Annotated in this window: 99 protein-coding genes and 1 pseudogene (1 of these 100 only partly in view); 58 read left to right on the top strand and 42 right to left on the bottom strand. The window is 51.7% G+C overall.

Translation table 11 applies throughout. The features are described 5' to 3' along the window. Window positions 1–104 precede the first annotated feature (104 nt). Both IMY23_RS19205 and IMY23_RS19200 read right to left on the bottom strand, forming a co-directional pair. Window positions 105–1,040: a bifunctional UDP-sugar hydrolase/5'-nucleotidase gene (locus IMY23_RS19205; protein WP_192823632.1), complete on the bottom strand. Its 936-nt coding sequence runs from the start codon at window positions 1,038–1,040 to the stop codon at window positions 105–107. An 82-nt stretch (window positions 1,041–1,122) separates the two neighbouring features. Beyond that, entirely contained in the window at window positions 1,123–1,842 is a 720-nt protein-coding gene (locus IMY23_RS19200; RefSeq protein WP_225986558.1) for a 5'-nucleotidase C-terminal domain-containing protein, read from the bottom strand. Window positions 1,843–2,520: 678 nt separating this feature from the next. Here IMY23_RS19200 and IMY23_RS19195 point away from each other — a divergent pair. Then, window positions 2,521–2,769 carry a hypothetical protein gene (locus tag IMY23_RS19195; protein WP_192823630.1) on the top strand — a complete coding sequence of 83 codons (249 nt, stop codon included), beginning with the start codon at window positions 2,521–2,523 and terminating at the stop codon, window positions 2,767–2,769. Window positions 2,770–3,050: 281 nt separating this feature from the next. Beyond that, entirely contained in the window at window positions 3,051–3,938 is an 888-nt protein-coding gene (gene ctlX, locus IMY23_RS19190; RefSeq protein WP_370589897.1) for a citrulline utilization hydrolase CtlX, read from the top strand. A gap of 47 nt (window positions 3,939–3,985) precedes the next feature. Here the strand turns inward: ctlX and IMY23_RS19180 are convergent. Next, a pseudogene (locus IMY23_RS19180) lies at window positions 3,986–4,635 on the bottom strand (DUF72 domain-containing protein). 999 nt (window positions 4,636–5,634) lie between these two features. Between IMY23_RS19180 and IMY23_RS19175 the strand changes: the two are divergent. The 3 genes from IMY23_RS19175 to scpA all read left to right on the top strand — a co-directional run bounded on the left by IMY23_RS19175 (window position 5,635) and on the right by scpA (window position 10,416). Then, on the top strand, window positions 5,635–7,470 hold the full coding sequence (locus tag IMY23_RS19175; protein WP_192823626.1) for a methylmalonyl-CoA mutase subunit beta: 1,836 nt from the start codon (window positions 5,635–5,637) through the stop codon (window positions 7,468–7,470). A gap of 98 nt (window positions 7,471–7,568) precedes the next feature. Further along, entirely contained in the window at window positions 7,569–7,988 is a 420-nt protein-coding gene (locus IMY23_RS19170; RefSeq protein ID WP_192823625.1) for a DUF4440 domain-containing protein, read from the top strand. Window positions 7,989–8,283: 295 nt separating this feature from the next. Beyond that, window positions 8,284–10,416 carry a methylmalonyl-CoA mutase gene (gene scpA, locus IMY23_RS19165; RefSeq protein WP_192823624.1) on the top strand — a complete coding sequence of 711 codons (2,133 nt, stop codon included), beginning with the start codon at window positions 8,284–8,286 and terminating at the stop codon, window positions 10,414–10,416. A 42-nt stretch (window positions 10,417–10,458) separates the two neighbouring features. Here the strand turns inward: scpA and IMY23_RS19160 are convergent, their stop codons facing one another. Then, window positions 10,459–10,881: an STAS/SEC14 domain-containing protein gene (locus IMY23_RS19160; RefSeq protein WP_192823623.1), complete on the bottom strand. Its 423-nt coding sequence runs from the start codon at window positions 10,879–10,881 to the stop codon at window positions 10,459–10,461. Between the two features lie 280 nt (window positions 10,882–11,161). On the opposite strand from IMY23_RS19160, the gene IMY23_RS19155 reads away from it, so the two are divergent. The 4 genes from IMY23_RS19155 to IMY23_RS19140 all read left to right on the top strand — a co-directional run bounded on the left by IMY23_RS19155 (window position 11,162) and on the right by IMY23_RS19140 (window position 19,841). Then, window positions 11,162–12,334, top strand: a complete 1,173-nt coding sequence (locus IMY23_RS19155; RefSeq protein WP_192823622.1) for a YncE family protein — start codon at window positions 11,162–11,164, stop codon at window positions 12,332–12,334. Between the two features lie 456 nt (window positions 12,335–12,790). Beyond that, complete coding sequence (gene meaB, locus IMY23_RS19150; RefSeq protein ID WP_192823621.1) at window positions 12,791–13,771, top strand: methylmalonyl Co-A mutase-associated GTPase MeaB; 981 nt, start codon at window positions 12,791–12,793, stop codon at window positions 13,769–13,771. A 415-nt stretch (window positions 13,772–14,186) separates the two neighbouring features. Further along, a complete protein-coding gene (locus IMY23_RS19145; RefSeq protein ID WP_192823620.1) occupies window positions 14,187–15,878 on the top strand; it encodes a T9SS type A sorting domain-containing protein in 1,692 nt (563 codons plus the stop codon). 183 nt (window positions 15,879–16,061) lie between these two features. Beyond that, entirely contained in the window at window positions 16,062–19,841 is a 3,780-nt protein-coding gene (locus tag IMY23_RS19140) for a DUF3857 domain-containing protein (protein ID WP_192823619.1), read from the top strand. 332 nt (window positions 19,842–20,173) lie between these two features. Here the strand turns inward: IMY23_RS19140 and xerD are convergent, their stop codons facing one another. After that, on the bottom strand, window positions 20,174–21,073 hold the full coding sequence (gene xerD / locus IMY23_RS19135) for a site-specific tyrosine recombinase XerD (RefSeq protein ID WP_192823618.1): 900 nt from the start codon (window positions 21,071–21,073) through the stop codon (window positions 20,174–20,176). 393 nt (window positions 21,074–21,466) lie between these two features. Here xerD and IMY23_RS19130 point away from each other — a divergent pair, with 393 nt between their 5' ends. From IMY23_RS19130 to IMY23_RS19105, 6 genes are all read left to right on the top strand, one after another. Beyond that, window positions 21,467–21,925 (top strand): type II 3-dehydroquinate dehydratase, encoded by a 459-nt coding sequence (locus IMY23_RS19130; RefSeq protein WP_192823617.1) that lies wholly within the window; start codon window positions 21,467–21,469, stop codon window positions 21,923–21,925. A gap of 134 nt (window positions 21,926–22,059) precedes the next feature. Continuing rightward, window positions 22,060–23,121 carry an aminotransferase class V-fold PLP-dependent enzyme gene (locus IMY23_RS19125; RefSeq protein WP_192823616.1) on the top strand — a complete coding sequence of 354 codons (1,062 nt, stop codon included), beginning with the start codon at window positions 22,060–22,062 and terminating at the stop codon, window positions 23,119–23,121. A gap of 29 nt (window positions 23,122–23,150) precedes the next feature. After that, the gene (locus IMY23_RS19120) at window positions 23,151–23,723 is read left to right on the top strand and encodes a MarC family protein (protein WP_192823615.1); all 573 of its coding nucleotides are present in this window, start codon (window positions 23,151–23,153) and stop codon (window positions 23,721–23,723) included. A gap of 98 nt (window positions 23,724–23,821) precedes the next feature. After that, window positions 23,822–25,039: a glycosyltransferase family 87 protein gene (locus IMY23_RS19115; RefSeq protein ID WP_225986557.1), complete on the top strand. Its 1,218-nt coding sequence runs from the start codon at window positions 23,822–23,824 to the stop codon at window positions 25,037–25,039. 255 nt (window positions 25,040–25,294) lie between these two features. Beyond that, window positions 25,295–25,747 carry a ribonuclease HI gene (gene rnhA, locus IMY23_RS19110; RefSeq protein WP_192823838.1) on the top strand — a complete coding sequence of 151 codons (453 nt, stop codon included), beginning with the start codon at window positions 25,295–25,297 and terminating at the stop codon, window positions 25,745–25,747. A 131-nt stretch (window positions 25,748–25,878) separates the two neighbouring features. Continuing rightward, window positions 25,879–26,595 (top strand): methyltransferase, encoded by a 717-nt coding sequence (locus IMY23_RS19105; protein WP_192823614.1) that lies wholly within the window; start codon window positions 25,879–25,881, stop codon window positions 26,593–26,595. Here IMY23_RS19105 and IMY23_RS19100 read toward each other — a convergent pair. The 3 genes from IMY23_RS19100 to IMY23_RS19090 form a co-directional block, all read right to left on the bottom strand. Further along, the gene (locus IMY23_RS19100) at window positions 26,584–28,023 is read right to left on the bottom strand and encodes a DUF5723 family protein (protein ID WP_192823613.1); all 1,440 of its coding nucleotides are present in this window, start codon (window positions 28,021–28,023) and stop codon (window positions 26,584–26,586) included. The genes IMY23_RS19105 and IMY23_RS19100 overlap by 12 nt on opposite strands. 4 nt (window positions 28,024–28,027) lie before the next feature. After that, entirely contained in the window at window positions 28,028–29,122 is a 1,095-nt protein-coding gene (locus tag IMY23_RS19095) for a hypothetical protein (RefSeq protein WP_192823612.1), read from the bottom strand. Window positions 29,123–29,518: 396 nt separating this feature from the next. Continuing rightward, window positions 29,519–30,868: a saccharopine dehydrogenase family protein gene (locus IMY23_RS19090; RefSeq protein WP_192823611.1), complete on the bottom strand. Its 1,350-nt coding sequence runs from the start codon at window positions 30,866–30,868 to the stop codon at window positions 29,519–29,521. 124 nt (window positions 30,869–30,992) lie between these two features. Here IMY23_RS19090 and cdd point away from each other — a divergent pair, with 124 nt between their 5' ends. The 3 genes from cdd (at window position 30,993) to IMY23_RS19075 (ending at window position 33,346) form a co-directional block, all read left to right on the top strand. Beyond that, window positions 30,993–31,478 carry a cytidine deaminase gene (gene cdd, locus IMY23_RS19085; RefSeq protein WP_192823610.1) on the top strand — a complete coding sequence of 162 codons (486 nt, stop codon included), beginning with the start codon at window positions 30,993–30,995 and terminating at the stop codon, window positions 31,476–31,478. Window position 31,479: 1 nt separating this feature from the next. Beyond that, window positions 31,480–32,127: an alpha/beta hydrolase gene (locus tag IMY23_RS19080; protein ID WP_192823609.1), complete on the top strand. Its 648-nt coding sequence runs from the start codon at window positions 31,480–31,482 to the stop codon at window positions 32,125–32,127. Between the two features lie 115 nt (window positions 32,128–32,242). Further along, the gene (locus IMY23_RS19075; RefSeq protein WP_192823608.1) at window positions 32,243–33,346 is read left to right on the top strand and encodes a hypothetical protein; all 1,104 of its coding nucleotides are present in this window, start codon (window positions 32,243–32,245) and stop codon (window positions 33,344–33,346) included. A gap of 48 nt (window positions 33,347–33,394) precedes the next feature. Here IMY23_RS19075 and IMY23_RS19070 read toward each other — a convergent pair whose 3' ends face one another. The 5 genes from IMY23_RS19070 to IMY23_RS19050 form a co-directional block, all read right to left on the bottom strand. After that, the gene (locus IMY23_RS19070; RefSeq protein WP_192823607.1) at window positions 33,395–33,790 is read right to left on the bottom strand and encodes a VOC family protein; all 396 of its coding nucleotides are present in this window, start codon (window positions 33,788–33,790) and stop codon (window positions 33,395–33,397) included. A 548-nt stretch (window positions 33,791–34,338) separates the two neighbouring features. Further along, the gene (locus IMY23_RS19065) at window positions 34,339–35,091 is read right to left on the bottom strand and encodes an SDR family NAD(P)-dependent oxidoreductase (RefSeq protein WP_192823606.1); all 753 of its coding nucleotides are present in this window, start codon (window positions 35,089–35,091) and stop codon (window positions 34,339–34,341) included. A 7-nt stretch (window positions 35,092–35,098) separates the two neighbouring features. Beyond that, complete coding sequence (locus IMY23_RS19060; RefSeq protein WP_192823605.1) at window positions 35,099–35,845, bottom strand: porin family protein; 747 nt, start codon at window positions 35,843–35,845, stop codon at window positions 35,099–35,101. Beyond that, complete coding sequence (gene ubiE / locus IMY23_RS19055) at window positions 35,794–36,516, bottom strand: bifunctional demethylmenaquinone methyltransferase/2-methoxy-6-polyprenyl-1,4-benzoquinol methylase UbiE (protein WP_192823604.1); 723 nt, start codon at window positions 36,514–36,516, stop codon at window positions 35,794–35,796. The genes IMY23_RS19060 and ubiE overlap by 52 nt, the downstream gene beginning before the upstream one ends. A gap of 172 nt (window positions 36,517–36,688) precedes the next feature. Further along, entirely contained in the window at window positions 36,689–38,629 is a 1,941-nt protein-coding gene (locus IMY23_RS19050; protein ID WP_225986556.1) for an OmpA family protein, read from the bottom strand. Window positions 38,630–39,022: 393 nt separating this feature from the next. Between IMY23_RS19050 and yihA the strand changes: the two genes are divergently transcribed. Genes yihA through IMY23_RS19035 form a run of 3 tightly spaced genes read left to right on the top strand, consistent with a single transcriptional unit; the run spans window position 39,023 to window position 40,600 of the window. Then, entirely contained in the window at window positions 39,023–39,646 is a 624-nt protein-coding gene (gene yihA / locus IMY23_RS19045) for a ribosome biogenesis GTP-binding protein YihA/YsxC (protein WP_192823603.1), read from the top strand. A 26-nt stretch (window positions 39,647–39,672) separates the two neighbouring features. Then, a complete protein-coding gene (locus tag IMY23_RS19040; RefSeq protein ID WP_192823602.1) occupies window positions 39,673–40,062 on the top strand; it encodes an energy transducer TonB in 390 nt (129 codons plus the stop codon). A 25-nt stretch (window positions 40,063–40,087) separates the two neighbouring features. After that, window positions 40,088–40,600: a DUF5606 domain-containing protein gene (locus IMY23_RS19035; RefSeq protein ID WP_192823601.1), complete on the top strand. Its 513-nt coding sequence runs from the start codon at window positions 40,088–40,090 to the stop codon at window positions 40,598–40,600. Window positions 40,601–40,727: 127 nt separating this feature from the next. On the opposite strand, the gene fbp is transcribed toward IMY23_RS19035, so the two are convergent. After that, window positions 40,728–41,756, bottom strand: coding sequence for a class 1 fructose-bisphosphatase (gene fbp / locus IMY23_RS19030; protein WP_192823600.1), 1,029 nt, complete (start codon window positions 41,754–41,756; stop codon window positions 40,728–40,730). A 104-nt stretch (window positions 41,757–41,860) separates the two neighbouring features. On the opposite strand from fbp, the gene IMY23_RS19025 reads away from it, so the two are divergent. The 6 genes from IMY23_RS19025 (at window position 41,861) to IMY23_RS19000 (ending at window position 48,434) form a co-directional block, all read left to right on the top strand. Beyond that, window positions 41,861–43,141: an aspartate kinase gene (locus tag IMY23_RS19025; protein WP_192823599.1), complete on the top strand. Its 1,281-nt coding sequence runs from the start codon at window positions 41,861–41,863 to the stop codon at window positions 43,139–43,141. Window positions 43,142–43,185: 44 nt separating this feature from the next. Further along, window positions 43,186–43,959, top strand: coding sequence for an enoyl-CoA hydratase-related protein (locus tag IMY23_RS19020; protein WP_192823598.1), 774 nt, complete (start codon window positions 43,186–43,188; stop codon window positions 43,957–43,959). A gap of 436 nt (window positions 43,960–44,395) precedes the next feature. After that, entirely contained in the window at window positions 44,396–45,025 is a 630-nt protein-coding gene (locus tag IMY23_RS19015) for a peroxiredoxin (RefSeq protein ID WP_192823597.1), read from the top strand. 265 nt (window positions 45,026–45,290) lie between these two features. Further along, window positions 45,291–46,556, top strand: a complete 1,266-nt coding sequence (locus tag IMY23_RS19010) for a 3-deoxy-D-manno-octulosonic acid transferase (RefSeq protein WP_192823596.1) — start codon at window positions 45,291–45,293, stop codon at window positions 46,554–46,556. Beyond that, window positions 46,553–47,476: a ribosome small subunit-dependent GTPase A gene (gene rsgA, locus IMY23_RS19005; protein WP_192823595.1), complete on the top strand. Its 924-nt coding sequence runs from the start codon at window positions 46,553–46,555 to the stop codon at window positions 47,474–47,476. The genes IMY23_RS19010 and rsgA overlap by 4 nt, the downstream gene beginning before the upstream one ends. Window positions 47,477–47,975: 499 nt before the next feature. Further along, window positions 47,976–48,434 (top strand): peptidylprolyl isomerase, encoded by a 459-nt coding sequence (locus tag IMY23_RS19000; protein ID WP_192823594.1) that lies wholly within the window; start codon window positions 47,976–47,978, stop codon window positions 48,432–48,434. A gap of 336 nt (window positions 48,435–48,770) precedes the next feature. On the opposite strand, the gene IMY23_RS18995 is transcribed toward IMY23_RS19000, so the two are convergent. Beyond that, window positions 48,771–50,309, bottom strand: a complete 1,539-nt coding sequence (locus IMY23_RS18995; RefSeq protein WP_192823593.1) for a sigma 54-interacting transcriptional regulator — start codon at window positions 50,307–50,309, stop codon at window positions 48,771–48,773. A gap of 5 nt (window positions 50,310–50,314) precedes the next feature. Between IMY23_RS18995 and IMY23_RS18990 the strand changes: the two genes are divergently transcribed. Next, window positions 50,315–50,602 carry a hypothetical protein gene (locus tag IMY23_RS18990; RefSeq protein WP_192823592.1) on the top strand — a complete coding sequence of 96 codons (288 nt, stop codon included), beginning with the start codon at window positions 50,315–50,317 and terminating at the stop codon, window positions 50,600–50,602. 250 nt (window positions 50,603–50,852) lie between these two features. On the opposite strand, the gene IMY23_RS18985 is transcribed toward IMY23_RS18990, so the two are convergent. Next, window positions 50,853–51,953: a VWA domain-containing protein gene (locus IMY23_RS18985; RefSeq protein ID WP_192823591.1), complete on the bottom strand. Its 1,101-nt coding sequence runs from the start codon at window positions 51,951–51,953 to the stop codon at window positions 50,853–50,855. Window positions 51,954–52,093: 140 nt separating this feature from the next. Between IMY23_RS18985 and IMY23_RS18980 the strand changes: the two genes are divergently transcribed. Continuing rightward, a complete protein-coding gene (locus tag IMY23_RS18980; RefSeq protein ID WP_192823590.1) occupies window positions 52,094–52,378 on the top strand; it encodes a DUF427 domain-containing protein in 285 nt (94 codons plus the stop codon). A 200-nt stretch (window positions 52,379–52,578) separates the two neighbouring features. Here IMY23_RS18980 and IMY23_RS18975 read toward each other — a convergent pair whose 3' ends face one another. The 7 genes from IMY23_RS18975 to IMY23_RS18945 all read right to left on the bottom strand — a co-directional run bounded on the left by IMY23_RS18975 (window position 52,579) and on the right by IMY23_RS18945 (window position 59,830). Beyond that, window positions 52,579–52,830, bottom strand: a complete 252-nt coding sequence (locus IMY23_RS18975) for a hypothetical protein (protein WP_192823589.1) — start codon at window positions 52,828–52,830, stop codon at window positions 52,579–52,581. A gap of 264 nt (window positions 52,831–53,094) precedes the next feature. Then, window positions 53,095–54,078, bottom strand: a complete 984-nt coding sequence (locus tag IMY23_RS18970; RefSeq protein ID WP_192823588.1) for an acyl-ACP desaturase — start codon at window positions 54,076–54,078, stop codon at window positions 53,095–53,097. 340 nt (window positions 54,079–54,418) lie between these two features. Further along, entirely contained in the window at window positions 54,419–55,375 is a 957-nt protein-coding gene (locus IMY23_RS18965) for a glycosyltransferase (protein WP_192823587.1), read from the bottom strand. After that, window positions 55,375–56,616: a hypothetical protein gene (locus IMY23_RS18960; RefSeq protein ID WP_192823586.1), complete on the bottom strand. Its 1,242-nt coding sequence runs from the start codon at window positions 56,614–56,616 to the stop codon at window positions 55,375–55,377. The genes IMY23_RS18965 and IMY23_RS18960 overlap by 1 nt, the downstream gene beginning before the upstream one ends. A 238-nt stretch (window positions 56,617–56,854) precedes the next feature. After that, on the bottom strand, window positions 56,855–57,964 hold the full coding sequence (locus tag IMY23_RS18955; protein WP_192823585.1) for a DegT/DnrJ/EryC1/StrS aminotransferase family protein: 1,110 nt from the start codon (window positions 57,962–57,964) through the stop codon (window positions 56,855–56,857). 482 nt (window positions 57,965–58,446) lie between these two features. Then, window positions 58,447–59,421 carry a hypothetical protein gene (locus IMY23_RS18950; protein ID WP_192823584.1) on the bottom strand — a complete coding sequence of 325 codons (975 nt, stop codon included), beginning with the start codon at window positions 59,419–59,421 and terminating at the stop codon, window positions 58,447–58,449. A gap of 4 nt (window positions 59,422–59,425) precedes the next feature. Continuing rightward, entirely contained in the window at window positions 59,426–59,830 is a 405-nt protein-coding gene (locus IMY23_RS18945; protein WP_192823583.1) for an FdtA/QdtA family cupin domain-containing protein, read from the bottom strand. 218 nt (window positions 59,831–60,048) lie between these two features. Between IMY23_RS18945 and IMY23_RS18940 the strand changes: the two genes are divergently transcribed. The 4 genes from IMY23_RS18940 (at window position 60,049) to corA (ending at window position 64,013) form a co-directional block, all read left to right on the top strand. Further along, window positions 60,049–60,975, top strand: coding sequence for a sulfotransferase (locus tag IMY23_RS18940; protein ID WP_192823582.1), 927 nt, complete (start codon window positions 60,049–60,051; stop codon window positions 60,973–60,975). A gap of 126 nt (window positions 60,976–61,101) precedes the next feature. Beyond that, the gene (locus tag IMY23_RS18935) at window positions 61,102–62,004 is read left to right on the top strand and encodes a hypothetical protein (protein ID WP_225986555.1); all 903 of its coding nucleotides are present in this window, start codon (window positions 61,102–61,104) and stop codon (window positions 62,002–62,004) included. A gap of 82 nt (window positions 62,005–62,086) precedes the next feature. Beyond that, window positions 62,087–62,680: a YigZ family protein gene (locus tag IMY23_RS18930; protein WP_192823581.1), complete on the top strand. Its 594-nt coding sequence runs from the start codon at window positions 62,087–62,089 to the stop codon at window positions 62,678–62,680. Window positions 62,681–62,888: 208 nt separating this feature from the next. Next, complete coding sequence (gene corA / locus IMY23_RS18925) at window positions 62,889–64,013, top strand: magnesium/cobalt transporter CorA (protein ID WP_192823580.1); 1,125 nt, start codon at window positions 62,889–62,891, stop codon at window positions 64,011–64,013. A 162-nt stretch (window positions 64,014–64,175) separates the two neighbouring features. Here the strand turns inward: corA and IMY23_RS18920 are convergent, their stop codons facing one another. Together IMY23_RS18920 and IMY23_RS18915 are read right to left on the bottom strand one after the other, a co-directional pair. Then, window positions 64,176–64,769 carry a YceI family protein gene (locus IMY23_RS18920; protein ID WP_192823579.1) on the bottom strand — a complete coding sequence of 198 codons (594 nt, stop codon included), beginning with the start codon at window positions 64,767–64,769 and terminating at the stop codon, window positions 64,176–64,178. 409 nt (window positions 64,770–65,178) lie between these two features. After that, window positions 65,179–67,884, bottom strand: coding sequence for a hypothetical protein (locus IMY23_RS18915; protein WP_192823578.1), 2,706 nt, complete (start codon window positions 67,882–67,884; stop codon window positions 65,179–65,181). Between the two features lie 173 nt (window positions 67,885–68,057). Between IMY23_RS18915 and dtd the strand changes: the two genes are divergently transcribed. Together dtd and IMY23_RS18905 are read left to right on the top strand one after the other, a co-directional pair. Continuing rightward, window positions 68,058–68,510 (top strand): D-aminoacyl-tRNA deacylase, encoded by a 453-nt coding sequence (gene dtd / locus IMY23_RS18910; protein WP_192823577.1) that lies wholly within the window; start codon window positions 68,058–68,060, stop codon window positions 68,508–68,510. A gap of 197 nt (window positions 68,511–68,707) precedes the next feature. Further along, window positions 68,708–69,037, top strand: a complete 330-nt coding sequence (locus IMY23_RS18905) for a nucleotide pyrophosphohydrolase (RefSeq protein WP_192823576.1) — start codon at window positions 68,708–68,710, stop codon at window positions 69,035–69,037. A gap of 199 nt (window positions 69,038–69,236) precedes the next feature. On the opposite strand, the gene IMY23_RS18900 is transcribed toward IMY23_RS18905, so the two are convergent. Continuing rightward, window positions 69,237–69,947: a 2-phosphosulfolactate phosphatase gene (locus IMY23_RS18900; protein WP_192823575.1), complete on the bottom strand. Its 711-nt coding sequence runs from the start codon at window positions 69,945–69,947 to the stop codon at window positions 69,237–69,239. A gap of 225 nt (window positions 69,948–70,172) precedes the next feature. After that, entirely contained in the window at window positions 70,173–71,267 is a 1,095-nt protein-coding gene (gcvT, locus tag IMY23_RS18895; protein WP_192823574.1) for a glycine cleavage system aminomethyltransferase GcvT, read from the bottom strand. Window positions 71,268–71,690: 423 nt separating this feature from the next. Between gcvT and IMY23_RS18890 the strand changes: the two genes are divergently transcribed. The 3 genes from IMY23_RS18890 (at window position 71,691) to IMY23_RS18880 (ending at window position 74,397) form a co-directional block, all read left to right on the top strand. Further along, window positions 71,691–72,305, top strand: a complete 615-nt coding sequence (locus tag IMY23_RS18890) for a TetR/AcrR family transcriptional regulator (protein ID WP_192823573.1) — start codon at window positions 71,691–71,693, stop codon at window positions 72,303–72,305. A gap of 115 nt (window positions 72,306–72,420) precedes the next feature. Next, window positions 72,421–73,911, top strand: coding sequence for an ATP-binding protein (locus IMY23_RS18885; RefSeq protein WP_192823572.1), 1,491 nt, complete (start codon window positions 72,421–72,423; stop codon window positions 73,909–73,911). A gap of 42 nt (window positions 73,912–73,953) precedes the next feature. Next, on the top strand, window positions 73,954–74,397 hold the full coding sequence (locus tag IMY23_RS18880) for a response regulator (protein ID WP_192823571.1): 444 nt from the start codon (window positions 73,954–73,956) through the stop codon (window positions 74,395–74,397). A gap of 229 nt (window positions 74,398–74,626) precedes the next feature. Here the strand turns inward: IMY23_RS18880 and IMY23_RS18875 are convergent, their stop codons facing one another. Next, the gene (locus IMY23_RS18875; protein ID WP_192823570.1) at window positions 74,627–75,238 is read right to left on the bottom strand and encodes a ribonuclease HII; all 612 of its coding nucleotides are present in this window, start codon (window positions 75,236–75,238) and stop codon (window positions 74,627–74,629) included. Between the two features lie 288 nt (window positions 75,239–75,526). Here IMY23_RS18875 and IMY23_RS18870 point away from each other — a divergent pair, with 288 nt between their 5' ends. The 4 genes from IMY23_RS18870 (at window position 75,527) to IMY23_RS18855 (ending at window position 80,117) form a co-directional block, all read left to right on the top strand. Further along, on the top strand, window positions 75,527–75,889 hold the full coding sequence (locus tag IMY23_RS18870; RefSeq protein ID WP_225986554.1) for a DUF485 domain-containing protein: 363 nt from the start codon (window positions 75,527–75,529) through the stop codon (window positions 75,887–75,889). A 36-nt stretch (window positions 75,890–75,925) separates the two neighbouring features. Beyond that, window positions 75,926–77,500 (top strand): sodium/solute symporter, encoded by a 1,575-nt coding sequence (locus IMY23_RS18865; RefSeq protein ID WP_192823569.1) that lies wholly within the window; start codon window positions 75,926–75,928, stop codon window positions 77,498–77,500. Between the two features lie 201 nt (window positions 77,501–77,701). After that, the gene (acs, locus tag IMY23_RS18860; RefSeq protein ID WP_192823568.1) at window positions 77,702–79,600 is read left to right on the top strand and encodes an acetate--CoA ligase; all 1,899 of its coding nucleotides are present in this window, start codon (window positions 77,702–77,704) and stop codon (window positions 79,598–79,600) included. A gap of 253 nt (window positions 79,601–79,853) precedes the next feature. Further along, window positions 79,854–80,117 carry a GNAT family N-acetyltransferase gene (locus IMY23_RS18855; RefSeq protein WP_192823567.1) on the top strand — a complete coding sequence of 88 codons (264 nt, stop codon included), beginning with the start codon at window positions 79,854–79,856 and terminating at the stop codon, window positions 80,115–80,117. Between the two features lie 244 nt (window positions 80,118–80,361). Here the strand turns inward: IMY23_RS18855 and IMY23_RS18850 are convergent, their stop codons facing one another. Further along, window positions 80,362–80,628: a LysM peptidoglycan-binding domain-containing protein gene (locus tag IMY23_RS18850; RefSeq protein WP_192823566.1), complete on the bottom strand. Its 267-nt coding sequence runs from the start codon at window positions 80,626–80,628 to the stop codon at window positions 80,362–80,364. Between the two features lie 188 nt (window positions 80,629–80,816). Here IMY23_RS18850 and IMY23_RS18845 point away from each other — a divergent pair, with 188 nt between their 5' ends. From IMY23_RS18845 to IMY23_RS18835, 3 genes are all read left to right on the top strand, one after another. After that, window positions 80,817–81,239 (top strand): lipocalin family protein, encoded by a 423-nt coding sequence (locus IMY23_RS18845; RefSeq protein ID WP_192823565.1) that lies wholly within the window; start codon window positions 80,817–80,819, stop codon window positions 81,237–81,239. 281 nt (window positions 81,240–81,520) lie between these two features. After that, window positions 81,521–82,318, top strand: a complete 798-nt coding sequence (locus IMY23_RS18840; protein WP_192823564.1) for a class I SAM-dependent methyltransferase — start codon at window positions 81,521–81,523, stop codon at window positions 82,316–82,318. After that, window positions 82,315–83,205 carry a UbiA family prenyltransferase gene (locus IMY23_RS18835; RefSeq protein ID WP_192823563.1) on the top strand — a complete coding sequence of 297 codons (891 nt, stop codon included), beginning with the start codon at window positions 82,315–82,317 and terminating at the stop codon, window positions 83,203–83,205. The genes IMY23_RS18840 and IMY23_RS18835 overlap by 4 nt, the downstream gene beginning before the upstream one ends. A 108-nt stretch (window positions 83,206–83,313) precedes the next feature. On the opposite strand, the gene IMY23_RS18830 is transcribed toward IMY23_RS18835, so the two are convergent. Then, window positions 83,314–84,174 (bottom strand): HAEPLYID family protein, encoded by an 861-nt coding sequence (locus IMY23_RS18830; RefSeq protein ID WP_192823562.1) that lies wholly within the window; start codon window positions 84,172–84,174, stop codon window positions 83,314–83,316. Between the two features lie 78 nt (window positions 84,175–84,252). Further along, complete coding sequence (locus tag IMY23_RS18825) at window positions 84,253–84,639, bottom strand: hypothetical protein (protein WP_192823561.1); 387 nt, start codon at window positions 84,637–84,639, stop codon at window positions 84,253–84,255. Between the two features lie 224 nt (window positions 84,640–84,863). Between IMY23_RS18825 and IMY23_RS18820 the strand changes: the two genes are divergently transcribed. Next, window positions 84,864–85,457 carry a hypothetical protein gene (locus IMY23_RS18820; protein ID WP_192823560.1) on the top strand — a complete coding sequence of 198 codons (594 nt, stop codon included), beginning with the start codon at window positions 84,864–84,866 and terminating at the stop codon, window positions 85,455–85,457. Between the two features lie 51 nt (window positions 85,458–85,508). Here IMY23_RS18820 and IMY23_RS18815 read toward each other — a convergent pair whose 3' ends face one another. From IMY23_RS18815 to rho, 5 genes are all read right to left on the bottom strand, one after another. Further along, window positions 85,509–85,961 (bottom strand): hypothetical protein, encoded by a 453-nt coding sequence (locus IMY23_RS18815; RefSeq protein WP_192823559.1) that lies wholly within the window; start codon window positions 85,959–85,961, stop codon window positions 85,509–85,511. Window positions 85,962–86,080: 119 nt separating this feature from the next. Further along, entirely contained in the window at window positions 86,081–86,584 is a 504-nt protein-coding gene (locus tag IMY23_RS18810) for a MepB family protein (protein WP_192823558.1), read from the bottom strand. A gap of 301 nt (window positions 86,585–86,885) precedes the next feature. After that, complete coding sequence (locus IMY23_RS18805) at window positions 86,886–87,833, bottom strand: AraC family transcriptional regulator (RefSeq protein ID WP_192823557.1); 948 nt, start codon at window positions 87,831–87,833, stop codon at window positions 86,886–86,888. A gap of 44 nt (window positions 87,834–87,877) precedes the next feature. Further along, complete coding sequence (locus IMY23_RS18800; RefSeq protein WP_192823556.1) at window positions 87,878–88,711, bottom strand: oxidoreductase; 834 nt, start codon at window positions 88,709–88,711, stop codon at window positions 87,878–87,880. A gap of 333 nt (window positions 88,712–89,044) precedes the next feature. After that, on the bottom strand, window positions 89,045–90,970 hold the full coding sequence (gene rho / locus IMY23_RS18795) for a transcription termination factor Rho (RefSeq protein ID WP_192823555.1): 1,926 nt from the start codon (window positions 90,968–90,970) through the stop codon (window positions 89,045–89,047). Window positions 90,971–91,247: 277 nt separating this feature from the next. Here rho and serS point away from each other — a divergent pair, with 277 nt between their 5' ends. Beyond that, window positions 91,248–92,525 (top strand): serine--tRNA ligase, encoded by a 1,278-nt coding sequence (gene serS / locus IMY23_RS18790; protein WP_192823554.1) that lies wholly within the window; start codon window positions 91,248–91,250, stop codon window positions 92,523–92,525. Window positions 92,526–93,404: 879 nt separating this feature from the next. On the opposite strand, the gene IMY23_RS18785 is transcribed toward serS, so the two are convergent. The 4 genes from IMY23_RS18785 to IMY23_RS18770 all read right to left on the bottom strand — a co-directional run bounded on the left by IMY23_RS18785 (window position 93,405) and on the right by IMY23_RS18770 (window position 96,996). Further along, window positions 93,405–93,653: a glutaredoxin domain-containing protein gene (locus tag IMY23_RS18785; RefSeq protein WP_192823553.1), complete on the bottom strand. Its 249-nt coding sequence runs from the start codon at window positions 93,651–93,653 to the stop codon at window positions 93,405–93,407. A 76-nt stretch (window positions 93,654–93,729) separates the two neighbouring features. Further along, on the bottom strand, window positions 93,730–94,749 hold the full coding sequence (locus IMY23_RS18780; RefSeq protein WP_192823552.1) for a glycosyltransferase family 9 protein: 1,020 nt from the start codon (window positions 94,747–94,749) through the stop codon (window positions 93,730–93,732). Window positions 94,750–94,910: 161 nt separating this feature from the next. Continuing rightward, on the bottom strand, window positions 94,911–95,498 hold the full coding sequence (locus tag IMY23_RS18775) for a hypothetical protein (RefSeq protein ID WP_192823551.1): 588 nt from the start codon (window positions 95,496–95,498) through the stop codon (window positions 94,911–94,913). Between the two features lie 112 nt (window positions 95,499–95,610). Next, window positions 95,611–96,996, bottom strand: a complete 1,386-nt coding sequence (locus IMY23_RS18770; RefSeq protein ID WP_192823550.1) for a M28 family peptidase — start codon at window positions 96,994–96,996, stop codon at window positions 95,611–95,613. Window positions 96,997–97,282: 286 nt separating this feature from the next. Here IMY23_RS18770 and IMY23_RS18765 point away from each other — a divergent pair, with 286 nt between their 5' ends. The 9 genes from IMY23_RS18765 to IMY23_RS18725 all read left to right on the top strand — a co-directional run bounded on the left by IMY23_RS18765 (window position 97,283) and on the right by IMY23_RS18725 (window position 108,134). Then, window positions 97,283–97,771 carry a hypothetical protein gene (locus tag IMY23_RS18765; RefSeq protein WP_192823549.1) on the top strand — a complete coding sequence of 163 codons (489 nt, stop codon included), beginning with the start codon at window positions 97,283–97,285 and terminating at the stop codon, window positions 97,769–97,771. Between the two features lie 65 nt (window positions 97,772–97,836). Further along, on the top strand, window positions 97,837–98,853 hold the full coding sequence (gene rhuM, locus IMY23_RS18760) for a virulence protein RhuM/Fic/DOC family protein (protein WP_225986553.1): 1,017 nt from the start codon (window positions 97,837–97,839) through the stop codon (window positions 98,851–98,853). 16 nt (window positions 98,854–98,869) lie between these two features. Next, the gene (locus tag IMY23_RS18755; protein ID WP_192823548.1) at window positions 98,870–99,397 is read left to right on the top strand and encodes a hypothetical protein; all 528 of its coding nucleotides are present in this window, start codon (window positions 98,870–98,872) and stop codon (window positions 99,395–99,397) included. A 171-nt stretch (window positions 99,398–99,568) separates the two neighbouring features. After that, on the top strand, window positions 99,569–99,811 hold the full coding sequence (locus tag IMY23_RS18750; RefSeq protein ID WP_192823547.1) for a hypothetical protein: 243 nt from the start codon (window positions 99,569–99,571) through the stop codon (window positions 99,809–99,811). Beyond that, window positions 99,802–100,113 carry a type II toxin-antitoxin system RelE/ParE family toxin gene (locus IMY23_RS18745; RefSeq protein WP_192823546.1) on the top strand — a complete coding sequence of 104 codons (312 nt, stop codon included), beginning with the start codon at window positions 99,802–99,804 and terminating at the stop codon, window positions 100,111–100,113. Before IMY23_RS18750 ends, IMY23_RS18745 begins: the two co-directional genes overlap by 10 nt. A 155-nt stretch (window positions 100,114–100,268) precedes the next feature. Then, complete coding sequence (locus tag IMY23_RS18740; RefSeq protein ID WP_192823545.1) at window positions 100,269–103,571, top strand: hypothetical protein; 3,303 nt, start codon at window positions 100,269–100,271, stop codon at window positions 103,569–103,571. Between the two features lie 132 nt (window positions 103,572–103,703). Continuing rightward, on the top strand, window positions 103,704–104,195 hold the full coding sequence (locus IMY23_RS18735) for a hypothetical protein (protein ID WP_192823544.1): 492 nt from the start codon (window positions 103,704–103,706) through the stop codon (window positions 104,193–104,195). A gap of 220 nt (window positions 104,196–104,415) precedes the next feature. Further along, entirely contained in the window at window positions 104,416–104,712 is a 297-nt protein-coding gene (locus IMY23_RS18730) for a hypothetical protein (RefSeq protein ID WP_192823543.1), read from the top strand. A 692-nt stretch (window positions 104,713–105,404) separates the two neighbouring features. Then, window positions 105,405–108,134 (top strand): pectinesterase family protein, encoded by a 2,730-nt coding sequence (locus IMY23_RS18725; RefSeq protein WP_192823542.1) that lies wholly within the window; start codon window positions 105,405–105,407, stop codon window positions 108,132–108,134. A gap of 109 nt (window positions 108,135–108,243) precedes the next feature. Here the strand turns inward: IMY23_RS18725 and surE are convergent, their stop codons facing one another. Beyond that, a complete protein-coding gene (surE, locus tag IMY23_RS18720) occupies window positions 108,244–109,077 on the bottom strand; it encodes a 5'/3'-nucleotidase SurE (protein WP_192823541.1) in 834 nt (277 codons plus the stop codon). Between the two features lie 132 nt (window positions 109,078–109,209). On the opposite strand from surE, the gene IMY23_RS18715 reads away from it, so the two are divergent. After that, window positions 109,210–109,923 (top strand): hypothetical protein, encoded by a 714-nt coding sequence (locus IMY23_RS18715; protein ID WP_192823540.1) that lies wholly within the window; start codon window positions 109,210–109,212, stop codon window positions 109,921–109,923. A gap of 231 nt (window positions 109,924–110,154) precedes the next feature. Here the strand turns inward: IMY23_RS18715 and IMY23_RS18710 are convergent, their stop codons facing one another. Beyond that, window positions 110,155–110,967: a pentapeptide repeat-containing protein gene (locus tag IMY23_RS18710; RefSeq protein ID WP_192823539.1), complete on the bottom strand. Its 813-nt coding sequence runs from the start codon at window positions 110,965–110,967 to the stop codon at window positions 110,155–110,157. A 470-nt stretch (window positions 110,968–111,437) separates the two neighbouring features. Here IMY23_RS18710 and IMY23_RS18705 point away from each other — a divergent pair, with 470 nt between their 5' ends. After that, window positions 111,438–113,907: the 5' portion of a TonB-dependent receptor domain-containing protein gene (locus IMY23_RS18705; protein ID WP_192823538.1), read on the top strand. Its footprint extends 86 nt past the window's final position; the window shows 2,470 of its 2,556 coding nt (coding positions 1–2,470); it begins with the start codon at window positions 111,438–111,440; its stop codon lies off the right edge, out of view.

Here is a 113,907-nt window from a genome sequence, read left to right as displayed (position 1 = left end):
TTTACCATTAACATCGCTTCTTCCAATCCCGCGTTTATTTGTGTTCCGAATTCTTCAGGGGGTTACAAAAATGAAAAAAAACTCTTGAACAAAAAACTTGAACCTTATGAAATTCTGACACTGTCATTCAAAGGCAGCACATAGGCGGTAGTAGCCGTTTTTTCTTTTTTCTTTCTGTCAAAGCTGAAGTCAATGCGTCCCAAATTTATCCCCGACCAGCCTACTTGGTTCACCAACGTGACGTGGCCATTGGCGTGCGTGATTTTTTCGGGCTCGTCCAGGAACGTGTGCGTGTGGCCGCCAATAATCAGGTCAATGCCGCTCACCTGCCTGGCCAGCTTTCTATCATCAATCTTAGCCGATTCATAAGAATACCCCAAATGGCTGAGGCAGATGACTAAATCCACTTTCTCGTCTTCGCGCAGCGTTTTCACTAGGCGTTCAGCGGTGGCCACGGGGTCCAAATACTTAGTGCCGCCAATGTTATTGTCTGCTACCAAGCCATTCAATTGAATGCCCAACCCGAACACCCCTACCCGCACGCCTTCCTTCACAAATACTTTATAGGGTTTAAACTGGCCTTTGAGAATGGTGTCTGAAAAATCATAGTTGGCAATCACGAACGGAAAGCCCGCGTGCGGCAACTGTTTCTGCAAACCGGCCAGGCCGTTGTCAAAATCATGGTTGCCCAGCGTGGCCGCGTCATAGCCCATTTGGGTCATTAACTTATACTCTACCTCACCCCCGAAGAAGTTGAAATACGGCGTTCCCTGCCAAATATCTCCGGCGTCCAACAACAACACATTGGGTTCCTGTGCTCTAATTTGCTTCACTAAACTCGCCCGACGCGCCATGCCGCCCATGCCGCCGTTCTTTCGCCCGTCATTAGGGAACGGGTCAATGCGCGAGTGCATGTCATTGGTGTGCAGAATAGTTAGTTTTATGGGTGCAGCCGCAGCGTGTCCAAGGTTTGGCAACCCCAGAAGTGCCAGCCCAGCCGCGCCGGCCGCGGTATGTTTTATGAATTCTCTGCGTTTCATGATTTTTTGGTATCACGTAGCAAGTAGCAGGTATCAAGACAAGAACATGGACGTCTTGCTACGTGATACCTGCTACCTGCTACTAATTCAACACTTTCACCCGTCCGTCAAGGCTTCCCGTGACCGGTTTGCCTTGGGCGGTGATGGCTTTGATTTCTTTCAAGATGGCGTCGCGGGCCAGGAGGCCGGTTTGCTCTACTTTCAGGGCTTTTTTCAGGAAACCCATGTTGTCTCCGCCGTTGGCCAGGTAATCTGAGATAGCCAGCGTATAGGTTTTGTTGATGTCAAACGGTTGGCCGCCAATGAAGATGCTTTCAATCTTGCCGTTGCGCATGGAATACGTGGCGTTGGCCACAGATAGGTTCTGGACCCGCGCGGCGTAATCAAATAGCTCTTTGACTGTTTCGCTAGAGAGCGTGAGCACCAGCATTTCGTTTTCAAAGGGCATCAGTTCAAACACATCTCCCACGGTGATGGGGCCTTTGTCAATGGGGTTTCTGAGGCCGCCGCTGGTCATGCCGCCCAGGTCAATGGGTTTTCCGTACACGGCGCTGGTCTGGGTCCTGGTTAAATCGGCTACAAAATTACCCAGGGAAGATTCTACAGAACCTTTCTCCAGGGCCACGGGCGCCTGACCGATGACCTCGTTCATGGTCTGGTCCACGCGGGCGCGGTAAGGGGCAATGGTGGCCTCAGCAGTAGGGTCTGGCGCGAGTTGCGTGTTAACGGGTATATCTGTCGGTGTGCTCAGGCTGGCCGTGGGCACAAAGGCTTTCTGGCACCCAGCCAAAGATAAAACCAAGCCCAGGCCGAGGGTTAAAACGCGGGGAAACGGAGAAAAAACGAGGCGCATGTAGAAATACGTATTTTCTCAAAGATACAGCGCCCCTAGCTAAAAACCCAAAGCCGCTTGAGAGAGTTTTAAGCAAGATTTCGGGGTAAACATAGGGTTTTTGCTATACGTTTGGGTGTAATTTTTCAGGCTAACCGCTTGACTTATAACTAGTTTTTTCTTAAACTTGTCTTCATCTGGTGGCTGGCCCGCCGCTAGGCGTTCACCTTTTCTGTACACCTATGTTACCGGTTCCATGGAAGCTTTTCTATCAACTACGGTACTGGGTTCCGGCTCTACAACGGAACCTGTCTTGGGTGTGGGCCCTTCGCCCGGCGCCGCGTCACTGGCGCGCACGGGTCACCCAAAAGTGGCGACGGTTTTTGCACCCGAGCTCCCTTTCAAACTCTCTGTCCACTCTATTTCGCCCGCAGGTTACAGCCTGGGCGGCCAGCGGAAACGTCCTCTCCTCTGCCCGTACCGTGCGGCCCTGGCTGTACCTGCTTTTCCGGCGACTCCTTACGTAGCGGCCTGAGCATTTCTTTTCAGTTTTCTGGTTCTCCGTTACCGGCCTGGCCTATGCCAGCGGCTGTTTCTTTGTCAGCTCCCTACACCACCAATCAGCATCCCACACAACCATTAGCACCCATGAGCAATTCTTACCTACAGTACAGCAAATGCATACTTTTAAAAGTGAGTTTTGACGTGACCCTGTTTGAGAAAGAACTCCGGAAATGTTTAAAATTGCTCCTCACCGAAGAAATACGTGAACTGAAACGCTGGTGCCGCGCCACCTTCCCCAAAAGTTTCCGGCGTATTATGGGCCGTTGTTTTAGGTACTTTAAACGGTTCAAGACCGGCGGCAAAACCTCTAACGCCCCCGTAGCCTTGGCGTAGAGCCTTGGTTTGACTTTAGCATCGGCGCAAAAAAGAAAACCCGTTTTTGGCTTCATTTCTGGAAATGAGCCCGAAAACGGGTTTTTTTTGCGATTATATCTTGGAGTATAAAATCAGGAATGCGCTGGGCGAAAGCGTTCCGGCCCCGACGGTTGCAAAATATCACGGCGGTTTTCCTGAATTGGCGTAACTTGCTTTGCCTTTTTTACGGGCCCAACTTCATGGAAACGCCACAACTCCCCACGCATCCAAATTTCCCTTTAGCTACCAAAGTTTTACTTGTGCGTCCTGCCAACTTCGGGGCCAACCCAGAGACGGCCGCCACCAACGCGTTTCAGCAGGAAGTGCCCGTCGGCTCAGAGGCCAAAGTGCAGCAGAAAGCCCTGGACGAATTCAACCAGTTCCTGCTAAAGCTTTGGGCCGCCCGCATTGACGTGGTGGTGCTGGATGACCTGCCAGATCCCAAAACCCCCGATGCCGTTTTCCCCAACAACTGGATTTCGTTTCACCCCGGCGGCAAGGTGGTGCTCTACCCCATGTTCTCCCCTACCCGCCGCCTGGAGCGCCACCCAGATTTGCTCCAACAGCTGCAGGAGGAGCACAATCTTCCGTTTACCCAGGTCCTTGACCTCACCCACTTTGAGAACGAAGGCAAATTCTTGGAAGGCACCGGCAGCCTGGTCTTAGACCGCAAGCATAAAATAGCCTACGCCTGCCTGTCTGAGCGCACGCACCTGGAGCCCCTGCAGGCTTTCTGCGAGGCACTTGATTACCGACCGGTGACTTTTTCCGCCACAGATGAGAACGGCCTGCCCTTTTACCACACCAACGTGATGATGAGCCTTGGCGCAGATTTCGCGCTGGTGTGTTTGGAGTCTATTAAAGACGAAGAGGAACAAGGGCTGCTGCTGGAGGCGCTGGTAGACACCGCCAAAGAAATCATTGACCTGAGCTTGGCGCAGGTGAAGAAAATGGCCGGCAACATGCTGCAGGTGCGCAACAAAGCCGGAGAGCCCGTGCTGGTCATGTCTGAGAAAGGCTACAAAGCGCTGCGCAAAGACCAGTTTGAGACATTGAACAGCCTTACCAAAATGACCCGCGCCGACCTCAGAACCATTGAAGCCCACGGCGGCGGAAGCGCAAGATGTATGTTGGCGGAGATTTTTTAATCTTCCGGTTTCGGCTTCATTTCTGGAAATGAGCCCGAAAACGCCTGCTACAGATTCATAATCACTTGCCTTAGTTTCTGCGCGTCTTGGGTGGCGTTGCCGCCGATGGTGTTGTTGAAGAAGGCCCACACGGTTTTACCATCCAGCAGGAAATCTTGGGCCATGTACCCTAAGCGCTCCAGTTCCTCCTCGGGATAAGAGCCACGGTAGAGTTGTGGCCGTGCAGGCGCAGGTACACGGTGTCTGTGGTGGCGGCAGCCAATCCGGGCCATTTCTTTCCGGCGCTTACCACCACCAGAGAGATTTGATATTCCTCCAGCAGTTCCAGCACTTCCTCTGTGTGCCAAGAGGCATGCCGAACCTCCAGCGCGAAGACCGTTTCTGGATATAAATTCCGGAGCAAGGTAAAAAAGTGCTTGGCGATGAGTTCATTGTAATGGAAAGAACCCGGCAACTGCACCAGCACCGGCCCCAGGCGCTCTTTCATGAGAAGGAAACGGTCCATCCATTTGCGCAGCGGTTCTTCCACGTTCTGCAGTCGGCTTTCATGCGTGATGGAGCGGTGCAGCTTGGGCGCGAACTTGAAATGCGGCGGTGTGATGTCCAGCCACTTGAGAATGGTTTTCTCCATGGTGAAATGGTAGAAGCTGCTGTTGACCTCGGTGCAGTTGAAGTGCTGCGCGTAAAAAGGCAACATCTCCGCCGATTTAATATCTTCAGGGTAGAAAATGCCGCGCCAGGCGTAACTGTACCCCGAGGTGCCGATGTAGAGTGAGTCTTGGGCTATGTCCATGGAAGTAAGAGACGGAGAAAGCGGTTTTGGGTTTGGCAGTAGGGACTTTTTATCTTTCTTATTTCGGCTGAGGGAATAGTTGTGCGTGCCATTTGCGTTCCTTTCAAGCTTCAGATGCATGCTGATGGATTATTTGTGCACGCAGTTTGCTTTCCTTTCAAAGTTCAGATGCATTCTGACGGATTAGTTGTGCACGAAGGTTGCTTTCGTTTCAAAGGTCTGCTTCATCCTAAGTTCTACAAGACGGCCTTTTCCATTGCAGGGCTCCGAGCGCTCACGGCCGCGAGGCCCCGCCTTCCCCTCTCACGCTGTACCAGCTTCCTGGCGCCTTCGTCACCCGCCTGGCGGCGACGAAACCTGCTTAGGCGCTCGATGGAAAGGCTGGAAAAGGTGAGGGTTAGTAAGCAGTCTGCGTTTTTGGCATCAGCGGTGCCGCCTGCTCAAAAGACCTCACAGTTTTGGAAACCTGTGAGGTCTGCGCCAATTGCGTTTTCGGGCTCTGGATTGTAAATGGAAGCAAAACTGAGAAATAACCTTTCCTAGGAAACATTCATATCGCAAGTTTAGCGACAGCGTAACTTGTGGTTAAACACGTTGTAAGTTTACAAACTTACGTGAGTTGATAAACTCACAACATGGAAAGCCACAAGTTACGCTGTCGCTAAACTTGCGGCAGATTACATTGTAGAGACCAGGCACCGCCTTGTCTCTACGTTGGAGGTCCCGACAGACGCTCACTCAAAAGACCTCGTAGCGTGCGCAGCTCCTACGAGTGTCTCCGGTAATTCCGTTTTTGGCTCCGTTTCCAGAAATGAGCCCGAAAACAGATGGCGGTATTCTGGGTTATGCCGTAGAACAGTTCAGGCAAAAAGTTATCTTTACCCACGCAATTGCCCATTTTTTATGACCAACCCAACCTCCGCAGAGCCTTTGTTCTCACAGTTTTCGCCGGTGACGGCAGAACAGTGGGCAGCCAAACTACAGCAAGATTTGAAAGGCGCAGACCCGCAGGACCTGCATTGGCAGAGTTATGAAGGCATAAATGTGGCGCCTTTCTATACCAAAGATGACCTTCCGCAGGAACCGGCCTTCACTACGGTACCCGGCCAATTCCCATACTTGCGCAGCCCCAAGACTCAGAAGAACAGCTGGCTCAACTACCAGCCGGTGCACGCCACCGGCAAAGGGCACGCCGCCATTGACAAGGCAGTAGACGCGCTCACCCGCGGGGCAGACGGCATCCATTTCATCATGGAGAGCGGCGCTGCCTTTGACGCTGATTACCTCCTCGCCCAGATAGACCTGGCCAAAGTGCCGGTGGCTTACTCCGTTTCAACTGAGGCCGCCACGTTTCTCCACCACCTGCTCACGGGCCTCCAGCGCGCCAAAATCAACTTAGACCAGTTGCAGGGGTTTCTGAAATGTTCGCCTATACTGTCGTCTGAGAGTTACAAGCAGCTGGACATGGAGCACGCCAAACATTTGCTGGAACAGACTATAGACGCCAAGAATTTTTACGCGCTCACCATCAACGGAAGCCATTTCAGCAACAAAGGCGCCACGTTGGTGCAGGAAATCGCCATCACGTTGGCCATTGCGGTCTGCTACACCAACGGGATACGACAGGAGATTTTGCCCGAGGAGCGAATTTTCAGGGACATGCAGTTTCACCTCACGGCAGGCACCAATTATTTCTTTGAGATTGCCAAGCTAAGAGCCGTTAGGTTATTGTGGGCCAACATTGTAGACGCCTACGGTGCGCCCAAAGAGGCCGCCAGTGCCTTACGCATACATGTGTCTACGTCACGGTGGCACCAGGCCACGCTGGACCCGCACACCAATTTGTTGCGCCACACCACGCAGATGATGAGCGCCATCATCGGCGGAGCCGATTCTGTGGAAGTGGAACCGTTTGACAGCACGTACAAAGAGCCGAATGCGTTCAGTGAGCGAATTGCCCGCAACATTCCCATTATTCTGAAAGAGGAAGCGTACCTGGACCAAGCCATTGACCCAGCCGCCGGCTCCTATTACCTGGAGTACCTCACCAAGGAGATTGCTGAGAAAGCCTGGGCCTTGTTCCAGGACATTGAGGCGCGCGGCGGGTTCATGAAAGCCTCTGGCACCGGGTTCATACAGGATATTATCAAAGACACCAGCACGCAGAAATTCAAAGACATAGCCACCGGCAAGGAAGTGATTCTGGGCACGAACAAATACCCCAACAACAACGAGCAACACGCCTTTGACCCTGAGCAACTAATCCAAAGCAAGCAGTTTGACAATACCCGCGCCGCGTACAGCTATGAGGTTATGCGCCTGGCCACTGAGCTCCATTTCAGAAAGAAAAACCGCCGTCCGCACGCCTTGGTGCTGCACATGGGCAACGCCATTCAGGAACACATTCATGCCTCGTTTGCGCGCGAATTCTTCACGTGCTCCGGTTTCACCACCCAGGTCTTGAAGTTTGACACCGTAAGCGCCGGCCTGGCCGCCGTGAAGGAGATGGACGTGCAGGTAATTGTGATGGCTGCCCCCGAAAAGCAGTATAAAGACTTCGCCGAGACCTTTGCCAAGGGCATGCGTTCGCAGCACCGCCAGGGACCGGCCCTGATTTTAGCCGATGACCCCATGCACTTGAAAGACGAACTGCGCGCCCACTGTTTTGACGAGTTCCTGTTCCAGGGCTGTGACACCGCCGAAATCATCACCCGCATTCAGGAACGTCTGGGCGTATAGCGATTCGGGATGAGGCCTGAGTTTTTTCCGTTTTCGGGCTTGTTTTCAGAAATGAGCCCGAAAACGGAAAACTGCCACCATATAACAACCATTTCACCATGACCCAACAGACTGACACATCTTCGGAAAACCAATTGGACTCCACCACTGACCACGTCCTGCAAGCGGCCAAACAAGGCCTGGACGGACAGGTGGACGCCTGGAACGCCGGTGACTTGCGCGCCGCCATGGACTTCTACTGGAACTCCCCAGACATGCTCTGGATCAGCAAAAACGGCGTGGACAAAGGCTGGCAACCGGTGCTGGACATGTTTGAGCAAGACTTTGCAGATCGTAGCACTATGGGCACGTACACCTATGAACCGCTGCATCTGGAAAACCTGGGCCCGGCAGCCGCGCTGTATGTGATTCAATGGAAAATTGAGCTGGATGGTAAACGCCTGATGGGCGGTATTTCGTCACAAGTCTGGAAAAAGATGGATAGTCGCTGGGTAATTACCTCTGAGCATGCTAGTTAAGGAGTTCCCAATTTTGAGTTCTGAGTCTTGGGTTCTGAGTTCTGAGATTTCCTGCTTCCTCACTTTGTCATCCTGAAAGGACCTTGTGGGCCAACTAGACAGGCAGAAGCGATGAAACCTCCACTTAGTGTAATGTGCAGAGTGATAAAAAGGAATGACTCTATAAAATTTTTCGTACTTACCCACAAGGTCCTTTCAGGATGACAAAAATAGAAGGGAAAACCGGAGCTTAACACGATAGAAACACCCGCGGGCGTCTTGCTACCTGATTCCTGCTACTTGATACCAACACACCATGAAACCAGATTTCACCAAAATACCGTTCACGTTTTCGGGCTCTGTTTCTGAAACGAAGCCAAAACCAGCACCTAAAACCTGGAAGACCGCTGAGCGCTTGCCTTTGCAAAACTTCTACACCAAGGAAGACACGCAGGCCTTTGAGCACTTAGACTTCGCCGCCGGGCTGCCGCCATATCTGCGCGGGCCGTACAGCACCATGTACGTCAAGAATCCCTGGACCATCAGGCAGTACGCCGGTTTCAGCACCGCCGAGGAATCCAACGCTTTCTACCGCCGTAACCTGGCCGCTGGGCAGAAAGGTTTGTCGGTAGCGTTTGACTTGGCCACGCACCGGGGCTATGACTCAGACCACCCGCGGGTGGTAGGTGATGTGGGCAAGGCCGGCGTAGCCATCGACTCTATTCTGGATATGAAGATCCTGTTCGACCAGATTCCGCTGGACCAGATGAGCGTTTCCATGACCATGAACGGCGCGGTGTTGCCTATCCTGGCCTTCTATATTGTGGCCGCCGAGGAACAGGGCGTAAAGCCGGAGCAATTGAGCGGCACCATCCAAAACGATATTCTCAAGGAGTTTATGGTGCGCAACACCTACATTTATCCGCCGGAACCCAGCATGAAGATCATCGCTGATATTTTCGCGTACACCTCGCGGCACATGCCCAAGTTCAACTCTATCTCCATCTCGGGCTACCACATGCAGGAAGCCGGGGCGACGGCTGATTTGGAGCTTGCCTATACCTTGGCGGACGGCCTAGAATACGTTCGCACCGGTTTGGCCGCGGGCATGGACATTGACACCTTCGCGCCGCGGTTATCGTTTTTCTGGGCCATCGGCATGAACCACTTCATGGAAATTGCCAAGATGCGTGCCGCCCGTATGCTCTGGGCAAAAATCATCAAACAATTCAACCCGAAGAGCGATAAATCCCTGGCTTTGCGCACGCACTGCCAAACCAGTGGCTGGAGTTTGACCGAACAGGACCCGTTCAACAACGTGGCCCGCACCACCGTGGAAGCCATGGCCGCTGCCCTGGGCGGAACCCAGAGTCTGCATACCAACGCCCTGGACGAAGCCATTGCCTTACCTACCGATTTCTCGGCGCGCATTGCCCGTAACACCCAGATTTACCTGCAGCAGGAAACGCACATCACCAAGACCGTAGACCCGTGGGGCGGCTCGTATTACGTAGAGGCTCTCACCCATGAACTCGCCCATAAAGCCTGGGATTTGATTCAGGAAGTAGAGCGCCTGGGTGGCATGTCCAAAGCCATAGAAACCGGTTTGCCTAAAATGCGAATTGAAGAAGCCGCCGCCCGCAAGCAGGCGCGCATTGATGCCGGCAAAGACGTGATTGTAGGTGTCAACAAGTTTAAGCCGGAGTCTGAGCAGCCCCTGGAGATTCTGGACATTGACAACACCGCCGTGCGCGAAGCCCAATTGGCCCGTTTAGCCCACCTGCGTGAAAACCGCGATGATGCCGCCGTCTTTGCGGCCATGGACGCGCTCACTAACGCCGCAGAAACCGGGGAAGGCAACTTGCTGGAATTAGCAGTGCAGGCCGCCCGCGTGCGGTGCAGTTTAGGGGAGATTTCGTATGCCTTAGAAAAAGTATTCGGCCGCCACAGGGCCACCATCAGATCCATATCCGGCGTGTACAGTTCAGAGATTTCAGACGACGAGAACTTCGGCAAGGCCCAGGCTTTAGCTGATCAATTTGCTGCCCAGGAAGGCCGCAGACCAAGAATCATGGTCGCCAAAATGGGCCAGGACGGCCATGACCGCGGCTCCAAAGTCATCGCCACCTCCTTCGCGGATTTAGGCTTTGACGTGGACCTGGGACCGCTGTTCCAAACCCCAGAGGAAGTTGCCCTGCAAGCCGCCGAAAACGACGTGCACGTGGTAGGAGTCAGCAGCCTGGCCGCCGGTCACAAAACCTTGATTCCTTCGTTGATTGCCGAATTGAAAAAGCTGGGCCGCGAGGACATTATGGTGATTGCCGGTGGCGTGATTCCGGCGCAGGATTACCAGTTTCTGTTTGATGCAGGCGTGTCTGGGGTATTTGGGCCGGGCACTGTGATCAGCGTGGCCGCGCAGGAGATTCTAGAGAAGTTATTGAAGGGGTAGTCTGCTCTGGCGTGAGCCTCCAGACTCGCGCTAGAAGTAATCCTACGCCTGCATTTGCGCAGCCGCACTCACCTGCAACCATTTCCGGGCTTCTTCTATTTCCCCGAAAATCTGCATCTGAAAACCGGAAACCGACTGTTGCATTTCTTCGCTTGAAATCCCAGCCAAAGAATCTGGGTGGACCACGTGGGCAAAACAGCGGAGACCATTGGCAATGGCGCGGGGCGTCCAGTCAGTGGCAATCCATTCAACGGCGTGGTTCCACGGGCCAGATACCTGCCGGTTATCATTGAGCAGTTTGGGGCAATTGAACTGCCCCAATACCTGGGCACATTCATTGGCCCCAGCCACCACACTTTCAAAGGTTTGGTATCCTACCCAATTGTTGGTCACAGTGTGGGTCTGGGCATCATACTCAATGGAGAGGTATGTGCGGCCCAATGCGTTTTTAAGTTCTTTCTTCATAGGAACCTGTATCTACAGACAGCGTAAATGCTCATTAAGAGCCAAACCTACCTAACAGCGCTACCGGAATGAAACACCATTTCATCAGTTAAAACGGCTAAGATGGGCTAAGGTAAGATTTCTAGACAGCAACTCCTATTCTTTCGCCTTCAGGCTATCATCCTTACTTATAAGAGGTTATTCACAGCGTCAGAAACCCTTCCTTGCCTGAAAGTACCGTATTAATCAGATTTTGGCCCAATCTTTGAATTCTGACCGGCATCCATTTGTTCTGACAAAGATGAAGAAGACGACTCTACTTTTGTTCCTGCTTTCTTTCAGCCTCTGGGCGGTGCCCGCGTGGGCGCAGAAAGAAGCGTCTATCTGGTATTTTGGCGGCGGCGCGGGCGTTTCGTTTGCCAACCCACAGGAGCCGCAGGCGCTCAAAGACAGCAAGATGTTCTCAGAAGAAGGTAGCGCGGTGCTCTCAGATGCGCAGGGCAACCTGCTGTTCTACACCAACGGCATGCAAATCTGGAACCGGGACCGACAGCTGATGGCCAACGGCTCTGAGCTGAAAGGGCACGAGTCGTCCACGCAGTCGTCGCTGATTCTTCCCAAGCCGGGTTCTTCCCATCTCTATTACCTCTTCACCACAGATTTTCAGGGCCAGAGCCACGGCTTGCAGTACCATCTTATTGACCTGAGCAAAAACAACGGTCTGGGCGAAGTAACCTCTAAAAACAACCTCATCTTCGCGCCGGTCACGGAGAAACTGACCGCGGTGCGCCACCAGAACGGCCGCGATTTTTGGGTGATCACGCATCGCTGGAACAGCAGCACTTTTTACGCCTATCTTATTTCCCCGCAGGGCATCACGTTCAAACCCGTGGAAAGCACCATTGGCGCCATGCACACCGGCGACAACGGCGGCACCATTGGCTACATGAAAGCCTCAGCGGCGGGTAACAAACTGGCCGTGGCTTCCTGGGCGCCGTTGAACAAAATTGAAGTATTTGACTTTGACAATGCCACCGGCCAAGTGAGCAACCTGGTGGATCTGGGCAAGTTTGACGAAGCCTACGGCCTGGAATTTTCCCAAGACGGCAGCAAACTCTACGGTGGCAAAAACGGTTTGAACGGAGGCGAGGCCCGCATTTTTCAGTTCGATTTACGGGCTGGTTCTACTGATGCCATCATCCATTCCGGCAAACAGATAGGCAAAAGCACCAGCCGAAAAATAGGCGCACTGCAACTGGCCCCAGACGGTCGCATTTACGTGGCCCGCAACGCCAGCAACTGGCTGGGCGTGATCAGAAACCCCAACGCTTTGGGAATGGACTCAGACTACAAAGACGCCGGCCTGTCACTGGGCACCCAGAAAAGCGAGTTCGGGTTGCCCAATTTCCCCGGTTTCTACTTCCAGAACATTCCCGCGCCTACCGGCTTTGTGGTGCAACAACAGCAGAAGTAATTTCCGTTTTCGGGCTCATTTCTGAAAATGAAGCTGAAAACAGGGATTCATATAGCAGTTCCAGAATGCGTTTCACTATTATGGGAAGGGTTGAATGCCAGGAAATTCCCTACGCATTGCGTCCCCCTTCGAAGGGGGTAGGGGGATGATGTACTCTTGCAGATTTTGCATTCCAGATAATCAATTTCTTATTCCTGTTTCACTAGGCGGTGGTTCTTCAGCTCTCTTTGTCATCCCCCTACCCCCTTCAAAGGGGGACGATATGCGTAACAAATAACCCGCCTTCAATTCCAGTTTCAGCTTCATTTGCAAAACAGAGCTCAAAAACGGGAGTTATAGTTAGCTTTTGCCTTCGCTTTATTTCTGCTGTAACCCATTTCCAATTGCGCTTTCCCGCACCGCCAATCAAACAATAATTCGTACTTTTCGCGGACCATCAGAGAAACCCTGAACTAAGTGCTTAAAAGATTTTCGCCCGCTGCCTACGCTGAAGGAGTTTTATCCGGGAACCGGGTATTGCTGAGCCGTGCCATCACGTTGGTGGAAAGCACCTTGGCCTCTGACCAGGAACTGGCGCACCAGGTCATGGAGTTAATTCTGCCGCACGCGGGAAAGTCAGTCCGGGTGGGCATAACGGGCGTGCCGGGCGTGGGCAAGAGCACGTTTATTGAGGCCTTCGGGAGCCATATTCTCGCGGAGCACGGCAAAAAGCTGGCGGTGCTGGCCATTGACCCTACCAGCCAACGCACCGGAGGCAGCATTCTGGGCGACAAAACCCGCATGGAAACCCTGGCCGCCAACCCAAATGCGTACATCAGGCCATCGCCGGCCGGCAAAACCCTGGGTGGCGTGGCCCGCAGCACCCGTGAAAGCATGCTCCTCTGCGAAGCCGCCGGTTTCAACGTCATTTTTGTGGAGACTGTGGGCGTGGGCCAATCTGAGACGGCCGTACACGAAATGGTGGATTTTTTTCTGCTTTTAATGCTGGCCGGGGCCGGCGATGAACTGCAGGGCATCAAAAAAGGCATCATGGAAATGGCAGACGCCATCGCCATCACCAAAGCAGACGGCGCTAACCAGTTGGCGGCCACCAGCGCCCAGGCTGAATACCGTAGCGCTCTGCATTTATTTCCGGCCAGCGCTTCGGGTTGGACGCCGCAAGTGAGCGTCTGTTCAGCCTATGAAAAAGCGGGGCTGGCACCCATCTGGCAATGGGTGGAAGAGTACGCACAACTCACCCAGACGAACGGCTATTTCCAGCAGCGTCGGCAAGACCAGAACCTGCACTGGCTCAAACAGAGCATAAGGCAGAGCCTGGAAGAGCGCTTTTACCAAAACTCTGCCATTCAGCGTGAGTGGGAAACGGTGGCCCAACAGGTGTCAGGGGGAGAGAAATCACCTTTCGCGGCGGCGGCGCATTTGCTTCGGCTTACCTAGTTATTTCTTCAATTCTTAAGATGGTGTTAGTTGTCTGACATCAGCTCCAAATTACGTAAAAGGCGTTTTCCTGATTTAATTTCCTATTAAATCCAACGCATTCTCCCTTCACCTCAACCTACCGATAAAAGTATTTTTAAATATTTTTATTAACCGCGTAGGGGAATATTATCCTATTCCTGTCCAAGAAGATAGAATCTAAGATTTAGCTAATAAAAATCCAGCAGCACACCATATTTGAGTATTTATGAAAATCGGTGCGATTAACTTTAAATTTTTGGCATCTATTTTATAAAATCTTAGACTTTCTAAACAGAGCTCACTTTTGGAGTTAAAGAGCGCACGCTACTATAGAATTACCAGGATAAAGATATTATACAATTCCACAAAACCTTAACCTTTCTTTCCCACTAACATGACACGTTTAGTAGCCTTTCTTTTCACTTTTATGCTCTGCAGCAGAGCCGCAGATGCACAGCATGCAAATCCAACCTCAGCCTCTGAAGTTTTACAGAAATACAACCAGAAGAAACAGCGTACCTCTTTTACGTCGGCCAGCTCGTTCTTCTCTCCTGAAACCATAGCCAGACTCCTCAAGGAGAAAAAGAAATCTGGGGCAAAACGCAATGCGCGCACTGCGCCGGAATGGTGCTATGAAACGGGAACCATTCAGTCTTTAGAAGGTGGCGTGGAGCGTTTCTTTGAGGAGCGGCTCACCTATTCCACCCCAGACGCTTACCAAATGGTAGTGCGTGAACTGGATGCCAATGGCATTTTTCTGCAGACGGTGGGCAGCGGGTCGGCGAGCGTAGGTACAGATGACACCTTGCGGTATGAACTGAAAGAGAAGGTGCAAGATGGCAGCATGCAGCCCAAGCGCGTGTATAAAGCAGTCTACGACGCCCCCAGTGATTCATTCAAACCAGTGTTCACGAAGGAATACACCCGGCACTCCTCCGCCTCGTCCGCTGGCCTTGATGTGACTACTTACAAATACCATTACAACCACCTGCAGGGCCTGCAGTATGAAATTCTGTCGGAAGATGAAGGCACCCAAGGCGGTCAAGCGTATTATGACGGCGTAAAAATCCTCCACTATGAAAACGGCAGCTATGAGGCATTTAGGTCTGTCAACAAAGGCCAATGGATCAATGATGAAAAAGCGGTGGTGCAAAAGACTGGAAACAAAACCTATGTGCGGCAATTCGCCAACCTGGGCACGGGGTCCTGGGTGCTGTACAACACCATCACGTACACCTACAATACGGCCAACGTGCTTATAGAGGAACTGCACCAAGACCTCACCGGCGAGTCACTGAAAAAAGTGTACACGTACCAAAACGGCAACCTCATATCAGTGGACCAATTTATCACGCATCCAGAAAATGCCGCGCTGTGGTACGCCACTGTGAGCGAGCTCAGAACCTACAACGCCGCCAACCAGTTAGAGGAAAAAAGACACGTCAATATTATCAACGGTGATCCAGGCAACACCTTCAACGGCGACCGATTCACCTACACATACTATCCTGCGGGCCATGCGGCAGCCGGAAAACTGCACGTTGAAAGCAAATTCATGGCCGGCGGGCCAGACGGCTGGCAACCTGCCTCCCGCATTACTTATAGCTACACCCCAGACGGCAAATACACTTCCTATTCCGTGGAAAGCATGAACCGCGGCGCCACAGAACTCAGCCACGTGGTGTATTATGAAACCGATGACCGGAACCTGTTGGTGAAGGAAGAAACCATTGAGTATGGCTTTGGCACTCCCATTGCCTACCACAAAAAAGCCATGACTTATTTGGAGTGCTCCACCATTTTGAGCACCCATGATGAGGTAGCCGCGAGCGCCAAGATTCTGTCGACCTTTCCTAACCCGGCGCAGGAAAACATCTCCATGGCCTTCAACCTTTCAAAGGCTTCTGCCGTAACTGTCACGGTTCTCAGCCAGACCGGCCAGAAGGTGCGGTCACTGCAGGAGAAGCATTTGGCCGGTGGCGCGCAGGTACTTACCCTGCCGGTGCAGGACTTGGCCGCCGGTCTTTACCTGGTGCAGGTGCAAACCGCAGACGGGACCAAGACCACCCGTTTTATCAAGAATTAGCAGTGTTCCCCAATATGAATAGAAGCCGGCCCAAAAGGCCGGCTTTCTGTTTTCGGGCTCATTTCTGGAAATGAGCCCGAAAACAGAAAATTTTCCAGCATAAATACGGTAAAATAACGCCGGTACTTGGTTAGGTGTCAGATTCTGCGGTACTTATGGCATAGAATATTTTAACCTTTCTGTATGCGTCCGCATCTTTCCCTTTCCCGTCGGCTGGTAGCGTTCCTGTTGCTGTTGGTGTTTTTGCTGCCGTCTGTGCCAACCATGGCGGCGGCCCCAGCCCCGCTTGAGGCGGCCTGGCTAAAGTTTCATGAGAACAAGCGCGCTGAGGCCCGCGAGCTCTTTAAAAAAGCCACCGCAGACCCCGCGCTCAAAGCCGAAGCCCACTTAGGACTCTCGTTTTTGGCCACCTTAGACCGCACGGCTCCAGAGGCATTCTCTGAGTTTATGCAGTTTTTTAAGGCTTCTGAGAACCCATACCCGTATGTGTATGCCCTCTGGACCTCCCCGTCTGTGACTGGCGGCAACGGCAAGAAATCTGCGGAGCAACTGGCGTTCCTGAAACAACTCACCACAGACCCCAAAGCCGACGGCACCCTGAAAGCCATGGCGAACTCCATGCTGGGCAGCCATTTTGAGGCCAGCAACCAGTTGGCCACCGCCCACCAGCACTACAACGCCATTGGCGCCTTAGACAAATGGCAGATGGTGGGCGAGTTCGAGAACATGTCGGGCAGCGGGTTCAACAAAGACTTCGGGCCCTTGGGTAAGCCCGAGAGTACTGCCACGTTTGTGAACAAGCACGGCGCCACCGTTTCGTGGTTCACGCCGCCGGCCAGCCGAAATGACAAATGGATTGACTTCACCTACCACTTCTATTCCAGTGATGCGTCAATCTACGCCCAGACGTTTGTCACCAGCCCCAAAGACCAACAGGTGCAATTGCGTCTGGGGGTTTCCGGCTCCTTGAAAGCGTGGGTGAATGATCGCCTGGTGTTTGCCGATGACGTGGAACGTAACAATGACCTGGACACGTATTTGACTTCGGTGAACCTAAAAAAAGGCGTAAACCGAATTCTGGTGCAGGTAGGTGAAAGCTACGCCGGCCGGTCAAACTTCCTGGCGCGCCTCACCAATGAGCAGGGCCAACCTGTTGCAGGCCTCACCTCTACCGCTGCTACCCAGGCCTATGCCAAAGAAACCGGCCCAATTCCGGCCACGCTGCCTTTGCCGTATGAACAGTTCTTTTTGAGCCAGACCAAGAAAGACAGCAAGCAACTTCTTCCGCAGATCATGCTGGCGCAAACGTACCTTCGCAATGACAAAACCTCAGACGCCCGCCGGGTGATCAAAGAAACCAAGAAACTGATTCCCAACAGCAGCTACCTGGTCATGCGCCAGCTGGAGGCCTACCAACGGGAAGAAAACCGCACCTCGCTCACTACTTCTTTGGAATGGCTGAAAGAACATGACCCCGAACTGCCATTTGCCTTAGACCTTCGGTTTGACGAGGAACTGGAAAAAGAGAACTACACCCAAGCCCTGGAATTGCTGGATAAAATGGAGAGCCAACTAGGCGCAGACGAGTCCATCATGGAAAAGCGCATAAAGGTGCTTTCTAAGAAAGAGCAGTACAATGAAGTGATTAAACTGGCAGAGAAAGGCTACGCCAGCTACCCGGGCAACGCCACGTTCATGGAACTTAAATACATGATTGAGAAGAACGTGAACAAAAACCAGACGGGCGCGGCCAACGTGCTCAAAAAATACCTGAAAGACAACCGTTCCTACCCTATCTCGCAGCGCCTGGCCTCCATCTATTTTGACAAAGGCGACATGAACAACGGCCTGAAACTGTACAACCAGTATCTGCAGGAAGAACCCGTGGCCGTGGGCATTCAGCATACGTTGGCCAATATTTACGCCCAGGCCCAGAACCACAAACTAGCCGAGGAAGCCTACCGCAAAACGTTGCAGATTTCGCCCTACATTGGCAAATACTGGGCAGACCTAGCCAAGACCCTCAAAGCGCAGGACAAAACCGACGAGGCCTTAACCGCCTACCGCAAAGCCCTGCACCTGAGCCCGACGGATTATACCAGCTTGAAAGAACTTCGGCAGTTGGAGAACAAGAAAGACGTGTTTTCTTACTTCCCGCAGAATGACGTGTATGCCGTGATCAAAGCCGCGCCCAAAGCCGCCACCTACCCAGAACACCACAGCGTGATTTTGTTGGATGACGTGCAGAAAGTGGTGTACAAAGGCGGCGCCTCAGAGGAAAGACGCACCATGGTGGTGAAAATTTTCAATCCGCAGGGCGTGGAGTTCTGGAAAGAATACGGCGTGGGCTACCACAACATGCAGCGCTACCTTATGGAGAAAGGCGAAGTGGTGAAGCAGAACGGCAGCAAAGTGCCCGCTGAAAGCAATGACGGCCAACTGGTGTTCACCAACCTGGAACCCGGCGATGCCATTCACGTGACCTATAAATTAGAGAACCACCTGTTAGGAAAACTGGCCCCGCATTTCTGGGACCGCCATTTCTTCACGCACTTCTTCCCGTCCAAGACCACGCGTTACAGTCTATTGGTTGACCCCGAGACCAAGTTCCAGTACAAAGTGACTCAGAAAGCCCTGGAGCCTAAAATCTCCACCGCTGACGAGTTCAAGTTGTATGTGTGGGAGCAGCAGGACCAGCCCGCGCTCAAGAGCGAAGACAAAATGCCCGTGTTGGCTGACATTGGGCAAACGCTCTACATCTCCTCTTTCCCGGACTGGAAATTCATCTCCAACTGGTACGCAGACCTGGCCGCCGCCAAAGCCAGACCAGATTTTGAGGTAAAACAGGCCGTGGAGGATGTGTTCACAGGTAAACCCAACCTGAACCCCGTGCAGAAGGCGCAGGCCATCTATGAATACATCACCACCAACATCACGTACAGTTCCATTCCGTTCCGGCAGAGCGGCATTGTGCCGCAGCGCCCCGCAGACGTGCTGAGCACCAAGATAGGCGATTGCAAAGACGTGTCTACCCTGTTTGTGGCCATGTGCCGCGAGGCAGGCGTGTCGGCGCAGTTGGTGCTGGTGAACACCCGTGACAACGGCTATGATGACCTGGTGCTGCCTTCCATTGACTTTAACCACTGCATAGCCAAAGTAAACCTGCCAGACGGCAAAGAGCTGTTTGTGGAGTTGACGTCTAATTTCCTGCCTTTCGGGAGTTTGTACCAGGGCATGTTGCAAAGTGGTATTCTGGAGATTGACGATGAGCAGAGCCAGGCCAACCGTACGCTGGCCCACCTGAACCCCAAAACACGCCCCATGAACCAGATTGAGCGCAAAGTGCAGGTGAAACTGGTAGACAATGACCTGAGCGTGGTGGAAGAAAACGTGAAGACCGGGGCCATGGCCGCCGACGCCAAACAACGGTACCGTGATGCCGGCCAGCAGGAGCGCGAGCGCATTGTGCAGCAGGCCATCTCAGACCAACTGCCCAGCGTAAAAGTAACCTCGCTCACGTTCAAAGGCTTAGATGGCCCGCAAGACTCGGTGAGTTGCCGCATTGCCTACCAGGCCAATGACGTGGTGACGCAGGTAGGCGGCATGTCTCTGTTTGCCTTGCCCTGGACCAACCGCGCCACCGCCCGTGACTTCACCTTCAGTGATGAAACCCGCATTGCGGCCCTGGACCTCTCCCAGATGCTCTACGCCGACCGTGACCGCGAAACCATCACCATGACCTTGCCCACCAAGAAACTCCTGGCCGAGCTTCCCACGCCGGTGAAACTCTCCTGCACCGTGGCCGAGTACAGCCTCACGTTCAAGAAAGTAAACGACCAACTGGTTTTCACCCGTGAACTGAAGTTTACCAAAGACATCATTCAACCCCAGGAAATGGCCGCATTCCAGGCCTTCTACAAAAAAGTGATTGCCGCCGATGCCCGGCAACTTGCCTTGAAATAATAGTGGAGGTATTCATTCACAGAAAAGCCCGAAGCTGATGCAGCTTCGGGCTTTTCTGTTTTCGGGCTCATTTCTGGAAATGAAGCCGAAAACGGAAGTGTGAGCAAGAAATTCCTATAGGGACAGGTCGCGACCTGTCCGGGGCGGTGGCGGAAGTAGGTTATTCACTCCGCAGCACCAAGCAGATAATTAGCCAGGAATGCGTGGATCAGGAATGCGTTGGGAGTATTGCATACGCCCCTACAAAATCAGAAATGCATGGATCAGGAATGCGTAGGACAGGTCGCGACCTGTCCCTACAAATCAACACTATGTACTTTTTAAAAGCTTACCTAACTCCTGGGGTGGAAATCCTGGATAATCTGTTTGAGGTAATCTCTATCCAGGTGCGTGTAAATCTCAGTGGTGGTAATGGACTCATGGCCCAGCATTTCCTGCACGGCGCGTAAATCAGCGCCGCCTTCAATTAAGTGCGTGGCGAAAGAATGCCGGAACGTGTGCGGGCTGATGCTTTTCTGCAAACCTACTTTGGCAGCCAGGTCTTTGATAATGTTAAAGATCATGACGCGCGTGAGACCAGAACCGCGGCGGTTGAGGAACACAAAATCCTCCTGTCCTTTTTTGATGGTCTGGTGGCGGCGCACGCTGTCTAAGTAAATGCGCATGTATTTGAGGGCGTCGCGGCCAATGGGCACCAGGCGTTCTTTGTTGCCTTTGCCGGTCACCCGCAGAAAACCCAGGTCTTCGTAGACATTGCTCAGCTTAAGTTCAATCAGTTCAGAGACGCGCAGGCCGGAGCTGTAAAGGGTTTCCAGCATGGCTTTGTTGCGGGTGCCCTCAGGGGTGCTCACGTCAATGGCCTCAAACAAGTGCACAATCTCGTCATAGCTGAGCGTGTCTGGGAGTTTGCGTTGCAGCTTGGGGCCTTCAATGGTTTCAGTGGGGTCAGCGTCCAGCAGGTCTTCCATGATTAAGAAGCGGTAAAAGGCGCGTATGCCCGAGATGGTGCGGGCCTGGGAATGGGCGGTCATGCCCAGGGTGTTGATCCATTCCAGAAAGCCTTGCAGGTGCGTTACGGTCACGGCCAAGGGAAGCACGGTTTGGGCAGTCACCTCAAAGTAGTGCTCCAGTTTGCGCACGTCGCGCACATAGGCCTCAACAGAATTGGCAGACAAAGATTTCTCCAGCTGCAGGTATCCTTGGAATTGCTTTAAGCTACTTGACCAATTCATGGGGGAGGTGAACGGTAAAAAAAGGAAAGAATGTGAGAGTACCCATATGCAGCAAGGCCAGATGAATGGTGGGGTGCAGGCAGACGGCCAAGGCCACCTATGTACTTACAACGGTAAAATAAGTCAAAAAATATAATGTTCGCCGAAGGCTACAAAATATTAAATCAATTTTACAACAGATTACACCGGTTGTTATGAATTCCACAACCAGGCCACCGCATCACGTATCTTCCTAGGCAATTGCCTTTTAAGTCCTTTGTGCTCCTGTAATAAAGGCACTACCTGCTGCGCAGAAAATGCTGGCAAAATTTCACCGCCTAAGTGCAGGAATACAGGTTCTCTATTTCGTTTGTCGCGTTTCTATTTGTAAACTTACAGCCTGACCCCACCGCTATGAAAATATTATTACTCAACGGCCCCAACCTGAACCTGCTGGGCCGCCGCGAAAAGTCCATTTATGGGTCCCGTTCCTTTGAAGACTACCTGGAGAAAGACCTGCTGCCCGCCTTCCCAGACCTGGAACTGGAGTACTACCAATCTAATATGGAGGGCGAACTCATCAACAAACTGCACGAGGTGGGTTTTCATTACCAGGGCATTGTGTTCAACGCCGGTGCCTACACGCACACCTCTTTGGCCTTGGCAGACGCCATTGCCGCCATTGAGACGCCCGTTGTGGAAGTGCATATCTCCAACGTGTACGCCCGCGAGGCCACCCGCCACGCCACCTTTATTGGCGGCCGCTGCGTGGGCAGCATCTCTGGGTTTGGGCTGGAAAGTTATCGGCTTGCCTTGCAGTACTTTGAGCGCCTGAAGCCGTCTAAAGTGGGATTTAATTACAAGAAAGCGTAACCCAAATCCGTTTTCCACGTGTAGCACGAGTTCTGACCCGGCCCGCTGTTTTGGGGCTCATTTCTGGAAATGAGGCCAAAAACGCCGCCCAATAGATTTTCCCTGAAGAACAATACCCAACCCCCACCACACCCATGTTCAACTTTTACCCCGGCCCGTCCAAAGTTTACCCAGAGGTTAGAGACTTTATGGGCATGGCGTATGATGAAGGCATTCTGAGTATTCCTCACCGCAGCGAGCGCTTTGTGCAGATGATGCGGGAGTTGGTGGGGTTGCTGCGCACCAAGCTGAACATTCCACAGGATTACTACATTTTCTTCCCGTCGTCGGCTACGGAGTGCTGGGAGATGATTGCCCAGAGCCTCACGCCGCACAAAAGCCTGCACGTGTACAACGGTTCCTTCGGCGAGAAATGGTACCAGTATGCCAAAAAGCTGAGACCAGATGCTTACGGCCAGGCCTTTGACGTGCAGCATGAACTGGATGCGCCCAATCTGCCCCTGGAAGAAGACACCGATGTGATCTGCGTGACCCAAAACGAAACCTCCAACGGCACGCAGGTGAGCATGAACACCTTGCTCAAGCTGCAGAACCAGTTCAAAGACCCACTGCTGGCCGTTGACGCCACTTCCAGCATGGCGGGCCTCAACCTCAAATTCATACGCGCCGATATCTGGTTTGCCTCGGTACAGAAATGTTTCGGGTTACCAGCGGGCATGGCGGTGCTGGTGTGTTCGCCACGCACCATACAACGGGCCAAAGCGCTCAATGATAGAAAGCACTACAACAGCCTGGTGTTTCTGCATGAGAAAATGCTCAATTACCAGACCGGCCACACGCCCAACGTGCTCAATCTCTACCTCATGCGCCGCATGCTGGAGAAACTGCCGCTCATTAAAACCATAGACCAGCAACTGGTGAAACGCTCTAAGGACCTGTACAGCTTCTTTGAGGAATACACGCAGGTAAAACTGTTGGTGGAAAACCCCGAGGTGCGGTCTCAGACGGTGCTCACGCTACAGGGCAAAGACAAGCAGATTCTGGAGATCAAGAAACACGCGGCGGCGCAGAATCTGCTGCTGGGCAACGGTTACGGGGCGCTGGCCAAAAGCACGTTCAGAATCGCTAATTTCCCGGCTATCATAGATGAGGAGTACGTGGCGCTGCAGGACTTCTTCTCTAAAAATTATCATTAGTTTTGCAGCGGTAACCAACCCCGCCGCCCATGTTTGACTTCAGCCTTAAGGAGATTGTCTCTGTAAGCCTTATTCTGTTCGCCATCATTGACATTCTGGGGTCCATTCCCATTATTATTGAACTGCGCCGCCGCGAAGGCGTGATTCAGTCTGAGAAAGCCACACTGGTGGCAGGCATACTTATGTTTGTGTTCCTGTTTGTAGGCGACGGTATTTTAAAACTCTTCGGGATTGATTTTGCCTCTTTTGCGCTGGCAGGTGCCATTATTATTTTTCTGATGGGCATGGAGATGGTGTTAGGTATTCATTTGTTCCATTCCAACCCAGAGGTGAAAACCGGGTCCATTGTGCCGTTGGCGTTCCCGCTCATTGTAGGGGCGGGCACCATGACCACGCTGCTTTCCTTGCGCGCCGCGTATGCCTTGCCAAATGTGCTGGTGGGCATTCTTTTGAACTTGGTGTTTGTGTACATTGTGCTCAAAAGCTCCAATTGGCTGGAACGCAAGCTGGGCCAGAACGGCACCGAAGTGCTCCGGAAGGTCTTTGGCGTGATTCTGCTGGCCATTGCCATCAAGCTGTTCAAGACGCACGTTTCCATCTAAACGCGTTTTTTTCGCTGAGTTCTTCTGATGTTTGTGGTTGCAACCTGTTTCTTTACTTTGGGCCTTCCCTTTCCTTCTCACTGAAACGCCATGTGTCTATGTCCTCTATAACTACTAGCAAGTTAGGTGCAGTGCTTACGTTCCTGAGTCGGGGCCGGGTGGTGCTGGCGGTCTGGGTGTTGCTGGCCGTTATTGCCACCTCCAAGCAAATCCTGAAGGGGAATTACAACAACTACCTCATTTTCAAGAACTCCTTCTGGCACGCCTGGGAACAGAAAAACCTCTACGCGGCCTACCCCGCTGAGTATTTCGACCTGTTCTATTACGGCCCCATTTTTCCGGTGCTCATGGCGCCCTTTGCCGTGCTGCCCGATTTTCTGGGCGGCTTGTTGTGGCAACTGGCCAACAATCTGTTCTTATTTTATGCCATAAGCCGGTTGCCGCTCAAGCACAGCAGAACTATTGCCGTGCTCTGGCTGGTAGCGCATGAGGCCCTCACGGCCATGTTCAATTTCCAGATCAATGCCGGCATTGCGGCCCTGGTGATCATGAGTTTGTGCCTGATCAGGGAAAAGAAAGATTTTTGGGCCGCGTGCCTGATTATGCTGGGTACGTTCATTAAACTGTATGGCATTGTGGGCGTGGCTTTCTTCTTTTTCTCCCGGCAGAAACCTACCTTGGTTTTAAGTTGCATTTTCTGGGCGATGGTGTTCTTTGGCTTGCCCATGCTACTATTCACCCCAGATTTCGTGCTTCAATCTTACCAGGATTGGTACACGGCCCTTGCGGCCAAAAACCAGTTGAACAGCACCAGCATTATGCAAGACATAAGCGTGATGGGCATGGCCCGAAGGATTCTTCAGGACCCCACCCTTCCCAACTTGCCCTTTTTGGCGGCGGGCCTGGTACTGTTCTTTCTGCCGTACCTGCGCATTTCACAGTACAGACATGCGGCGTTCCAGATGATGTTGCTGGCGTCTGTGTTGCTGTTTGTGGTCTTGTTCAGTTCGGGGTCAGAGTCTCCTACCTACGTGATTGCCTTTACCGGCGTGGCGCTTTGGTTTATGCTGCAAGGCAGACCCATTAAGCCGCTGTACGTGGGGCTCATGGTGTTTGCCTTTCTCCTCACCAGCTTGTCGCCGTCTGACCTGTTTCCCAAAGTGGTGCGCGAAGAGTTTATCAAACCTTTTTCCTTAAAGGCCTTGCCGTGTCTGTTGGTGTGGCTGGCGGTGACGTATGATCTGCTGAAAACCAATTTCGCGCAGGCTTCTGCCGTTGCCCCAGACCAAGAACCGGCCACCGCGCTGCCTGAGTAATTATTGATAAAAATTCCGATGAAGGATTTTGGATTTCCGTTTTCGGGCTCATTTCCAGAAACGAAGCCGAAAACGGAAAATCATCACTCCGCTACTCTTAAAATTAAAATCCTGTTTTAGGGCTCGTTTCCGGAAATGAGCCCTAAAACAGGATTTTTGCTTGTATCTGGACTTCCTCAGAAATAATATTGGAAAGCAACAGGGAAACCTAGCCGGGCAATGGGTATTTTTGCGCCAGACTTAGAACCCCAGATTTTGATAGAGATTTACACAGATGGCGCCTCGCGCGGAAACCCCGGCCCCGGCGGCTACGGCGTTATTTTGCGCTACGGCCCGCATGTGAAGGAATTGAGCGAAGGCTTCCGGAAGACCACCAATAACCGCATGGAGCTTCTGGCCGTGATTGCGGGGCTGGAGGCCATCACCAAACCCGGCATTCCCGTCACCGTTTTCTCAGACTCCAAATACGTGGTAGATGCCGTGGAGAAACGCTGGGTGTTTGGCTGGGAAAAGAAAGGCTTCACGGGCAAGGCCAACCCAGATCTCTGGCAGCGGTTCCTGCAGATTTATAGAAAACACCAGGTGAAATTTGTCTGGGTACGCGGCCACGCCGGCCACGCCGAAAACGAACGCTGCGATGAACTGGCCGTAGCCGCCGCCCTGCAACCCAACCTGCTCCCAGACCGCGGCTTTGAAGCGAGTAAGTAACTAATGTGCTAATTTTTGAATGTGCTAAGGTGCTATTTTAGATTAGGCCGTTGCTGTCTTACTAACCTAACCACGTACATAATCTGGTATATCTGATCATCAGCACATTAACACATTAGCACATCACCCAAGTGGCCAACTCCTTTTTCCAGTTTAAGCATTTTCTGATCAGGCAAGACCAGTGTGCCATGAAAGTGTGTACTGATTCCTGTGTGTTTGGGGCATATGTGCCGGTGGCGAAGGCGCAGCGTATTCTGGATATTGGTGCCGGCACCGGCCTGTTGAGTTTGATGGTGGCGCAACGGGCGCCGCACGCTAAGATAAAAGCTGTGGAGATTGACGCCGCCGCCGCCCGACAGGCGCAGGAGAATGTGGCCCAGAGCCCGTGGCCAGGTAGAATAGAAGTGCTGGGAACAAGTCTGCAGGAATTTGCCGCCACCCAGCCCGCTCCGTTTGACACCATCATCTGCAACCCGCCGTTTTTTCAGGCATCGTTGAAATCACCCAATGCGGCCAGAAACACCGCCAAGCATACCGGTCAGTTATCTTTCGGGGAAATTCTGGCGTTTGCAGATCGTTTTCTTTCCGCTGAGGGCCAACTGCACATTTTATTGCCGCCGCATGAGGCCAACGTATTCAGGCAGGAAGCTGCCTTGCACGGCTTTTACCCGCATGATATTCTTTGGCTGGAGGCCTCGCCCGGCGGAAAGTTGTTGCGCGCCATTCATGCCTATGCCAGAGCAAAGACAGAACCCACTGAACACACCTTGGCGGTGAAGGAACAAGACCATAAAACGTACACACAACCGTTCCAAGAACTTCTCAAGCCCTATTACTTACACCTTTGACACCACCGGGGCTTCTGCCTTTTCGGTTTTCTCCTTTTTAGGTTTTTTCTCCTTCTTAACAGCTTTCTCAGAGCTATTGCCAACCACAAAGTTCAACCCAAATCTCAGGTCAGTGCCGCGCGTGTCTGCCAGTTTAAGTGCCCCAAATACGTTATCTGAGGCCACATAAAGCTGCGCGCCGCCTAGCGTAAGGGCCGTGCCCAGACCCAGGCCAATGATTTGTTGCGGTTGCTTCACGGCGTTCACGGAGAGCGCCAGCACTTTGCCAAACGTTCTGGTGTAACCCAAAGCATAGGAACTGCGCATTTCGCGGCCGTCCAGCACAGAAAAGTAGGTGGCGTTGAACGCATCATTTTTTGTGAGTTGGTACTTGCCAGACAACAAGAGTTTAGAGGCCAGCGCCACGCGTTTGTCGCCCACCACCCTGTTCTTGGCGTCAAAATATTTTTCCAAAGAGTCGGCAAGGCTAGCGTCATTCTCCTCCAGGTCCACGCCAGAAAAAGTGAAGGTCTTGTCTTCCACGTAATCCTGAGACACGTTTTTCCAGGTGATGGCGCCAAGGTCTGTGACGGCCACAGATAGGTCCAGTTTCTCCAATAGCTTATAAGTGGCTCCCAAGTCTACCGCAAAACCGGTGTGCTGCGTGGGGCTGAAATTGCTTTCCCAGCTTTCCTGGTCAGACAAGGGCACGCCCGGTTTGCCCACGGGCAAGGCGTAATCCCAGGAAATGTCATTGGTTCTGAACGTCATCTCATAGGTGTTGGGGTCTGTGGTCACGCTCAGCCGTAGGTTTTGGTCAGACTGCATGTAGGCCACGCCCATCAAGTATTTCACGTTGGCACCCACTTTGAGTTTTCCGCCCATCAACACTTTCTGCACGCCCACGCCGGCGTCCAGGTACGTCATGGAAGAAAGCTGCGCCTTGTCCAAGACCAGTTCACGGCCAATGGATTGGGCGGTGCCGTCCAGAAGCAATTGGAACAGGCCTTTGGAATAAAACAGCTGGTTAGCCGATGACAGATTGGAGAAAACGGTGAATCCCCAGCCAGATTGAGGCAGATTGAACCCTACCTGCAGCAAGGTCATTTTGTCAATCTCCAGCCCCAGAAAACCGTTGTCTTCTACCCGCTCATACAGCGCATCATTGAGCAAATGGTACCTGCCCGGCCCGGTTTTCTCAAACACGTCATTAAACGAGAACGCGTTGCTCACGCTGTAACTCTGCTTAGAAATGAATGGCAAGGCCAAATGGAAATTGCTTTCTACCTGCTGCGCCGGGTTGAATTGGTTTACCTGAATGGTTCTGTTGCCCAAATGGTACAAAGACACGCCAGATTGCGCCTGCGCCTGCGAGGAAGTGAATACGGACCCGGCCACCAAAGCCAGCCCAGCCGCCAGGGCTCTATAATTATTGTGAAAAGATGCCATGTTCTTAAGCGCCCGGCGTGATTTTAAGTGGAACCAATAAACCAATGGAGACTTTTATGCGGCTGTCCTTCGTCACGAAATTAGGGACCGGCGCGCCCGTGCCAGGGTTGGCGTTCACGTCTATGTCAAACAGAATCTCCTTGGTGTCTGCCGATAGGAACTGCGATATGTTGGAGTTGCTAGAGTTCAGTTCAAAATACGTGGTGGTGGGTGAAATTGTGTTCCCCGAAATAGCGCCCGCTTTAATGATTTTGTTGCCCGTATAGGCCAGGGACACGCTGGTGTTGTTTTTGGTAAGAGCTTTCACCTCACTAAGGTCCAGTTCAAACGGTACGCCCACGGTATTCTCCACGGCAATCTTGAGCACTGAGCCCGACGTACCGATGCCCACGGTCCCCGACAATTGGTCTTCCACGGACACGGTTTCTGCGCCCAGGTCAAACTCCTTCTTCCCGAAATAGCCTTTAATGCTGCTGAACTCCAGGGCCGCCAGTTTCACCGTGGGGTCAATGTTAATGGTCCTGGCCACGTCGCCGGGGGCTATGGTCACCTTGCCGCTGGTGATAACCCTTATTTTCTTATTAATGGGCCGCACGCTGTACCCTTGCAAGTCTAAACTGACCACATGGGGCGTGGTGGAAAAATTCTGATTCTTCGCCAACTGAATACTGCGTTTGAACGGCTGCCCGGCGGCATCTCTGATGTAGGGCAGTTCCAGGTCCAGTTGGGTTTGGCTGGGCAGGTTGTACCGGAGTTCCAGGGAAAGCGTTCCGCTGGACACCACCGCCTCGTCCAACACCACGTCCGGGGCATCATTCAGGGTGAGTTCCACATCGGTTTGGTAAGCGGGTATGTCCACCACCACGGCCACCGGCGAAGGCGGCCCAGTGCGCGCCGCCACCGTGACCGTCGGAATGGTGGTTTGAAACGACTTCACCAGAATATACTCGGTGATGTTGTCAAACGTGATATACCCCAGGGGCGCGGCCGTGGGAATTTCATCTATCTGCAGCTTGTCTGCCTCAAAATCTGGCAACCCGCACGAATAGAGACTGCCCGCCAGCATGGCCGTGAACAGCAAATTAGAAAGACGTTTCATAGGAACGGTGGTGGGCGGCAACTCTCAAAGCCGGGGGAGCTTTCTTTGCCTTTTCTATAGAGACGGTAAAGGTAGGCAATTCCAATCAAATTTTAAATCACCTCTGATTTTCAAGGTTTTGGCTAACGTATAATTAGGGCGATATGTTGTAGTTGCTGTCTGAAGGAAGAATTGGAATTGATTTCTGTTTTCGGGCTCATTTCTGGAAATGAACCCGAAAACAGAATTTTTGCCAGCGTATTTAGGAGAAATTTGGGAGCCTTGAAAATTTGAAAAAATGCTTGCCCCAATAATTTACCTGCCATTCGTGAGGTTTTATCTGGGCTCGAATAAAATATTGGCGGGTTTTATCAAATGAGGAAAACCCGTTTTAAGGCTCATTTCCAGAAATGAGCCCTAAAACGCCATGTCGGTTTCGCGTTCTACAAAGTCAATGCCCAGATCTTTGAGTTCGGCCAGCACGGGGGTGTAGAGGTCTGCCTGCAGGGGCACCACCACGCCGCGTTGGGTAAGTTTGCCTTGGAGCAACAGTTTGGTGGCAATGCCAATGGGCAGGCCCACGGTTTTGGCCATGGCGGTGTGTACCTCGTCATCGCCGAGCACCACCAATGAGGCCGACAGTTGCTTTTCCTGGCCTTTTAAGGTATAACTGAACTGGTGCAGCATCACAATCATGTCTTTGTCGCCGGGGCTCAGTTTCCATTTCTGCACCAACAGGTGTTCCAGGGCCTGGGCGGGCGTGGCCTGTTTTAAACCAATGGGTATTTCGTCAAACAAGCCGGTCCATTTCACCAGGTTCAAGGCGTCTGCATCGGCAGGCAGGCCCACGTAGTCTGCCACGCGGTCTTGCAGGCTTTGGTCATTGCCTGTGGCGGCGGCCGGCAGAAAACTCTCCACCAGTTCACGGTAGGTCATTTGGGAGGCGTCTTCCAGTTGGTAAGAATCATCGGTGAGGCCCAGTTGCACCAGCACTTGCCAAGCCTGACAGTAGCCCGGCCGCCGAAGCGTGCCGCGCAGCATGGTAGGAATGTTCTGGAGGCCGTACGGTTCACGGTAACTCATGGAGTCACGGTTGGCGTAGCCGTCAAAATATCCGAAGCCGTCTACCAGGAAAGATTCAGTGCGTTGGTAGAGTTTGGGGTACGGAATGTATTTGTAGGTGCCGTTCTCAATGAATTTGGCGGTGCCTTGCCCGGCCAGTACCACGTTTCTTGGGTTCCAGCTGAATTTGTAGTGCCAGGGGTTGTTGTCAGATTCCGGGGCCACCAAACCGCCCGTGAACGATTTGAAACACGTGATCTCGCCGCCCTCTTGCTGTATGCGGTGAATAATCTGCATAGCCGACATGTGGTCAATGCCCGGGTCCAGGCCGCATTCCATCAGAAAGGTGATGCCTTTGGCCTGGGCGGCTTCATGCATGGCTTTGATCTCCGGGGGCACGTAGGAAGCGGTCACCAAATGCTTGCCCAGGGCCAGGCAGGTTTGGGCCACCACCGGGTGAAACAGCGCGGGCAGCATGGAAATCACCACATCGGCCTGGCTTACTTCGCGTTCACGCTGGGTTTGGTCATGCACGTTGAAGACAAAGGGCCGCGAGTAGGAGCTCAGGTGCACCGCGTTAGACAGATGATTAACATGCACATCGCCAATGGCCACTTCCCAATTCTCTTTGGGGGCATGGTCTAACAGGTATTCAATGAGGACAGACGCAGACCGGCCGGCGCCCAGCAGTAATATCTTTTTCATAGAGGTATGACAGAAGCAGCGCCCAAAATGGGCAAAATATGGCTCAGAGACAACCTATTCTTGCAATTTCAGGCTAACTTATTAACTTTGACTCCCGTACGCTGCCGTGCGGAACCCGCATGATATGACCGAGAAAGTACAACTGAACATCTCCTATGAGGTGGTTTCTTCCATAGCCGCCCTCACTGACCAAGAACAACAGGTGATGCACCTGGCTCAGCAAGCCACCCAAAACGCCTACGCCCCTTATTCTAACTACCTGGTGGGCGCGGCCTTAATGCTCTCAGACGGAAGCCTGCACCAGGGCACCAACCAGGAGAATGCGGCTTACCCATCAGGGCTCTGTGCCGAAAGGACTTTGCTGTTTGGCGTGGGTTCCAATTTTCCAGACCAGACCATGGACCTGCTGGCCGTGACCGTCCGGCGAAGACATGAAACGCATTTCCTGCCCGCCTGCCCCTGCGGTGCTTGCCGCCAGGTACTGGCCGAGTACCAGAACCGCCAGGGAAAGCCCATGAAACTCTTGATGCAGGCTGAAGGCGGAAAAATCATTCGATTACAGCAAGTGGAGGATCTGTTGCCGTTCATGTTCACCAAAGACCAGCTGTAGCTTGGCCGCCACGCACCGCACCCTGCAAGTTCCGCGCACGGCGCACCTCCACCAGTGGGGCGATTTATCCTCAGACACGCGCCATCTCTGGATTGTCTGCCACGGCTATGGCCAGCTGGCCAAATACTTCATCCGGCATTTTGAGGGACTGCATGATCCTGAAACCGTAGTCATTGCCCCGGAGGCTTTGTCCAGGTTCTACCTGAAAGACTTCAACGGACGCGTGGGCGCCACCTGGATGACCAAGGAAGAACGCCTGCTGGAGATTGAGGACTACATCCGGTACCTGAACCTGGTTCGGGAACAAGCCATGGCCTTGGCGCCCAATGCCCAACTGCACGTGCTGGGTTTCTCCCAGGGCGCGGCCACTGTCTGCCGTTGGCTGGCCCAGGCCCAGTGGCCCGTGGCGCAGTTAATTTTGTGGGCTGGCGTGTTCCCAGAGGACATGGAAATGGCGCAGGCCAAATCTGCCTTAGGCAACGCCAAGATCACTTACGTCTACGGCCTGCAAGACCAGTTTGTCTCTGATGAAAAAGTACAGGCCCAACTAACCCGCGTGCGCGAAGCCGGCCTGGAGCCGTCCATCCTCACCTTTACCGGCAAGCATGAACTGAACGCAGACATCCTGCTCCAACTGAAAACGCTGTAAACTTCCGTTTTCAGGCTCATTTTCAGAAATGAGCCTGAAAACAGGAAGTCGGCTCTCGCTTTGTACCGGCTTCTTTTACCCTAGGAGTTAGCTGCCAAACCTTTATATTGGCGACATGAAAAATTGGTTCAAAGGACTAGCCGCCCTGGGTTTGTGGCTCACCGTGGCAGGCCATCTGGCGTTAGGGCAAACCTACCGAAACGGGCAAAACAATTCCCCTGAAAAATCTGACCTCTATGACACGCAAAAGCGAATGGTGGTGTACACGGCGCGCTTTCCGGAGTCTAAAGCCTTACTCACTTCGTTTCTGAAGCAATATGCCGTCAGGATCAACAAGAAGGAGGAAACCACTGAGTACCTGGAAGTAGACTTCACCGTGGCCCCTGAACATCTGGGCAAGCTGGACTCGCTCAGTACGCTGCTGGGCTGGCTTGAATCTAACAGCATGACCACCGTGGACAAATCTGCCCGGCTGGCCAGAACCACCTATGACCTGGAAGACGAGCAGATACGCATGGACAGCCTGCAGGCGGCAGTGCGCAAGGCCAACCAATCACCAGAGGCCCTGGCCACGCTGGAGAAAGGCATTGCGCGCACAGAGGCCACGCTCCGCACCCTGCGCCGTGAGCTCAGGTCCATTGGCAACCGCGATAGCCTGGCCCTGGTCTCCATTAAACTGCATGACGAAATCAGCGTGCCCACCACCTCTGGCAAGATTTCCTTCGTGAACATGCCGGGCGTGGAATACGGCTTTCTGTTTATTGAGAATCCCAAACCGGGCATCAGCGCCAAGACTTATCAGAGCTACGCCATTAAATACATGTTCACGCGCGGCAAAAGTTATTTCACGGTGGGCGTGCTCAAGGAAGTAAATACCGGCGTCACCAACCCAGAGCCGGAGAAAAACGACTCCACGCGGTACGGTGAAATGTTCGCCTTTGGGTTTGGGCAGGATTTTTACCCCAAGCACTTCGGCCGGGGCAAGCGCAAGTTTTTCAACCTGTACACCGGCTACCAACTGGGCCTGGCCATTCTCACCCAAAAAGACGAGGAAGACAGCCGCGCCATGCCCACCGCCAACTTGAGCATGGGCCTGGAACTGATCAAAACCAAACACATATTGCTGGACAACAAGGTGAGTTACTTCTTGCCCCTGCATGACCTCAACCGAAACCTGCGCGGCATCATGTACAACGCCTCGTTCAACTTTGTCTTTTAGCCAGGCCGTTTTCGGGCTAATTTCCATAAATGAGCCCGAAAACGGAAACTAGGTTCCCTCCCAAATGCCGGGCATCACAATCTCCACCAAATGCTGGTCTGGGTCTCTGAAATAAAAGGATTTGCGTTGGTGCGGCCAGGTCTGTTCGTGCTCAATGGGTACGTTTGCCTGCCTGAGCTTTGCTTTCCAGCGGGCGTATTCCTCGGTTTTACACTCCAGCGCAAAGTGTAACTGGCCCTGGCCAAAATGCGGTGGCAACTCTTTGTTCTCCCTGGTTTTCTGGGCGTTGAAACACAACAGCACACTGGTGCCCGCTTTAAAAAACACAAACCGGTCTGGGGCCTCGCCTATCACGGGCAAGCCCAGCGTGCCATTGTAAAACGAAGTGGTTTTGGCTAGGTCCTGCACGTACAGGCAGGTTTCTTTGATCTGCGTGAATTCCATGGCGGCCGGTTTTCTTTTTCACAACGAGGCAGGGCGTCAGAAGGATTTCCCAGATTTGGCTTCGTTTTCAAAATTGAGCCCGAAAACAGAAAATCCCGCCAGCGCTTGACAGTACGAGCGGGATTTTCAGGTATTTCGTCCTCATTTGAAAAGAGTTGGGAATGGTTTCTTTTGGAGAGCAAGCGCGCAGTGAAAAGTATTTTAAAGGTCATCCTGAGCATTCTTGAGGTGAGAGCCGAAGAGAGCGAGCGAAGCGACCGAAGAATCTACCGAAGAGGACTTGATTAAGTTATCTTCTGATGTCATCATCCCCCTACCCCCTTCAAAGGGAGACGAAATGCGCGCGAATTATTGGGAGAAATAAGACAATAGGATTTGGTCTGTCAGGGGAAAGACCAAGAAGTGTGGATAGACTAAGGATGCGGTAGAAATTTTTACTGAAGTAGGGTTTTCCGTTTTCAGGCTCATTTCTGAAAATGAGCCCGAAAACGGAAAATCCCGGCGGCACGTGACAGCACCAGCGGGATTTCCAGGTATTTCTATTAGACTTACTGCTTATTTATAATGGTGGCCGAGGCTTGGGCGGCGGGGAGAATTAGGACTTCGGCTATGTTCACGTGCTTGGGCCGGGTGACCATGAACACCAGAAGGTCGGCTATGTCTTCGGCCCGTAGCGGCTCAAAGCCTTTGTACACGTTGGCGGCACGCTCTGTGTCGCCTTTGAAACGAACCTCAGAAAACTCAGTCTCCACGGCGCCGGGGTTTATTTCAGACACTTTCACACCCTCGTGTACCAGGTCAATGCGCATGGCTTTGGAGAGCGCGTCTATGGCAAATTTACTGGCGCAGTATACGTTGCCGTTGGCGTAGGCCTCTTTGCCGGCAATGGACCCAATATTGATCACGTGGCCGCTTTTGCGCTCCACCATCACGGGCAGCACCTCGCGGGTCACGTACAGCAAACCTTTTACGTTAATGTCCAGCATGGCGTCCCAGTCGGCTATATCTCCGGTTTGAATGGGTGAAAGGCCGTGCGCGTTGCCGGCGTTGTTGATGAGCACGTCAATGGTTTTCCAAGCGGCGGGCAGGCTGGCAATGGCGGCTTGCACGGCGGCGTGGTCACGCACGTCAAAGGCCAGGGGCAGCACTTGGTCTGGGCCAAACTGGTCAACCAGTTCCTGCAGGCGCTCGGTGCGTCGTCCGGCGGCAATGATCTTGAAACCCTGTTGCGCCAGGGCCACGGCGGCGGCCCGCCCAATGCCCGAAGAGGCTCCGGTCACTAATGCAATTTTCTTGGGCATGGACTGCTTATTCAAAGTTAAGGTACAAAGTGATGGTGTTGGTGGTGAGGCTCTTGATGCTGTTGTTGTACACAGAATCATAGGGCTTGTGCACATTGGTGATGCCGCGGGCGTAGCGCAGTTCTGGGGAGAATTTGAAGAACGGGTAGAACATGTCCAGCCCCACGCCATACTCAATGGTGAAATCAGCGGTGCCCACCTGCAAGACCTCGGGGTTGCCTTTTTTCTGGCCGCCCACCACTACAGACGGTTTCACGCCCGCAATAAAATACATCTGTGAATTTTTCCGCCGCAGCGATTCATACTTCACCAGCAAGGGCACTTCTATGTTAAAGGTGTTGAGTTCCTGCAAAACAGTCTTGTCCTCGCCGGTGCCATCTACCATGCCCTTGTATTCCACGGTGCGGCCATAATAGCCCACGCCGGGCTGCAGGCGTATCTGAAAATCCTGAGAAAGCCGGTAGGTGGCAATAAAGTTCACGTTGAAGCCCGGGGCCACTTTGTCATTCACAGAATAACCGCCAGCGCCCAGTTGGTCTACGTAGGTCTGTGAATGCTGCAGTTGGTACCAAGACGCGTTCATGCCCAGAGAGAAACCCCACCTAATCTTGCGGTATTCATAGCCGGGCAGGTTTTCGCCCAGAATCTTCTGGGCCTGCGCCTGCTGGGGTGCCTGGGCCAAGGCCACGCACAGGAAAGCGATTATTTTAAACCGGTGTAAATGGAGCTGATGCCAAACGTGAGTGAGTGCCATTCTGTGTTTTTAAAACCTACTTTCTTGAAAATCGCCAAAAAATCTGGACCGTCTGGAAACGCCTGCACAGATTCTGGCAGGTACGTGTAGGCGGCGTTGTCTTTGGAGATCAATTTCCCGAAAACCGGCAATATGTGTTTGAAATAAAAATTATACCCCTGTTTCATGGGGAACGTCTGCGGTTTGGAGAATTCCAGCACCACGGCCTTGCCACCCGGTTTCAAGACCCTGAACATCTCAGAAAGGCCTTTCTCCAGGTTCTCAAAGTTGCGCACGCCAAAAGCCACAGTAATGGCGTCAAAGTGGTTGTCTGGGTACTGAATGTTCTCAGAATCTCCTAAGTACAGTTGAATGACGTTCTCCAGGCCTTTCTTCTGAATTTTCTCGCGGCCCACGGCCAGCATGCCCTCAGAGATGTCAATGCCCACAATCTGCCGGGGTTTCAGGCGCATGGTCTCCAGCGCGAAGTCTCCCGTACCGGTGGCAATGTCCAGAATGACCTGAGGGTTGTGTTTCTCCAGCAGTTTGACCGCCCGCTTGCGCCAGTAAATGTCCACGCCGGCGCTCAGGAAATGGTTCAGGAAGTCATAGCGTTTGGCTATGCTGTTGAACATGTTGGCCACCTGGGTTTTCTTTCCTTCGTCCTGGTCTTTATACGGTACTACTGACATGTACGGGTCTTGGTTATGAAGGGCAAAGCTACTATGCTTTAACTATATTTCCTGCAATATGTTGTACAACCAGCCCTATGAAAACACGCAGCCCCGACCAAAATTGGCCGGGGCTGCGTGTTCTTGGCGTTTTTGGCCTCATTTCTGAAAACGAAGCCGAAAACGGAATTGCTTATTGCTCGTTGCCTCTGATCACGTTGAACTCAGTGCGGCGGTTCAGCTGCATGTTCTCCGGCGAGTCATTTGGGGCAGCCGGTCTGCGCTCACCGTAGCTTACGGTAATCATGCGGTTGCTAGGAATACCGGCTTTGATCAGGTAGTTATAGGCGGCCATGGCTCTGTTCTCACCCAACAAGATGTTGTAAGAATCTGAGGCACGTGCGTCACAGTGACCGTCAATAGAGATACGCAGGCTTGGGTTGGCTTTCAACACGTTCACCAGGTTGTCTAGTTCTGAGATAGACTCTGGCCGCAGGTTGTACCTGTCTGTGTCAAAGTAAATGCGCTTGAACGCATAAGACTGTGCGCCAATGCCGGTAGTTCCGCCAAAGTCAATGTAGAAATCTTTCTCCACCACGGTGGTGTCATTGGTGGAAAGCGGAACCTCAAATTGCTCAGTGGCCAGGTTTTTCCCGTCTTTGCTCAAGGTCACCTGGTAAGGTCTGGCAGATAAAACGGTCACCTGGTAATTGCCTAGGTCTGGTTTGGTCACGTCTCTGTATTCCAGCGGCGTGTTGTTACCGGCTTTTCCGGTGAACACCAATTCAACTCCAGGTATAATGGTGCTGTCACGCAGGCTGTACACATGGCCCCGCACAATGGCGCTCTTGATGTAGTTGATGGTGTAGATGTCCTTCTCGCCGTAACCACCCATGCGGTAAGACGAAAGGTACGCCAAACGGCCATCGGCGCTCAGGCGGTAATAGGTGTCATCATCTGGGGTGTTGATGGGGTACCCTACGTTCACAGGGCGGCTCCAGCGGCGGGCCACGGTGTCAAACTTTATGGTGAAGATGTCATACCCGCCCATGGTGCTGTGGCCACGTGAGCTGAAATACATGGTCAAACCATCTGGCGTGAAATACGGGCTGTCTTCATCATACTGCGTGTTCACACCGTTCCCGAAGTTCTTAGGCGCTCCCCACTCGCCGTTGGGCTGGCGCTTGGCATAGTAGATATCCAGGTCACCGTTCTCAGAGCGGCTGTTGGTGGAGAAATACATGGTGTTGCCGTCTGCGGTGATGAAGGCGTCACTTTCAAAGTCACGGGTGTTGATGTTGGCGTTCAGCTTTACTGGCGGAGACCAGTCCCCGCCTGAGCGGTCGGCTACAAAAAGGTCACCGTTCTGGTCCTGGCGGTACATCAATAACTTGTTGTCATTGTCAAACAACTGAATAGAGGCATCATGGCCGGTACCGTTCAAACGGCCGCTCAGGGAGCGTGGCGTTTCCCAGGTTTCCGGACCTAAACGGCGGGATTCAAAGATATCTTCATAGTACTCACCGTCTACGGCTTCTTTGCCACCGGTCACGTTCTGCGCCCGGGAGGTGAACAACAGGTATGAGTCATCTTTGGAGATCACGGGGCTGTGCTCAGAGAAAGCGGTGTTGATCACTGGCCCCAGGTTCTTCACGAACACGTCTTTGGGGTTGGCTACTTCTTTCTTGGCGTTACGGGCATGCTGAATTAACAACGCGGCCTGCTCTTTGCCTTCCACGTCACGCTTGCCCAGGCCTTTCTGGTAATTGGTGCCATGCTGAATGGCGCGGTCAAACTCATAGTTCACCAGGTCCACGCGGCCCAGCCAGTAGAGAATGTCGTCTTCTACCTTCGGTTTAAGTTTATAGGCTTTGTAGATGTACTCGCTGGCTTTCTCCTTGTCAAACGCAATCAAGCTGATACCAGCCCGGTACAGGGCTTTGGCGTTGTCTGGATCGCGCTCCAGGGCGCGCTCATAGTAGGGCAGCGCAGTTCTGAAGTTGGCCATGTTGAACAACTTGTCGCCACTCCGCACCAATTTGCGCGTGCTCTGGGCCATGGCGGTGGAGGCCATGAAGCAAAGCATTAACAAAAATAGGAATGATTTAAATAACCGCTTGTCTAAGTGATCCATAGGTAAAAGTTTAAATAAGGCAATGTTGTGTTCTTCCAAAAGCAAAGACGCAGATGGGCAGTGGGGTTTGCTTCCCGGCCGCCTACAGACTGCGCGCGCGCAAGAGAAGTACAATGATATTCAAAATTTCAGATATTTTGTTTCTAAAGACAGAATTACTTGTCATTTTCTTGCATACGTAAAAACCGCGCTTCCGGTCTTAGGCTTGGCACCTGGGCGGCTGGTTACGCGTTCTTTCGCCATACGATACTGCAAAAACCTTTAAATGGTTGTTGAAAAAGAGCACAAACCCAAGTTTTAGGGCTGCGTAGGCATACGGCAACGCCAATGCGCATTAATTTGGTACCTTTGTGCGTTCCCGTTTGGGCGGGCCAGTATTTACAGCAGTGACGTATGGTAATCAAAGAGGCAAAATTCATTAGTAGCAACACCCGCGCAGAGCAGTGCCCGCAGACAGAACTGCCGGAGTACGCATTCATCGGTCGGTCTAACGTGGGCAAGTCATCGTTGATCAACATGCTCACCAACCGGCTCAAGCTGGCCAAGACGTCTTCGTTCCCCGGCAAGACCCAGCTCATCAACCACTTCCTCATCAATGACACCTGGTACCTGGTAGATTTACCGGGCTACGGCTGGGCCAAAGTGAGCAAAGACTCCCGAGAGGACTGGCGCAAGATGATCAAGTACTACCTGCAGCACCGCAACAACCTGGCCTGCGTATTTGTATTGATAGACTCCCGCCTGCCCCCGCAGAAGCCAGATTTGGAATTTATGGAGCAGCTTGGAACCATGGGCATCCCTTTTGTGCTTATCTTCACAAAGATAGACAAGCAGTCCAGCGTAAAGACAGACGCCAACATTGCCTTCTTTATGAAATCTTTGGAGGACACCTGGGAAGAGATGCCCCGGTACATGAAAAGCTCCTCGGTGTCAAAAGACGGGCGTGATGAGATTCTGGCCTTTATTGAAGACGTGAACAAGCGTTACAAAGACATGCTGAAATCTGAGAAACAGTAAGTATTTTAGCCTTTAATTACCCAACCATGAACGTAAAACACACCCTCATCGCCCTGTTGGTTTCTGCCTCTACCATGGCCGTGGCTTCTTCGTTTACCCCTCCTGCAACACCGGCAGCGGTGGCTCAGGCCGGTAAGCTGCCCGTGGCCGTGCATTACCCCGGCGGACAGGACTCTTTGGTGGCACACCTTAACCGCAGCATACAGTACCCGGCCATGGCCAAGCGCAACCGCGTAATGGGCCAGTGCATTGTGGGCTTTGTGCTGAACGAAGACGGCTCCATCTCCAACCTAAAACTTCTGAAGGAAGTGGGCGGCGGACTGGGCCAGGAAGCGCTGCGCGTGGTACAACTGCTTAAATTCAACGCGCCCGGCTACAGCCAGCAATACAGCGTTCCCGTTAACTTTAAACTATAACCTACCTTAACCAACCTTTTCTTTTATGCCATTTGACCTGAAAGAGATTGCCTCCATTTCCGGCATGCCCGGCCTGTACAAGATCATTGCCCCAACCCGCAATGGCATCATTGTAGAAAGCCTGGCCGAAAAACCGGTGCGCAGCGTGGCCCAGGCCCGCAACCGGGTTTCCATTCTGCAGGAGATCTCCATGTACACCAATGACGCGGAGGCCACCGTGCCCTTAGCTGATATCTTTGACAGAATCAAGGAGAAATACGGCACCAACCTACCGGTGAACGCCAAGTCCAGCACGCAGGAACTTTCAGACTTTATGGAATCTGTGCTGCCAGACTATGACCAGGAGCGGGTGTATGCCTCAGACATGAAAAAACTGGTGCAGTGGTACCAGGCGGTAAGCCAGTTCCTTCCCTATGCAGAGGAAAAAGCAACCGACGCGCCTGCTCCTGAGGCGGCCCCGGCGGAAACAACTTCTGCAGAAGATTCTGACAACCAGGAAGACGTAAAAGAAAAGAAAGCCGCCAAGAAAAAAGCCTAACGGTATTCTTTATAAAACAGGAAAGCCCTTGCCAATAGCAAGGGCTTTCCTGTTTTAACATGGTTTTGATTTTCCGTTTTCGGGCTCATTTCTGGAAATGAGCCCGAAAACAGAAAATTTTAAAGTATTACGCCACAGGCGTTCTTTCTCTTACTTCGCGGGCTACCAGCAAAGATTCTACTTCTTCCACCATCTCTGTGGAGCCAATGTAGAACGGGCAGCGCTGGTGCAACTCAAACGGCTCAATGTCCAGAATGCGGCGCATGCCGTCTGAGGCTTTGCCCCCGGCCTGCTCCACTAGAAAGGCCAAGGCGTTGCACTCATACAACAGACGCAATTTGCCTAGCGGCGATTTCTGGGTGTTAGGGTACAAATAGATACCGCCTTTCAATAGATTCCGGTGGAAGTCTGCCACCAAAGAACCAATGTAACGGGCAGAGTAGTTGCGCACGCGGCACAGCTCCACGTATTTCTTCACGCCTTCGGGGAAGTGGTTGTACCCGCCTTCATTGACAGAGTAAATCTCGCCTTTGGCAGGAATGGTGATGTTGGGGTGTGACAAGAAGAATTCACCCAGAGAAGTTTCATAAGTGAAACCGTTCACGCCGTTGCCCGTGGTGTACACCAGCATGGTGCTGGAACCATAGATGATATACCCGGCGGCTACCTGCTCGGTCCCTTTCTGGAAACAGTCGGCCAGGGTGCCGTCTCCGCCCATTTCAGACACGCGGCGGTAAATGGAGAAAATAGTGCCGATAGACACGTTCACGTCAATGTTAGAGGAACCATCCAACGGGTCAATGGCCACAATGTAGCGGCCTTTCTGGTTGCCGGTCTGTATAATCTCCTCTTCTTCCTCAGAAATAATGGCACACACCTCGCCGCCGTTGCGCAGGGCGCGTATGAACCGGATGTTGGCTACCACGTCCAGCTTCTGCTGGTCCTCGCCCTGCACGTTCTGTTTGCCGTACGCGCCGCCAATATCTGTTAAACCTGCGTGGTTAATGGCGCGGTTCACTATTTTTGCCGCTAGGGCTATGTCACGAAGCAATTGGGAAAGCTCACCGGTGGCAAACGGGAAATCTTCCTGCTTCCGCATGATGAACCTGTCAAGGGTAGTACCCACCGGAAGTGCCAGATTTTCTTTGATAGTCATATGGTTGAGTAGTAATGTGAACGAATAGGCAATTACAAATTTACTAATTTAGACGAAAATCTTGCCAGCCAAATTGACAAAGTATCAAATAATAACTTTTAAGAATGTTAGTTTACAAATTTGGGGGCGCCTCTGTGAAAGACGCCGGTGCGTTCCGGAACATAGCCAGGCTGCTTTCTGCCTTGCCACAAACGGGGCAATTGGTAGTGGTGGTGTCTGCTATGGGCAAGACCACCAATGCGTTAGAAGAAATGTATCAACAGGCCTTCAGGCAGCAGGATTTTTCTGAGGGCTGGCAGCGCTGCCGGCAGTACCATCTGGGCATTGTGCAGGCGCTGTTTCCAGATAAAGGTGCCTCTGTCTACGGAATAATAGAAAATCAGTTTCAGGCCCTGCAACAATTACTGGAGCGCGTTGAACCTCAGGAATTTGACTTCCAGTATGACCAGATCATCAGCGTGGGCGAACTGCTCTCCAGCCAGATTCTGCACCATTTCCTGCACCAGCAGGGCCTGGCCACCCACTGGCTGGACTGCCGCACCTGCCTGCGCACCAATGCCACCTGGCGCGAGGCCCAGGTAAACTGGACCCAGACCGAAACCTTGATTCAGGAAACACTACCGTCGTTGCTGAAAAATAATATAGTAGTGACCCAAGGCTTTATTGGCGGCACTGGCCAAGGCCACACCACCACGCTGGGCCGCGAAGGCTCTGATTTCAGCGCCGCTATTTTTGCCTATTGCCTTTCTGCGGAAAGCATGACCATCTGGAAAGACGTGCCCGGCCTGCTCAACGCCGACCCCAAACTGTTCCCCACCACTATCTGTTACGAAGAAATTGCTTACCAGGAAGCCATTGAGATGGCCTATTACGGAGCGTCTGTGATTCACCCCAAGACGGTGGCACCGCTGGCCAAGAAAGGGATTCCGCTGTATGTAAAATCGTTTTTGAATCCGCAGGAGGCGGGTACGGTCATAAAAAACTGCCGGCATGACCGCATTGCGCCCGCGTTTATTGTGAAGCAGAACCAGTGCCTGCTGTCATTCCATTCCAAAGATTACGGCTTTGTGACCGAGCAGAACCTGAGCACCATTTTTCAGGCATTGAGCGAACATCGTTTGAAAATAAACGTCATGCAGAATTCGGCCATCTCCTTTTCTGTGTGTACAGATTATGACGCCGCCCGTGTGCAGGCTTTAGTTGAAAACTTGCAACCCGAGTTCCAGATTCTCTACAACCAACCCTTGCACCTGTACACCGTCAAGAATTATGACCAGGCCAGCTTAGACGCTATCTCAGAAGGCAAGGAAATTCTGCTGGAGCAGCGCAGCCGCCAAACGTACCAACTGGTCTGCCGCCCGGCCCCTTTGCCGTCTGAGTCCTGATTTTTATCTACTTTTAACCTTCATCCACAACCCGTATTTTACCCATGGAATATATTCTGGTCACCGAACAAGCCCGTCCGCACGTGGCGCTCATCCAACTCAACCGCCCCAAGGAACTCAACGCGCTCAACCTGCAACTCATGGGCGAGCTGCGCGATGCCCTCAAAGACCTGGACGACAATGACAACGTGCGCGCCATTGTGCTCACCGGTAATGAGCGCGCCTTTGCCGCCGGCGCTGATATTAAGCAGATGGCCGGAAAAACCGCCATTGACATGCTCACCATTGACCAGTTCAGCACCTGGGACCAGATCAAGAAAACCAAGAAACCCATTATTGCAGCCGTGAGTGGTTTTGCCCTGGGCGGCGGCTGCGAGCTGGCCATGACCTGTGACATGATCATCGCGTCAGAAACCGCGCAGTTCGGGCAGCCCGAAATAAAGATTGGCGTAATGCCCGGCGCCGGCGGAACCCAACGTTTGACCAAAGCCCTGGGCAAAGCCAAAGCCATGGAGATGGTGCTCACCGGCAAGTTCATCTCCGCGCAAGAAGCAGACCGCCACGGCCTCATCAACCGCGTGGTGCCCGTAGAGCTTTATTTAGAGGAAGCCTTTAAACTGGCCACTGAGATCGCGCAATTGTCGCCGGTGGCGGTGAAGTTGGCCAAGGAATCTGTGAACCGCAGCTTTGAAACCCACCTGGACGAAGGCCTCCATTTTGAGCGCAAAAACTTCTACCTCACCTTCGCCTCAGAAGACCAGACCGAAGGCATGAACGCCTTTGTAGAGAAACGCAAAGCCAATTTTACCGGGAAGTGATTTCCTGTTTTGGGGCTCATTTCTGGAAATGAGCCCCAAAACAGGAAAGTTAAACCAAACTTCTACTACAAATCCGTTCGTTTCCAATTAGAAAAGCCCAGTCCCTTCTCCCTCTGGGAGAAGGTTAGGATGAGGGTCAATTTTTTTTTTTAAAAGTGAATAGCTTTTACTATGAAATTACTCCCTCACCCTAGCCCTCTCCCAGAGGGAGAGGGGATTCCTTGGCCTCCGTTTTAGGCTCCATTTCCAGAAATGAGCCCGAAAACAGAAATTTTCAAACCAGACAAAGCCCGCAGCCGGTAACCTTTTGCACACTGCCATGTTTAGGTGGTGGGTTGCAGCTTACAGCTTGGGGTTGTACCTTTGCACCCGCAAACGGGACGGTCCTTTCGGCTGACACCCATACAGTTTAACTTACAATTTAACACATAGCAACATGGCAGTTTTAGTTGGCAAAAAAGCACCGTCGTTTAAAGCGACCGCCGTAGTAGACGGTGAATTTGTAGAAGATTTCTCTTTGGACCAGTACGTAGGCAAGCAGCACGTGCTGTTCTATTTCTACCCCATGGACTTCACATTTGTGTGCCCTACGGAGATCATTGCGTTCCAAGACCGCATGGAAGATTTCAAGCGCAAGAACGTGGCCGTGGTAGGCTGCTCCGTTGACACGCATTTCTCACACTGGGCCTGGTTGAACACCCCGCGTGACAAAGGCGGCATTGAAGGCGTGGCGTACCCGCTGGTAGCTGATGCCACCAAAACCATCGCCAAGAACTTTGATGTGCTGGCCGGTGACTATGACTATAACGAAGAAGGCGAACTGGTATTCATTGGCGAGCCCGTGGCGTACCGTGGCCTGTTCCTGATTGACAAAGCCGGTATTGTGCGCCACCAAGTGGTGAATGACATGCCCCTGGGCCGTAGCATTGACGAAGCCCTGCGCATGATTGACGCCCTCCAGTATTTTGAGGAGAAAGGCGAAGTTTGCCCTGCCAACTGGGAAGAAGGCAAAGAAGGCATGCAAGCCACCCATGAAGGTGTTTCTAACTACCTGGCCTCACACTAAGCCACCCGTTTAGGATAATTTTACAGAAGAAGCCTCTGCCAACGCAGAGGCTTCTTTCATTTCATGCTAATTTAAAGCTACTTTGCATTGAAAATCAGGACATAAGGCATTCATAATTTTATTACAGCACACGCATACTAGACAAGTAGTATACCAGCCAAAACCGCTAACCAGACAGTAAAAACAAAACAACTGTAGTATCTTTGCAGAGACAATGCTAGAAATGCGGCACGGTGGCTAGAACAGATAAAATAGAAGGAAAGAAATGTCAAAGATTTTATACGAAGTAGGGATAAGCGCATACAAATGGGGTGTCCGGCTGGCCTCGCCGTTCCATGACAAGGCCGCCAAATTCATTAAAGGCCGCGAGAACGTCTTCCAGGAAATGGAAACCCAGCTGGCCACCAACACCGCCCCCCTGGTCTGGTTCCATTGCGCCAGCCTGGGCGAGTTTGAGCAAGGCCGCCCGTTGATAGAAGGGTTCAGGGTCAAATTTCCGCAGTTTAAAATCCTGCTCACGTTTTTCTCGCCCAGCGGCTACGAGGTGCGCAAAAACTATTCCGGCGCAGACTTCATCTTTTACCTTCCCCTGGACACCGAGGCAAACGCCAGCCGGTTTGTGAAACTAGTCAAGCCCAAGATGGCCATTTTTGTAAAGTATGAATTCTGGCACCACTATACCAAGGCGCTCCGTAAACGCGGTATTCCGTTGATTTCTATTTCGGCCATCTTTAGGAAAAACCAGATATACTTCAGAAAACAAGGCGCTTTTTACCGAAGAATCTTGGAGCGTTTCTCGCACATCTACACCCAGAACCAGGAATCTGCTCAACTGCTGGCCAGCCTGAACTTCACCAAGGTGAGCAACGCCGGTGACACCCGCGCCGACCGTGTGCTGCAGACCGCCAAGACCGCAGTGCCCATTGCGTTGGCCGCCGCGTTCAAAGCAAATGCCCCCGTAATGGTGATTGGCAGCAGCTGGCCCGAGGACATGAAGATTCTATTGCCGTTCATGCAAAAGCACCTGCCCACGCTCAAGTTCATTCTGGCCCCGCATGAAATCAAAGAGAAAGACCTGCGCGAGGTGGAGACCCAGTTCCCCGGCCAGACGGCCAGGTTCTCGCAGGCTGCAGAAGATACCGTGGCCGCCAAACGCATTCTGTTGATTGATAACATTGGCATACTCTCGCAACTCTACCAGTACGCCGACTACGCCTACGTGGGCGGCGCCTTCGGCAAAGGGTTGCACAACACCCTGGAACCAGCCGCGTTTGGCCCTGCCCTGTTCTTTGGCCCCAAGTATGACAAGTTCCAGGAAGCCGTGGATTTGATTGGGTTGGGTGTGGCGTTCCCGGTGCGTGCCTTCAAGGAGCTGGACAAAATTTTCACCGCTTTGCACCAAGACCCCGCCAAGCGCGCCCACATCAAACAAGCCGCCCAAACCTACATTGAAAAACAGGCCGGTGCCACCCACCGCATTCTCACGGCATTGGAATATTGGCTACCTTCGGGCAGTAAGAAGAACGCATGATTGGAACCGTCATAAAGTCAACCGGCTCTTGGTATTTGGTGCGCGCCCACGCTGACGGGCTGCTGTACAAGTGCCGCCTGCGCGGGAAATTCAAGATTAAAGGCCTGAAAGTAAGCAACCCGCTGGCCGTAGGCGATGAAGTGACCATGGAACTGGAAGGCGGTGCCCAACAAGCCGTCATCACCGAGATTGCCACGCGCCGCAACTACATCATCAGAAAATCCACGCACAAGGCGCACCACGCGCACATTGTGGCCTCCAATTTAGATATTGCTTTTCTGGTGGTCACGCTGGTCTCGCCTAGAACGTCCTTCGGGTTTATTGACCGTTTTCTGGTGACCGCTGAAGCGTACAGCATTCCGGCGGTGCTGCTCTTCAACAAGATTGATTTGTATGACGAGGAAGCCATGGCCTACCTGCAGCAGGTGGTGCAACTGTACGAGCAGATTGGCTACCAATGCCTCACCTGCTCGGCACACACCGGCGAAGGCCTGGAACCCATCCGGGAAATGCTGCAGGGCAAGACTTCACTCTTTTCGGGCCACTCTGGCGTAGGCAAAAGCACCCTGGTCAACGCGCTGGTGCCAGATCTGGACATTAAAACCTCTGAGATTTCGGCGTTCTCAGACAAAGGCGTACACACTACCACCTTTGCCGAGATGTTTGAAGTGGGCCAGGACACCTACCTGATTGACACGCCGGGCATCAAAGAACTGGGCGTGGTGGAGATGAAAAAAGAGGAAATCAGCCACTACTACCCAGAGATGCGCGCCCGTCTGAACAAGTGCAAATACAACAACTGCGTGCACCTCAATGAACCCGGCTGCGCCGTGCAGGAAGCCGTGAAAAAAGGCAAAATCGCCCTTCCCCGCTATGAAAGCTACCTCAGCCTGCTTCAGGACGATGACTCACACCGGTAGAAATGAGTCCTGAGTCCTGAGTCTTTAGTTTTCACGCACTTCGTCCCCTATTGAAGGGGGTTGGGATGATATGTTTCGCTGATTCAATCGTTATTTTAAATGTAGGGGCGTATTGCATACGCCCTTTGCGTTAACAGCCGTATTGGCTTTTGCCACCATAGAAAACCGGCCAGACTCACAACCATCATTTACCAGGAATGCGTGAGGGCGTATGCAATACGCCCCTACATGATCAGAAATGCGGTGCTCAGGAGGCGATGTCCCTAATCCTATCAAAGGGCGACGAATTGTGTAAGCCAAACCACTATAGGTAACCTAAACCTTCGGCAAGTTTCCGTTTTCGGGCTCCATTCTTGAAACGGGGCCGAAAACGGATGGAGGCGGCAGAGTAAGACGAACAAAGCAAATTTACGTACCTTTGCAAAGACATGGAGGAGGCGCATTTGGCGTCATCCTTCAAATAGCATATTAGCAAATTCACCCATTAGCACCTTTACTTATGACTACTGCTGAAATCCACACCGCCAAAGGCGTAATGAAAGTTGAATTCTACGACCAAGACGCGCCTAACACGGTGGCCAACTTCACCAAACTGGCCAAAGAAGGCTTTTATGACGGTCTTTCGTTTCACCGCGTATTGCCAGACTTCGTGATACAGGGCGGTTGCCCTAACTCCCGCGAAGGCGCGAAAGGGATGGCCGGCACCGGCGGACCGGGCTACAAAATTGACTGCGAAGTAACCGGCGGCAACCAGTACCACGACCGTGGCGTGCTGTCTATGGCGCATGCGGGCCGCAACACCGGCGGTTCTCAGTTCTTCATCTGCCACAGCCGCAACAACACCGCACACCTGGACCGCAACCACACCTGCTTCGGGAAAGTAGTGGAAGGCCTGGACGTGATTGACCAAATCAAAGCCAACGACCGTATTGAGAAAATTGTAGTGAACGAAGCGTAATTGAATTGTTGATTGTCAAGTGTTGATAGTTCTTTTTGAGCGATTGAAAAATCAGCAATGAACCATAAAAACGCCGAAGTGCAGTGCTGCGCTTCGGCGTTTTTGTTTTTAGAGCAGTGAAGATGAACCTACCCCTCCCAGGAGGGGAATTGCAATGCGTGTTTAATAATTCAGAAAACTACTCGTGCAGGTACTCCCCTCCTTGGAGGGGTAGGGGTGGGTTCAATTATCCAAGAAAAAATATGCCATACTTAAACAGCAACGCCGATGAGCATATCTGCGCTTCGGCGTTTTTGTTTTTGGCCCCGTTTCTGGAATTGAGCCCGAAAACGGGAGTTAGCGGTTGTCGTCTTCCTCGTCTTCGTCTTCTTCTTCCAGGTTGAATCCGCCGCCCGAGAACATGCTGCTCAACAGGTCTTTGAACTGCAGGCCAGCCGCTAGGCGGTTGCGGGAGATCAAGCTGTATTCGGCCAGGCCGTGGAGGCAGAATTCCATGAAGAACAGGTGCTCGGCTTCGTCTTTGGCTTTGGGCTGGAAATGGGTCACAATTTCTGACAAATCTGGCACTGCGTTCAGCGCGGCTTTGTATTCGTCATCAGACGCATCATTGAGCAAGTCAAGCGTATGACCGTCTGAGAACCAGGCCGTCACTTTGTTGTAGGGGTTCTTGTCTTTCTGCTTTTTGAACTTGTCGGGGTCAGGGAAATAGTTCAGGAATTGCGTTCTGAGCGCCTTGCCCATCAACCGGTACGCCACGCCGCCGGCTCCCTCCTGCTCGCCTTCATACACCAATTCCACCTTGCCGGTGACCGCTGGTACCGCCGCCAGAAAATCTGCCACGCGCACGTGGGTCTTCGCTTCGCCGTTCACCAGCGCCCGGCGCTCGGCGGCACTGATCACGTTTTCAAACGCTGAGATGGTCAAGCGGGCAGAGACACCGCTTTTGGCATCTACGTACTCACTTTCGCGGGCTTCAAAGGCAATTTGTTCCACCAAATCATGGATGAGTTCATGGCCTTGCACGCGCTCGTTCTGGGCAGTGGTAATACGCGCTTCCTGCTTGGTGATGCGCTTACCAATTTCCAGGGTTTTGGGGTAATGGGTGATAATCTGGGAGTCAATGCGGTCTTTGAGTGGCGTCACAATAGAACCCCGGTTGGTGTAATCCTCTGGGTTTGCCGTGAACACAAACTGGATGTCCAGCGGTAATCTAATCTTGAAACCTCTGATCTGAATATCGCCTTCCTGCAAGATGTTGAACAGAGAAACTTGAATACGCGCCTGCAAATCTGGTAATTCATTGATCACAAAGATGCCGCGGTGCGCCCTCGGGATCAGCCCGAAATGGATCACGCGTTCATCTGAGTACGGCAATTTCAATGTAGCGGCTTTGATAGGGTCTGCGTCACCAATTAAATCAGCCACAGACACGTCTGGCGTGGCGAGTTTTTCGGTGTAGCGTTCGTCGCGGTGCAGCCAGGAAATAGCAGTGTCATCGCCGTGCTGGGCTACCTGGTCTTTCGCGAAGCGGGACAAGGGCTGCAGCGGGTCATCGTTGAGTTCTGAACTAGCCACTACGGGAATGTATTCGTCCAGGAGTTGCACCAACAGACGCGCAATTCTGGTTTTGGCCTGGCCGCGCAGGCCCAAGAGGTTGATGTGGTGACGGCTCAAAATAGCGCGTTGCAAGTCTGGAATCACGGTTTCCTCGTAGCCGTAGATGCCGGGGAAGACTTCCTGGCCGCTGCTCAGTTTCTGGATGAGGTTGGCACGCAGTTCTTCTTTCACGCTGCGCGGCTCGTAGCCGGCGGCTTTCAGTTGGCCGAGGGTCTTGATCTTTTGCAGCTGGGCCGCAGGTATTTCTGTATAACGCATGTTTCTTGGTTGCTGGTGAGTACTGGTTAGGTGTTGCTCCGTTTTTGGCTTCGTTTCTGAAAATGAGCCCGAAAACGGAAATTTTAGTTAGATTTATTTTTTCAATTCTACTGTTGATGAAAATCTACAATATTGTTAATGCCTTGGCCATTGTCATGCTGGTGGTAGGTACGGGTCTGCGAATTTTTCATGTGATAGATAAAAACGTTTTCTATCTGTTAATAGGGATTGTGATTGCCTTGAGTTTTTTGTCTAGTTATTTACGCAAACGCTCTATGCCGCCACAAGATTAAATTCCGTTTTTGGCCTCGTTTCTGGAAATGAAGCCGAAAACGGAAGCCGCACCCCCGGCCCCTCTCCCGTTGAGAGGGGAGTTTAATGCCGTAGAATTCTGCTTGTGTAAACATCCCCCTTCGCCCCCTTCAAAGGGGGAATCTGCGTTGAAGTCACGTTAATTGCTCAATTCTCACATCTTCACATTTGCAAATCTCCACATCTTCCAATTAAAGAAATAGCACATCAGTACATTTCCCAAGTAGCACATTACATCCGTTTCTTGCGGCCTCGGCCGTAGTCTCTGAACACCAAATCGCCTAAGCCTTGCAGACCGCTGTAGTAGGCTTGGCCGTTGTTGACTTGAGTGAATTCTTCTACAAACTGCTGCAGGTACGGGTCTGAGGCAATCATGAAGGTGGTGATGGGAATGTTCAGGCGGCGGCATTGCGCGGCCAGATTCAGCGTTTTGTTCACTACTTTCCTGTCTAGCCCGAAGCTGTTTTTGTAGTACCGCAGTCCTTCTTTCAGGCAGGTGGGTTTGCCGTCGGTGATCATGAAGATTTGCTTGTTGCTGGTTTTTCTTCGGCGCAGCAAATCCATAGCCAGTTCCAGGCCGGCGACCGTGTTAGTGTGGTACGGGCCCACCATCAGGTACGGTAAGTCTTTGACGGTTATTTGCCATGCGTCATTTCCGAACACGATGATGTCCAGGTTGTCTTTGGGATATTTCTGCTTCACCAGTTCGGCGAGGGCCATGGCTACTTTCTTGGCGGGCGTAATGCGGTCTTCGCCGTAGAGAATCATGGAGTGTGAAATGTCAATCATCAGCACCGTGCTGGTCTGGGTCTTGTGCTCACGTTCGGTGATTTCAAGGTCATTTTCTGTGAGGAAAAAATCATCTGAGATGCCGTGGGCAATCTGCGCGTTCCTGATGGACTCGGTGAGTTCAATCTGCTCAGGCGCGTCTCCGAACCGGAACTCACGGCGGTCAGCGGTGGGCTCGTCGCCGATGCCGGTTTTGGGCGTGGTGTGGTTCCCGCGTCCTCCGCGTTTTAGCTTCCCGAAGATTTCCTCCAGCGCGCTTTTCCTGATTTTCTGCTCGCCTTTGGCTTGTAGGTTGAATTTTCCGTCAGGGCCTTTGTCATCAATGTAGCCTTGTTTCTTGAGGTCTTCAAAGAAGTCGCCCAGGCCGTAAGAGTCATCGGTGAGGTTGTATTTCTTGTCCAGCTCACTCATCCAGGACATGGTTTCGGCCACATCACCGGCGGTGAGCGTGATTAATTGCAGGAAAATCTGGAGCAGCGGCTCAAAGCCCTTCTGGGTGGTTTCCTCTGGAACGTATTGGGTGAATCTATATCCGGCAGCCATATTCTACACTTATCTTTCTAAACACTTCTTACTAACAACGCAAAAGCATGAATGTTCTTACGAAAGTAAACCTTCTGCCGCCGGTATAGTAAAACATATCATTAGCGTTCTATCTTTTTCTTACTAAAATACTACTAAATATGCGTGCCATTTGGAAAAATACGATTCTGGCAGAGAGCGACAGCACGGTGGAACTGGAGGGGAATCACTACTTTCCGGCCGATACCCTGAACTGGGACTACTTCAAGCCCAGCGACCGCCACTCTACCTGCCCCTGGAAGGGCGAGGCAAATTACTACAACATTCAGATTGGGAACTTCGAGAACAAAGACGCCGCCTGGACCTACCCGCAAGCCAAAGAGAAAGCCAAACCCATTGAAGGCTACGTGGCTTTCTGGAAAGGCGTGCAGGTGGTAAATGTGTGATGTAAAGATTTTGAGGTGAGTAAATGTGGAGATGCCTAGCTAGAAATGGCTGGGCGTTTTTGTGCCCGTTTTGGGAAATGAGGCTAGAAACGGGAGTAAAATACTTTTTAAATTTTCAGATTGGAGTCTTCTGCAGGGCGATTTCAAAAAGCTGGGCAACCTAAACTAAGGGAATTTTTCATTTATAATTTATCAACTATTCAGTCAGTAGAATTATTGTTATAGTACATTAATGGCAAACAAATAATGGCTAACTGTTGTAAAAGTCTTCTATAATCAATAAATTCTATCCTGTCAAATGATAAAAGTGCATAAGCTTTAAAGGGGTCATAATTATATAACCCTACATAGCCTAATGTTGTATCGCTCTTAAGATGAGACATATCATATGGAACTAAAATAACTGAAAGTATTAATCCAATAACACTGACTGTTTTTAAAAACTTTTCCATTCTATTTCTATGATAAATTGAAATTACAATACTACTTCCACATTTAACTAAGAACCTGTTTAGTAAAAGAAATTCAAGTACCCGAACCCTTGTTGGTGTTTTCACCAACAAGCAAAACTCCCGATGCAATAAGGTTTTTAAGTTAGAATATTCATTATAACAATGAACATACGATTTAAAAAATACAAACCAAAAACGCCTCGCAATTTCTTGCGAGGCGTTTTTGGCTTCATTTCAAATCTAGAGCCCGAAAACGGGAATTTCCTAGCTGTCAATCCATTTGAATTTGTACTGCAGTTCTGGCACGCGCAGGCGGTCGGCTACGCGTTTGAGGCGGTTAGGTAGCGCCATGATATAGTCACGGGCTTTCTCACCGGCAGAGTTGAGACCAGTCATGCTGGAGATTTTCCACTCTCTGATAAGGGTTTCCATGATCTCCACGTAGTCACTAGAGGTGTACACGCCAATGCGCTGGGCGGCGTCTGTGAAATGCCCGAAGGTCTGGCCCTGGTCAATGCCCAGTTCACGCAGGTAATGCGCGGGCATCACAATTTTCTTGCGCATCATGTCTTCAAAGGCCAGCATCATCTCAGACGGGTCAACCTCAAAGATTTTCTTCACGAAGGTTTTATAGGCCTTCGCATGGCGTCCTTCATCGGCGGCGATGAAATTACAGATACGGGACAGAGTTGTCTCGCCGGCTTGTTTGGCCAGCGCGCCAACGCGACGGTGAGATACGTTCGTGGCGGTTTCCTGGAAAGAGGTATAAACAAAGCTGCGGTACGGGTCATCATCGGTTTTAATGTCCATGCCGTCGGCAATCAGGTATTGGGTAGAAGCTTCCATCTGGCGCATGTCAATGCGACCGGTCAGATACAGGTAGCGGTTGAGCAGGTCGCCGTGGCGGTTTTCCTCAGAAGTCCAGCCGCGGTTCCACTTCATCCAGCTAGAGTCTGGGTTGCGGTTCACGTCATGAATGCTCATGATCCAGCTTTCATAGGTGGGCAGGGCTTCCTCCGTGATGGTGTCGCCAATAAGCACGGCCAACAGGTCATAAGACAGTTCACGGGCGCGCTCTTTCAGGTCTCTGATTTCGTCAAAGAAAGATTCATTACGGGCATCTGGCAGAAAATCAGCGGGTTGCCAACTATCTTCTACAGACTTCAGGAATTCAGGCAAGGCTCCATCTAAAAAGCCCTCTAAATGTGTCATCACCTCTGAACGCGAGGCCGGAATGTTAGCGATCATATTTTCACGGGAAATGGAGTGACAAATGTATATATATAAACGCATAAAGCTGCCAATGGCAACGCGTGGGCTTAATACCCTTTCTCTATAGCGCTATAGATTATCTAGTGCATACGTAAAAATACCTAGAAAGATGACCACCTTATGATAAATAGCGAACTCTATCACATTGTCTGCCTTTTTCAAATATTAGCCGAGGCAACAATTAAAAAAAGCAGTAGAAATGGTCTTCATTCTGCGTAGCACCCCAAAAGTAGCAAAGCGTGGCCTTATAAAAAAACCTAGGCGCCAATTCACCCAAGGGTGCAAGCCTGTACCAGAAATCTTCTACCTTTTCTCTCTATTTTTGGTACCAAAGACGCTGGTACCACCTTCTCACAAACCCCAGCGGTATTTTCTGTTCTGTTAACCAGGCCAAGGCTTTATATCTGGCGGTGAGGCCGTGTTGTTTTTCAAGCAGCTGCAGGAGTTGGGCTGCCTCAGGAAAGTTCTGCGTGAAATAAGCGTGCCTGGCTTCGTATTTTATGCGTTGGATGAGCGCTTGCCGTTCCTTTTCTGTCCAAACCAAATCTATCGCCTTTTCAATGACTTTGACGGTGGAGGCCAGTTGGCGGTCGCCGGGTTTATACACTTGCCGGGACAGCGAGTTGGCGTGCAACCGACGTTGGCAGAGCGTTTGGTCCAGGAAAAAGTACTTCCAGTTTCTGGCGGAGCGCACCCAAAAGTCAAAGTCCTCATAGGCCAGTTCTGGGTCATAGCCCTGCAATTCCTCCAGCACCTGCCGCCTGATCATCATGGTAGGCGGACAGATGAAATACCGGCCCAATACATCGGCAAACACATCTCCGCTGGCGGGTTCCGGCATGAGTTTCCCTTTGGCCTGGCGCAGGTAAAATTTTCCGGCTGGGGCCGAATTTTCAGAGATGTATTCGGCATCTGTGTACACCACCCCGTAGTCTTTCGGCAAGTCTTTAAACGCCTTCACCTGCTGCGTGATTCTGTCTGGGTGCAACACGTCATCCGTGGCGAAGTCAATGATATAGGCACCTTTGCTCTGAAAAAAAGCCTGGTTGAAAGACGCGCAGTTGCCCAGGTTCTGGGTGTGTTGAATGAACTTTATTTCTGGGTGCAGCGCCACGTACTCTTGAATAATGGCCACGCTGTCATCGGTACTCAGGTCATCCACCACAATAATTTCCAGGTTGGGGTAGGTCTGGGCGAGCACAGAATCTAGCGCTTCACGCAGGAACGGCGCATGATTGTAGCACAGGCAGATGACAGAAACCAGCGGTGGCATTACTTAGAAATAAAATAAGACCTGAACAGGTACAGGTAAAACAAAAAGTACAACGCAAACCGAAGGAAATGCGCCAACGGCAAGCCTTCTAACCCAAACGTGGGCACCGCCCAACTCACCAGCGCCACATACACCATCCCAGACCCCAACTGACTGGCAATGAACAGTTTCACGCGCGCCTGCACGGTCACAATATAGGAAAGAATCCAGGTGGTCATCTTCAGGAAATCGCCCAGCAGTTGGTAATCCATCAAGTCACGGGCCGCCAGAAATTCCTTTTGGAAAAGCAACTGAATAAAGAAGTCGCGCTGCCAGCTCACCACCAACAGGGCCACGCCAACCAAGGGTACCAGCAGTAGGAAAATACTGCGCACGTACTCCCGCAAGGCTGATGGTTGGTTGAGCAAGGAGGCAATCTTGGGGTAGTACACCATGCTCAGCACCGACAAAAACACCACCGTGTAACTGTCAGAAATGCGCACCACAGACTGCCAGAGCCCGGTTTCATACATTGAGAAGCGCTCAATGGCCATTTCCCGCACGGCAAAATCCACCAGATGGGCGCCCACCAAGGTTGCCACTGCCATGAGACCGTATTTGCCCAATTCCTGATAGGCTAGTTTGGGAATTGCTTGCTTAAGTTTCGGAATCAGTCCTTGGCTGAGCGCCACTACGGCGCCTACCACCGCGCCCACGGCCTGTCCCGCCAGAAACAACAGCAAGACCGTGACCAAATCCACGCTTCCGGCAGCCCACCATACGGCGGCCACACTGGTAAGGCCAGAAAGAAAATTGATGCCCACGTACGCCCGAAGCGCCTGCCGCGCCAACAGCAGACTATGCCAGAAAAGCAGCACCACCAGCAGAAAGAACAGCAGCGGCAACCAACCCAAATTGGTTTCCTGGCCTTTAAACCGCTCCAGAAAAAAATCTGAAAACACCAGCACGGCCAGCACCGCCATGAGAAAAAGGCCCAGGTTCAGGAAGGCCCCGCCCCAGAAAAAAGCGCGGTAACGCTGGCTGCCCGGTTCATTTTGAGCCAGATGCCGCAGAAGTCCCGTGTTGATGCCGTTAGCGGAAAGCGTGGTGAGAATAGCGATGAGGTTCAGGAAGTGCGCCAGCAGCGTGATGCCGTTGGGCCCGTAATACACTGCCAGTAACTTATTGATGATGAGCGTGCTGCCCGCCTTGGTGACCGTAGACACCCCAGACCACAGGGAATTCCCTAAAAACTGCCGCATGTGCTGCTTCCGCCCCATGGCGCAAACTACAAAGAAATTTAGGTTTTGCCGGCGATGGCACTTCCGTTTTCGGGCTCATTTTCAGAAATGAGCCCGAAAACGGGTGATGTATAGATTAGGTCTTTCTTATTTTAGAATAAGCTTTCCGAGAATTCTAAATGACATAACGCGGGTGATATTTTCATTTTACAGCTCATTTGCCATCTAGAGCCCGAAAAACGGAAATGGTCAGAACATATTATCTCCTGAAGAACGCTTCAATCTGAGTGATGATATAGTCCTGCTCCGCTTCAGAGAGCCCGGGGAACAAAGGCAGGCTGAGACAGGTCTTCGCCAAGTTTTCTGCTACCGGAAATGCCCCTGGCTTAAATCCCAGGTGCCTATACGCAGGTTGCAAATGCGGCGGAACCGGGTAATGGATGAGCGTGCCAATGCCTTTGTTTTGCAAGAAAGCCTGTAATTGGTCGCGCTGCGCAGTTCTGATGACATATAGATGGTACACATGGTCCACCCCTTCGCGGGTAGCCAGCGGCAGCACCAAATCCCCAACATTAGCTAGCGCGATATGATACCGTTGCCCCAACCGCTGACGCTCATGGTTCAATTGGTCCAACACCTTGAGTTTCACGCGCAGCACGGCCGCCTGCAAAGAATCTAACCGACTATTGATGCCCACCTGCGCGAACACGTATTGCTCCTGCTGCCCGTAATTATGGTGTTGCCGCACCCAGTTGGCCAATGCCGGGTCTTGGGTGGTGACTGCGCCACCATCGCCCGCGGCGCCCATGTTCTTGGTGGGGTAAAAACTGGTGGCGTTGATCTGCCCGAAGGTACCTACCCTCCGGCCTTTATACGTAGCCCCGTGCGCCTGCGCGAAATCTTCTAGTAAGTATAAGTTTTGCTTTTGGGTAAGGTGCAGCAAATCGGTCAGCTCACAACTCTGGCCATACAGGTGAATGGGAAGTATAGCTTTGGTTTTGCCGGTGAGTACGGCTGTTACCGTAGCCGCCGTCATGTTATACGTCTCCCCATCCGGCTCCGCGAAGACGGGCGTTGCGCCCACCTGCATGACGGCGTTCACCGTGGCAATATACCCGTTGGACGGCACCACCACCTCCTGCCCCGGCCCAATACCCAAGGCCTTCAGGCACAGCACCAGGGCATCATACCCGTTGCCCACCCCAATAACTTCTCCTTCTCCCAACAACTGCGCGAACTCCTGCTCAAACGCTGTCACCGTCGGACCCAGAATTAACCGTTGCTGCCTCAGCTCCTGCACCAAGGCTTCCTCCACCTGCTGGGTCAGGCCGCCAGGGAAATCACGGAAGGAAAAGAAGGGGATTTGCATTTTGTTAAAATCAATGATGAAGCTAGTAATAGCGGTCTGTTAATTAAGGGATCAGTCTTCTTCTCCTGAAAGTGGCTATTAACCGAATCCAAACAAACTTCTTCTGCTGAACTTAAGAACATCCGAAGCTTAGGTTACTGGGTTACTTGCCACCTTTTAATTAAAAAACGGACGAATGCCCGGGCTGCATAATGGCCACCTATCAATGTAAGGATAAAATTGAACCGGGTAGCTTCTGGGTGCCCGCCTGATGCACTAGTGGTAGAATAAAAGAGATCGAATATAAAATTGGTGCCATGTGTATGGTAATAACAATCGTCGGGTATTATTATACCTTGTAGAAGGGCAAAATTCATGAAGAGCACACCCAAAAGTACTGCGGGGTACACTAAAATTTTTAATTGGATTTCTGTCATTCCCTGGAAATAAGGTTTCAGCAAAACTGTAGTGTAAGCTTCAGTATAATTCTAGTGGAGCGTTGTTTACTTCAGGTCTTTTTTAAAAATAAACTTTAGGCTTTCTTTCCCTCCTAAACTTCGTTTGAACCGCATTAAAGGTATATTCAAGGCTCCCCCCACCAGGGAAGTTCCTAAATCCAGACAGGTGTACCCATTTAGTTGGGCGAACTGGTATATTTCCTCCGTCAAGTGAATGGCAGGGCTAAAGTGGTTGTAAGACACAAGGCTGCCTGGGTAAAAATTATACAAAATCTCAGAATTCACTTTTACCACCAAAGACAAAGCCACTAATTCTTCGCCATCACGCAACGAAAAAATGAAATAATGGTCAGGCAAGGAGGTTATTTGGGTTTGAAGTTTGGGTAATGTAAGGGAGAGCGTCTGTTTTTTCTCTTTTCTGCATCTTTCCAGAAATGAAAAAGCCTGTGGCAGGAAATCCAACGGTTCCTGCCGAAACTTAAACTCTTTGAGGTGGCATTTTTTAAGGCGTCTTCCTGCGGCTGGGGATAGCAGGCTATGAAATGGAATACCTTGCTCAACTGGCAAATAATGGTGCTGTTCAGACGCCACTATTGAAAATCCTCTCCGCAACAAAATATCTGTTAAGATTGCGAAAGGAGCTGAAGCATAAATGGAAGGCGCGGTTGTGAGTTGGACAGACGTTGCACCTTCTTTTCTAATGTCTACTTCTACCAGTTCTAAGAACCAGTGAAGCACCTCACTATCAACAAGATGTTGCACTCCCCCAAAAGGTGCCTGACATGGGCTTACAAAGGAATCTGCTGTCCTGTGCACCGTTAGGCAAGCTACTACCCACTTTTTCCTGGAGTCAAAAAGGGAATAATGGAGGGCTGAGTTTTCACAAGGTTGCAGTTCTAAAAAGGCGGGCTTTAAAAACAAGAATTGGTCAAAGGCCGGAGGGTACTCCAGGGCAGCAGCTTGCTTTAAAAACTGATACTTCCCTATATTTCCGATGAGCATAGTGTCTGGTACAGCCATTCAACTACCTAATTTTTCCTTGTTTGAAAACTTGGTAGTCACGAATGTAATCTTCTTCCGCAAAGTCTGTAGATGCCAGGCAAAGTAAAACAGAAGTTGGTTGCAAGTAAATTTTTGACCAATGCAGGGTGGGTAAAAAGAGTCCGGCGTTGGGCTGGGCAAGTGTAAAGGTTTCTTTGTTGCCTTCAACATCTTCCACCTCAATGGTTGCGGTTCCTTGCAGGCATAACAAAACCATTTCTGTGTGTACATGTGCGTGCTGGCCCCGTACCACTGAGGCTGGGGTGTCATATACCCAAAACACCCTTTTAATGGCAAAAGGCAGCTTATGGCTATGCTGCGTGGTCACCAGAAACCCCTCAGCAGCCTCCCCCAAAGTATCAAATGCCAGCAGATAAGGTTTTGTCACAGCGGTACTCTTGTTTTAGCCTGCTAATATACGGCTTTGAGACAAGGTTCTACTGCGCTAGGGCCATAAATGCAGAATTCACACCCAATAGATTATCTGCGGAATAACTTACACTGCTTTGGCTGGTGAGAAACGTCAGCGTAGGCCACTTCCAGAAAAATTCGGGTGCATTCTATATCTTTAAACCTTCTACACAGATAATAAACCAAAACCCCAGCATGGACACCGGAGAGAACTGGCCAAATCTATTTATTCCTGGCGCTGCCAAATCAGGGACCTCCAGCCTTCATTTATACTTAGCGCAACATCCTGACATCTTCATGAGTGCTGACAAAGAGCCCGCTTTTTTTTCTTCCCCACCCAGATGGGAAACACACATGAAAAATTATCTGGCCTTATTCGCGCAGGGTGCCGACTATAGATACAAGGGAGAATCCTCTACTGATTACATGATGTCAGAGGTTGCCGTTAAGCAAATTAAGGCCGTTTCACCCAAGGCTAAATTCATTTTTATTCTTCGGAACCCCATAGACAGGGCGTATTCTCATTACCAATGGCTGAAAGGAATGGGATTTGAAAAGGCCTCTTTCCAACAGTCTTTTCTTCTGGACAACGGGCGGGCATTGGGGCAGTTAAATAGCACGGCCGTGGGTACTACTTCTTATTACCAAGAAGGGCTGTACACCCATTGGCTCAGTGCGTACTTCCAAACGTTTGGGAAAGAGAACATCTACCTCATCACCTCAGAAGATTTACGGCAAGCACCCTTGGCTACTGTGAACGGCTGCTTTCAGTTTTTAGGCTTGCCTCCGGTCTTTTCCTTACAGGAAATAAAGGCAAACGACACCAAACAGGTTGGCCGGGCAGGCTTGTACCGATGGTCCAGAACCGTTGCGTCAGGCCAGAGCCAAACGTTTCTAAAAAGCATTTACCGCCGCGTATTCCCAGATGCCCTCCGCATTGTATGGAGGAGATGGTTTCTGCAGGTGGTGGAAAAAACAGCGGGCGCCCCCAAGAATAAACCTGACAGTAGTTCATTGGACATTGCCCAAAGAAACTGGGTGGCCAGCTTTTACCGCGAGGATGTGGCGACGCTAAAGAAACTGACCGGCCTGCCTTTGCATCAGTGGCCAGATTTCCTGTAAAAGACCGCCAAATTTGTCTTGCGGCCGGTTTATCCACCACGGGCCAGGGTCCAGTTTTAAGAAATCCCTTCGCTTCTTTTTGAATCTGCTATCTTTGCGGCCCCGTTTTCCAGGGATCCCTATCATATGCTGTATTTAGTATTGTGCGTGTTGTTCAATGCGCTGTTGGTGTTCATTTTCAAGCTGTTCCAGAGGTACCGGGTGCAAACGTTCCAGGCCATTGTGGTCAATTACTGGATCTGCCTGGTGACCGGTGCGCTGTTTGACCAGACGGCGCTGCCCATCATGGCCCAGAACGTGGGCTCCCCCTGGATGCTGTCTAGCTGGGTGTTGGGCTCCTTGTTCATCGGGTCTTTTTATTTGATAGCTTTGACCACGCAGCGCATTGGGGTGTCGGCGGCCACGGTGGCCATGAAGATTTCACTGGTGATTCCGGTGCTGTTCAGCTTGCTGGTGCTTCAGAATACATTAAAAGAATACACTTTCCTGAATTACATGGGCATTGCGCTGGCCTTGGTGGCCATTGTGTTCACCTCGCGCCGAAAGCAGGAGCCTGCCGCCGCGCCCATGGGCGTCATGGCGTGGGCTTTGCCGCTGGTGGTGTTTCTGGCTGCCGGTCTGGGCGATGTGATCATCAATTACACCAATGACCAGTGGTTGCAGCCCGAGCAGGCGGGCGCGTTTACCATCTCCACGTTCACGGCGTCGGCGGTGATTGGGGCGCTGGCGCTGGGTTACCAGGCGTTGGTGCAGAAAACTAAAATCGAAGTCAAGAGTGCGGTGGCGGGTATTGGGCTGGGCATTCCTAACTTCTTTTCTATCTTCTTTTTGATCAAGGCACTTTCGGCGTTTAACAATGACGGCGCGTTTTTGTACCCAATTAATAACATCTGTATTATTCTGCTGGGCACGTTTGGGGGAATTCTGTTTTTCAAAGAACGGCTGAGCGGCACCAACTGGCTGGGTTTGCTGCTGGCGGTGCTGGCCTTGGTCTTGCTTTCGTACCAGGAAATTCAACAGGCCTTCTAAAGCCGTTTTTGGGCTCCAGTCTGGAAATGAGCCCGAAAACGGCTTTTGGCGACTAGTCATTTTTGATTGTACCTTCGCAGGCATGGCAGAAGACACCTACCGCACCCTTCGCGCCCCGGTAGAGGGTTTGTACAAAGAGAAAGGCAGCAAGTTCATTGCCAGGGCGTACGCGGTGCGCTCTGAGGAAGAAGTGAAAGAGATTCTGCAGGCCCTCCGCAAAGAGTATTTTGATGCCCGGCACCACTGTTACGCCTACCTGCTGGGCGCTGACAAAGCCACCTACCGCGCCAATGATGACGGCGAGCCCAATCACTCAGCAGGGGATCCAATCTTGGGTCAGATTCGGGCGGCGGGCCTGAGCAACGTGCTGGTAGTGGTAATCCGGTACTTTGGGGGCGTGAAACTGGGCGTGGGCGGATTGATCCATGCCTACAAAACCGCCACCGCAGAAGCTTTGGCCCTGGCCCAGATAGAGGAACGCCATGAAACCGCCCTGCTCACCGTGCAATTCAGCTATGAACAAATGAACGACATCATGCGCGTGGTCAAGGACTTTGATTTGCCCGTGCTGCAGCAGGATTTTCAGTTGGATTGCCGCCTCACCGTGGAAGTAAGGACCAGCCTGGTGCCGCAGGTACAGGCGCTGTTTGAGAAACACGGCCTGGTTCAACAATAGGTTTTCGCTTAAAACTCCGTCATAGAAACCCTGAGAATTGGGTTGGCGCTTTCTGTTTTCGGGCTCATTTCTGAAAATGAGCCCGAAAACAGGAAAACTTTCCTTACTTCGGGGTTACGTACTGGGCACCGGCAACCACCGCCCGCGCTCCACCGTTTTCACGGGCCTACGTAAAAGTCTCAACTCATCAACAAGCCACCGTGCCTGCATGACCAATCACCACACGCCCAAACCGCTCAGGCCCTCCACCCTTTCCCGCAAAGTGGGGCAGCGCCCGGGCACGCTCTCCTTGCCAGAAACCGCCCTTCCGCCGCGCCTGTTTTTGATGTCGTATAGCCAGGAGTCTTTTCTGGAGCAGGAATGTGCGTCGTACACGGCCTTGCAGGAAGCGCTGGCCGCCAACCCCAACCTGAACCATTGGATTGACCTGCGCGGCTATTCTGATTTAGGCCTGCTGGAAAAACTGCGCGATGATTTCCAGATTCACCCGCTGCAGATGGAAGACGTGCTCAATGATTACCAGCGCCCCAAGGTGGAGGAAGACAGCGGCCGGTTGTTCATTGTGTCGCGCATGATTACCTTCAATGACAAACACCGCCTGGAAGACCGGCAATTGTCTATGTTCACCGGCCCGAATTATGTGCTCACCTTGCAGAGCGATTACGTGGATTGCCTGGAGGCGCTGCGCGAAAGATTGCGCATAGGCAAAGGTAGCATTAGAAAACGGCCCATCTCCTACCTCATGTACGCCGTGCAGGACACCATCACTGACTACTACTTCCCGGCTATGGCCAGAATTGGCGAGTACGCTGAGGAACTGGAAGACTGCCTCTTTGACAACCCCAGCCGTTCTTTGCTCTCCCAAATCCTGGACCTCAAGCGCGAAGTGGTGAAAGTGCGCCGCATTGTCTGGCCGGAGCGCGACAAGATCAACGAGCTCATGCGCATGGAAGATGACCTGGTGCCCGACGAACTGGAGATTTATTTCAAAGACGTCTATGACCACACCATCCAGCTCATGGACCTGGTAGACAACTACAAAGAGATGACCAGCAGCCTCTCAGACCTGTACCTCTCCAACGTGAGCCACCGCATGAACGAGGTCATGAAAGTGCTCACCATCATCTCCACCATCTTCATTCCGCTGAGTTTTATTGTGGGGCTCTACGGCATGAACTTCTCCCGTGAGAACCCGCGCGGCGGCATCAACCCGCTCAACATGCCAGAACTCTACCACCCCTACGGCTACCTGACCTTGCTGGTAGTCATGGCCCTGGTAGTCACGGGCATGGTGTATTATTTCTATAGAAAAGGCTGGCTCCGGAGCAACTAAGTGAAAGACACAAGTATCAAGATGTAAGGCGCAAGACTTTCTATTTTAATTAAAAGGCCGAAACAAAAAAAGTCCGTTTTAGAGCTCATTTCTGAAAATGAGCCCCAAAACGGACTTTCTGCTTAGGTGAAATACTTGCTAAAACCCGAAGGTTTGGGTGCCTTATTTCTGGGCTACCAGGTCAACGGCCAACACAAAGTCATTGTTGATGGCTTTGTCGCCCAGGTTGTCAAAGAAAGAACCTGAACCGTATTTGATGTCATATTTGGTTCTGTCTACTTTGATGTTGGCTTTGGCTTTGATTTGGTTGCCCACGTGCGTGATGGTGGCCGGGAACTCAATGGCGTTCTTAATGCCTTTGATGGTCAAATCACCTTTCACCACATATTGGCCTTTGGTTTTGGTAGGCGTCACTTTGGTGATGGCCAAGGTAGAAGTCTGGTATTTGGCAGTCCCGAAGAAATCATCTGACTTCAGGTGACCCACCAGGTTCTGGTTCATCTTGGCATCGGTGATGTCTGTAACGGTGATAGAAGACATGTCAATGGTGAAGGTTCCACCCAAAATGTTTTTCCCGTCTGAGGTCAATTTGCCGTCTGCCACGCTAATCAAGCCTGCGTGCTCGCCGGTTACTTTAGAACCTGTCCAGGCTACTTTAGATTGGTTTTTCACCACTTTGTAGTCAACACCTTTGCCCGCAAACCCGAAGGTCACCATGGCCAATACTACCGCTAAAACTGTGTTTCTAAATTTCATGTCTTTGAGTGTTTAATGTTTTGATGATGCAAATGTATAAACATTTATTGTATATACATATGTTGTGGAAAAAATATTTTTTGTTCCAGTTTAAAGGAAAATTGATTGAGGAAGGATTTCGATGACTGCCCTCTGTTTCCTACCGTTTTCAGGCTCAATTCTGAAAATGAGCCCAAAAACGGAAAATCAGAAAACCACACTGTTTGTGCTGTCACGCTGTCCGGGATTCAGGCTGTTCGGGATTGATAAATCCGAAATAGCGAATTAAGTGGGGATTTAAGGTTTTTTCTGAGGAGCGAATAGATAGAAAAATCCGAAAGCGACTGGAAGGATTTGTTTAAACTTCTTTATCACTTCTCGTTTTCGGCTTCATTTCCAGAAATGAGGCCGAAAACGGAAATACAAAAGCTTAATCTCTTCCCTGCAGGGTGATTTTCTGCACTAGGTTGTTGTAGGCTGCAAAGAGAATGTACTGGTTTTCCACTTCGTTGAACCGCACGCTCACTGGGTAGCTGGCATTGATGGGCTCCTCCCCCAGCGGCTTGGCCTGCACGTCAAACACGTAGGCTTTGCGCGGTCCGGTCTCCGTGATCACATACAACTTGCGGTCTCCCCCAAAATGGAAATACTGCACCACTTTCTTAGACGAAGTCACAAATCGCCTATCTAGCAGCAGTTTCTGGTCCTGGCTGAACAGCGCCACGCGGCCCGGGTCTGAGCGCGCAATGATAAACGACTTGCCAGAGGCTTCGGGGATCATCTCAAATGAGCTGCGCTTGTGCGGCCTGAGCATCTGCTCACGCTGCACAATTTCGCCGGTCAAATCAAAGGTGACCACCTCACCGCCCTGCGTGACCGTGGTGAACTGTGACCGCCTGAACGAGATGCCCAACTTAGAGAAAAGACCCGACTTGAGCGTGGTGTTCAGGTTAATGGGGAAGCCCGGGTACGGGTCGCCCTGCTCGCCCAGCGCATAAATGTAGCCGTTCTCCAGCACCACCAGCAGCACGTTCCGGCCGTTGACCTTGAAATGCTGGGGCGGCGCGGCCAGTCGGCCGTCCAGCCGTAAGGGGTTGAAGCCCGGTTGCAATGTGCCCTGCATGTCTAGGATGAAGAGGTTGCCCAGCGCATCATCCACGGCCAGCTTGTACGTACCGTTGCGGTCATAGTCAAACATGGTGAGGCGCTGCAAGAGCAAGGAATCGCCTAGCGTGAACGGGAAATTATCAATGTCGCGCCCATTTTTGTCAATGCCGTAGATGCTGTTGGCCGTGGCGAAGAAATATTTCAGGCGCTTGTCTTCGCCGTAGGGCAGCTGCAGCACCGGCCCCACCACGCGCGCCGAGAGCGTGTCGGTCCAGTTGCGTTTGTTCAGGTTGGCGGCCAGGCCCTGCAAGACCAGCGCCGAATCCTGCACCACCACTTCCTCAGAATTGTCAATGGGGTATTGCGTGAGGAACGGACCGTTGAGCACCTGTTTTTTAAGATTGAACACATCTTCCTGCCTGATGCCTTCGCGCGCCAGCGCCTCTTTCACGGTAGATTCTTCCTGGTGGCGCAGCAAGATGCTGGTGTAGTACTGGTTTTCGGCGGCGCTGAACTGGAAACTGAAGTAGTTGAATTTCTTGAAAATAGACGAATTGCCCTGCAAACTCACTCCTTTCTGCGGATTCATGGCCCGCACCAGCAGGTTCCAGGCGTTGGCCGTGTTAATGAAAAGGCCCACGTTGTCTTCCTGCTGCATCTCCTCCAGCAACGGCTGCAGCGCCTTGGACTTGCTCCACACGTTGCCGGCTTCCACGTCATTGAGCAGCGCGCGCATGGTGGCCACGTCATCGGTGAACAGAATATAATCTACCAGCGTGGTGTAGTAAATCTGCTCAAACCCCTTGAAGGCATCCCCGAACAATTGCTGGGGAAGTTCCTTGGCATTGAGCAGCCTGATGGTGCGGGTGCCGTGTTTTTCTGAGGTGCCGCCGGTGGGGTTTGGCTGCAGCCGGTTAAGCAATGACTGGGTGTAGGCTGGGTTGGAGGCCTGCGCAAACAAGATTTTCTCCGGCGATGACCGGACATCATGTGACTCCAGGTAGCACAAGGCCAGCTCCCCTGAGAACGAATTGGCCAGCGTGTCTACAAACGCCGCGTTCACCTTGCCCGGTTCCTGCCTAAGCGCGCCCATCTGGTTCAGGCCCAAGTGCAGCACCACCGCCGCCCGGTTAGGCATGAACTCGCGCACCTTAAAGCTTTTGGCGCTGTGGTCCTGCAAACGGCTGAACAAAGAACCTTCCACGGTTTCTGGGTTAGAGAAGCCGTTTAAAAAGAGGCGATTATTCTGCAGTTTGAGTTCCAGCATACTATTGCGGCACAGGCTACTGAGCAGGTTCACGTCATCCAGCAGATCTTTCTTCAAAAACACGCCCAGCAAATCTGGCAGGTGCCGGTAATTGATGAACACATTGGCGAACACGTCTGCCTGCGTAAGGTAATTGGTGTTCTTGTATTCCTTGGCCGGCGACTCCAGCTGCCCGCGGTTAATCTTGCGCACAATCTCCTCCACCAGCACCGGACTGGGACTGATGATCAGGTTGTTATGATAACTGAAAAACGAGAGGTTGTCTTTGTTGGTCTTATGAATGACATCGGTGATCTGCACGCCCTGGTAGTCGCGTACTTCCTGCCTGAACTCGCCGGCCTTGCCCACGTTTTCCATGAGCGTTCTTACGTAGCGGTGCTCGGCCACCGTGCTCACGGGCACATAATAAATGAGTTCTGGTTCTGAGCGGCCCATCACGTGCAGAGACACCAGAATATTCTTTTTGGTGAGGAAGTTGCGGAGTTGAGTTCTGGTGGTGGACAGGCTGTCTAGCAAGGCCAGTTGGTCTTCCAGGCGCAGGACAAAGGGCATTCTGGACACCGAGGCCCACAAATCTGACTGCTGCAGCTGGTCCACAAACCGGGGCGCGTTGTTGGTTTCCACCACAAAAACGGCATCGTCGGGCACCAGGGTCCAGAGGTTCACCTTTTGGCGCGCCTCGGTCCACTTAGAAAACCCATAGAAGCCCAGCGCCACCAGCACCACCGCCCCACAAAGCCAGTAAATTGTCTTTTTTGGCATTCTGCAAGTCTAAGCCCCCAAACAGATTCAGGGAATTCAGGAACTACAAAAATAACGGAAAAACCGCCGCTTCAGCGTACGCTGCCCATCAATTTAGAGAATAGGGCTCAAAAGGCCACAGATGCGGTTTTATTTTTAACTTGCCGCCCAAGCAACAGTCAAAAACAACCATAATGCGGGTATTACTACAGCGGGTGCGCCAGGCCAGCGTCACCATTGACGGGCATATTCAAGGACATATTGACCAGGGCATATTGGTATTGGCCGGCTTTACCGCTACTGACACCCTTGAGGATTTGGCCTGGACCGCCAAGAAGATTACCCAACTTCGTATTTTCTCTGATGCCGATGACAAGATGAACCTGAGCGTGCAAGACGTGCAAGGCGGCCTTCTGCTGATCAGCCAGTTCACGTTGTACGCGCAGACCAAGAAAGGCAACCGCCCCAGCTATAGCAACGCCGCCCCGCCCGCCGTGGCCATCCCGCTGTACGAGCAGTTTCACCAGCTGCTGGAACAGGAACTAGGCAAACCCGTGCCCACCGGCATCTTCGGGGCCGACATGCAGGTGAGCCTGGTCAACGACGGCCCGGTGACCATTTTCATAGATTCGCAGAACAGGGAGTAATACTTGGTTTCCGTTTTTGGCTCCGTTTCCAGAAATGAGCCCGAAAACGAAAATTTCACTATGAAAGTGATGGCACCGAAAAAACAGGATAGAAGCTTACTTATTTTGTTGGTGAGAACGCCAACAAAATAAGTAAGCTTCTATCCTGCGCACCCAGCAATTAATCATCAGCCAATAACAATCAGCAATTCATAAACATGACCATAGAAGAAGCACAACAGACGGTAGACACCTGGATCAAGGAAGTGGGCGTAAGATATTTCTCGGAGCTCACCAACCTGGCCATTCTCACCGAGGAAGTGGGCGAAGTAGCGCGCATCATCGCCCGCCGCTACGGCGACCAGAGTTTCAAGAAAAGCGATGAGGACGTGGACTTGGCCGGCGAGATGGCCGATGTCTTGTTTGTGCTCCTGACCCTGGCCAACCAAACCGGCGTGAACATGACGGAGGCCTTCGCCAAAGGCATGGAGAAACGCACGTCAAGAGACAAAGATCGCCACCAGAACAACCCTAAACTCCGCGGCTAAAAAAATTTCCGTTTTTGGGGCTCATTTTCAGAAATGAGCCCCAAAACGGTAAAATGTAGATTCTGTAGCTTCGTTAAACTGCTGCTATACCGCACCTCAAAAGACCTAGGAGTGTCTGGAAGCCCTGCGAGTGTCTTTACCAATTCCGTTTTCGGCTTCGTTTCCAGAAATGAGCCCGAAAACAGAAATCAAGTATAATTTACTTTTGCGCAATTAACAGAAAATCGCCTTGCAGCACGGGCACTAAATCATAGACGTCTTCTTGCAGGCAGAACTCAATGTCGGGCAGAATGTGCAGGCGCTCCAGGCGTTGCACGTGACTTGATTTAGACAGGAAACCCAGCAAATCAGCCTTGGCAGTTTGGTAGAGGTGGTAGGCGGCCAGGGTGGCGTCATGGTCCAGGGTGAAGTGGCCTTCCAAGCGCTCTGCCAGGGCTCCGGCAAACAGCGTGTCTTCCAGATTGAACAGGCCTTTCCAGCCGGCGCACACCACCACCACGTCTTTGTTCGCTTTTTTCACATAGTCGGCCACGGCGCCCAGGTTCAGGAAGGCTCCAACTAAGACTTCATCGGCGGCCCTAGACAGTTGAATGGCCTGGGTGCCGTTAGTGGTGGTCATGGCCAGAAATTTGCCGCGCACGCTTTCTTCCTGGTAATGAAACGGCGAATTGCCCAGGTCAAACCCATCGGCTTTCACGCCGTCGCGCTCCGCGGCCACCAGATAGCCCTGTTCTTTGTATGCCAAACATTCGTCTAACTGGCGCACCGGCGCAATGTGCGTAATGCCGTGGGCCAGCGCGGTGACCATGCTGGAGGTGGCCCGCAACACATCTACGGCAATGGCAATCTTCCCTTTCAGGTTATACAAGGGCAACAAATCTGGGCTAAAACAAACGTCTATGGAGGGCATTTTTAGGAAGTTCTGAGTTCTTGAATTCTGAGTCCTGAGTCTCTTGAATAGAGTTCTGAGTCTTGAGTCTTGAGTTCTGAGTCCTGAGGTTCTATAAAAATAGTGGCGTTTTCGGGCTCATTTCTGAAAACGAAGCCAAAAACGCCACAACTTGTTCCATGGCTTGAACCTCGGTTCGACCTGAATTTCCAACTCAGGACTCAGAACTCAAGACTCAGAACTCGTTTATACCGCTGGTTTATAGAAAGGTAGTTTCACAATCTGCGCTTTGAGTTGCTTGTTGCGCACTTTGATCAGGATTTCGGTGCCGGGGACGGTGTAGTCGGTTTGCACGTAGCCCAGGCCTACGCCTTTGCCTAAAGATGGCGACATGGTGCCCGAGGTAACTTCGCCAATAGTTTCGCCGGCGGCGTTCACAATTTCATAGTGGCTGCGCGGAATGCCCTGCTCCATCATCTCAAAGCCTACCAATTTGCGGGTTACGCCTTGCTCTTTCTGGGCTTTCAGGTTCTGGGCGTTGGTGAAGTCTTTGGTGAACTTGGTTACCCAGCCCAAACCGGCTTCCAGCGGCGAGGTTTCATCAGTGATGTCATTGCCGTACAGGCAGTAGCCCATTTCCAGCCTTAGCGTATCACGGGCACCCAGGCCAATGGGTTTGATGCCGTGTTCGGCGCCAGCCACCATGATTTTCTCAAACACTTCTTTGGCGTTTTCATTGGGAACGTAAATCTCAAAACCGCCCGCACCCGTGTAGCCCGTGGCCGAAATAATGACGTTGGGCACGCCCGCGAACTCGCCTTTGTCAAAAGTGTAGTAGGCCATGTTGGCCAAATCTACCTGCGTAAGACTCTGCAGTGCCGCTGCGGCCTTAGGTCCCTGCACTGCAAACAAGGAGAGGTCGTCCGAAATGTCTTTCAACTCGGCGCCGTTGGTGTTGAATTGGCTGATCCAGTTCCAATCTTTCTCAATGTTGGAGGCGTTGACCACCAGCATATATTCATCCTGGGCCAGGCAGTACACCAGCAGATCATCTACAATACCGCCGTTTTGGTTGGGCAGGCATGAGTACTGAATTTTGCCCGGCGTGAGTTTAGAAGCGTCATTAGACGTAACCCGCTGAATCAAGTCCAGCGCCTGCGGTCCAGACACCAGAAACTCCCCCATGTGCGACACGTCAAAAATGCCCACGGCCTTGCGCACGGTGTGGTGTTCGTCCAGGTCAGATGAGTAGCGCACCGGCATGTTGTAGCCGGCAAACGGCACCATTTTGGCTCCCAGCGCTTCATGCACATCATTGAGTGCTATTTTCTTTAATTCCATATAAAGGTCTTGCTTATAGTCAGGTGACAGTTAAACAAAAGTAGGCAATTAGACCGGTTTTCTAAACTCAAAATCAACGAGCAAAAGAGTCCTTAAAAAATTGCACCAGCACAAAATCAACCATATGCCCATCTTGTTATAGTTTAATTTTAACCCCTAAGAACAAAAGCATAAAGGGCGGTTTATTATTGAATTTAGTTGGTCTAGGCCCAGCTTTGACGATATTACAACAATCATTTCTTTCCATAAACCATAAATACCGCAAAAGATTTAACTAAAAATACAATAACCTTTCTCAAATCTGGCTCGTATTCTTTTCTTTATGGTATGATTTCTTGATGCGGAAGCCGGGCTCATCTTACTTCGTCTGGTTTAAAGTTAAATTTCAGCACACCGCTCGGGAACACAAAGATGGGGGGAAGTATGAGTTTCAGGGAGACAATCTTAAATGAGGCGTTGGTCATTTTTGAGCATAAGGGAATTGAGAATATTTCTCTTGAAACCCTGCTGGATGACCTGGAAATTTCAAGGGGAACCTTGCTGGGTATTGCCGGCACCAAGAAAGAACTGGTACAGCATTGCATTCAGCATTCCATTAAAGAACGGCAGGCGGCCCTAAATCAGGTGCTGGCCACTACAGAGCATCCGCTGGAAGCCCTGCTGCAGATGCTGCAACTTACCCTGGAGGAAGTGTATTCCCTGAATCATGACTTTGTGCAGGATTTGCGGGACCATTACCCTTTGTCTTGGGTGCGGCTGCACCTGTACATGCGCACGCTCTCTGAGGAATACCTCAAACCGCTGCTGCAGCAGAGCATAGCGCTGGGGTACCTGCAAGCAGACCTTCTGCCAGAATTGGTGGTGCGCATGTTCCTGAGCCAGATGCAAGGCCTCACCAACCCAGCTCTGTTCCCGGCCAACCGCTTTGGGTACCAGGAGTTGTTTAAGGTAGTGGTGGTCTATTATCTGCGCGGGTGCGCTACCCCTTTGGGGCAAGAACAGATAGAGGAATACACCTGCCGGGCTTTGGCCCAGTAGGATACTTCCGTAAAAAATATATTTTTGTGCAGCCGCTTTGCCTGAACGGGCAAAGAACGGCTGCTTTTGCCTATACCCTGCCACAGATGGGAATCTGTGGTTAACTGAACCCTACATGAATCTTTCAACCAAGCTGTTTGCTGGCTTTGTACTGATTTCCTTTATTTTCACGGCGGTGGCCATTGTGAACTACCGCCTTTCTGAAGATGTGATCGCCAACTCCAACTTTGTGGCCGACTCACAGAACATCACGCGTACCTCGGCCTCTCTGCAGCGGAACCTTATTGACATGGAGACCGGCATGCGCGGTTTCCTGCTCACAGGCAATAAAACCTTTCTGGACCCTTATTATGTGGCGGCCCGTGACCTGCCTGGCCTGTTCTCCCTCCTGAAAGATTACGTGAAAGAGAAACCAGAGCAGCTGAGCCGCGTGAAGGAAATTGAGGAACTGCACCAGAAATGGCGCTATGATTTCGCGGAGCTTTTGATTGTTGAGAAGGAGAAGGAAGTGGCCGCCGGGGCCACCGTGCGCGGCATCACCACCCTGGACCACGGCTATCTGGTGCTCAATGAGGAAGGCAAGCGCCTCACAGACCGCATGCGTATCTATTTCAAGGCTTTCAACAGCATTGAGTACCAGGTGCGCGAGGTGCGCAAGAACCGCCTGGAGCAAAGTATAGCAGATACCCGCCGCATTTCCACCACCCTCACCATTATTTCTGTGGTCCTGGGCATGGTCTGGGCCTACTACATCACCCGGCTTATCTCAAGGCGCATCATGAAAATGGTGAACCTGGCAGACCGCATCTCTTACGGCGAGTACAAAACCCAGATTGAGGACAATGAGAACGATGAACTGACCCGTCTTTCTGACTCGCTCAACCGCATGGCGGCCACCATTGACAAGACCTTCTCTGAGCTGGACAGCAAAAACAAAGAGCTGGACCAGTTTGCCTACGTGGTGTCGCATGACCTGAAAGCCCCGCTGCGCGGCATAGAGAACGCCTCAAGGTGGGTGGAGGAAGACATGGGCAAGGAGTTGCCGCCGCACGTGCTGGAATACCTCATGATGATGCGCGTACGGGTGCACCGCATGGAAAACCTGATCAACGGTATTCTGGCCCTGGCCCGCATTGGCAAGTCAAACCTGGAAGTGGAGACCGTAGATGTGCAGGCGCTGCTTTATGAAGTGGTAGACATGCTCAACCCACCGGCTGGTTTCAAGATTCATTTCTCAGACCGTATGCCCACGTTAAAAGCCGCCCGGGTAGAGTTGCAGCAGGTGTTTTCCAACCTCATCAGCAATGCCATTAAGTACCACCACCAAGACACGGGCAACGTGACCATAGAGTACAAAGAGACCCCAGAGATGCATAAATTCTCAGTGATAGATGACGGCCCGGGCATTGAACCGGAGTACCATGAGAGAATATTCGTGTTATTTCAAACCTTACAGGAGCGCGATGCCGTAGAAAGCACGGGGGTGGGCCTGGCCATTGTGAAGAAAATCATTGAACGGCGCGGCGGCAGCATCTGGGTACACTCAGACCTGGGCAAAGGCGCCACCTTCACCTTTCAGTGGCCCAAAGAAACCCTGGCTGCTTGAGAATCTTAATTTAGAGACCTACTTAGAACTTAAAATATACTTATGAGTGAATCCCAAGCTAGTATTTTGTTAGTGGAAGACGATTACCTTGACGCCATGAGCGTGGAGCGTGAATTGAGAAAAATCAAGGTGATGGTTCCGCTGCACAAAGCTAAAAATGGGCGTGAGGCGCTTTCCATGCTTCGCGGCGATGCCGGAGTACCCAAACTGAACCCCGCCCCCACCATTATTCTGCTGGACATCAACATGCCCAAAATGAATGGCATTGAGTTTCTGGAGGAATTGCGCCGAGACCCGTTTCTGTCCCACATCAGCGTGTTCATCATGACCACGTCCAATGAAGACTCAGACCGGCTGGCCGCCCAGAACCTGCGCGTGAACGGCTACATTGTGAAACCGCTCACCTTTGACACCTTCAATGACGGCGCCTCCAGCCTGGACAGTTTCAGTCTGTTCCTGGATCTGTTGAAGCTGAAACCGCAGTAACAGAACTTTCTTACAATCCTTATACCGGAAAGCGTTTTCGGGCTCATTTCTGTAAATGAGCCCGAAAACGCTTTTTCTATGACCAAATTTTTGAACTTCCTCTAATAAAGCATAAGCGCTACCCGAACATTTAAGAAATGACACCTTTGAAGTTACTGTTTTCCTCTGGCAAAAAGACTTTCCGTTTTCGGGCTCATTTCTGGAAATGAAGCCGAAAATGGCGGTTGCTTTATGTTACCAGTACAGCATCTGGTTCTGGCTGCGCTTGCAGGAGTTTGAACGTGAGGCGGTGGTGTGAACAAGGCCCGTGCTGCGCAATTCCCCGGCGGTGCACGGCGGTGGGGTACCCGGCGTTCTGGGCCCAGCCGTACTCCGGAAATTCTTCAGATAAACGGCTCATCAGTTCATCTCGGTGCGTTTTGGCCAGCACAGAAGCCGCGGCTATGTGAAAAAACCGGCTGTCGCCTTTGACCATGCAGGCGTGGGGCACGTTTCTGTAGGGCGTAAACCGGTTGCCGTCCACCAACAGATATTCCGGCACCTGGGGCAGTTGGTCCAGGGCGCGGTGCATGGCCAGAAAAGAGGCGTTTAAGATGTTAATTTCGTCAATTTCCTGCGGGCTCACCTCGCCCACGGCCCAGGCCACGGCCTCTTTGTAAATCTCGCCGCGCAGCAAATCCCGCTGTTTGGCGGTGAGTTGTTTGGAATCGGTGAGCAGCGCGTGGTGGTAATCTGGCGGAAGAATGACGGCCGCGGCCACCACGGGCCCGGCCAGACAGCCGCGTCCAGCTTCGTCTAAGCCCGCCTCCAGACGTTTCCCGCTGTGATTGCTGATGAGCATGGTATTTATCTTGGTAATTTTCTCTTTTGAAACAGCCGCGAAAGGTAAATAATTCTGCTCACCTCTAAATTCCCATCGGCTAAAAATCTACTGTTTCTACTTCCGTTTTTGGCTCCGTTTTCAGAAATGAGCCCGAAAACGGAAATAAAAAGCCAGGAAAACCAAAGTCGGCTCTATGCTTCGCTTCGTCAAACCACTTCTGAAATAATATTTTTAAATTCCATACCGCGGCAATTCGTCAAAAAATCAGCATATTAGATTTGGAATATATAGTTTTTACCCGAACACTTGTTCGCCCGAAGACCTTACACCGGTTATAAAATCTACCAATCCATGGAAAACGAGCCTAAACCATCAGCCAATTCAACTGCCATTCTGGAGAGCGCCGCCTTCAAAAAACTGGTCAAGCAGCGGTGGTCGGTGTCATTGGTGCTCACGTTTGCCATGCTGGCGGTGTACTTCGGGTTTCTGCTGCTGGTGGCGTTTGACAAAGAGCTGCTGGCCACCAAAATTGGCGACTACACCACGCTGGCCATACCCGTGGGCCTGGGTATTATTCTGTTTGCCTGGCTCCTGACGGGCGTGTACGTTTTCTGGGCGAACAACAAATACGATGCCTCTGTGGAAGAGCTCAAAAACAAGATTTCCTGACCGAACTCCCACCTCTACTAACCACCCGCGCAAACAATGCTTTCTTCGTTCGTTCTTTTGCAGGCTACGCCAACTGCCTCTACCTTGGGCACCGCCAACCCGGTCTCCATTGCCATGTTTTTCCTGTTTGTGGCCGTTACGCTGTACATTACCTACTGGGCCGCCAAAAAAACCAAAACCGGTTCTGAGTTCTACGCCGCCGGGCGCAACATCTCGGGGTTCCAGAACGGTCTGGCCCTGGCCGGCGACTACATGAGCGCCGCTTCTTTTCTGGGCATTGCGGGCATGGTGGCTACCAAAGGCTATGACGGCTTAATCTATTCCATCGGGTTCCTGGTGGGCTGGCCCTTGATCATGTTCCTCATTGCCGAACCGCTACGTAACCTGGGCAAATATACCTTCGCCGATGTAGTGGCCTATCGGTTGCGGCAACGACCCATCAGAATTGCGTCTTCGGTGGGTTCTTTGCTCACTATTTCATTTTACCTGATTGCCCAAATGGTGGGCGCCGGCGGCCTGATCAAGACCTTGTTTGGGTTGGAATACGAGATTGCCGTGGTGATTGTGGGCGCGGTGATGACCCTATATGTGCTGTTTGGCGGCATGATTGCCACTACCTGGGTGCAGATTATTAAAGCGGTGTTGTTGTTGAGCGGCGCCACGGTGCTGGTGCTTTTGTCTTTGGCGAAGTTCGGGTTTAGCCCCGGCAATCTGTTGGAAGCAGTGAGCACGCAGTACGGCCAGGCAATGCTTTCGCCGGGCGGCTACATCACCAATCCGTTTGATGCGCTATCCCTGGGTTTGGCCTTGATGCTGGGCACCGCGGGCCTGCCGCACATTCTCATGCGTTTTTACACCGTGCCAGACGCCAAAGCCGCGCGTAAATCAGTGTTTGTGGCCACGGGTTTCATCGGCTATTTCTATCTGCTCACGTTTTTGATCGGTTTTTCGGCCATGGCCTTGGTGGGAAAACCCGCCATTGAAGGCCTGGACAAAGGCGGCAACATGGCCGCTTTGCTTTTGGCCGAACAGACCGGCGGCACCGCGTTCCTGGGCTTTATTGCGGCCGTGGCTTTCGCTACCATTCTGGCCGTGGTGGCCGGTTTGACTTTGTCGGGCGCGTCCAGCATTTCGCATGATTTGTATGTGCACGTGTTCAAAAAAGGCGTTTCTGACGAAAAAGGAGAAATGAAAGTAGCCCGCCGGGCCACCATTGCTTTGGGAATTCTTTCTATTCTGCTGGGCTTGGTGTTCAAGGGCCAGAACGTGGCGTTTATGGTGGGCCTGGCGTTTTCCATTGCGGCCAGCGCTAACTTCCCGGCCCTGCTTATGTCCATTATCTGGAAGAAGTTCACCACCCAGGGCGCGGTCTGGAGCATTGTGACCGGGGCCGCACTTTCGTTGATTTTAATCGTTCTCAGCCCAACCATTATGGTAGACATTATGGGCTATCCTGAAGCTATTTTCCCGCTCAAAAATCCGGCCTTGGTGTCCATGTCCAGCGCTTTCCTAGTGGGCATTATTGTCTCGCTGTTAAAACCAGAACCGGCGGCGGCGGCCAAGTTTGAATCTGAGAAACTGCGTACGTATTTAGGCGTAGGCGCTGAGTAAACTTCGCCTTCTGCCCCTCACCAAAAAAGAGGTAAGTTTCCGTTTTCGGGCTCATTTCTGGAAATGAGCCCGAAAACGGACAAAACCGCGCACTTTTGATAAAATTTTAATAAGTTGCCTTCGGAAGAAAGAATCCATCATTTTTCCTTTCCTTAGTTTGAGGAAACCCCAATCCCAACCGCCTAACCTGACCTACCAAACATGGACTACCGCATAAAATCTTTAGAAGAATACCAGCAAGCCTACCAACACAGCGTTGACAACCCAGAGGAGTTCTGGGGAAACATTGCCGAGAATTTCACCTGGAAAAAGAAGTGGGACAAAGTGCTGGACTGGAACTTTGAGGAGCCCAACGTGAAATGGTTTGTGAACGGCAAGCTCAACATCACCGAGAACTGCCTGGACCGCCACCTGGAGAAACGCGGCAACAAGCTGGCCCTCATCTGGGAACCCAATGATCCCAAAGAACGCTACATACGCTTCACTTACCGCGAACTGCACGAGAAAGTCTGCCAGATGGCCAACATTCTCAAGCGCAACGGCGTGCAGAAAGGCGACCGCGTGTGCATCTACATGCCCATGATTCCGGAGTTGGCGTTTGCCGTGCTGGCCTGTGCAAGGATTGGCGCGGTGCATTCAGTGATCTTCGCCGGTTTCTCGCATACGGCCATGGCCGATAGAATCAATGACGCCCAGGCCAAAGTGGTGCTCACCTCAGACGGACTCAACCGCGGCTCCAAGCAGATTCCCGTGAAACGCGTGGTAGACGAAGCCCTGGAAGACTGCACCAGCGTGGAGAAAGTGGTGGTGGTAGACCGCGTGGGCTGGGCCGTGAACATGGTGGAAGGCCGTGATGTCTGGTACCACGAAGAACTAGAGCACGTTGACAAAAACTGCCCCGCAGAGGAAATGGATGCAGAAGACATGCTCTTCATCTTGTACACCTCAGGCTCCACCGGCAAACCCAAAGGCGTAGTACACACCTGCGGCGGCTACATGGTCTATACAGATTACACGTTTAGAAACGTGTTCCAATACGAGGAAAGCGACATTTACTGGTGTACTGCCGATGTGGGTTGGATTACCGGTCACTCCTATTTGCTGTATGGTCCGTTGTTGTCTGGGGCAACCAGTTTAATGTTTGAGGGCGTGCCCACGTTCCCAGACCCGGGCCGTTTCTGGCAGGTGATTGACAAATTCGGCGTGAACATTTTCTACACCGCGCCTACCGCCATCAGGTCTTTGATGGCTTCCGGCCTGGACCACGTGTTATCTTATAGTCTGGATTCTTTGAAAGTGCTGGGCTCGGTGGGTGAACCCATTAATGAAGAAGCCTGGCATTGGTACCACATTCACGTGGGCAAAGAGCGCTGCCCGGTGGTAGACACCTGGTGGCAAACCGAGACAGCCGGCATCATGCTCAGTTCTTTGGCGGGCATTACGCCGTCAAAACCCAGCCACGCGGGCTTCGCGCTGCCAGGCGTGCAGCCGCTGCTGGTAGACCAGGAAGGAAAGGAAATTCTGGAGAACGAAGTGGAAGGCTACCTGTGCATGAAGTTTCCGTGGCCGGGCATTATACGCACCACGTACGGCGACCATGAGCGCTGCCGCCAAAGCTATTTCAGCGCCTACAAAGGCCTGTACTTCACCGGTGACGGCGCCAAGCGCGACAAAGACGGCCTGTGGCGCATTATTGGCCGCGTAGATGACGTGATTAACGTGTCGGGCCACCGTTTTGGCACCGCCGAGATTGAGAACGCCATCAACCAGAACAAACACATTGTGGAGAGCGCCGTGGTGGGCTACCCGCACGATGTGAAAGGCCAGGGCATATACGCCTTCGTGGTCTGCGGTGACGAGATTCCGCAGAGCCATGAGCACCTACGCGCTGAGGTGATTGAAACCGTGGTGGACCAAATAGGAAAAATAGCGAAGCCCGACAAAATTCAGATTGTGAGCGGCCTGCCCAAGACTCGTTCGGGCAAGATCATGCGGCGCATTTTACGCAAAGTAGCCGAAGGGGAAACCAGCAACCTGGGAGACACCAGCACGCTGCTGGACCCGCCCATTGTAGATGAAATTATAAAAGGAGCCTTGTAGGCTCCTTTTTTTTGCTTGGTGCGGTAGATTTCAAAAACGTAAAACAGCAAGCTGACAAGAAACAGATATAACGGTAGTAAGAGGTTTTGTGCTTAACATAAAAATATTTGAGTAGAAAGCCTTGTTACGGCCTCAAAAGTAAATCTGAGCGTGTTTCACGCCTTTTTGGCCTCAACCTTTTAAGAAAAAACAGGTACAAAAAGACAGACCTGGGTAATGGGCACAGGCTTTGTTTCACGTAAAGGATACCCGTATGTCTTTAGATATTCAGCATGATGAAGAGTACCAACAATTTACCGCCTTTCTCAACAATGAAGAGATAGGAGAATTGGCCTACGCCACGCCTGAGCCTGATATCATGGACTTTCAGCATACGTTCATTGAGAAGGAGTACCGGGGCAAGGGCCTGGCAGATGAATTAATCAAGCACGGTTTGGACTATGCCGCCGAAAACGGTTTTCAAGTGCGCGCCACCTGCAAGGCCGTGGCCAGTTATTTAGAACGAAACCCCGGCTGATGCAAGCAGCACCCAACAGCAAATCCGCCTTTCCTTTCTGTGTTTCAGAAGCGAAAGGCGGTTTTGTTTTACGCGAAATGCACCCCTACCTGAAGGTGCGTTTTCGGGCTCATTTCCAGAAATGAGCCCGAAAACGGAAAAGCACGAGAGGGATAACAGAAAAGTTGAAGCGCTAAAACAGAAAAAGAGCCCCGGCTCTGGGCCAGGACTCTTTCCTCTACAAACAAACCTAAAAAATCTTGAATTAAGCTTTGGGGATTTTAAGCACCCAACCCACTTCAATAAGGTCGGGGTTCTTGATCTGGTCCAGGTTGGCCTCATGGATCTTGTGCCATTTCTGGGCATCGCCGTAAAAATTCTTGGCTATTTTAGAAAGTGAATCGCCGCTTTTCACGGTGTAGGTATCTGTGGCGGCAGCGGCCGGAGCGGGCGCTGGGGTGGCAACTGGTTTGGCCATTGGCGCTGGCACCGGTTTTTCCTCGCCCTTTTTTAGAAAATCAAATAGTCCCATAGTTTTAGTCTTGTGTCAGGTTGGCGCGGCCCCATAAACTTTTACAGGGCTGATTTACAAGGTATTTCTTACGGCGGCTTGGCAGATAGGTTTTTTCTATTTTCAAAACTGTAACGGCATCTGCACGTAAGAATTCTCGGTCGGCCAGAAGGGCTTGCCAGAGTTGTACCGAACCTAAACCAAGAACTATGAAAAATGTATTTGCCGTGCCCGTGAAAGTGAGCCTGACCTACCTGCTGGTGTTGTGCCTGAGCGTTTTGTCTTTTAGCTGCAACAAAAAGCAGGAAGCAGGCAGCCCCAGCATGATTTCGGGCGCCACCAGCAAAGTCTGGAAAGCCAGCAAAGAAACCAACGCCGCCGGCGACAAAGAAAGCCTCTCCAGCGAAGAAAAGCAGCAGCAGATCCAATTCTTCGCGAACGGAAACTTTACGCAGACCTCTGAATCGCAGAGCGCCAATGGCACCTGGGCCTATGATGATGCCGCCAAAAACCTGGCACTTACCTACAGCGGCAACAGCGTGAGCGAGAACTTTAAGGTCACCGAGATTGACGAAGACGACCTCAAACTGCAAGCCCCAGACGGTTCTACGTTGACGTTGAAAGCAGAGTAAGCAGTTTTGCATCCATAGAAAAGCCTGATCTGGTGTTTGCCGGACCGGGCTTTTTTATGCGCTGGCCCTAAGCGCTTCACCAGAAAAAAAGCACGCTGGGTTGTCACTAAAATTTTCCGTTTTCGGGCTCATTTCTGGAAATGAGCCCGAAAACGGAAAATCCAAGGTCCTCTTACAAAACAATTTTCTAAGACGATTGCTATTTCAAGGGAAGCGCAATTACACCTGCCGTTTATTCCCGTAAAACGTGTTTCTTTACTACCCCTAACCTATTGTTCTGCATGCAGCAACGCTGGCACCTATTTGAACTGGAAGACCAGGCTTGGTTTCCGCACGCGGTGCGCCAGGGTATGATGGATGTGCTCCGGTTCATGATTACGTGGCTGGGCGTGTACAAACCCATTGTGCCTTTGCTGCAGAACGCCTTGCAGGCCACGCAACAGACCCACTTACTGGACCTGGCCTCGGGCGCGGGCGGTGGCATGTTGCAAGTCTGGCAGGAATTGGAAAAACTCTCCAACCAACGCCTCACCGTCACGCTCACAGACAAATTTCCCAACCCTGAGGCCTATGCGTACCTGCACACGCAGTCTAACGGCGCCATTACCTTTGAACCTGAAGCAGTAGATGCCACAGCCGTACCGCCGCATCTAACTGGTTTCCGGACGGTTTTTTCGGCGTTCCATCATTTCAGGCCAGACACGGCGCAGGCCATTCTGCAAGATGCCGTACGGCAGAACCAGGGCATTGGCGTGTTTGAAGGCGCCGGCAAGCACTGGCACGAGATTCTGCTGGCCTGGCTGGTTTTCCCGTGGTTGATTCTGGTCATTACGCCGTTCATCAGGCCGTTTACCTGGAGCCGCCTGTTCTTCACCTATGTACTCCCGTTGATCCCGTTAGGCGTGGTCTGGGATGGTACCGTGTCTATTTTGCGGCTCTACACGCCGGCGCATCTGCAGAAAATGGTAAACAATCTGAACGCCCCGCATTACACTTGGCAGATTGGTCGCGCGCGGCACTGGACAGGCACTGGCATTCTGTATCTCATTGGCTACCCTACTCCCCCGGCACAGGCATGAAACAATCTTGGTCAGATGCGGTGAAATTGCTGCGCATTCCGTTCTCGTTGTTTTTGATGCCCATTTTCTGGTTTGCGCTGAGCGCGGCTACCGAGGTTTCTTTCTGGCGCGCCGCCCTGGTGTTTTTCATCTTGCACGTGTTGGTGTACCCCGCCAGCAATGGCTACAATTCTTATTATGACCGTGACGAAGGCAGCATTGGCGGCCTCAAGAATCCGCCCAAAGTAAACCAGCAATTGTACTGGTTGGTGGTGGGGTTTGATGTAGCGGCATTGCTACTGGGCTTGGTTTTGTCCTGGGCATTTGCCTTGCTGGTGCTGGTGTATCTGCTGGTGTCAAAGGCGTACAGTTATGACAAAATCAGGCTGAAGAAATACCCGTACCTGAGCACAATAGTGGTGGTGGTGTTCCAGGGTGCGTTTACGTTTGTGATGGTGCAGTTGGGTGCCGGCGTGGCTTTATCTGACATTCAGGTGCATACAAATTTGCTGCTGGCGCTGGTGAGTTCTTTGTTTCTCTGCGGCTCTTACCCACTCACCCAGGTGTACCAACACAAAGAAGACGCCCAGCGCGGCGACAAAACCCTCAGTCTGACATTAGGGTTGTGGGGCACGTTTCAGTTTGCGGCGGTTAGTTTGGTGGTGGCCACGGCGGTGTTGCTGTACACGTATTGGCTTCGGCAGGAAAACACGCACAGCCTTCTTTTTCTGGCCTGCACCGGGCCGGTGGTGCTGGTGTTCACGCGCTGGGTGCTGCAGGTGAGAAAAAATGCCGCCGCCGCCAGTTTTGAACAGACCATGCGTATGAACCAAGTCTCCAGTCTAAGCATGAGCGCGGCGTTTATCGCCATTTTGCTGTGGCAACACCTGCAGCCTTTTGCACGGTAGGCTTTTCATAACCACAAAAAATTCAGCCGCGAAGCACGGCCAGGATTTCAGCTCTCCTTCTGGTGAACTGCCTTTACCTAAACGTGCTTCGCGGCTGGTACTTTCTGGTTACCTGGTTTTATGGGCGGGTTCCCAGATAAGCCTCACAAACGAACTGAACCGCTCATTCTCCCGGCTCACCGGAATGCCGGCCACAATGCCCACCATTAAGTTATCGGCTATGCCAACCCGCATCTGGGGCCGTATGGTCATGTCAAAGTCTTGGTGCTGTACTGTTTTGTTGAACTCCACCCCCAGAAAATTTCTAGTGCCCGATATCATGTAATGGAAACTGGTGTTGATGTCATACACCGTGTGCCACTTTTTGGCCTGGAACTGCTGCTCAAACTTAGGGCCGGTGTACAGCAACGAATGAAAATTAGAACCCCAGCGCTTGGCCACCACCAGAAACGGATTGTACACATTTCCGGTGAGCAGGGGACTGCCAAAACTCCTGAAATCAGACAACTCTAACTCATTGATATAGCCAAGGGCCATGGAAGTAGCGGCTTTCTCATGCACAAAAAAGGACCATTGCGCGGCCAGCTTAAAGCTGTTGAGTCTGTTGGAGGGCACCTCCTCCCTTTTGGTACCGCTCAGCGGCGAATAGAAGGTGAGCGGCAATTCCACTTCCAGGCCCAGGCGGTCTATGGGGGCCCATTCATACTCAATCAGGGCTTCATAGGAGTCAAATTTGAGATTGTCTGTGAGCCCGAAGCCCAGGTTCCATTCCTTCTCCCCTTTTCTGGCGCCCAGGTCTCTGATTAAATCAATGTACAGCGGTTCTGCGTGCAGCACTTTGGCGGGGCCTTTCTGGTCTTGCACCTGTTGCAGGTACAGGCTGTCTTTTATGGCGTTCAACGTTTGCCCCACCGTGGTGGCGCAGGATACTACCAGCATGAGTAGTACCAATAAAAATTTCAACTTCATGGGTAACGTGTTTTTTGAGCATAGAAATTCTCTGACCTTTCAAGAAAAGGCCAGGCAAACAAGCTTCTAGAAAACAGGTTACACTTGGGGCGGAGGGGTGACGAGCGTCTGGAACCCGGCGGTTACACAGGCGGTAAATGACGGGAAATTCTGCGGGCGGTCATACGGCGCCCATGGCATAATACCCACGGTTTCAACGGTATGGGCTACCCACAATAACTTTACCGGGCTCTTGCTGTGGTTGTCATCGGGGTCATGGTCATCGTACTCTTCAAAAACATTCTCAAAGCCCAGCAGCTGCTCTGCCACCAACTCCAGGATGCTTTCCTGGTCGTTGAACGTCAGGACTTCGGGCAGATGGTTGGGTTGGGGGTCATTGGCATCTACACTAATATTCAGCAGGTACAGGCTCATCAGGCCCCACAGGACTTTCTTGATGATGCTATTTCTGAGGAAGCTGAACATGTCCCAAAAATACGCCAAATCCGGGCCGAATCATACCCTTGGCAGCTTTTTAGCTATTAAGTCACTTTAAACAACCAATGTTTTGCCCGTTGGCAGGCTATAAAAAATTATACCTCGTACAGGAATGGTGGGCGCGTTGCCAGCACCTGGCAGGAAATGGTTACCAGGCAACGTTCCTCCACCGCCGGCGCGTCTTTCCGTTTTCCGGCTCTATTTCTGAAACCATGCGCAAAACGCTTTTCCCTTGCTGGGCTTTTCTATTTCTACTGGCCTGCAACGGTCCTTCCACAGAAACCAAAACGGAGGCTGTTCGCACCAATGAACCTGTAGGCAAAACTTCCACCACCAATCAATCCATTAAACACGTGGTGCAGCGGTCGCACGCATTCTCCTCCAGTGATGCCCAGGATTTTTTCAGGCTGGAGCTGCGCGGCGATTCCATCACCACCAGCACCGTTCTGTTCACCATTACCTCCAGCCAAGGCCAGCTGCTGCACCGCCAGACGTTTTCCGCCGCCGACCTGGAAGCCAGCCTGGTGTATGAAATGACTACCCCCACGGCCACCCTGCCCCAGCGCGAAGCCTATATTCTGCGCCGCATGAACGAGTTTGTACAACCTGACCGGTTTGTCACGCCCGCCATTACGCAGAGTCAAAATCCTGACACCAGTTTTGTTTCCCTCAAAGATTGGCAGAGGTTGCAAGCCCAGCCTAATACCATTGGGTTTAAATACACTTTGGGCAAGGAAGACGGTCATCTGCTGGTCTATGACCCAACGCAGAAAAAGGCAGTGCGGGTTGGCAGTTTTGGTGGGTGATGGTCTAGGAACTGGGTTTGACCAATCGGCTTAAATTTTGGGGAAAAGCTATTACTGTACAGGCAATTTCATGTCTACAAACTCATAAGAATCATGTTTTTCTCCTTTCAAGAATTTGCTCTTAAATTTCACCACCTCTGCATCTAAAAAGGAGAACGAGTACACATCGGTCATGCCAGAGGCAGAATGCAGCTCGTGGAATTCATTGTTCACCACCCACCATCTGCCTTTCTCTACATTTGTTTCTACTTCACAGTTCTGGATTATGGTGAATAATAAAATAAACGTGCCGTCTGCAAACCGGTGCTGAATCCAATGTTTTTCGAGACCATCTATTTCCTGATTTTTCTCAGAACCGCTCCAACTCCCAACAAACCTTTTGTCATGGTTCCCTTTTACTTGCTCTTTGGGCGTAGCGGTTGGCTTGCCTTTTGTGCCTTTTGTCTGGGCTTGCCCTGAAAAAGCGAACAAAAACAGCAGTAAAAACAGTAGTACATTTTTCACGTGAGCAAGATTAAAGTTGGGTAGAAACCCCGCACCTAAGTGGGCAGAATTTAATAGAAAACGAACAGGTGAATATAGAGATTCTCAAATACAATTTAAATCAATTTATGAATGATGCCTTAGGCAAAAGTTCTTTGAACCCTTTTAAAATCTATTGACTGCTCATCGGTCAGGTCCAGGAAATAAGGCAACTGCCACGCTTGCGTATTTTTGGCCTGTTGACTCATGGCTTCGGCCCAGGGGGCATACACTCTAATCCCCCGTTTCCCGGCATGCCGGTCACTGGCAAGAATTCCTCTTTGGGCTAAAACTGCCTTTGGAAACAAGAACTGACCTAACTTATTTCCGTCTCGCGCAGTGACCAATATAAAATCCAGGTCATCTGCCACATGGTAAGGAGCTGTGGCGCCCGCAGCGTTTCTCTTCCAGATGGTCACAAAATGGCCTGTTTTGGCAGGTGTACTCTTGGCGGTTCTGTGTTGACTAAATTTGCCATTAACCCGAAAGGACCACGCTTCATAATCCAGGCTTTCTCTGCCTTTCACGGGGTGAGTAATTGCCAGCCCACATTTATCATATACCAATTCTTTGATGGTTCTTAACTCACCCGTGAATACATCCATTCAATGCTTGCTCTAAATTTCAATCTTGTTTTCTACACACAACAGGGCAAATTACTGAAATTCATGATTCCACTACTTTCCGTTTTTGGCCTCATTTCTGGAAACGAAGCCAAAAACGGAAATCTCCCAAAAAAGTGAAGGCCAACCGTTTCCTGCTGACCTTCGTGTTACCGCAATCTCAAAATTCCTTTTGTGACCTGCCTCTTACATTTTGTGTCTTCCCATCGTCGCGGTGCGTGAACGAGTCCTGGCGGCGAGTACCAGAGGCTGAACTCCTGGCTTGAAAGCGTTTCAAATGTTGCTAGTTTTTCTCAACGGCGCTGGTGCCTGCCTGAACGGAACTCCTATAGGCCAGCGGTGACAAATCTGTCTTTTTCTTAAACAGTTTATGGAAGGACTGCGGATATTCAAACCCAAATTGAAAGGCAATTTCACTCACGGTGAGGTTAGTTGAAGCCAGCATGTCTTTGGCGCTTTCAATCAACTTGGCATAGATGTGCTGCTGCGTGCTTTGGCCGGTAAGCGCTCTCAGCATATCGCTTAAGTAGTTGGGAGACAGATGCAACTGCTCCGCTATGTCTTGAACGGTAGGCAACCTTATGTGCTTTAATTCCTCGCTTTTAAAGTAGTTGGAGAGCAAAGCTTCCAATCTTGCAAGAATCTCATTACTGGCCGTTTTACGCGTGATGAACTGCCGGTGATAAAAGCGGTTGCAATAATTGAGCAGTGACTCAACCTGTGAGATAATAATTTCCTGGCTGAAATGGTCAATGGAAGTGTTGTACTCATGAATGATTCCCTGCATGATCCGGCCAAGAATCTTTTCCTCATCTTCTGACACGTACAAGGCTTCGGTGACTTCATAAGAGAAGAAATTATAGTGGTTTATCTTCTTTTCCAAGGGAAACCCTCTTATAAAATCTGGGTGTATGACCAGCCACCACCCTTGCAAGGCCAGCCCTGGGTAAATGTCTGTGGTGACTACCTGGTTGGGGGAAAAGAACGTCATGACCCCTTCATCAAAATCATAATAGTTTTGGCCATATTTCATTTTCCCTGCAAAATTCTTTTTCAGGGCGATGCAGTAGAAACTGTAGCGCACGCTCCGGAGGCTTTCATCAGAGAAACATTTTGTCTTGCCAAAGTCAATGACGCTCACCAATGGGTGTTTGGGTTTTTCAATCTCCAGAAGCCGGTGCAACTCTGAGATTGTCTTGATGGGATAAACGGACTGGCCGGGTCTTTTCATAGAGGTAAACTACAAAAAAAGCGGGAGGTGCCCCCGCTTTTCTGTTAATTGAAATTGGTGGACAAAGTCAGATGTTTCCAAGTTTCTATTTCTGCTTTTTCCTGTTCTCGGTGCTTGGTCACCAGCTCATACGTATCTGGTCCCAGCAACAGGTGTAGGGGCGGCTGGGGCAACTGCGTGATCTCAAATAAGATGTTCACCAGCTTTTCAGGGTCACCGGGTTGCTGGCCACTGAAATTCCGCCACATTTTCTCGGCTTCGGCTATTTTGTACACGGCAATTTTATTGTCTGTGAACGTAAGGGAGCCTTCGTCCATAAAATTAGTCCTGAACTGACCGGGCGCCACCACCGTCACTTTTATCCCGAACGATTCCACTTCCAGCTGCAGCGCTTCTGAAAGACCCACCACGGCAAACTTAGCGGCATTGTAGCTGGCGGCATGGGCAAACCCAACATACCCGGCGTTGGAAGAGATATTGAGAATGTGCCCTGACTGTTGCGCTCTCAGGTAAGGCATGGCCGCCCGTATCACGTTCACCGTCCCGAACAGATTGACATCTATGGTTTGCCTGAACTCTTCATCTGTTACCTCTTCCATGCTGCCCACCAAAGAATAGCCGGCGTTGTTCACCACTACATCCACCCTCCCGAAGGTGTCCACACAGCGTTTCACGGCCTCTTTCACTTCTTTATCTGAGGTAATGTCCACCTGTAGCGGCAGGAAATTGTCTTTTTGGCCGTCAATTTGTGCTTGAAGTGCTTCTGCATTTCTGGAGGTGGCGGCAACTTTGTCTCCTTTTGCCAAAACCAGTTTCGCCAAAGCCAATCCTAAGCCTTTAGATGCGCCGGTGATAAACCATACTTTTGCGTTGTCCATTTTCTTGAGATTAATATAAGGCAAAATTCACCAGAAAATAAGTTAGATCTGTGTCCACATCTCGGGAAGATGTGTCCTTTCTGCTGCATCTGGGTCAATGTGATTCCGATGGATTTTCGGTTTATGAAATAGGTCTTGGATAAAAAGTGACTGTTAGGTTTGCGGCCGTTAAGTGATGTATGATTTACTTTCCCGTTTTCGGGCTCATTTCTGGAAACGAAGCCAAAAACGGAAATCTCCCGAAACAGAAAGGCCAGCAGTTTCCTGCTGGCCTTTCTGTTTCGGGAGATTTCACAAAATTTCCCTTGTGTCCTGCGTCTTAAATCTTAAGAATTAGCTGTTCATGGAGATCAGGAACTCGTCGTTGTCCTTGGTGCCTTTCATGCGGTCTTTCAGGAATTCCATGGCTTCTACGGAGTTCATGTCAGACATAAACTTACGAAGGATCCAAACGCGGCTCAGTTCATCTCTATCCATCAACAAGTCCTCACGACGAGTACCAGAGGCCGGAACGTCAATGGCAGGGTACACGCGTTTGTTGGCCAGTTTTCTATCCAGTTGGAGTTCCATGTTACCGGTACCTTTGAATTCCTCAAAGATTACCTCGTCCATTTTAGAACCAGTTTCAATCAATGCCGTGGCGATGATGGTCAACGATCCGCCGTTCTCCACGTTACGGGCCGCGCCAAAGAAACGCTTAGGCTTATGCAACGCGTTGGCATCAACCCCACCCGATAGGATTTTACCGCTAGACGGCACCACGGTGTTGTAGGCACGGGCCAGACGCGTAATGGAATCCAAGAGAATCACCACATCATGTCCGCATTCCACCATGCGCTTGGCTTTGTCTAGTACAATGCTGGAGATTTTCACGTGGCGCTCGGCCTGCTCGTCAAAGGTGGAGGCAATTACCTCGGCTTTTACGCTGCGGGCCATGTCGGTTACCTCTTCGGGGCGTTCGTCAATCAGCAAAATCATCAGGTACACCTCGGGGTGATTCTCAGTGATGGCGTTGGCGATTTCCTTCAGCAATACCGTTTTACCAGTTTTCGGCTGGGCCACAATCAGACCACGCTGTCCTTTACCAATTGGCGCGAACAGGTCCATGATGCGGGTAGAATATTGGCTGGAACGGGTGGTCAGTTTCAGGCGCTCCTCTGGGAACAAAGGCGTTAAATGCTGGAACGGAATCCGGTCTCTGATTTCCTCGGTGGTACGGCCGTTCACAGAATCTACCTTCAATAAGGCGAAGTATTTCTCGCCTTCCTTAGGTGCGCGCACGGTGCCTTTCACAGTGTCACCTGTCTTCAAACCGAACAACTTAATCTGCGACGGCGACACATAAATATCATCTGGGCTGGCCAAATAATGATAGTGCGCCGAACGCAAGAAACCGTAGCCATCTTGCATTAATTCCAGCACGCCTTCATTGGCAATCACGCCATCAAACTCTCTGAAATTAGGCTGATTCTGTTGGTTTTGCTGTGGTTGGCGGCTTTGCTGTGGCTGGTTAGGGCCTTGCTCGCGGCGGTTCTGTTGCTGGTTTTCTCTGGGGTTATTGTTCTCACGTGGCTCGCGGTTAAAATCCCTTGGCTCACGTGGGTTGTTGTTTTCTCTGGGCTGGGCGGCTTCTCTTGGCTCCCGGGCTTCTCTGGGCTCGCGGGGGGCTGCATTCTCACGCGGCTCGCGGGCTTGGTTTTCGTCACGGGGGGCGCGGGGCTGGAAATCAGCGCGGGCCGGCATGCGGTTCTCGCGGGGCTCACGGCCTCCTTCGGGGCGCGGGGCCCTTGGGGCGGGCGCGGCGGCAGCCGGAGCAGTTTCTGGGCGGGGCTCGCGGGCTTCTGTGCGAGGCTCTCTGCCTTCACGCGGGGCAGCTTCCTCACGCGGCGCACGCACGGTGCGCGGTCTTTCCTCACGGGCTTCACGCGGGGCCGGGGCCGGACGCTCTGCGCGGGGCGCACGCTTTTCAGCAGGCGCCGCTTCTGGAGCGTCCTCGGCGCTAGCCTCAGGCGTGGCGGGGGCTGCAGGCGCTTCTGGCGCAGCGGTTTCTACTGGGGTTTCCTGTCCGTCTGCGGCCGGGCGGGCAGCGGTTTTATATTTCTTGGGGAGTTTTTCTTCGGGGGTAATGGCTTGCTGATCCAGTATTTTATAGACCAGGTCTTGCTTGCTGAGCTTTTTGAAGTTGGTCACGCCGAGGTTCTCAGCAATTTCTTTGAGCTCTGAAAGAAGAGAATCTTTCAACTCGTCAATGTTGTACATAAATAGAAATAATTAGCTATTTGTTTAAAGCAGAGCAGTTGCAGAACGCAACGGACAGACAGATAAAAACAGGAAAACTTGGTTTGAGTAAGAGTAATGAAGAACCAGGATGGCGGTCACTTGAAAATGTATTGCAATGTTAGACAGCCTTGTTCTAAATTACAAACATTACGTGCCTTTTTATAGAAAATGTTACAGAATATCTGATAAAAAATTACGGCGTGCCCTAGCCTATCCAAATTATTCTATTTTTGCGGGAAGAAACAACTAGCCGCGCATGTTACAAGTACCCGTTTTAAGAGAGCAGACAGACCTAGTCATTGCCGGTCTGGAGAAGAGAAATTTCAAGAACGCCGCCCAGGAAGTACAAGCCATTCTGGACCTGGACCAGCAGCGCCGCTCCCTGCAAACCGAACGCGATGAACTCCTGGGCCGCGCCAACAACCTAGCCAAAGAGATTGGCGGCCTCATGAAAAGCGGCCAAAAAGAACAGGCCGAACAACTGAAAGCCGAAACCGCTGACCTGAAATTGCGCACCAAAGCCCTGGACGAGGAAGTACAGCAACTGGAATCTGATCTACAACAGGCCTTATATAAACTGCCTAACATACCCCACAGCAGCGTGCCCACCGGCCGCAGCGCCGAAGACAACGAGAACATCTATCAGCACGGTGATATACCTGAATTGTACGACGGAGCCCAACCGCATTGGGAACTGATCAAGCAGTATGACATCATTGACTTCGATTTAGGAATTAAAATTACCGGCGCGGGTTTCCCCGTGTACAAAGGCCAGGGAGCCCGTCTGCAGCGTGCATTAATCAATTTCTTTTTAGACGAAGCCCAGAAAGCTGGTTACACCGAGGTACAGCCGCCCATCTTGGTGAACGAAGCCTCGGGCTACGGCACCGGCCAACTCCCCGACAAAGAAGGCCAGATGTACCATGACGCCGCCGACAATCTGTATTTGATCCCTACCGCCGAGGTGCCCATCACCAACCTCTACCGTGATGAGATCATTGCCGCCGACAAGCTGCCCATCAAGAACGTGGGTTACACGCCCTGCTTTAGAAGAGAGGCTGGTTCCTGGGGTGCTGATGTCCGCGGCCTTAACCGCCTTCACCAGTTTGACAAGGTAGAGATCGTGCAGATTCAGTCCCCGGAAAAATCCTATGAAGCGCTGGAGGAAATGAGTACCTACATTCAGAGCCTCCTACAGAAACTGGAACTGCCTTACCGCGTGCTTCGTCTCTGCGGCGGGGACATGGGCTTTACCTCTGCCCTCACCTATGACATGGAAGTGTATTCTGCCGCTCAGGGCCGTTGGCTGGAAGTAAGTTCTTGCTCTAACTTTGAAACCTACCAGGCCAACCGCCTCAAACTCCGTCAACGCACTGAAGGTGGAAAGCCGCAGTTGCTGCATACGTTGAACGGAAGCGCCCTGGCCTTGCCGCGCATTGTGGCTGCCTTGCTGGAGAATAACCAAACCCCAGACGGCATTAAATTACCGAAGGCACTGCACAGCTATTTGGGTTTTGAGATGATCACCCGCTAGCTTCTAGTTGTTCGTTCTTAGTTTTTAATTTTCAAAAATCCGTTTTGGGGCTCATTTTCAAAAATGAGCCCCAAAACGGATTTTTTTTCTAAGTCATCCTGAGCCTGTCGAAGGATTTAACGAAGAGTGTTGCTTCGATGGAGCGAGCAATTCCCTTCGCCGTTGTTGGTGTTCATAGGGGCCAATAACCTAAACTGCGATTCTAGCTGCTTTTGTGCACGCAGTTTGCCTTCCTTTCAAATGATCGCTGCATCCTGAGTTCTACAAGACGGCCTTTTGCATAGCCGGGCTCCGAGCGCTCACGGCCGCGAGGCCCCGCCTTCCCCTCTCGCGTTGTACCCGCTTCCTGGCGCCTTCGGAACCCGCCTGCCGGCGACGGAACCTGCTTAGGCGCTCGATTGAAAAGCTGGAAAAGGTGACCACCCCCAACCCCTCCTAAAACAGGAGGGGAGCCTTTCTGTAAATTGCGTTTTTGGGCTCCAAAATGGAAATGGAGCTGAAACTGAAATTCGGTTGCAGGTTGTAGGGACCAGGCAGTGCCTTGTCTCTACGATTGAGGTTACGATAGACGCCTGCTCAAAAGACCTCGTAGTGTGCGAAGCTCCTACGAGTGTCTCTGCCAAAGGCCATTAGAAATCTGTATTATTTACACCCCAACCCTCTCCCGGAGAAAGAAAATCTACTACTCTCTGTTTTTGACTCCGTTTCCAAAATTGAGCCCGAAAACAGAAATCTGCCGCAAGTTTAGCGAAAGTGTACCTTGTAGCTGTCTACTGTGTAAGTTTATAAACTTACGTAAGTCAAAACACTTGAACAACCACAAATTAGCTACCCTAACCCTGCGGTAAACAGGAAACAGCCACATTTCAACTTCTGTTATTAAGAATTTGCGGACAAGGCCTTATCCAATTCCTCGGGAGAGGGATTCTTGAGGGGCGTCTGCGCTCCTACCACCACCATGGGAAAACGCACGCGGCCGCGGTTCATGTCTTTGATGGCCTGCATGTTTTCGTCTGTTTCTTCTACGTTGAGGTAATCATAGTCCACGTGGTGGTCTTTGAAATACGATTGAATGGCGATGGTTTTCTGGCACCAGTCGGCGCCGTAGAGGATAGGTTTGGCAGACATAACGCAGCAATTTTGGTTTGCTGGTTTCTACGTCATTTCCAGAATGGAGGCCAAAAACGGAAACTAGAGACCAACTTTACATCGAAGTCCCAGGTATGGGCAAGGTGAAGTCGAAGTTGATTTCGCGCATGCACCTGAAGTGTCTTTCAGGGCATTTAGAATAGCCAATCTTGGAGCAAGGCCGGCAGTAAAGGTTTTTCACTTCCAGCACTTCAAAATCCTGGGTGTATGGGTACATCCCGAATTCCGGCACGGTGTTGCCCCAGATACTGTAAATCTTATTCTGGAAGGCCGCCGCAATGTGCATCAACCCGGTGTCATGGCTGAAAACCGCCGTAGCCTGCCGCACCAAACTAGCCGAACCGTTGAGGTTGTACTTGCCGCAGGCGTTGTAGATGGCCAGCGTAGGGTTGGCCTGCGCCCGCTGTATGCTCAAATAAGGCTCCGTGCTGAAGTACATTTCAATCATGGCGCCAACGGCCGCGTCTTCTTTGCCGCCTAACAGAATAATGGGCGCATTGATTTTTTCGCAGAGCTCAATAAGCCGGTCAATGGGCAGGCGTTTGGTGTAGTGCTGCGCGCCAATGGCCATGGCGTAATAGCCGTTCTGGTGCGTGGCCGGCAAGGTGTTGAGGTCCACTTCGTCTTGCGCCGGAATGAAATAGTCCAGGCCTTTGCCATCGTTTTTCACGCCCAGCGGCGCGGCGGTGTCCAGGTAGCGGTCCACAATGTGTACCTTGGGCATCTGGTTGATTTTAAACTTCACCAAGAGCCACTTGCGGTAATTGAGTTTGTTGAAGCTCCGGGCAGGCACCCCCAAACGGGATTTCAAGATGCGCGTGCGCAGGTTATTGTGCAAATCCAGCACCAGGTCGTAGTTTTCGGCTTTGAGCTGCGCCAACAAGTCTTTCAGCGATTTCTCCAGGCAGAACACCTTGTCCACGTACGGGTTACTGGAGATGATATTTCTAAACGCCGCTTTGGTACAGAAATGCACCTCTACCCCCGGCACCTGTTCTTTCACGCACCGGATTACGGGCGTGGTGAGCACAATATCGCCAATGGACGAGAACCGGATGATAAGGATTTTTTTCAAGGGATGCCTGGTTGAACCTTGGGCAAAGGTACGGGTTCTGGCAGAGATTTCAGATACTTAACTTGTTTTCTAAAGCAAAGCCTATCCTCCTCCTTGTCATCCTGAAAGGATCTTGTGGGCCAACTAGAAAAGCTTGGGCCGTGAAGAAATTCCTAATGATTCTACTTTAGCCTTTCTTTCTCATGAATTCTGTAAAACCCAATGTAATCATCAAATGAAATCAGTATTCCCCAGTTAGAGAGCACATCAATTAAATAAGCTTGTTCCGGAAAATCTAGACTCTCCTTTTGCAATCCGCTTTCTTCAAAGAAGTGATTTATAAAAAAGTCCTTGCCCTTTGTTCTTATAGAATCAATCCTTTTAATTGGATAAACAACTTTCACTTGAGCTTTTGCATCTTCATTTAAGGATAAGAAATCTTCTCCTTTTATTATTTTAACAATCTCTGCAGAGTCTGTGGAATTATGAGCTACTAGGCTGAGGTCTACTAGTTCTTTCACAGTATTAACGAGAACTCTAATTGAATCACCCTTGCAAATTGCTCCTATAGTAAAATATGAAATCCCAATTGGCGGAGGCGGAAGTGTTTTTAAGCCTATTGTGGATGGGTGTATATATTGCGTCATTAACGCTTTAATGTATTCGCTATTTCTTCTACCTGATCCATAAGTTTCTGATCTTTTTACTGATTTATGGCAATTTGAAAAGCTAATAAGAAGAAATAATCCGATTACTATTCTACATTTCATTACCTTTTGAATTACCACAGCATACAAATAAGAATTAACTTTTAGGTAAAGTAATTACTGTTCGCCCACAAGTTCCTTTCAGGATGACAATAAAGAGAAAGAAACTAAAGACCTACAACCCATACTTGTCAATCAAATACACTAACGCGGCCATAGACGCACCGCCCAATTCCAGCTCGCGGCGGTTGACTTTGTCAAAGGTGTCATTGGCAGTGTGGTGGATGTCAAAGTAACGCTGGGAATCTGGCCGGAAACCAATTAAGGCCACGCGGTCGTCTTTCAAGGGCCCAATATCTGCCCCGCCGCCACCGCGCTCAATGTCGTGCAAGCCGTAGGGGGCCAGCAGCGGTTTCCAAGCGAAGGCTTTCTGGAAGGCGGCCTCGTTCACGGCGCTTATCCCGAAGCCCCGAGGCGTGAACCCGCCGGCGTCTGACTCAATGGCGGCAATGTGCTTCTCGCCGCGCTGCTTGGCCACCTCAGCGTACATGGTACCACCGCGAAGGCCATTTTCTTCGTTCATGAACATCACCGCGCGTATGGTGCGCTTGGGTTTGTAGCCCATGGTCTTGAACAATCTGAGCACTTCCATGGACTGCACGCAGCCGGTGCCGTCATCATGCGCGCCTTCGCCAATATCCCAGCTGTCCAGGTGGCCGCCCACTACTATGATTTCGTCTGGTTTCTCGGTGCCTTTAATTTCGCCAATCACGTTGTAGCTCAGCACATCGGGCAACCATTGCGAGTTTAGGCGGAGGTGGAACTGTAGTTTGTCGTCTTCTTTCAGGAGGCGGCTGAGCACATCGGCGCCTTTGGTGGAGATGGCCACGGCCGGAATCTTGGGGGCATCCTCGGCGTAACGTAAGCCGCCGGTATGCGGAAAATCATCATTATTAGACGCCATGGACCGCACCACTACCCCTACCGCGCCCAAACGGGCCGCCTCTGAGGGGCCGCTGGAGCGCTGATCCACCGCGCCGCCGTACGCGCGTCCGGTCACAATGTGGGTTTGGTCGAAGCCCCGGTTGAAGAACACAATCTTACCCTGCACTTTCTTCTTGCCCAGTTTCTTGAGCTCGTCCAGGCTGTAGACTTCCACCACATCGGCGGTGAGGCCGTTGGCGGGCGTGGCCACAGAGCCGCCCAGCGCCAGCACGTTCACCTCGCGCGTGGGCGAAAGGCGGGAGTTCACAATGGCGGCGTATTCTTTATCGCCGCGCACCCAGTGGGGCACCATCACCTCCTGCAGGTACACGCGGTCTAAGCCCATTTTCTCCATCTCCTGCCGGGCCCATTCCACGGCGGCGGCGGCCTGCGGCGACCCGCTCAGGCGCGCCCCAATGCGGCCCGTGAGATAGCGCAGCTGCTCGTAGCTTTGGCCTTTGGTGAGGGCTTCGTCATAGATTTTCCGGATGAACAGCGAGTCATGGTTCTGGGCCGCAGCCCCCAGCGGTACCGCCAAAGCAGCTGCCAACGCGATGCGTTTCAGGTGTGATAACATAGGGATTTGGTGTGGTTAGGAGCCGCGGTGCGCGCCCTCAAAACCAAATGTAAAAAGGGCCGCCGCCAATACCAAAGACCTACGGCGTTTTCGGGCTAGCTTTGGGAAATGAGGCCGAAAACGGGGGTGGTTTGGGTATTTTTGGTATATTGGTGAGATGACGTAATGAAAACCAATTGTTACTTTTTGCTCTTCATTTCTATTAACTGCTTCTTTAGAAACTTTCGATTTTATTGTTAAAACGGCTTCAAAACTTCTATCATAGCTTTAGCAAATATTAATTATTATGAAGATTGGTTCTCAATTATCTGGCGTTGCTGGTGAATACTATGTTGCTGCTGAACTCTCAAGAAGGGGCTATCTAGCGGCCATAACTTTAAGAAACTCTGATGGGGTTGATATTTTAGTCAGTAGTCTTAGTGGTGAAAACATGATTTCAATACAAGTTAAAACTACCCAAGGCAAGAAGAAATGGATACTGAATAAAAAAGTAGAGGAAGTACACTCTAAAAATAAATTTTTCATATTTGTTTCTTTACCAATAGACAGACAAAAGTGTCCTGAATACTTTATTGTTAACTCCACTATTTTAGCCAACAAAATAAAATCTGGACATGAAAAGTGGGAAGAAGGGGTAGGAAGAAATGGACAGAAAAGAAACAAGACAGATGTCAGGCAATTCAATCCTGAAAGTTTTAAAAATGAATTAGTTGGAAGCTGGGAAGAATTGATAAAGTTAATTGAGTCAGGCAATCCCACTCTTGGCGCGTCCTAAAATCAGCATGAGCACACTGCTGAATTTTCGTTCTATGAACTCACTAAATTTTGATTTTGAACAAATTGAATAATAATACTCCATCTTATACTGACATAGCACTCTTCACCTCTACAGACAAAGAAGTGGAGTTTCAAGTGGTGGTTGATGGTGAGCAGGATACCGTGTGGGCCACCCAGCAGCAGATGACAGAACTCTTTGGCAAGGCTAGAAGAACTGTTGGCGAACATATCAAAAACCTATACGCTGAGGGCGAACTTGATGAAGCTGCAACTAGGCGGGATTTCCGCCAAGTTCAGAAAGAAGGAAGCAGAGAAGTAACGCGTACCCTTACCTACTACAATCTGGATGTTATTATCTCAGTTGGATACCGTGTCAAATCACAGAGAGGTATAGAATTCAGGAAGTGGGCAACCAAGCGTCTGAAAGAGTATTTAATAAACGGGTATTCCATAAACACCGAGCTACTTTCAAAGCAAAAAGAGAAAATAGCTGAACTTGAAAGTACCATTGACAATCTATACCAAGAATTTCATGAAGGCCAGAAGGTCTTAACCCAAGGGCTCTTATCTATCATAACCAAGTACTCTAAATCATTTGAATTATTAGATAGGTATGATAGAGACGAATTATTGACAGAGGACCTGAACAGAGACCTTATCTATTCCATCAACTATGATGATGTTATCAACGCGATAGCAGAACTTAAGAAAGAATTGATTGCCAGAAAGGAGGCAAGTGAGCTATTTGGCAGAGAAAAAGATGATTCTCTCAGAGGAATATTGGGTAGTATTTCACAGACGGTATTTGGAGAACTAGCCTATCCATCTATTGAGGAGCAGGCCGCTCAGTTGTTATACTCTATCATTAAAGGACATCCATTTAGTGACGGCAATAAAAGGATTGGGTCCTTCGTATTTGTTTGGTTTCTGGAACAGAACAATTATCATTTAACCGAAGCAAACCAAGAACAAAAAATAAATGAAAATGCATTAGTCGCTTTGGCATTGGCGGTGGCACAAAGTTTACCAGAACAGCGGGAAACTATCATAAAACTAATCATCAACCTGATAAAAAACTAACCCTTTCTACTACCCCATGCTCCTCTACCTCCACTCCTTCTTTGCATTACTTTTCCTTCTCCAACCCAATCCCAAACCGCAGAAGGACTTCCTGAAAACCCTGCAAAAACACCACGGGAAATCCTACACAGGCACGGTGGTCACGCCGCTGCGGGCCAATGACCCGTTTGCCGGCAAGGAGCTGCGCATCTTCATTCAGAAGGCGGGCGAAGACTCACTGCGGGTGCCGTTTTGGGTAGGCGAAGACAAATCGCGCACGTGGCTGCTCACGTTCCATAAAAAGAACGGCCTGCTGCTCAAGCACGATCACCGGCACGCTGACGGATCGCCAGACTCGGTGACCATGTACGGCGGCTATGCCAAGGTGGGCGGCACGTCGCTGAGCCACAGTTTTCCGGCAGATGCGTATACCGCGCAACTGATTCCGGCGGCGGCTACCAATGAATGGACCTTGCAGCTGTCGCCCAACAAGAAAGTCTTGTCCTACATTCTCAAACGCGACGGGCAATTGCGGTTTCAGGCAGATTTCAAGCTGGAAGACTAGCCGTTTTCGGGCTCGTTTTCAGAAATGAGCCCAAAAACGGAAATCCCCGCGCGCCCTTCCAAAGCTGGGGCAGGTTGTTTGCCTATAAAATAATGAAGAACAAGAATGAAGCGAGAAAACCTGCTTTTTCGTATTCTGTATTTTACCTATCTTTACTTAATGAGCAATAGCATGGACTTACAAGCGAGAAAAATACACTTTGTGCAGGAATTTTTGCGCCTCAATAATGAGAATATCATCGCGAAGTTTGAGCAGATACTGCACTCAGAGAAAAAGAAGCTTTTCGCAGAAAGACTTGCCCCTTTATCCCTGACTGACTTTAACCGAATGATTGACAACTCCGAGGAGGATGCGGTTAACGGAAGAGTGAAAGACACTGTTGAACTTGACCAGGACATTGACACATGGACCTAAAAGTTCTCTGGACATATACCGCAACCAGACAGTTAGAAGACATATTTGATTACTACAAGACAACGGCCAGCCTCCCGGTTGCCCGAAAATTAGTCAAAGGCCTGGTACGTAGGACATCGGCTTTAGCCAAGCACCCACAGCTTGGTCAGCGCGAACCTTTGCTTACCGAAAGGCAAAAAGAATACAGGTATCTAGTGGAAGGTAATTACAAGATAATTTACTGGGTTGACCCAGCCACCGTTAACGTAGCAGCCGTCTTTGACACAAGGCAGAACCCAGAAAGAATCCAAAGAGCAGAATAAAAACGTATCACCTCAACATTCTAAAGAATAGCCGTTTTGGGGCCCGTTTCCAGAAATGAGGTCAAAAACGGAAATCCCCGCGCGCTCTTCCAAAGCTGGGGCAGGTTGCTTACATTTAGGTTCCCAAACCAACCTAACAAACAACCTCCTTCTCTATGAAGAAACTTTTACCCAAGCTGCTGTGCGCGGCGCTGCTCTGTACGGGCGGCACGGCCGTGGCGCAGAAAGTGCCGGTGGCGCAGTTCAACCAAATGAAAGCCCGCAGCATTGGGCCCGGCGTCATGAGTGGTCGTATTACGGCCATTGACGCGGTGGTGACCAACCCAGACATCATGTACGTGGGCGCGGCCAGCGGTGGCGTCTGGAAATCTGAGAACGGCGGCACCACCTTCTACCCGGTTTTTGACGACCAGCCCAACATCAACATCGGGGCCATTGCCGTGCAGCAGAGCAACCCCAGCGTGGTCTGGGTAGGCACCGGTGAGGGCAACCCGCGCAACTCGGTGAACATGGGCAACGGCATCTACAAAAGCATAGACGGCGGCAAAACCTGGAAACACCTGGGCCTGGAGAAAACCTTCAACATCCACCGTATTCTTATTGATCCCAGCAACCCAGAGGTGGTGTACGCCGGCGTGATTGGTTTGCCATTTGGCGAGCACCCGGAGCGCGGCCTGTATAAAACCACCAACGGTGGGCAGAGCTGGGAACGCGTGCTGTTCACCAATGAAAAAGCGGGCGTGGCCGAAATGGTCATGGACCCCAGCAACCCCAACAAATTAATCGTGGCCATGTGGGAACACCGCCGCACGCCCTGGGATTTCTATTCCGGTGGTCCGGGCTCGGGTTTGTACATCACCTATGACGGCGGCAAAACTTGGAAAAAGAAAGGCGCGGCAGACGGGCTTCCGGCCGGGTACTTCGGGCGTTTGGGCTTGGCCCAGAGCCGAAGCATGCCCAACCGCGTGTACGCCATGGTAGAGGCCACCAAAAACGGGCTGTACAAATCTGATGACGGCGGAGAGAAATGGACGAAAGTGACCGAGGAACCGTCTATTGTGACCAACCGCGCCTTCTATTTCAACGAGATTTACGTGGACCCCAAGAACGAGAACCGCATTTACATGCTCTACCAGCCCGTATCGGTGAGTGAGGACGGCGGCAAGACGTTCACCGTCACGGCCTCCATGGATGCCGTGCATGCCGACCACCACGCCTTCTGGATTCACCCCGAAAACCCCAACTTCATCATTGACGGCAATGACGGCGGCCTGGCAATTAGCCGGGACCGGGGCAAAACCTGGAGCTTCCCTGAGATGCTGACGCTGGGCCAGTTCTACCACATCAACGTGGACAACGAAGTGCCTTACAACGTATATGGTGGCCTGCAAGACAACGGCTCTTGGACCGGTCCCGCTTATACGTTTACTCGCGGCGGCTTGCGTAACTACTACTGGCAGACCCTGCTGGGCGGCGACGGTTTTGACGTGGTGCCAGACCCTGAGGATTCTCGCTACGGCTATGCTATGTCTCAGGGCGGAAACCTGGCCTATTATGACAAAAAAACCGGCAAGACAATGGGCATCAAGCCTACCGCGCCCGACCTGAACACCAAACTTCGGTTTAATTGGAACGCTGCCATTGCCTTAGACCCGCACACCAAAGGCACCGTCTATTACGCCAGCCAATTCCTGCATAAATCCACTGACAAAGGCCTGACCTGGCAGATTATTTCGCCTGATTTAACCCGCAACCTTCCGCACCAACAGAAACAGATGGAAAGCGGTGGCTTGAGTTTAGATGTGACCAGCGCGGAAAACCACAACACCATTCTGACCATCGCGCCTAGTTATTTAGAGAAAGAAGTGCTTTGGGTAGGTACCGATGACGGTCACGTACAGCTCACCCGCGACGGCGGCAAAACGTGGACCAACCTCCGCAACAACCTGCCCGGCCTGCCCGTGGGCGCCTGGATTCCGCAAATCACAGCCTCCAAGCACCGCGCCGGCGAAGCCTTTGTAGTGGCCAACCATTACCGCTACGGCAAAGATTTCAGTCCCTACATTTACCGCACCGTTGACTATGGCAAGACCTGGACGCGCCTGGTAGACGGCTCCAAGGTAAAAGGCTACGCGCACGCATTTCTGCAAGACCCCACCCAACCCAACCTGATGTTTGCCGGCACAGAGCATGGCCTCTGGGTAAGCATGGACGAAGGCAAGAACTGGACCCAATGGACGAATGGCTTACCGGCAGTTCCGGTGATTGACCTGGTAATGCAGGAGCGCGAAGCGGATTTGGTGATCGGCACATTTGGGCGCGCCATTTACGTGCTGGACAACATCAAACCCTTGCGCCAACTGGCGGCTTCCGGCGGAAAAGTGCTGGACAAACCTTTTGCCGTATTTGAGCCCGCAGAAGCTTATCTGGCAAGTTATGCCTCGGCCCCAGGCTACGGCTCAGAAGCTGATAATCTGTACCAGGCTACCAACAAACCTACTGGTGCTTCTATTGGGTATTACATCAAGCCTAAAGCATCTACCCCACCCCCGGCTCCTACTAAAAAAGGAACGCCTAAGAAAGCCATGCCGGCCATGATGGAGAACAAGGAAACCGGCACCTCAATGCCAACCTCTTTGCCTGCGGGTACAGCCGTGAATTCCACTGCCGCTCCAGTTGCGCCCAAACCTTCCAACCGAGTAGACTCGGTGCAAGTGCGTATTTACAACGAACAGAACCAGATCATCCGGAACTTGCGGCAGGCCCCGGACTCTTCGCTTGGTTTCCAGCGCATCAGCTGGAATTTGACGGAGCGGGGCGTGCGTCAGCCGGGCGGCGGTGGCCGTGGCGGAAGAAATGCGGGCGAACCCCAGGGAAGTCCGGTTTTGCCGGGCCGCTACAAAGTGGTGATGCAGTACGCCGGTGCCAAAGACTCAACCTTCGTGACCGTGAAACCCGACCCCAGAATGCCGTTCAACCAGGAAAACGTGGTGGCCCGAAGAGCGCTATTGGATCGCCTGAACCAAAGCAGCCAACAACTGGTGCAGGTGCTTGACCGTTTGCAGGAAGCCAATACCGCTGCGGAGGCAGTGATGAACCAGGCGCGCGCCGCCGGAGGTAGAGAGGCAGGAGATATTCAGCGCAGCGCCAGGGCCATGCAAGACTCCATCAAAATTTACCAGGAACTACTGCAGGGCAAAGGACTGAGCCGTCAGGGCTACGGCAGGCCAAGTTCCTTGACGGCTTTGTCAAAACTGCAGGAGGCGCGGTCCTACATCTCTGGCAGAACGGAGGCCGTTACGGCTACGGAAAATCAGTTGCTGGCACAGACCGAGACCTTGACCAAAGCAGCCATCGGGCAGATTAACTCCTTCTTCACCACGCAGTGGAACCCATTCCGGCAGAAAGTGATGGGCAGTGCGTTGCCGGTGGTAAAGGAATACAAAGAAATCAACTAAATTCTGGCGGCAAGCTTTGCACAGTACATGGCTTGCCGCCAGAAATGCTTGCCTGGCCTTGAACTTGTGGTGGTTTCCCTTTAATGGCACAGTGGCCCGCTGCTTATTTCTCTAACCCATACCCAACCCTTTATGAAACACTTTTTACTAACGCTGGCGGTTTTGCTGGTCACCTTTTCCGATGCCTCGGCCCAAACGCTTTCCAAAGAACCGTTGAGCGTGCGGTCCACCTTTGGCAGCGTGATGGTGACCCAAGGCGACAAAACCCTGAACCTGAACGAGGCTTCCCAAGCATTCGCCTCCCATGAGCCTGCCCTGCAGGAATTCAGGAAAGCGAAGACCAACAACACCTGGGCCACCATTATGGGCGGCATTGGCGGCGCGTTAGTAGGCTGGCCAGTCGGGGCGGCTCTGGCCGGTGGCGAGGCCAACTGGACACTGGCGGGCGTGGGAGCCGGCTTTATTGGCATCTCCATTCCGTTTACCGTGAAAGCCAACAAGCAAACCCGCAACGCCGTGAACCTCTACAACACCGCCGCCGCCAGCACTTTGGTGAAACCGGCTAAAATTCAGTACCAATTCAAAGCCACGGGCACGGGCCTGGGCTTCGCGTTGAATTTCTAGTTGTCTCGCTTGGTTTTCGCCGGGCGTGATTCTCAAGCTCCCCTCCGTTTTCGGGCTCATTTTCAGAAATGAGCCCAAAAACGGAAGGGAGTTTTTGTTTGCTGGAAATCAGGGTGCGATTTTCGGAATCTAAAATTTTACCATCCCTTGATAAAGTAAACTAAAATAAGCCTACCTTTGGTTTACGATACCTCAAACCCCTTATTTATAGCAATATTCTATGAAGCGTTTTTTCAAAAAAGCGATTACGCCTTTTCTGCCGTCGTATGAAGTGGTGTGTACTACCTATCAAATCATTCCGGGGCTGCCCATCACCAAGAAACTGACCAAGCATGCCTTTGACAAAGGAGCTTCCAAAGACGCCAAAGATTTCTTCGGGAAAGTGGTAGCCTCTGACCTGACCAGAAAGTTAGCGCCGGTAGAAGTGCATTTAAAAGTAGCGGGCCTCACCATCAAGAAAGCCCATTTTGGCCCGGTACAAAACCTCAAGAAAAAAATGATTGCGGCTCAAAGCTAAGCCCTTCCATTCTCAGATATAAACGCCCGCCTGCCTTACCGCAAGCGGGCGTTTCTGTGTGCAGAGGTTTGTTATATTCCTGTAGTGGTTTACCTCGTCTGCCTTGCTTCCGTTTTTGGCTTCGTTTTCAGAAATGAGCCCCAAAACGCAAAAGGTACTCCTACCTGTAATCTCCAATATTCAGCGTGTACTTGCCCAAAAGAACAGATGTTCTCAAAAGCGCATAATAGTAGAACTATAGACTTTGTCACAGAATAAGATATTTGTTTACCGGTGAACAAAATCGCAAAATCCATCTCCTAAACCTTGCGCATTCTGCCGGGTTTGAAATTTTTTAGCCCAAAACAGAAAATTTTTCAAATTATTATCTCGCGCTATTCCTTCAATTTTGCGCATTTATCCGCGCTAATTTAATTCGGCAAGCAAAAGCATCGCCCCTGGTTAAATCCTATCTGAAACACAAAATATAGAGCCTTGTGCAACCGTTGGCATAACTTTGTCTTATTTTGGTTTCTGATGCACTTCTGTGGCTCACGTAAGTCCATGGAGTCTTTGCGCAATCGATTGTGCAACAAATGCAATTTCTGGCCCTCTCCCTGCCTTGCTTCCGCTTGCTTTTCTATCTCTTAAACAATACTTTAGAAGATCGTTTTCATTTAAAAACTACAAATTCAACCACCTAACAGCACGCTATGCAAAACTTTACGCAACTCTTTAAGGGCTTCCCACTGCTCTTGTTTCTGCTCCTGAGCCTGGGCGCCGTGGCCAACCCTACCGCCGACATTGTGGTGGCTCTGGACGGCAGCGGCAACTTCACCAAGATTCAGGATGCCATCAACGCCGTGCCCTCCAACAGCGAGCGCCGCACGGTCATCTACATCAAGCGCGGCTTGTACAACACTGAGAAACTCATAGTGCCCGGTGACAAGAAAAACCTCACGCTCCTGGGCGAGAGCCGCGAGCAAACCATCATCAGTTACCACATTTATGACTGCGCCACCGGCAAGTGCCCCACCGCTGATGCCGCCAAATGGATTGGGGAGAACATCAGGACCTCGGCCACGCTTACCATTGCCGGTGACGGTTTCAGGGCAGAGAACTTAACGGTGCAGAACACCGCGGGTCCGGTGGGCCAGGCGCAGGCCATTACCGTGACCAGCGACAAGAACGTGTTCATTAACTGTAACTTTCTAGGCTACCAAGACACTATTTACCTTTGGCAGCCCAAGCGCAGTTACTTTGAGGGTTGCCTTATTATGGGCCGTACAGACTATATCTATGGCAGCGGCATTGCCTGGTTTGAGCGCTGCGAAATCAGAAGCTGGGGCGGCGGCTGGATTACGGCTCCCTCGCACCCCAGAACCCAAACCTACGGCTACGTCTTCAACAACAGCCGCCTCACCTATGCCACCAACAGCCCCCGCGCCGGAGATGACGGCGTGAAGTTCAGATTGGGCCGCCCTTGGCATGAATACCCGCACGTGGTCTGGATGAATTCTGAATTCTCTGACATGGTGCACCCAGAAGGCTGGGGCGACAAATGGAGCATGGATTACGCAGACACCAGCCCAGACTTAAAACTCTACGAGTACAACAACACCGGCCCCGGAGCCAGCATGGCGGGCCGGGCTAACTGGATAGGTTTGCGGGCCATTACCGCCCAGGAAGCTACAAATTATACCATTCAGAAAGTGATGGGCGGCGCAGACAACTGGGACCCAACAGCGCAGGCCCCGGCCGTGCAATCGTTTGTCTGGACGGGTGCCGCTGCTACAAAAGGCTGGATGGAAGCCGCCAACTGGAACCCCAACGGCGTGCCTGCCGTGGCAGAGGCTGCCACCGTGAGCGGCACCCATGAGATACAGGCAACGGGCGGTACTTTTCTGGCAGATTTGACTTTGCAGAATGGCGCTACTTTTAATGTGACTGCCAACAGCACCGTAACCTACCTGGCCATTGGCAACGCCACTCTCACCAACAACGCAGACGTAACGCTGGGCGGTAAAATCTCCACCAAGGAAGTAAACAAATTCACCGGCTCTAATACACTTACCCTCAGCGCCCAACTCACCGGCGTACATGAATTCAGCAAAGAAGGCACCGGCAAAGTGGTGTTAACCGGAGACAACAGCAACTTCTCGGGCAACTGGGTGATCAAAGCTGGCACGCTAGAGGCCAACGCCGCCAATGCCCTGGGCAAAGGGGCCATCTCTGTGCAGAACGGCGCAACGCTCACTATTGGCAACAGCAGCGCCTTTCAGCCGAGGTCTGCCCTGCGGGTGGTAGCCGGGTCTGCGCTGGTGTTAAACGCCGATGTGACCTTGAGTGAGTTCTTTATTGACAACGTAATGCAGCCCATGGGCGAGTACACCGCTGCCACCAACTCTTCGTTGATCAGCGGCACCGGCAAAATTATTGTGGGCAGACCCAGCACGTTCAACTTTGTGGGTGGCAGCAATGGCAACTGGGATGTGCCCGCGCACTTTTCGCCGCAACTAATGCCGGAGGCCGGCGAAACCGTGTTGGTCAACCGCGAAATAGAGACCACCGGCACCGTGTTCCCGGCCAAGCTGATCCTCCAGAGTGCTGGTAACTTACGCATGCGCGGCGCCCATTCCGCCACCGGCGAAATTGAGTTCCTGACCGGTTCCAGAATTTCCTACGCCACTAGCAACGCTCTGTTCTCTTTGAATGCACCGGTAACCGTGACCGGCGACATGCTGGTACAGATCAACAGCAGCAGCACCGCAGTGGGCGGCCATCAGTTCCATTTGCTGGGCATGACCAAGGGCGCTGGCAAAATGACCATCTACAACACCCGGGGCACGCCCGCCACCACCGCCAACATGCTACTGAAAGGTGACAACAGCGCGTTCACCGGCACCTGGGACCTGACCCGCGCCAACGGCGTGGCTGAGTCTGTCACCAAACTGGTGGGCGAAAGCGCCAATTCCTTCGGGAACGGGAAAATAGCTGTGGGTGCTAACAACGTAGTCATCTTCGCGCATGAGAAAGCCGCCGGCGAGAACCTGGACCTCACCGTTTCTGGCTCCGGCAAAGTAATCCTGAACACTGCCCTTAAAGTGACCAACTTCACCTTGAACGGCACAGACATGGCCGAAGGCACTTATTCTGCCACCACCCACCCCGCTTTTATGGAAGGTACCGGCTCTATTATTGTGTCCAAAACCGTGACTTCGTCTAAAGCTGAGCTGGAGAAAAAACCAGTGCGCGTGGTGGAGAAAACCTTGCTGGTAGACGGTGCCCGCTCTGCGGTGACCATTTACACCATCAATGGCAGAGTGTTAGTGAAAGAAACCAGCAGCAAAACCATCTCTTTGAACGGTTACGCACCCGGTCTGTACATTGCCCGCTACCTGGTAGACGGCAAAGGCGGTTCCGTGAAAATCCTGGTGAAATAAACTTTTTTTCGATTTGCCCCATTAAAAAAAGCCGGACTGAGGAGTCCGGCTTTTTTGTGTTTATAGATTGTGTTTTTGGCTCCGTTTCCAGAAATGAGCCAGAAAACGCCTAGCCTTCCTGTGCGCCGCTTTCTAGGTTCTTGGAGCCTTTAGTGGGTTTGGCGCTGGGGTTCAGGTTCCAGTCATTGTTGAGCAGCGTGATGGCGTGGTTGGCGGTCATGTCAAACTGGCAAGGCACCACGCTCACGTAGTTCTGGGCCAGGGCGGCCTCGTCGGTGTCTTCGCCTTTGTCATGGTTCACGAAGCTGCCGGTGAGCCAGAAATACACGCGGCCGCGCGGGTCTTTGCGTTCGTCAAACTCTTCTTCCCATTTGGCGCGGGCCTGCCGGCAGACTTTGATGCCCGCAATGGGCTGGCTAGATTTCTTGGGGAAGTTCACGTTCAGGGCCACGCCGGGCGGTACGCCGTGCTCCAGGGCTTGCCGCGTAATGCGCTCCACAAATTCTTCGGTATGCGAAAAATCAATGTCATGGCCGTAGTCACAGAGCGAAAACCCGATGGCCGGCAACCCCTCAATGGCCGCCTCTATGGCCGCCGACATGGTGCCCGAGTACAACACGCTGATGCTGGAATTGGAGCCGTGGTTGATGCCGCTCACCACCAGATCGGGCTTCCGGTCTTTGAGCACGTGGTGCTTGGCCAGTTTCACGCAGTCGGCGGGGGTGCCGGAACATTCGTAGGCCTCCAGGTCTGGGAACGCCAGGGACCGGTCCAGCCGGAGCGTGTTGCCAATGGTGATGGCGTGCCCCATCCCCGACTGCGGCCCGTCTGGGGCCACAATCACCACTTCGCCAATGCGGCGCATGACTTTCACTAACGTATGGATGCCCGGCGCGGTGATGCCGTCATCATTAGAAACCAGGATTAAGGGCTTTTTTGGCATGGTGGGTACACTTGTTTTGGGGTGAAATTACCTTGTATACGCGCCATAGCCAAACATTATCCTGCAACTTGCTCCCAAGCCCTTGCGTTATGGGTGGAATACCTGTACCATTGCGCCTGAATTCTGCCTTCTATGAAAATACCCGCTCTCTTTTTCTGCTGCCTGCTGGCCCTGGCCAGTTGCAACCAGAAAGAAACCAATGACCAAGCCGCCACAGAATCTAAACTGGAAGAAGCCGCCGCCGAGGTCTATGACGAAACCGTGGAGAAAACATCGCCCAACCCAGACAGTGCCGGTTCCACCGCAGACCCCACGCTAGACGAAGGCCTGCCCGGCGCCACGTCCACGGCTTCTACCCCGCCCTCGGCCACCAACCCGCTGTTCAACCTCACGCTGCACAAAGGCCAGGCCGGCGCCGTGACCATTGGCATGACCATTGACAAAGTGCGCGAGCTCTATGGCCTCAACAAAGTGCAGGAAATCCAGCTGAGCCAGGAAGGCATGACCACCACCGCCTATGAACTGCTGGGCGAGCGCCGCCGCCCCGACCTGCGCCTGGAGCAGGAATGCACCGGCACCGCCTGCAAAGTATCACGCATCACAGTTCTGAACCCCGCATTCAAAACCCCTGAGGGCGTGGGCATTGGCAGCACCTTCGGCACGGTGAAAGAGGCGTTTCAGGTCAGCAGCGTGGGCATTGGCGAAGACAATTTTGTGGCCATCGTGAAAAACCAGAACATGAGTTTCATCCTGGACATGAGTGCCATTCCGTCTAGCCGCTGGACCAAACTCAAAGTGAAAGACATTCCGCCGGCCACGCCGGTGATAGGTATTTTGATTTATTAATTCTTCTGAGATTTAAGCATTAAAAACGCTCCGCTGACATACCAGCGGAGCGTTTTTGGTTTAAGGTGCGCGGTTCTGTTTTAGGGCTCATTTCAGGAAATGAAGCCGAAAACGGAAACCGTAGAGACCAGGCACCGCCTTGTCACCCACGCATTGCCCATGCATTCCAAAAAACTCCCCTCCTGTTGTAGGAGGGGCCGGGGGTGGTCCAACAAATTCCAGATAGGGCCGCTACCTGACTTTCTCCTTCCTGGCAGCGTCTTTGAAAGGCGAATCTTTCATTTTGGTGTATTTAATGTCACGGCCGGCGTGGAAGGCGGTGCCTTGCCAGTCGGTTTTGCCGGCGAAGTTGGCGTATTTGAAATCGGCGAGGCCGGAAAACTGGGCCGTGCTGAAGTCGGCGCCCTGCGGGAAATGGGCATATTTAAAGCTGGCTTCCTGGCGGAACACCGCGTTCTGGAACAGGGCTTCCTGCGGAAATTTCGTGTATTTAAAAATGGCCATGCCCTCAAAGGCAGTGTTGCTGAAATCGGTGGACTGGCTGAACTTGGTGTACTTGAAAAGCGCTTCTTTCTTGAACGAACTGCCCGCAAAGGAGACCTGGTCTTTGAACTCGGCGTACTTGAAGGCGGCCTCGGCGGTGAACACGCATTTCTCAAACCGAACTTCCTTGTTAAAAACGGTATTGTACACTTCGTTCAGGCTCTTGCCGGTTTCGGTCAGGCTTTTGTCGCGCAGGTTGTCTGGGTTGAAATAGGCCAGTACGTTGCCCGTGAAAGTGCAGTTCTTAAAGCTGATGGGCGCCGTAACCGTACTGATGAATTCCTTGCTGTTGTATGTGTTGGTGCCGGGCTTGTCTGGCTTGAGGGCCATGTTCTGCAACTTGGTGAGGTCCAGGTTACCGGTGATGGTGGCGTTCTGGTAAGACACGGCCTCGCCTTTGTTGATCTTGGCCAGAATCTCAGCGGCGGTGACGGTGGTTTGGGCCTGCGCTAAAAAAGGCAGCAGCGCCAGCAGGAAAAAGCATGTCAGAAATCGGTTCATAGGGGTTGATGGTTGTGTTTACAAAGGTGTGCGGAAGAATTTTTTCCGGAGGGCACTCCGTCCGAATTTCTTCCTTCTACTTCAAAGACTACGCAGCTTGGTAAACGTTGCAGCGCCTTCAAAATTAATTGGCTGTTTTCGGCTTCGTTTCTGGAAATGAGCCCGAAAACGGAGTAGAAACAATTCCATTTCCCACAAAAATTCTTACCCAGATTTTTGCCGGCTAAATAAAAAACAAACGGGGCATTACGCGGTTGTAAGCCCAATTGAGGCAGGTAGCAGCGGGCATTTGTTAACGTTATGTTAAAAAGATTCTTTTTTGGGGGTGGTCTGTAATATTACCAAATGGGCTTCTACTAATGCTCCAACTGAAGCCAGACAGGGCCCACCCGCACGTTGTTGACCGGTACACGTGCGCTGGGTTGTGGCCTGGGAGAACCTTCAGATTAAGCCTTACCCTAACCCAACCCATGAAAAAACTTCTTCTTGTCACTTTGTTAAGTTGTGCTGGCACTGCTCCGCTTTGGGCACAAGCCCCGGCCAGCACTGCCCCGGCCGTGTCTGCGCAGCAAGGCATCGGCCGAATCTCCGGCGTAGTGGTAGATTCCACGTCGGCCAAACCGGTAGAATTCGCGACTATTGCTTTGATCCATACCGCCACCGGCAAAACCGTAGATGGCACCGTCACCGATGACAAGGGCCGTTTCTCGTTGAGCCGCGTGGCCAACGGCAGCTATACGCTCAACATCAGCTTTATTGGCTATGAGACCAAGAACCTGCGCCAGGTAACCGTATCTGCAGATGACCAGAACGTGAATCTGAACCGTATTTCATTGGCCAGTTCTCAGACAAGATTGCAGGAAGTGACGGTGGTGGGCGAAAAACCCTTGATTGAAGATAAAGTGGACCGCCTGGTGTACAATGCCGAAAAAGACATCACCAACGCCGGGGGAACCGCCGCCGACGTGATGCAGAAAGTTCCTTCGGTGTCACTGGACCAGGACGGCAACATTCAGTTGCGCGGTAGCGCCAACGTTCGGGTACTCATCAACGGCAAACCGTCTACCATGATGGCCGGCAGCGTGGCCGATGCCCTGAAGCAAATTCCGGCAGACGTGATTAAGAACGTGGAAGTGATCACCAGCCCCGGTGCCAAGTATGACGCCGAAGGCACCGCCGGTATCATCAACATTGTGACCAAGAAAAACAGCCTGCAGGGCATAACCGGGGCCGTTACCTTGACCGGCGGAACCCGCGCCAGTAACGGCAACGCCAATCTGGGCATAAAACAAGGCAAACTGGGCGTGAACGTGAATGCTGGGGTGAACAGGTTCTATAGCAAGGGCGCCATGGACATCACCCAGATCAACCAGGCCGACATCAAAGACAACCCCAACACCCCGCAGGAAGAAGGCGACAACCCCAACACGTCTGTGGTGGAGAAAGAAAGAAGAGCCTTGAACAACATTTCCCAGCTGGGCACCAGCGCGGTTGACGGTATGTTTGGGTTTGGGCAGTTGGGGCTGGACTATGACCTCAATGAGAAAAATAGCCTGGCCGCCGGCATACGGGTGAACACGGGCCAGTTCAAGATGCGTTCTCACCAACTGTCAAACACTACGCAAGCTGACCAGAACGAAGGCCGCACGCTTTTCACCACGCCCCGGCAGGTAGACCAATACAACCTGTCCATGAAAAACAACAACCAGCGCCTGAGCATGGACCTGAATCTGGACTTTACCCACCAGTTCAAGAAACCGCAGCAGGAACTGACCTTACTGGCACTCTACAGCCAAACCGACCAAGACAACGAAGTGAACCAGACCCGCTATAACTTAGAAGGCGGCCTGCGTTCCATCACGCTCAATGAAAACGAAGGCTTCAATGAAGAAATGACGTTTCAGGCAGATTACGCGCACCCCATGCCCAAGAATACCTTGCTGGAGGTGGGCGCCAAAGGCATTCTGCGAGACGTGTCCAGTAAATCGCTTTACAATGGCATAGACTTGAACAGCGCCTTTTCTTATGACCAAGACGTGCTGGCCACGTACCTGTCTTATGGCTTCAACCTGAACAAAAAAACGCAGGTGCGCTTTGGAGGCCGGTATGAGTACACAGACGTGGCCGGTGACTTTGTGAACCCAGCCCAGGATTTCACCACCAACTATGACAACTTCATTCCCAACATTACGCTGGCCTATGATTTAAAACCCAACATGAAACTGCGCACCACCTTTACCCAGCGCATTCAGCGGCCTCAGCTGTTTTACCTGAACCCGTACCGTCAACAGCAGGGCCCTAACCTGGTGGTGTTTGGTAACCCAAGGCTAGACGCTGAACTCACAGATGCCTATGAGTTGAACTACAGCACTTTTTTCAAAACTACTTCTTTGAACGTGTCTGCCTATATGCGCGTCACAGACAATGCCATTGAGAGCGTTTCTGAGGTGATTAGAGATACCACATTTGTCACGTTCAACAACATTGCCAAAAACAAAACCTACGGTATGAGTTTCTCTGGTTCCACCAAGCCCATCAACGCCTGGAACATCAATGGAAACGTGAACGTGTACTATGTGGAACTGAACGCGCCGTTTGCGTCAAACTCCGGGCTTATGTACAACATCAACGTGAGCTCGGGCTATACATTTGGCAAAGGGCTGAGCGCGCAATTCTCCGGCGGGTTCAACTCAGACCGAATCCAGTTGCAGGGCAAAGCCTCTTCGTTCTCGTACCACAACCTGGCCATCAGAAAAGAGCTGTTTGAGAAGAAAGGCGCCATCAGTCTGGGCATGGACAACCCGTTCAGGAGAGCCATCAGGTTTGAGAACGAGCTGGCCGGCAACAATCAAACCACGGGCCTGCCTTTCAGAACCGAGTCTTTGGTAACGCAGTACAACCGCGGCTTTAGGCTGTCGTTTGAATACCGCTTCGGGAAGA

Origin of the sequence: Rufibacter sp. LB8, assembly GCF_014876185.1 — a bacterium.
GTDB lineage: Bacteria > Bacteroidota > Bacteroidia > Cytophagales > Hymenobacteraceae > Nibribacter.
Note: the sequence above shows the minus strand (reverse complement) of the source record. Positions and strands in the feature narration are given on the sequence as shown.

Bases quoted from the DNA above. Each gene is read 5' to 3' on its own strand.
- IMY23_RS19205 (WP_192823632.1), bottom strand. From the start codon at position 1,040: ATGAAACGCAGAGAATTCATAAAACATACCGCGGCCGGCGCGGCTGGG.
- IMY23_RS19195 (WP_192823630.1), top strand. From the start codon at position 2,521: ATGAGCAATTCTTACCTACAGTACAGCAAATGCATACTTTTAAAAGTG.
- IMY23_RS19175 (WP_192823626.1), top strand. From the start codon at position 5,635: ATGACCAACCCAACCTCCGCAGAGCCTTTGTTCTCACAGTTTTCGCCG.
- IMY23_RS19170 (WP_192823625.1), top strand. From the start codon at position 7,569: ATGACCCAACAGACTGACACATCTTCGGAAAACCAATTGGACTCCACC.
- scpA (WP_192823624.1), top strand. From the start codon at position 8,284: ATGAAACCAGATTTCACCAAAATACCGTTCACGTTTTCGGGCTCTGTT.
- IMY23_RS19160 (WP_192823623.1), bottom strand. From the start codon at position 10,881: ATGAAGAAAGAACTTAAAAACGCATTGGGCCGCACATACCTCTCCATT.
- IMY23_RS19155 (WP_192823622.1), top strand. From the start codon at position 11,162: ATGAAGAAGACGACTCTACTTTTGTTCCTGCTTTCTTTCAGCCTCTGG.
- IMY23_RS19145 (WP_192823620.1), top strand. From the start codon at position 14,187: ATGACACGTTTAGTAGCCTTTCTTTTCACTTTTATGCTCTGCAGCAGA.
- IMY23_RS19140 (WP_192823619.1), top strand. From the start codon at position 16,062: ATGCGTCCGCATCTTTCCCTTTCCCGTCGGCTGGTAGCGTTCCTGTTG.
- xerD (WP_192823618.1), bottom strand. From the start codon at position 21,073: ATGAATTGGTCAAGTAGCTTAAAGCAATTCCAAGGATACCTGCAGCTG.
- IMY23_RS19130 (WP_192823617.1), top strand. From the start codon at position 21,467: ATGAAAATATTATTACTCAACGGCCCCAACCTGAACCTGCTGGGCCGC.
- IMY23_RS19125 (WP_192823616.1), top strand. From the start codon at position 22,060: ATGTTCAACTTTTACCCCGGCCCGTCCAAAGTTTACCCAGAGGTTAGA.
- IMY23_RS19120 (WP_192823615.1), top strand. From the start codon at position 23,151: ATGTTTGACTTCAGCCTTAAGGAGATTGTCTCTGTAAGCCTTATTCTG.
- IMY23_RS19115 (WP_225986557.1), top strand. From the start codon at position 23,822: ATGTCCTCTATAACTACTAGCAAGTTAGGTGCAGTGCTTACGTTCCTG.
- IMY23_RS19100 (WP_192823613.1), bottom strand. From the start codon at position 28,023: ATGGCATCTTTTCACAATAATTATAGAGCCCTGGCGGCTGGGCTGGCT.
- IMY23_RS19095 (WP_192823612.1), bottom strand. From the start codon at position 29,122: ATGAAACGTCTTTCTAATTTGCTGTTCACGGCCATGCTGGCGGGCAGT.
- IMY23_RS19090 (WP_192823611.1), bottom strand. From the start codon at position 30,868: ATGAAAAAGATATTACTGCTGGGCGCCGGCCGGTCTGCGTCTGTCCTC.
- cdd (WP_192823610.1), top strand. From the start codon at position 30,993: ATGACCGAGAAAGTACAACTGAACATCTCCTATGAGGTGGTTTCTTCC.
- IMY23_RS19075 (WP_192823608.1), top strand. From the start codon at position 32,243: ATGAAAAATTGGTTCAAAGGACTAGCCGCCCTGGGTTTGTGGCTCACC.
- IMY23_RS19070 (WP_192823607.1), bottom strand. From the start codon at position 33,790: ATGGAATTCACGCAGATCAAAGAAACCTGCCTGTACGTGCAGGACCTA.
- IMY23_RS19065 (WP_192823606.1), bottom strand. From the start codon at position 35,091: ATGCCCAAGAAAATTGCATTAGTGACCGGAGCCTCTTCGGGCATTGGG.
- IMY23_RS19060 (WP_192823605.1), bottom strand. From the start codon at position 35,845: ATGGCACTCACTCACGTTTGGCATCAGCTCCATTTACACCGGTTTAAA.
- ubiE (WP_192823604.1), bottom strand. From the start codon at position 36,516: ATGTCAGTAGTACCGTATAAAGACCAGGACGAAGGAAAGAAAACCCAG.
- IMY23_RS19050 (WP_225986556.1), bottom strand. From the start codon at position 38,629: ATGGATCACTTAGACAAGCGGTTATTTAAATCATTCCTATTTTTGTTA.
- yihA (WP_192823603.1), top strand. From the start codon at position 39,023: ATGGTAATCAAAGAGGCAAAATTCATTAGTAGCAACACCCGCGCAGAG.
- IMY23_RS19040 (WP_192823602.1), top strand. From the start codon at position 39,673: ATGAACGTAAAACACACCCTCATCGCCCTGTTGGTTTCTGCCTCTACC.
- IMY23_RS19035 (WP_192823601.1), top strand. From the start codon at position 40,088: ATGCCATTTGACCTGAAAGAGATTGCCTCCATTTCCGGCATGCCCGGC.
- fbp (WP_192823600.1), bottom strand. From the start codon at position 41,756: ATGACTATCAAAGAAAATCTGGCACTTCCGGTGGGTACTACCCTTGAC.
- IMY23_RS19025 (WP_192823599.1), top strand. From the start codon at position 41,861: ATGTTAGTTTACAAATTTGGGGGCGCCTCTGTGAAAGACGCCGGTGCG.
- IMY23_RS19020 (WP_192823598.1), top strand. From the start codon at position 43,186: ATGGAATATATTCTGGTCACCGAACAAGCCCGTCCGCACGTGGCGCTC.
- IMY23_RS19015 (WP_192823597.1), top strand. From the start codon at position 44,396: ATGGCAGTTTTAGTTGGCAAAAAAGCACCGTCGTTTAAAGCGACCGCC.
- IMY23_RS19010 (WP_192823596.1), top strand. From the start codon at position 45,291: ATGTCAAAGATTTTATACGAAGTAGGGATAAGCGCATACAAATGGGGT.
- rsgA (WP_192823595.1), top strand. From the start codon at position 46,553: ATGATTGGAACCGTCATAAAGTCAACCGGCTCTTGGTATTTGGTGCGC.
- IMY23_RS19000 (WP_192823594.1), top strand. From the start codon at position 47,976: ATGACTACTGCTGAAATCCACACCGCCAAAGGCGTAATGAAAGTTGAA.
- IMY23_RS18995 (WP_192823593.1), bottom strand. From the start codon at position 50,309: ATGCGTTATACAGAAATACCTGCGGCCCAGCTGCAAAAGATCAAGACC.
- IMY23_RS18985 (WP_192823591.1), bottom strand. From the start codon at position 51,953: ATGGCTGCCGGATATAGATTCACCCAATACGTTCCAGAGGAAACCACC.
- IMY23_RS18980 (WP_192823590.1), top strand. From the start codon at position 52,094: ATGCGTGCCATTTGGAAAAATACGATTCTGGCAGAGAGCGACAGCACG.
- IMY23_RS18975 (WP_192823589.1), bottom strand. From the start codon at position 52,830: ATGGAAAAGTTTTTAAAAACAGTCAGTGTTATTGGATTAATACTTTCA.
- IMY23_RS18970 (WP_192823588.1), bottom strand. From the start codon at position 54,078: ATGATCGCTAACATTCCGGCCTCGCGTTCAGAGGTGATGACACATTTA.
- IMY23_RS18965 (WP_192823587.1), bottom strand. From the start codon at position 55,375: ATGCCACCGCTGGTTTCTGTCATCTGCCTGTGCTACAATCATGCGCCG.
- IMY23_RS18960 (WP_192823586.1), bottom strand. From the start codon at position 56,616: ATGCGGCAGTTTTTAGGGAATTCCCTGTGGTCTGGGGTGTCTACGGTC.
- IMY23_RS18955 (WP_192823585.1), bottom strand. From the start codon at position 57,964: ATGCAAATCCCCTTCTTTTCCTTCCGTGATTTCCCTGGCGGCCTGACC.
- IMY23_RS18950 (WP_192823584.1), bottom strand. From the start codon at position 59,421: ATGGCTGTACCAGACACTATGCTCATCGGAAATATAGGGAAGTATCAG.
- IMY23_RS18940 (WP_192823582.1), top strand. From the start codon at position 60,049: ATGGACACCGGAGAGAACTGGCCAAATCTATTTATTCCTGGCGCTGCC.
- IMY23_RS18935 (WP_225986555.1), top strand. From the start codon at position 61,102: ATGCTGTATTTAGTATTGTGCGTGTTGTTCAATGCGCTGTTGGTGTTC.
- IMY23_RS18930 (WP_192823581.1), top strand. From the start codon at position 62,087: ATGGCAGAAGACACCTACCGCACCCTTCGCGCCCCGGTAGAGGGTTTG.
- corA (WP_192823580.1), top strand. From the start codon at position 62,889: ATGACCAATCACCACACGCCCAAACCGCTCAGGCCCTCCACCCTTTCC.
- IMY23_RS18920 (WP_192823579.1), bottom strand. From the start codon at position 64,769: ATGAAATTTAGAAACACAGTTTTAGCGGTAGTATTGGCCATGGTGACC.
- IMY23_RS18915 (WP_192823578.1), bottom strand. From the start codon at position 67,884: ATGCCAAAAAAGACAATTTACTGGCTTTGTGGGGCGGTGGTGCTGGTG.
- dtd (WP_192823577.1), top strand. From the start codon at position 68,058: ATGCGGGTATTACTACAGCGGGTGCGCCAGGCCAGCGTCACCATTGAC.
- IMY23_RS18905 (WP_192823576.1), top strand. From the start codon at position 68,708: ATGACCATAGAAGAAGCACAACAGACGGTAGACACCTGGATCAAGGAA.
- IMY23_RS18900 (WP_192823575.1), bottom strand. From the start codon at position 69,947: ATGCCCTCCATAGACGTTTGTTTTAGCCCAGATTTGTTGCCCTTGTAT.
- gcvT (WP_192823574.1), bottom strand. From the start codon at position 71,267: ATGGAATTAAAGAAAATAGCACTCAATGATGTGCATGAAGCGCTGGGA.
- IMY23_RS18890 (WP_192823573.1), top strand. From the start codon at position 71,691: ATGAGTTTCAGGGAGACAATCTTAAATGAGGCGTTGGTCATTTTTGAG.
- IMY23_RS18885 (WP_192823572.1), top strand. From the start codon at position 72,421: ATGAATCTTTCAACCAAGCTGTTTGCTGGCTTTGTACTGATTTCCTTT.
- IMY23_RS18880 (WP_192823571.1), top strand. From the start codon at position 73,954: ATGAGTGAATCCCAAGCTAGTATTTTGTTAGTGGAAGACGATTACCTT.
- IMY23_RS18875 (WP_192823570.1), bottom strand. From the start codon at position 75,238: ATGCTCATCAGCAATCACAGCGGGAAACGTCTGGAGGCGGGCTTAGAC.
- IMY23_RS18865 (WP_192823569.1), top strand. From the start codon at position 75,926: ATGCTTTCTTCGTTCGTTCTTTTGCAGGCTACGCCAACTGCCTCTACC.
- acs (WP_192823568.1), top strand. From the start codon at position 77,702: ATGGACTACCGCATAAAATCTTTAGAAGAATACCAGCAAGCCTACCAA.
- IMY23_RS18855 (WP_192823567.1), top strand. From the start codon at position 79,854: ATGTCTTTAGATATTCAGCATGATGAAGAGTACCAACAATTTACCGCC.
- IMY23_RS18850 (WP_192823566.1), bottom strand. From the start codon at position 80,628: ATGGGACTATTTGATTTTCTAAAAAAGGGCGAGGAAAAACCGGTGCCA.
- IMY23_RS18845 (WP_192823565.1), top strand. From the start codon at position 80,817: ATGAAAAATGTATTTGCCGTGCCCGTGAAAGTGAGCCTGACCTACCTG.
- IMY23_RS18840 (WP_192823564.1), top strand. From the start codon at position 81,521: ATGCAGCAACGCTGGCACCTATTTGAACTGGAAGACCAGGCTTGGTTT.
- IMY23_RS18835 (WP_192823563.1), top strand. From the start codon at position 82,315: ATGAAACAATCTTGGTCAGATGCGGTGAAATTGCTGCGCATTCCGTTC.
- IMY23_RS18830 (WP_192823562.1), bottom strand. From the start codon at position 84,174: ATGAAGTTGAAATTTTTATTGGTACTACTCATGCTGGTAGTATCCTGC.
- IMY23_RS18825 (WP_192823561.1), bottom strand. From the start codon at position 84,639: ATGTTCAGCTTCCTCAGAAATAGCATCATCAAGAAAGTCCTGTGGGGC.
- IMY23_RS18820 (WP_192823560.1), top strand. From the start codon at position 84,864: ATGCGCAAAACGCTTTTCCCTTGCTGGGCTTTTCTATTTCTACTGGCC.
- IMY23_RS18810 (WP_192823558.1), bottom strand. From the start codon at position 86,584: ATGGATGTATTCACGGGTGAGTTAAGAACCATCAAAGAATTGGTATAT.
- IMY23_RS18805 (WP_192823557.1), bottom strand. From the start codon at position 87,833: ATGAAAAGACCCGGCCAGTCCGTTTATCCCATCAAGACAATCTCAGAG.
- IMY23_RS18800 (WP_192823556.1), bottom strand. From the start codon at position 88,711: ATGGACAACGCAAAAGTATGGTTTATCACCGGCGCATCTAAAGGCTTA.
- rho (WP_192823555.1), bottom strand. From the start codon at position 90,970: ATGTACAACATTGACGAGTTGAAAGATTCTCTTCTTTCAGAGCTCAAA.
- serS (WP_192823554.1), top strand. From the start codon at position 91,248: ATGTTACAAGTACCCGTTTTAAGAGAGCAGACAGACCTAGTCATTGCC.
- IMY23_RS18785 (WP_192823553.1), bottom strand. From the start codon at position 93,653: ATGTCTGCCAAACCTATCCTCTACGGCGCCGACTGGTGCCAGAAAACC.
- IMY23_RS18775 (WP_192823551.1), bottom strand. From the start codon at position 95,498: ATGAAATGTAGAATAGTAATCGGATTATTTCTTCTTATTAGCTTTTCA.
- IMY23_RS18770 (WP_192823550.1), bottom strand. From the start codon at position 96,996: ATGTTATCACACCTGAAACGCATCGCGTTGGCAGCTGCTTTGGCGGTA.
- IMY23_RS18765 (WP_192823549.1), top strand. From the start codon at position 97,283: ATGAAGATTGGTTCTCAATTATCTGGCGTTGCTGGTGAATACTATGTT.
- IMY23_RS18755 (WP_192823548.1), top strand. From the start codon at position 98,870: ATGCTCCTCTACCTCCACTCCTTCTTTGCATTACTTTTCCTTCTCCAA.
- IMY23_RS18750 (WP_192823547.1), top strand. From the start codon at position 99,569: ATGGACTTACAAGCGAGAAAAATACACTTTGTGCAGGAATTTTTGCGC.
- IMY23_RS18745 (WP_192823546.1), top strand. From the start codon at position 99,802: ATGGACCTAAAAGTTCTCTGGACATATACCGCAACCAGACAGTTAGAA.
- IMY23_RS18740 (WP_192823545.1), top strand. From the start codon at position 100,269: ATGAAGAAACTTTTACCCAAGCTGCTGTGCGCGGCGCTGCTCTGTACG.
- IMY23_RS18735 (WP_192823544.1), top strand. From the start codon at position 103,704: ATGAAACACTTTTTACTAACGCTGGCGGTTTTGCTGGTCACCTTTTCC.
- IMY23_RS18730 (WP_192823543.1), top strand. From the start codon at position 104,416: ATGAAGCGTTTTTTCAAAAAAGCGATTACGCCTTTTCTGCCGTCGTAT.
- IMY23_RS18725 (WP_192823542.1), top strand. From the start codon at position 105,405: ATGCAAAACTTTACGCAACTCTTTAAGGGCTTCCCACTGCTCTTGTTT.
- surE (WP_192823541.1), bottom strand. From the start codon at position 109,077: ATGCCAAAAAAGCCCTTAATCCTGGTTTCTAATGATGACGGCATCACC.
- IMY23_RS18715 (WP_192823540.1), top strand. From the start codon at position 109,210: ATGAAAATACCCGCTCTCTTTTTCTGCTGCCTGCTGGCCCTGGCCAGT.
- IMY23_RS18710 (WP_192823539.1), bottom strand. From the start codon at position 110,967: ATGAACCGATTTCTGACATGCTTTTTCCTGCTGGCGCTGCTGCCTTTT.